Below are 115,343 nucleotides of genomic sequence, written 5' to 3' on the forward strand. Positions count from 1 at the left end.
TATTACAACAAGGATACCAAAGATCTTTTAATGAATGCAAGTCTACCTGCAGGACAGCAAGCAAACACGATCCAGAGAAATGGTGGCCGTCTGAACAACCATGGTTTTGAATTTGCGGTGAATTCAAAGAATCTGACCGGAAATTTAACTTGGAACACAGATTTTAATATTTCTTTCAACAGAAATAAACTACAGCAATTGGATTTACAACAGGTGTATTATGATGTCAAGACAAACGATTATGTCAATGACTTCGTGGTAAAAAATGAGCCGGGGAGATCGCTTGCAGGATTCTACGGTTATCTATCAGATGGTGTAAATCCTGAAACGGGTGAACTCATGTATCGTGACCTGAATGACGATGGTAAGATTTCATCAAGCGACCGTACCTATATCGGTAATCCGCTTCCAAAGTTTGTGTACGGTATGACAAACAGCTTCTCTTATAAGAATTTCGATCTAAGTATATTCATTCAGGGGACTTATGGCAATGATATCTTCAATGCCAGCCGTATGGAAACAGAAGGAATGTATGACGGTCGCAATCAAACAACAGTGGTATTGGATCGTTGGCGGGTACCTGGACAAATTACGCATGTTCCAAAAGCAGGTTTCGATATGAAAAACTCAAGCTATTTTGTCGAAGATGGCAGTTATCTGCGCATGAAAAATGTTTCTTTGGGTTATTCTATCACGCCTGAAAAACTGAAACGGATTGGTATCAACAAAATTCAGCCTTATCTATCCGTAAGTAATCTATTTACCTTGACCAAATATTCGGGCATGGATCCGGAAGTAAACCAGTATTCTGGCGGATCCGATGCTAGAATCCAAGGTATTGATTGGGGAACCTATCCACAGAATCGTTCATTTGTTTTAGGTCTTAATATTGAGTTTTAATTGTCTGTATCATGAAAAAATATATAAGTAACGCGCTTTCTTTGCTAACCGGCTCTTTGTTTTTATTTTCTTGCTCTTTGAACCGTGATCCACTTTCAGATTATTCGGATGTTAGTCAAGGAAAGACAGAGACAGGAACGCAGATCGTTTTCAAGAATAAAGCCGAAGTTGAAACTTATTTGGCCGGAATTTACCAGCAGATGAAAGATCGGCAGGAACATTGGTATCTCGACCTCCTCTTGATTGGCGATTCCCACGCCGATAATTCCTATGCGGGAACAACCGGCGCGGAAGTTGTACCTTTTGAAAATAATTCTATTGAAGGGTCTAATTCTGTGGTTGACCGGGATTGGGGAAGATATCTGGAAGATGTTGGACGTGCAAATCGATTGATCATTTATGTGGATAGTGTCGCCGATAAATCGGTGAGCGATACAGAAATTAGGACTTATAAAGCACAAGCGAAACTATTCAGAGCATTGGCGATGTTTGATATGGTCCGTATATTTGGATCTATCCCTGTCATTACCACAATTGCACCCGATATTACCGGTGATAATGTCAATGAAGTTTATCCGCAGTATTTCCCTAAACAAGCTACCGAAGAAGAAGCTTACAAACAGATCGAAAAAGATTTGATGGATGGATTGGCAGATGCACCAGCCAACAACAACGGAAATAAGACTTTATTTACCAAATCCGTAGCGCGAGCTATGCTGGCAAAGATCTATGCCGAAAAACCAATTCGCGATTATGCTAAGGTTATTCAATTTGTTGACGCATTGACTGCGGATGGTTTTGATCTGAATACCAATTACTCAGACTTATATGCAATGAATGCAAGCAACACCGATCTTGCACAACGGAATACGAAAGAATCGATTTTGGAGGCACAGTTTACTTCTGGAGGAGGTAACTGGGCGACTTGGATGTTTGGAAGGGATTTGTCCAATTATGATAATAACTTCACATGGGCAAAATGGATAACCCCATCACGGGATTTGATACAGACCTATACGAATGAGGGAGATCAAATTCGTTTGGGGCAATCTATCGTCTATTATTCCACTACTTGGAGCAACTATTATCCTTCCAATCATTATCCATTCATGTTTAAACTGCGGTCTGCATTTAATAGTATTGTCAAGCTTCGTTACGCAGATCTTTTATTGCTTAAGGCAGAAGCTTTAATTCAACAGGGATCAGATTTATCCGGTGCAGCAGACATTATTGACAAAATTCGCACACGTGCTAAATTGCCTAAAATATCCGCTGCCATACGTTCAAATAAGGACGCTTTATTAGACGCTTATTTGAAAGAACGTCGTCTTGAATTGGCCTTCGAAGGACAACGATGGTTTGATCTCGTGCGCTTAGACAAGGTCGAATCTGTCATGAATGCTGTTTATGCAAAAGATGCTGGAAGAAAGGCACAGGTGTATCCCTTCACGAAGAACTCTTACCGTTTACCGATTCCGCAACCAAAAATTGATCAGAATCCTAACCTCGTTCAGAATCCGGGGTATTAATTGATTTAACAAGTGGAATCCCCCATCTGATGGATGGAGACAAATATATTAACAGATGAAACGTAATAATAAAAAAACTATGATATATACATTCTTGTTGTCCTGTCTAGTGACGGCAACATCTTGTAACCGTGACAGCTATACACCTTCACAAGGTGATGAAATTAAAAAAAGTGGTGATGTTACCATTTATACGACGACAGGCAGTCGGTCTTTGGATTTTGGAAAACGCTTTGTTGATTTCAGTTCCAAATTTAACATGTCGCCCAATACAATTACGTTAGATCCAGCGAAGAAATTTCAGACTATGGATGGCTTCGGCGCAGCAATTACAGGTTCTACATGCTATAATCTAATGAAAATGAGTAAGGAAGATCGAACAAAATTTCTTACAGAGACTTTTTCCGATAAAGATGGGATGGGCATGAATTACATTCGTATTGCTATTGGATGCTCCGACTTTTCTTTGAGTGAATACACCTGCTGGGACAAGCAAGGGAAAGAAAATTTCGGCATGCAGATGGAAGAAACCCAATATATCATTCCGGTACTTAAAGAGATACTTGCTATCAATCCATCTATAAAGATCATGGGCTCACCATGGACTCCACCGAAATGGATGAAAGTTAACAACCTGACTGATTTAAAGCCTTTTGATTCCTGGACTAGCGGACAGCTAAATCCAAAATACTACCAGGATTATGGTTGGTATTTCGTGCAATGGATCCAGGCAATGAAGAAAGAAGGTATCAATATTTATTCCATTACTGTTCAAAATGAGCCTTTGAATAGGAAGAATTCCGCGTCGCTTTATATGTCATGGCAAGAACAACAAGCTTTTGTAAAACAATCTTTAGGGCCACAATTAAAAGCAGCAAACCTGTCGACAAAAATATATGCATTTGATCATAATTATAACTATGATGATATTGCTGATCAGACTGATTACCCTGTGAAGATTTATAACGATGCCGAAGCAGCATCATTCTTTGCGGGAGCGGCTTACCACAACTATGGTGGTGATAAAGCTGAGCTAATAGATATCCATAATCAACGTCCGGATAAAGAACTGGTCTTTACAGAAACATCCATTGGGGAATGGAATGATGGCCGGAATCTTGAAAAACGTTTGATGGAAGATATGCGTGAAGTCGCCATTGGCACAGTTAACAATTGGAGTAAGGGTGTAATTGTCTGGAATCTGATGTTAGATACCGAAAAAGGACCGAATCGTGAGGGCGGCTGTCAGACATGTTATGGAGCTGTAGATATCAGTAAGGCGAATTATAAAAATATAACACGCAATTCGCACTATTATATTGTTGGTCATCTTTCTGCGGTGGTCAAATCAGGAGCGATACGGATTGGCGCCTCTGGGTATACTGCTGAAGGCTTGGTTTATACGGCGTTTCAAAATACAGATGGAACCTATGCTGTTGTTTTATTAAATGACTCAGGCGATAGCCGCAAAATCACATTGGCTGACGGTAAAAATCATTTTAGCTATGATGTGCCAGCAAAGGCGGTTGTTTCTTACCGCTGGACTTATTAATTGGAGGACGATAAACCCTAAGCGCTATCTTGCCGATAGCGCATAAATTATGAATAAATGAAAAGATACTTCATCAATCTACTCTTGGGAACTGCTGCTCTTGCCGCAGTAAGTTCCTGTAAAAAGGATGAAAAATATACCTATCAGGTAGGGGATCCTAAAATCGAATTGAAATCACCTATCTCATCCGCAAATTTTGGTGATAGCCTAGAATTCCAAGTGCACGTTTCCGATAACGAAGTTGCACTCTCTACGGTTAAAGCCCAGTTGTATTTTACAGATGACAAGGTAACAGAGACCGTGATCCGTACCAAAGAAAACGGAGACTACGCTGGAAAGATTTATGTTCCATTCCTGAAAGGTATTCCTGACGGAAAAGCAACATTAAAATTTGTCTTGCAGAATATAAGTCAGAAAACGAGCGAACAGTCTTTTGATCTAAGCCTCAGCAGACCTGACTTTCCCTATTTAACCTTGGTCACCGAATCCAAGTCCTATCGAATGGAAAAGGTAGGACGTAATCAATATGCAGCAAAAGAAAACTTTCCTGCAGAAGTAAAAGGCTATATCCAAGCGCCAAAAGTTGGTTCACAAGGAAATGCAATGAATTTTGGTTGGGTCAATAATGTTATTAATTTAGGTTCTACTGCCGAAATTCCATTCTCGAATTCGACTTCTGGTGTATATCCGATTCAATTTAATACATTGACCTTTCAGGCTTCTCCGTTTATTGTTGTTCTACTCAATGGATCGCAGTTTAGCCGACTTGATGATAAGCATTCCAAAGTTGAAATCGAGCTCGCGCAAGGAAAATCGACAACCTTCGAAGGGATTGCGGATCTGCAAAATTGGTGGATTGATCCAGATTACTTTGCTCAAGCGGCCGATGGAACTCTTTCGTTTAAAGGAGCAACCGGGAAATACCGTGTTACCGCAGACTTTAGCCTAAAATACTTTGTGGTTGAGGCGATGATAGGTAATGATTTGGCAAAACTACAAGATGACGGAACTGGTGCCGTCTGGATTATTGGCGAAGGAATTGGAAAACCTAAGGTATCCAGTAATCAGGTAGGCTGGAATACGGATAAAGCGCTTTGTTTGGTTCCGTTAGGTAATAAGAAATATCAGATAACGGTTAAGGCCGGAGAGTCTATAAATTCTGATAACATCAACTTCAAATTTTTCCATCAAAAAGGATGGGGAGGGGAATTTGGAGGTGCGGACATCACAACTACAAGTGATATTGTATTTGTGGGGGATGGCAATAATGGACGTGACTCGGGTAATCTTGGTATAAAAACCGGTAAAGTATTAGAATCAGGTAAGACTTATATTTTCACGCTGGATTTGACTGCCGGGAATAAGAAGGCTGTGTTGACCGTAGCAGCGAAATAAAATAAAACGAGTTTTGGAATTCCTGGGCAGTTTTTTTGCCCAGGAATTTTTATCTAAGCTTAACTTATTTGATAGATTTCAAGTCTTTCGGACCATTCCTATATAACAGTTGGACGATAGCAAGGAAAGTCCGTATCACACTGTGAAAATCCGATGATATGCTTTTTAGGAAAATAGAGCTAATCTATGAATAGAAGAGATCAACTAACTGTTTCGCTTCTTTTACATCATGTACACGTAGAATTTGTACGCCTCTTTCGAGCAGTAATGTATTCAAAGCGGTAGTACCGTTTAACGCTTCCTGGGCTGTGATCCCGATTTTTTTATAGATCATGGATTTGCGGGATATTCCGCCCAAAATTGGTAATTCGAAGTAGTGAAGTTCATTGACACGATAAAGCAACTCATAGTTCTGTTCGGCTGTCTTGGCAAAGCCAAAGCCTGGATCAAGAATAATGTCTTTCACCCCCATACTTCTTAGCACGGCGATGCGCTCACCCAAAAACGTGGCAACATCCGTTACAATATCTGTGTAGTCTGTTTGTTCCTGCATATTTTCGGGAATACCGCGCATATGCATAAGAATGTAAGGAACCTGGTATTTGGCTACTGTAGCAAACATATTATCGTCGAGTGTACCACCAGATACATCATTAATGATGTGAACGCCTGCTTCGACCGCTGCAGCTGCAACGTCGGCCCTGAAGGTATCAATTGATAAAATGGCATCAGGAAACGCTGCTTTAATTGCTCGAATTGGGGAAAGGGCTCGATCCATTTCTTCCTGTGATGAAATTAATGGTGCGCCTGGGCGTGACGAATAGGCGCCAATGTCGAGAATTTGCGCTCCCTCAAGCAATAACTCCTTCGCTTTCTCTACTGCACGCTCTACGGTCGTATTATCGCCGCCATCGTAAAAAGAATCTGGCGTCACATTGAGTATCCCCATAATAATGGGCATATCGAAGGTCATTAAGGTGCCATCGACTAGTATGGATTGACAGGGTGACGTTTGGAATCTTTTCATCTGAACAACGACAGCTTAAGCGTATGCAACTTTATTTTATAACCAAAACACCATCAGCGATAATGCTAATGTCTTTTTTGGGTTGTGTAATTTGATCTATTTCAGCCTGTGATTTGCCAAGATCCTTTGCCGCATGTTGTAAAGATGCGACGGAAACTTCTTTTTTCTTTGCGCTTCCCTCCACGACAACCGTCTTACCCACAATATCAGATGGCATAAAGAAACCATAGTCTTTAAAACGAACGGTAATAGGCTCTTCCCCGTCACGTTGTAAGGTCATGAAACAACCCTTTTTCTTACACACTTCTACCACCTTACCCGTTATCTTTCCATGAAAAGCATTCTTTTGTGTAAGCTCCTTTTCGAGCTTTGCCACTGAAATCGCATTGGAAGCAGAAATCTCTTTCCCATATTTTACACCGGGCTTGGCTGCGAGAATATCCTTTTGCTGCCCGAATGAAAAGCGAGTGGCGACAATGGATAAAACAAGAAATAAAAAGACCTTTTTCATATTATTTTCTAATAAATTCGAATTTACCACTTGGGTCCAGCTTCATGACAGTAGATGATTTCCCATCTGTTGTTACGTCTCTGTCGTAGGCGACAATATAGTCAACTCCAGCTTTAATGGTGTCAGCAATTTCATCAAAATCTTTTGCCGTAGGTTCACCACTGATGTTGGCTGAAGTGGAAATTATGGGTTTGCGAAAGCGTTGTAAAAGCTGTTCACAAAAAGGGTGTTTGACAATTCGAATGCCAATAGATCCGTCTTCTGCTATAGCATTGGGAGCAAGATTTTTGGCATTCGAATAAACAATTGTCAAAGGCTTTTCTGTGTATTCAATAAGTTGATAAGCGACTTCCGGGATCTCATTGACATAACTCGCAAGTTGATTGTCATTATGTAATAAGACTATCAAACTTTTAGATTTATCCCTTCCTTTCAGTTGAAAGACTTTTTCTACCGCTTCAGGGTTGGTAGCATCACAGCCTATTCCCCAAATTGTATCTGTTGGGTAAAGGATTAGTCCGCCATTTTTTAGCGTTTCCAAGGCCTTATTCAAATCTTCCCGATCTACGAATCCACTCATCTTTAATTTTCTATGCAAATTTTAAACTTAAACCGCAACATTGTGTTCACGTAAAGCATCGTTTAATGAAGTCTTTTTGTCCGTAGACTCTTTACGTTGTCCAATAATCAGGGCACAAGGAACCTGATATTCTCCAGCTGCAAATTTTTTGGTATACGATCCTGGAATGACAACAGAGCGGGCAGGCACATAACCTTTATACTCTATCGGCTCAGGTCCAGTCACATCAATAATTTTTGTTGAGGCTGTCAGTACAACATTGGCGCCTAATACGGCTTCTTTTTCAACGCGAATACCTTCGACAACAATCGCCCTTGATCCGATGAAAACATTATCTTCGATAATAACCGGAGCAGCTTGTACAGGCTCCAATACACCGCCAATGCCAACGCCACCACTTAAATGTACATGTTTGCCGATCTGGGCGCAAGAGCCAACAGTTGCCCATGTATCCACCATCGTGCCTTCGTCTACATAAGCACCAATATTAACATAGGAAGGCATCATAATAACTCCTTTAGCCAAATAAGCACCTAAACGAGCGGATGCGCCTGGTACAACACGTACACCCGTATGCTTATAGTCTGTTTTGAGTTTCATTTTATCATGAAATACAAAAGGCCCAGCAGTCATTTCACGCATGTCATTAATTGGAAAGTACAAAATAACAGCTTTCTTGATCCAATCGTTCACGTGCCATCTCGTGCCAATCAGTTCAGCAACGCGAATTTCACCACTATCTAATTTCATGATGACCGTACGAATTGCTTCCGTATATTCTTTATATTCTAATAATTGCCTATCTTCCCAAGCTTCCTCAATCAGTTTTTTAAGTGGCTCTACCATATTATTTTTTTGCTTATTTGAATTAGTTTATTTTGATGTACAAACTTAGATAAAGTTGGACTTAAAAGCAACTTTATCCATTGTTCCTTGCGTTATACTTAACGGATACCAGCAGCGTACCATTTTACAGTCACTCTTCCCCCTAACTACCGTGTGTGCGCAGCGATTTCACGTTGAGTTCACCTTTAAAGGTGTATCCACCATGAAGCTATTGCTTTAACAACCCACTTGTGGTAAGGAGTTGGTGTTCGGTGGTGAGCGATGGAATAGGAGAATGTTGATAACTGAACGCAGTATATTTAGATTTTCTATAATTTCTTTTGGTTGTAATGGTCCTAAAAATAGCTATTTTTGTACTATGGCTGGAACATCAGAAAAATTGAGAATTGATAAATATTTGTGGTCAATTCGCTTATTTAAGACGAGAACCTTGGCGACAGAGGCGTGTAAGGCTGGAAGGGTCAAATTAAAAGGGCAGAATATAAAACCATCTTACGAGGTGAAAATAGGTGATGTGTATCACATTCAAAAAGGTATTGAGCGGAAAGTCGTCCTCGTGACTGGCCTGTTGGAGCGTCGTGTGGATGCAAAGACTGCCGTGCAATTTTACGAGGATCAAACTCCTGTTGAAGAGACGGTTGGGTATAAATCTATGTTTCACGCTCCTGTCCTCAAAAGAGATCGTGGCAGCGGTAGGCCGACTAAAAAAGACCGTCGAGAGATCGATGATCTGCAATCTTCAGAATGGTGGGAAAAGGACGATGAAATAAAAAATCCAGAACCAGAAAAATAGCTGTTTATTTTGATGGAATCCAAAAAGGATCCGACATGGACTATACTATTAGATTGCCACTAAGTATTTTTCTATCTCATCGAATTGGATATCGCCATGTGAAGCATCGTATATACTGTCTTTTCCTTTAATAATCAATATTTGAGGAGATTGATGTTCTACATTCCAGCGTTGAGCAATCTCATTCGAAAGAGAACGGTAGCGCAATAGGTCTAAGAGATAAATCGTATAGTCGTGGTCTGATATCGCCGACATTCGTTCAAGACTACGTTTAGCCATATTACTAATACCGCATGTTGTACTATGTTTAAAAATAGCTGCAACTTTATCCGATTGATATAGTTCTTGTAGCTGTTCTTCTGTGTTTAATGCAATCCAATTGATCATAATTCTGTGAATTTTTTTTGTTCTACTTGTACAAAAGATGAGATAGAGGAGAATATACAACTTCTCTGTTCGTTCGTTGTGCAATTGAATAGGCTTGGTAAACGTATACCGTCGCCGATCTCCTTATAATTGCTCACTTCATACGTAATTTTTTCTCCCTTATCTGTGTATTCATAACGCGCGATTTCCCCTGTATTTTGATCGATGTAAAGCAATCCGGCAATCTTGGTCCCAAAAATGGGGGTTGAAGAAAGGATATTGGATATCGTTAATTTTTGTCCTGCGCTAAAGCTTTCTTTCTGGTTTTTGAGCTGCACATTCTTCTGTCCAATGAGGGTGGGTAAAAGGAGCAAATTAAAATCCAAAAAGAGTTGGCTTTTGATTGATTTCTTAAGCTCTGCCTCGTCTGTGGATAAATTTCCGCCAATAAAGAGCTTATCACCCCCAGGGTTTTTAAAATTAAATAGGTAAGTCACTTGGTCTGTTCCTGTATACCCATCAAATCGACACGCTCCCGTTGTCCGATTGAACAAGAATTTTCGTTCCTCGTTAGCTAATTGGTCTGAAATGTTATTCCCTTTTGCAGAGAATGCTAAATACTGTAACGAATCCCACTTTTCTTGACCGCCAATACTTTGCCAAATCTGTTTATGTAGACTATCCTCTTGCGCTATTAAATTCAACTGACAGAACAAGGTCAGGATAACGATACTGAGTACGTTCGATAATATTTTCATAACCCTATTTTTTTAAGAAACAATCATCAAGTGTGGACTATGCAAAAATTAAAAATACTCCACTTCATCATTGCATTATTTTCTGTAAGACTGCCGATTGTTCCGCTTACTTTATCCATGTGAGCCCATCAACGACAATTTATTCTGATGAAAAATAAAAATCGATTAATAAGATAATAACATATTTTATTAATCGATTTACCACAAATGGAAGTATCTTACTTTAAGCTATGTTCGATAAATACTTTCATCATTGACATGTTAGTAGGCAAAATTGATACCAAATTAGAATTTATTGGCAATATGAGCCATTTGTATTGCTGTAATAGCAGCTTCTTCCCCTTTATTCCCATGCTTCCCACCTGCACGATCCAGGGCCTGTTGAAGATTGTCTGTTGTTAATACACCAAAAATTGCTGGCTTATTATATTTGAGTCCCACATTGGCAACGCCATTTGCAACGGCATCGCAGATGAAATCAAAATGTCTTGTTTCGCCCTGGATAACACAACCTAAACAAATAACTGCATCAAAACCCTGATTTCTGAGTGCCAGATCCGCCCCTGAAATTAATTCAAAACTTCCAGGGACCTCAATAATTTGAATGTTTTTTTCTTCAGCGCCATGTTCTTCCAGACCCTTTATTGCACCATTCAATAGTGCACCTGTAATTTCTGCATTCCATTGTGCAACAACGATTGCAAATTTGAATGGACTTGCATCCGCGACTTGGATATGCGAGAAGTCTGATAAATTTTTAATGCTACTTGCCATAATAGGAGCAAAGATAGTGTTTTAGATGGTCACAAAAAAAGAGGCTATCAAATAGCCTCCTTTTTTGTGATATTGTAATCTCCTACAAATGTGCCTGTACGCGGCCTAACAAACCATCAATAGTGCTGGCCTCTTGGCTTTCAGGAAAATCTGTCTTAATCTTTTTATAGGCAGTCTCTGCACCTTTGTAATCATTTTGTGCTTCATAAACAAGACCTAATTTTTTTAAAAACATCGGTGTAGTATATGAATTACTCGATTTTTCGGAAGCTTGTTTATAGTAATCAGCAGCTTTTTTGTAGTCTTTTAACTCTGAATATGCATCACCGGTTAAACCAATTACCAAAGGGTCTAGAATTTGGCTTCCAGTAGGAGAATATTTTTCAAGAGCTTTTACAGCTTCTTCGAATTTACCTTGGCGCAAATACAATCCGCCTAAATAAGCATTCGCTATATTCGCCGATTTTGTATTCGAATATTCATCCGCAATTTGTTTAAATCCAAGAAATGCACCATCCCCCATGATTGCTTTATTTTGCAAAGAATCAATTGTGGCAAGCCGTTCAGCTTTATACATACGGTTCGAAGCTTCTTCTGCTCTCGGATCTAGATACAGCTTTTGATATCCAAAATAAAGTAAGATCAATACAACGATACCACCTAAAATGAACACTACGCTTTTTTGGTTATCTTGGAAAAAAGATCCTTTTGAAGGTTTGAAACCTTGATTTGTATTATTTGTGTTTTTAGACATTACTAATCAGTAAAATATGGATTGCAAAAATACACTTTTCGAGTAAAAATACAAGTATTTTGCAATTTTAAAGTGAATTAAGTTTAGTTTTCTGACTTATTTGATAATTCGATTTCTCGATCCAGTTGCTCGTAGATCGAATTTTTGCTTTTGAATTCGGGTACAATGATTTTCATTTGATACACCACTTCGTTTTTGTTTTGCGTTGCTAATCGTTGCTGCAGTTCTTCGATCTTCATGAGCACGATGTCGTAATTATTTTCTCTCACCTTGGCAATCATAATTTTTTCATGGTGAGTGGGTAGGGTATTTTCTAAGTCATTTAATAATTCTTCATACAGCTTTTCTCCGGGGCGCAATCCCGTAAACTTTATTTCAATATCTTCATTTGGTTTGAATCCTGAGAGACGAATCATTTTCTTAGCTAATTCGACTATTTTTACAGATTTTCCCATATCGAATACAAAGATTTCGCCACCTTGTCCCATTGTTCCAGCCTCAAGAACCAATCGGCAAGCTTCGGGAATGGTCATAAAATATCGTGTAATTTCTGGGTGAGTAACCGTTACAGGGCCACCTTTTTGAATTTGATCTCTGAATCGTGGAATGACCGAACCATTTGAACCCAGTACGTTTCCAAAGCGTGTCGTAATAAATTTAGTATGGATACTTTCTTGCAATGATGCTTCCAAATGATTGTTCAACGACTGGACGTAAATTTCAGCAATTCGTTTCGTTGCCCCCATAATATTGGTGGGATTGACCGCTTTGTCTGTAGAGACGAAAACAAATTTTTCAACTTGAAATTCAACAGCTAAATCAGCAAGATTTTTTGTTCCCATCACATTCGTTTGTACCGCTTCCAATGGATGGTTTTCCATCATCGGCACATGTTTATAGGCTGCTGCGTGATAGACGTAGTGTGGTTTGAACGTTTCAAAAAGTAATTGCATTCTTTTTGTACTTCGGACATCGGCTATGTAAGTATGATATACTTGATTTGGAAATTCATCTTGAAGATCGAGTTGGAGATTATGTAAGGGGGACTCCGCCTGGTCACACAGTATAATCATCTGTGGTTCGTATCTTCCCAATTGGGTTGCGATCTCACTTCCTATAGAGCCTGCAGCACCAGTGACTAATATCCTTTTGCCTTTGGTTTGGCTTAGGATGTGATCATCGTTGATCTTTATAGGTTCCCTTTCCAATAGATCTTCAATTTTTATTTTTTGGATCTGATTGGGATTAAGGTCGCCATTCATAATTTTTTTAACTGGGGGCAGCGTTAAAATATTAACATTTTTTTCCAGCGCGACGTCAGTGATTTCATTTTTGCGGTCCGAAGGAATATTATGGGAAGCAATAATGACCTCCTCGACATTTAACGTTTTGATCAGGTGGCTGAACTTCTGCGAAGAATATATCTTCGTTCCATCAATGACCTTATTTATTTTTTGTTCGTTATCATCTAGAAATCCTACAATGGCATTTTTAGATCTTACATCGTGGTCTAATGTTCTTTTTACAGCAATTCCCAAGTCGCCTGCTCCATAAATCAGTGTTTTTTTTCTGGAGCCACTAGCTTTTTTTGTGTATAGAAAGAAAATCTTAATAATCGTTCTATATACTGTTAAAATTAGAAATGAAAAGAGAGCAAAGAAAATAATAAGGGCAGTTGGGATGTTGCGCTCTATCTCATTTGCTTGGATTATTAATTTTATAACGAGGAGAATGAAGACACTAAATGTTATCGTAGATAATATACGTATGGAATCGATCGCACTTGTGTAACGAACTATTCCGGTATACATTTTAAAAAGGTAGAATGAAAAAGAGCATACACCTATAAATAAAATGTAACGTATACTAAAATCAATGTCAAGCAGAAAAGCGAAGTCAAAATCATAGTAAATGACATTTGCGAGCAGATAGGCGATGGATACGCTAAAGATGTCCAATAAAAAAATGATCCACCGCGGCACTATATTTACTTTACTGAGCATGGTATTATATTTGATTAATTTAGACAAATGTAGATAAATTTGTTTCATTCCAAAGGTGTGCCAAACCAAATTTATCTTCGTTTGATAAGATTGATTATTTATTGTAATTTTAGCTAACGATCAATTTGACAAGATGAATGAGTTAGGGAAGCTTGCTAGTCAGGCTATGATTTCTCCAAAAGAGATGCTTTTTGAAAAGAAAAAGAATGCAAAAAGTTTATTTATAGGTATTCCAAAAGAGATCTCGCTCCAGGAAAAGCGGATATGTTTGACACCATTAGCGGTTGCATTATTGGTAGAGAATGGGCACGACGTTATCATTGAGACGGGGGCAGGCAGTGGAGCCAACTTTTTAGATCATCATTATAGTGAACAGGGGGCTCGGATCGTATCTTCCCGCGAAGAAGTATACCAAGCGGATTTGATTATCAAGGTCGGTAGCCCTACTGCGTCAGAAGTAAAGTTGATGAAAGAACGCCAACTTTTATTGTCTTCTCAGCAACCCTCACTCATGAGCCTAGATGTCTTAAAGGCATTAATGCATAAAAAGATTACAGCAATTTCTTATGAGTATTTAAGAGACGAGGGCGGGTGTTTAGCGGTCGTTAGGGCCATGAGCGAAATTGTGGGGGCTACGGCAACCCTGATTGCTGGGGAATATCTGAGTAATGCGTTTGGCGGAAAGGGGCTGATGTTAGGCGGTGTGACTGGGGTAGCCTCGACAGAAGTTGTTATTATCGGCGCTGGTACCGTTGGTGAACAAGCCGCCCGAACAGCTTTAGCTTTAGGCGCACAGGTAAAGGTTTTTGATAATTCAATATATAAACTTAGGCGTTTACAGAACAATCTTGGCAGCCGTGTTTTTACATCTGTTATACAGCCAATTATTTTAAATAAGGCTGTTATCAGTTCAGATGTCGTGATTGGTGCTTTGCGAGCACGCAATGGAAGGTCTTCTTGTTTGATTTCAGAAGAAACGGTATCTAAAATGAAGCCCAATTCCGTTGTTATAGATGTAAGTATCGATCAGGGCGGGAATTTTGAAACTTCAGAAGTGACCTCACATGATCAACCCGTTTTCCGAAAATTTGATGTTATTCATTACTGTGTCCCCAATATCGCTTCTCGTGTGGCGCGAACAGCAACCTATGCCATGAGTAATATTTTTACTTCAATTTTGCTCGATTTTGCTGAGCTTGGAGGATTGAAAAACGCAATTTGGAAAAACCCCGGAATCCGAAGTTCCATTTATTTGTATCAAGGTAATCTTACAAATGCTGATATGGCATCAAGGTTCAATATGACTGCCAAAGATTTGGATCTTTTAGTCGTTTCGTCTTTATAGATGATGTGTCTAAAGCGGATCTCGGAAGTGCACCTCTGGGACACGATTGTTTGAATTATTTTTAAATTATTAGGCTAATGAAAAGAATTTTTATGATTTTATGTTCGTTGATTTCACTCGTTAAGGCGCAGGAAACAATCAATCTTTATGCAGATTCCATTCCAAATTCCACGGATAAAGAGCAAGTGAAGTTAGAAAAAAATGTTCCTAGGTTATTTGCTTATCCGGCAGATAAAAGTAGTGCTAAGAATATCGCTGTACTGGTGATTCCGGGAGGTGGGTATTCTCATATCGCTATGGATCATGAAGGGCATGCTGTTGCAAAAGAGCTTGTAAAAAATGGTTATTCGGCTTTTGTTTTACAATACCGTTTACCTTCGCCAAATATTATGCGTAACAAATCAATAGGGCCTCTTCAAGATGCTCAGCGAGCGGTCCAATTGATCAGAACGTTGCACCCTGAACTTCGCAAGGTTGGCGTTATTGGCTTTTCTGCAGGCGGGCATTTGGCCTCTACTTTAATTACCCAATTCAAGAAGGACTATATAGCGAATTCTCCGCATGTATCCCTAAGACCTGATTTTGCTGGATTAATTTATCCGGTCATCTCCATGGAGAATGATATCACACATAAAGGATCAAGAATTAATCTGATCGGAGAAAATCCATCAGAAGATCTGGTCAGATCATTTTCTTCTGAATTACAAGTCTCTCGGGAAGTTTGTCCGGTTTTCTTTGTACATGCCAAAGACGATATGGCGGTGCCGATAGAAAACAGTTATCGAATGATTGCTGCTTTGGACAACGCAAAAGTGCCCAATAAGCTTTATGTCTTCGAGCAGGGGGGGCATGGTTTTGGGTTAATTAACAAAACTTCGGATAAATTGTGGTTTGACGCATTTTTGTCCTGGCTAGCTACACTGGATTAGCACATCAAATTAATGGTCAAAAGAAATCCAATGGGATATCGTCAGGTCGACTGCTTGTTGTTTTGGCGGAATGATTTGAGACGTTGTAATGGTATGTAAGTTAATCGCATTATTGCCGACAACGATTTCATAATAAAATCCTCTAAATCGCACATCTTTTACAAAAAAAGTAGACTCTTGTGAAGGACTTATAGAAATCCATTCTTGATGGATTGCTATAGGTTTTTCGGTTGTTATACCTAAATTTTGAGCTTGCTGGATATTTAAGATATTGCTTTTCGCCAACAATTGGGCGGTATAAGGGTGCGAAGGGTTGTCATAGAGTTGATGTGGGTTGTTTTGATCTAGGATTTTACCTTCTTTCATCACGATAAGATTATCCGCTAAAGCAAGTACTTCGGTCGGATCGTGAGAAACGAGTATAACAGTTAACCCGGTTTCTTTGACTATATCTTTTATGTCTTGTTGGAGCGTATCGCGAAATGAGGCGTCAACCTGATTAAAGGGTTCATCCATAAGTAGAACTTCAGGCTCATTGATGAGCGCACGGCAGATTGCAACGCGTTGCTTTTCTCCGCCACTGATGTCTGCTACTCTTTTTCGCCCAAGGTGGTCTATCCGCAGACGTTGCAGTATTTCCGCAGTTTTATCTTGTTTACGTTTGATATTTGTATTCGGCAATTGTGAAGCAACATTGTCCCACACGTTGGCATATGTATTTAAATCGTCAAAACCCTGCGAGACTAATTTCATCGCATCGTGACCGGGAATTAACTTATCCTTGCGTGTTGGTACCTGCCAGCCTTTATAGCGCACCACACCTTCTGTTGGTTCCAATAATCCATATATAAGTCTCAATAAGGTGCTTTTCCCGCTCCCGGACTCACCTATAATAGCTGTTATTTTTCCTTCTTCAATGTCGAAGGAACTGTTTTCAACAGCAAATTGCATGCTGTTCTCATGAAAGGAAAAGCTAAGATTTTCGGCGTGTATAGCAGATAATCCGGGCACATGAATATCAGATGGAATATATTGACAAGAGGATGATTGAGCCATATTGGGAAGTCGAAAAAGGTAAGTTAATGAATAGAGATTTGACGTGTTGTTGCATCTATGATGCTGATATGTATTTCCTTTGCTTCTTCAGGAAGTAAATTTGGAATTTTCTCTGGCCACTCAATAAAGCAGTATGCTCCAGAATAAAAGTATTCCTCGTAGCCAAAATCAAATGCCTCCTGTTCCTCATTGATACGGTAAAAATCGAAGTGATATACGGGGCCACTGGCAGATTCGTATTCATTTACGATGGAGAATGTCGGGCTAGATGTGCTGTCTTGGACATTTAATTGTTTGCAGAGGTATTTCACAAAAGTTGTTTTCCCGGCCCCCATTGGACCATATAGCAGAAAAATTCGGACCTCTGGAAAACTATTTAAAAGTGTCTGAGCTGCTTGCGATAAATCTGCGGTCGAATTTACAATAATTTCCATGCTGCAAAATTACTATTTCGGCAAGTATGTCGCAAAGGGGATAATCATTTCTTCCAAAGAGATTCCGCCATGTTGAAACGTTCCATTAAAGTAATTTACAAATTGGTTGTAGTTGTTGGGGTACACAAAATAGGTGTCCTCCTTGGCAAATACGTATGTTGAGCTCACGTGAAGTTTGGGCAATTGTGCCTCATGTGGGTTTTTGATAGCGAAGACGTCTTTGTCGATATAATTCAAATTTTTCCCTTGCTTATATCTTAAATTTGTATTTGTATTTCGATCCCCCACAATTTTACTTGGCTTTTTTACACGGATCGTGCCATGGTCAGTGGTGATAATTACGCGAACCTTTTTTTGGGAAAGCCATTTGATAGCCTCCAATAAGGGGGAATGCTCAAACCATGACAAGGTGAGGGAACGGTATGCTGCCTCGTCGTTTGCTAATTCCCGAATCATAGAGCTATCTGTACGTGCATGAGATAGCATATCCACAAAATTATACACTAATGCATTGAGCTGATTGTGCATTAAATTTCCGAGATTGTCTACAACGTCTTTTCCTTGTTCCAGCGTCAGAATTTTTGTGTAGGAGTGTTTTATGGGCTTTCGATAAAGGCGCTTAATCTGATCCTCCAAAAATTTATCCTCGTATAGATTTTTACCACCTTCGTCTTCATCATTTTGCCATAATTTCGGAAAACGTTTTTCCATTTCTAAGGGAGTTAGTCCACTAAAAATGGCATTTCTAGCATATTGTGTTGCTGTTGGCAAAATACTGAAATAGTTTATTTCCTCTTCCAGTCTGAAATAGTCGGTAATAACCTCATTAATGATCTTCCATTGGTCAAACCGCAAATTGTCTATTAAGAAGAAAAATGTAGGTACATCATCTTCCAGCGTAGGGAACACTTTCTTCTTAAACAACTGATGTGACAGTATGGGGCCATTTTCGGGACGATTAATCCAATGGATATAGTTGTTCTCTATGAATTTTGAGAACTGCATGTTAGCCTCAGATTTTTGCATGGTCAGAATTTCATGCATATTGTTATCTTCAAGCTTTTCTAGAGATAACTCCCAGTACACAAGCTTTTTATATACTTCCGACCATTGGTCGTAATCTAGGTTTTCGTTGAGGGTCATCCCTAAATTACGGAAGTCCTGCTGGTAGGCCATGGATGTTTTTTCATTGACGAGGCGCTTGTTTTCAGTCAATTTCTTTATCGTCATCAAGATTTGTTTGGGATTGACCGGCTTGATCAGATAATCATCTATTTTAGAGCCTATCGCATCTTCCATGACATGTTCTTCTTCATTTTTAGTCACCAGCACAATAGGGACAGAAGGATTGATAGATTTCAGTATACCAAGTGTTTCAAGTCCGGTTAAACCGGGCATATTCTCGTCTAAAAAAACGAGATGGAAAAAACCATTTTTAAAGGCTTCAACAGCATCATTTCCGTTATTGACGGTGTCAACTTTATATCCTTTGCTTTCTAAAAATAAGATATGTGGTTTTAGAAAGTCAATTTCATCGTCAGCCCAGAGAATATGTGTTTTTTGCATCTGCTATATATGTGTTTAATTACTAGAGGAGGACCGTGTTTCTATGAATGAAATAGTGTAAAAGAACAACTCTTACCTATTTAACGGATTTTTGATCTCATGCTAACTTAAGCAAATATCGTGCTTTAGATTTTATTTTTAACATTTCTTAACGATGAACTAACTATCTTTGTTTTAAGTTTATACTGATGTTAACCCAGCGTTCGGGATTTAAGAGCTAGGTTTCATAATTTATAGTGTTGATGATCGCATTAATTTGTCGCCGCCTTGAACAAAAATAAAATTATAAATGATCCGGTATACGGGTTTGTTTCGATCCCCACAGGATTGGTCTTTGATTTGGTACAGCATCCTTATTTTCAGCGACTCCGCTATATCAAGCAGGTGAGTATGACACATCTCGTCTATCCAGGTGCTTTACATACTCGGTTTCAGCACGCCATTGGATCGATGCATTTGATGGCGATGGCTTTGGAAACATTAAGAAGCAAGGGTGTATTCATTTCGGACACTGAAGAGGAGGCAGTTCTTTCAGCTATTTTACTCCATGATATTGGGCATGGCCCCTTTTCCCACTCTTTAGAACATAGTTTGATTGAAGGCGTTTCGCATGAGCTGTTGTCTTCGTTGTTAATGGATCGAATCAATCAGGATTTGGACGGAAGGTTGAGTCTTGCAATTACCATTTTTAATAACAAATACGAGCGCAAATTTCTTCACCAATTGGTGTCGAGCCAGTTGGATGTTGATCGGATGGACTATCTCAATAGGGATAGCTTTTTTACGGGAGTATCTGAGGGAGTGATCTCATTTGATCGTATCATAAAAATGCTCAATGTGGTAGCGGATGAAATTGTTGTGGATTATAAAGGGCTATATTCAGTAGAGAAATTTCTGATAGCACGGCGACTGATGTATTGGCAAGTATATCTGCACAAAACCGTTATTGGTGCTGAGCAGTTACTGATTAAAATTCTGCAGCGGGCAAAATATTTGACGGCTGCTGGCTATGAACTCTTTTCTACTCCAGCTTTTCATTGGTTTTTAAGCCAGCAAATCAATAAAAGTAATTTTTTGGACAACCCGTTGCATTTAGACTGGTTTACTCGTTTGGATGATACAGATATTATGTCTGCCATAAAAACATGGGAGTGTCATGAGGATCATATTTTAAGTACAATGTGTCAACGGGTAATGAAGCGTGATCTATATCGCTCTGTATTGAGCAACAAACCTTTTTCACCCGAATATATTGATTTGGTGAAGGCCAAAGTACAGTCGGAGATAGGGGTGGCGATGGAGGATATTCACTATTATGTATTTACTCAGGAAATTCAGAATCGTGCGTATAATTCTTCCCAGGATCAAATAAAAATTTTGTTAAAATCGGGCGAGCTTGTCGATATAACGGAGGCTTCTGATCTCGGGAATTTAGAAGCACTGTCGAAAAATGTCGCTAAATATGCATTGTGTTATCCAAAAGAGGTGAGATATGTTGCAATTCCTTCCACCAAGTAGTTATTTTTTAATAAAAAAACATAGATTTGTACCATGCAATTTACTGCTCAACAAATAGCGACATTATTAGAAGGACGGATTGAAGGAAATCCAGCGGTTGCGGTAGGTAACCTTGCCAAAATTGAGGAAGGTAAAAAAGGTGATCTTTCTTTTTTGTCGAATCCAAAATATGAGCATTTCATATATACTACTGATGCCTCGATTGTTATTGTTAATGAAGATTTGCAATTGACACATTCGACTAAACCTACATTGACGATTATACGGGTTAAGAATGCCTATGCTGCTTTCTCTACTGTCCTAAATATGTATAATGAGTTTCGCCTTGACAAAAGTGGACGAGAGGAACCTCATTTTATACACGACGAAGCTGAAATCGGCCAAGGGGGGTACATCGGTGCTTTTGTATATATTGGCAGAGGAGCATCGATCGGTGATCATGTGAAAATTTACCCACAGGTTTATATTGGAGATAAAGTTACGATTGGAGATAATACAACGCTCTATCCAGGAGTGAAGATTTATCATGATTGTAAGATCGGTAAAAATGTGGTGGTACATTCAGGTGTTGTCATCGGATCAGATGGATTTGGATTTGCACCACAAGAAGACGGAACATATAAAAAAGTTCCTCAGATTGGCCATGTTCAAATAGAGGATAATGTTGAGATTGGCGCAAATACGGTAATTGACAGAGCAACCATGGGAGCTACCATTGTGCGCGATGGCGTGAAGTTGGATAATTTGATCCAGATTGCCCATAATGTTGATATTGGAAAGAATACTGTCGTTGCGGCGCAGACTGGTATTTCCGGTAGTTCAAAAATCGGAGAGCATGTGGTATTGGGCGGTCAGGTTGGTGTAGTTGGGCATATTGTTATTGCTAAGGGATCCCAAATTCAGGCCCAATCCGGAGTGAATAGATCGATCAAAGAAGAGGGTAAGAAGTGGGGCGGTACACCGTTGATGCCTTATCAGCCACAATTGAGATCTAATGTGATTTTTGCTCGTCTTCCTGAATTGGAAAAGCGAATCCAGGAATTAGAAAAATTAGTAGAAAAAAAATTAAAATAATTATTTTTCATTGAAAATAAGCTGTTCTTTAATTGTGATGAAACAGTAGTTTATCGTAGCACTATATCATTAAAGGGTATAGCACAATCAATAAATGTTTTGTCAAAAGAAGTTTTGATTTAAAAATATGTTATTAGAAATGAATGTAAAACAGCGAACCATCAAAAACGAGGTTGAGATTTCGGGGGTAGGTCTTCATACAGGGAAAATTGTATCGATGACCATTAAACCAGCTCCGGAAAATCACTGGTTTAAGTTCAGACGTGTAGACTTGGAGGGGCAGCCAGAAATTTTGGTTGATGCAGATAACGTGACAGACACTTCGAGGGGGACGACAATTACTCAGAATGGTGCAAGTGTTAGTACAATTGAACATTTGATGGCGTCGTTAATTGGTTTACAAATTGATAACGTCCTGATTGATATAGATGGTCCGGAGATACCTATCTTAGATGGAAGTTCAGCTATTTTTGTAAAGCTGCTTGAAGAGGCAGGGTTTGAGGAGCAGGATGCTGACAGAGATTATTATGAGATTTCCAATAATATCCATTATGCAGAGCCTGATCGTAAAGTCGAGATATTGGGGATGCCGATGGATGGCTATAGGATGACCTGCATGATCGATTTTAACTCGCCGGTGTTGGGAAGCCAACATGCTGCGATTACGTCAATTGACGATTTTAAATCCGAAATTTCATCTTCACGTACCTTTTGCTTTTTGCATGAGTTAGAAATGTTGGTGGATCATGGGCTTATTAAAGGCGGTGACCTAAGTAATGCCATTGTTATTGTGGATAAGGAGACTTCACCTGAAGAATTACAGAAATTAGCTCATCTTTTTCATAAAGAAACCGTAGCAGTTGCCAAAGAAGGAATATTAAACAATAATCAATTACGCTACCAAAATGAACCTGCCCGACATAAACTGTTGGATATGGTTGGAGATTTGGCACTCGTTGGGCGACCGCTGAAAGGCCATATTATGGCTGCTCGGCCGGGGCATGCCGCCAATGTTGCGTTTGCGAAAAAGATAAAGGAGCAGATTAAGAAAGATAAAACACGTAAAAAAATTAAAGTTTACGATCCTAATATGCCAGCATTATACGATACGGTAGAAATTATGAAGATTTTGCCGCATCGTCAACCTATGCTTATGGTGGATAAGATTCTTGAATTGACCGAAACACATGTGGTGGGCTTGAAGAATGTTACCATGAACGAAGATTTATTTATGGGACATTTTCCCGGAGCGCCATTATTTCCAGGCGTGTTGCAAGTAGAGGCTATGGCGCAGACAGGAGGAATTTTGGTTCTTAAAACAGTTCCTGATCCGGAAAATTGGCTGACTTTATTTCTGAAAATTGAAAATGCCCGTTTTAAAGCGCAGGTAACCCCCGGAGATTCTGTTATTTTTAGATGCGATTTGATGGAGCCGATTCGAAGAGGTATCGCAAAAATGAAAGGTGTGGCCATGGTAGGAGAGAAGATCGTATGTGAAGCCGAGCTTATGGCTCAGATCGTAAGAGTAAATAACAACTAAAGTAGTATAGATGATACAGCCATTAGCTTATATTCATCCTGAAGCAAAAATTGCTAAAAATGTGGTCATCGAACCATTTGTAACCATTTATAAAGACGTCATCATTGGTGAAGGCACTTGGATAGGCTCAAATGTGACGATTATGGATGGAGCACGAATAGGAAAAAATTGTAAAATATATCCCGGTGCCGTAATTTCTGGAGAGCCCCAAGATTTAAAATTTGATGGTGAGATTACAACAGTGGAAATTGGTGATAATACGACCATACGGGAGTGTGTAACAATCAATAGAGGCACCAAAGATAGATATAAAACAGTCATTGGGAAAAATTGTTTAATTCAAGCATATAGTCATGTTGCGCATGATTGTGAAGTAGGTGATAATTGTGTTTTCTCAAATAACAGTACGCTTGCAGGACATATTACCGTGGGTGATTATGTCGTACTGGCTGGGATGGTAGCTGTTCATCAATTTGTCAAAATTGGTTCGCATGCATTTGTTACCGGTGGTTCATTGGTACGTAAGGATATCCCCCCCTTTGTTAAAGCGGCGCGCGAACCTATTTCTTATGCAGGGATTAATTCGGTTGGATTAAGAAGAAGAGGATTTTCGGAAGATCAGATCGCCGAAATTCAGAACCTCTATCGAATTCTTTTTGTCCAAAATAGAAATTTAGCTAAGGCTATAGAAATTATAGAGGCTGAATATCAAGCAACAGAAATTCGGGACGAAATTTTGGATTTTATTCGGAATTCGGGCCGAGGTATTATGAAAGGATTCAATAATAGAGCGATGTAATCGCGTTATCGGTTCTTGTGAATTTGAAAATTACATTAAAGGATATTGGTAGGAGGTATAATAATGAATGGATTTTTAGGCATATAAACTATACCTTTGAGTCCGGAAAGAGTTATGCCATCCTTGGTCATAATGGCTCGGGAAAATCTACTTTTCTGAAAGTGCTTTCGAGTAGTTTGACACCTTCTGAAGGTGAATTGGTCTATAACTATGGAGACGAAGTCTTAGGTGTGGATCAAGTATATCAGCAACTTTCTCTTGCAGCTCCATACGTTGAATTGATAGAGGAATTTACTTTAATGGAGCTGATTGATTTCCATTTTAAATTTAAAAGCTATCTTCCTTCTTTTGATAAAGAAACTGTTATCAGCTTATTGGGACTGGAACATGCGCTTGACAGAGAGATACGTTTTTTTTCATCCGGTATGCGACAGCGGGTGAAGTTGGTACTAGCATGTTGTTCCGCATCTTCGTTGGTCATGTTGGACGAACCTACAAGTAATTTGGATAGTTCCGGTGAAGAGTGGTACTTAACTTTAATCGATCGCACGAAGTTAAAATCTAGAATTCTTGTCGTCTGTTCAAATCAGAAAAAAGAATATGAGTTTTGTGATGAACATATTTCAATTCTGGACTTTAAAACCTAAGTATTACTGGTTTCCATGACCCTTTCCTTCACCTCGATCGCTGTGTACATAAACCCTAAAAAAATGCATTTTTAGTGTATTTACCTTCCGAACGCTAACGCTGATTTTTCTTCCTATTGAAAATAGCTTTTTCCATAAAAAGTAGTGAAGGAAATTTTTATAACACAATTAGTTTTTGTATTTTTGACGACTCAATAATGAGATAACCGTTTAAAGTTCAATTCAAAGAATGGCTAAGGCATCAGAGGTAAAATCAGGAAATATTTTAAGATTTAACGGAGAATTAGTTTCCGTGGAAGAATATATACACCGTACACCAGGCAATTTGCGCGCGTTTTATCAAGCTAGAATGCGCAATGTTAAAACGGGTAAATTAGTTGAGTATCGTTTTAGAGTTGACGAATCTGTGGAAATTGCACGTGTAGAAACAAACGATTATCAGTATTTATATGAAGATGGTGAATTCTTCGTTGTAATGGATAATAGTACCTACGAGCAATTTAATATTCCTAAGTTTTTGTTTGGTGATTCAGCCCGTTTCTTGAAAGAGGGAATGACTGTCATTATTGCTTTTGAAAGTGATGAACCTATCATGGCAGAAGCACCGAAAAGTGTTGAATTGGAAATTACATATACTGAACCGGCAGTAAAGGGAGATACGTCTACAAATGCATTAAAAAAGGCAACTGTAGAGACAGGTGTCGAGATTATGGTGCCGTTGTTCATTAATCAAGGTGAGAAAGTAAGAGTTGATACGCAGACTGGTAACTATATCGAGCGTGTAAAATAACATAAAGATTTTAGGTTTAGGTTGATTATTCGGTCTTGTTAGCGCTCGCTACAAGGCCGTTTTTTTATCTTTATAAAAAAAATTATTTAGATGAAATCGAAGAATGAGCTTAGGCATACATACAGAGCGAAGAGATGTCAATTGTCTATCGCTAGAGAGACAGTCCTCAATAGCATGCTTCTGAATCAATTTATGAAAATTGATCTCTCCAAAGTGAATCTTTTACATGTTTTTATTCCTATTGAAAAATATCACGAGCCAAATACTTATGCTATCATAAATTACGTTCAAGAATTTCATCCTCAGATAAAAATCGCTGTTTCAAGATCTAATTTTGAAGACTATTCGATGAAGCATTATCTATTTGATAAGCAAATGAGATTTGAAAAGAATGCTTGGGGAATATCAGAACCAACTTCTGGTGCTGAAGTTGCTCCGTCGGATATCGATATGGTTCTTGTGCCCTTGCTAATCTTTGATCTTTTTGGCTATAGAGTGGGATATGGAAAAGGCTTTTATGACCGTTTCTTTTCTCAATGTAAAGTTGATGTTCAGCGTATTGGATTGTCTTTTTTTGAACCGATTGACGTTATTACGGATCGAAACGAACACGATGTTCAGTTATCTCAGGCGGTAACACCCTATCATATCTATCATTTTGTCAATGAATAGGATTTAGTCTAAATGATCAAGCCCTATCCTGCGCATATCACTAGTATACGATCTGTTTTCTATAATAGCCTACGGTAGGTAGATTATCCTCCAATTTTGGTTTGATTTGGCCCCATGGTGATTTAATTAAAATTATTTTTTATTTTTAATGCGATTTTCAATGCCTGCGCCTATATGTCTAGATTTTTTCTAATTGTTTTTTTGTTAGCGATTATACCGTTTCACATTGCTCGTGGAATGGGGCTGATGAGTTCAAACTCCTCGATGGAAGAAAAAAATTTTTATGAAACAATCATAAAAGAATCCGCGCAACATCAATCTTCCAATCTGACGTTGAGTAAATATCTAGCACCGTATTTTAGCCAAGCTGTACGAAAAAATGATAAGGCGATTCTTGCAATCTATTATTGTTTGCTGGCCGACCAGTCTTTTAATGATGAGGGAAAGCGAAATAGCTTTAGCGATAAATACTATCTTAAAGCATTGGATCTAGATGGGGGATACAGTTATCAAAATGTGAAAACTTGGGTGAAAGTCATGTATGGCTTTTATCTTTATAGATGTTTAAAAGCATCTGAAGCTTTGCCATTTATTCTTGAAGGCGAAAAAGGCCTTGAAGATATACCGAAAGAACTGGTGTTGGATATCATACAGACCTATAAAAAGCTTGGTTATTTTTTTGGGACCTTGGGTGATTATACGTCTGGAATCAAGTACTTGACCTTAGGGCAGCAACAGGAAATAATTTCGCCTAGATTGAGAGCCGAAATTCTAGACAATTTAGGGATGTTGACGCTTAAAAGTAGAGGGGATACATTGCAGGCCATGAAAAATTTTGAGCTCGCTCAATCCTTGGCTCTTGCAGAGAATGATTCATTGCGCTACGCGAAGATTTTGGGCAATCAAGCCGCTGTCTTCGAAGGTATGAAAGACTATCGTAAGGCCTTATCATTGTTAGATAAGGATCTTGAAATTTCTAGATCAATAGGTGATAATCGAAATACGATTTTTGCCTTAATGATGCAGATTAGACTAAATATTGCCAGACAAGAAATAACTGATGTTCCTCACATGATTAGCGAGGCCGAGTTGCTTTTATCAGGTTCAGATGATAAGAAGACAATATTGGAACTTGAAATTCATAAATTACATTTGGCCATTCATAATCGGGAAATTGGGCATGAATTAGATGCACGTAGGAGGATTGAACGTCTGCAGGACTCGTTACGATTTCTCGATGGAGATCCTGTATTATCCCAATTGAAATTTATGACCGATAAACAGAAATATGCGGATAAATTATCTTTAGCGCAGGCGGTAATTAAGAAAAAGCAAGCCGAAAGAAGATTATGGCTCATATTAAGTTTATTGGTGTTGGTGTTATTTTTCTTTATTTACAACGCCGTTCGCTATCGGGCAAGGAAACGTATTCGCGATTATGAATATCAGCTACTCAACCTGAAGTATACAAAGGCTGAACTAGATAGGGAACTAATGAGTTCAAAAAGTCAGGTTGAAGAATATGTGGCTTATCTTAAGCGAAACAATGAACAGATCAATGTGCTCTCAGCATTACTAGCGGAAAAGGGCAACAATGTTGAAAGAGATCGCGAGGAACTTAAAATCTTATTGCAGTCGCACTTGATTACAGAGGAAAAATGGCAGGAATTTAAGCTGCTGATTATGAAAGAATTTCCTAATCTATTACAAGAAATACAATCTAAATTTTCCGATATCACCGAATCCAATTTACGTGTAATTGTACTGATGAAATTGGGACTTAATAATAAGGAAGTCGCCAATGTTTTAGGGGTTACTCCAGATGCGATCAAAAAATCGATGCAGCGTTTGAAAAAGAAACTTGGAGATCAGGCTGGAGTGCTTATGGAATACATTTCCGACAAGGAATTTGTTTAAATGGGCGCGATCACTAGTGGAGGAGTCTAAATTAATACGCTTCTTGATAAGAGGAATCACATTTTTTTGTAATCTAAATTTTATTTTGTGTGGTAGTGGATTTTTTTTCTAAATTAGATTGTCAAATCTACGATTTTCTTGAATTGAAAATAGGGATAATTGTATGTGAGAAGTGCGACGAACGACCTGGCCGGCAAACTTTACCGCACGACGTTGAGGGACGAGAACAGTGTAAATATAATGACCCGATCCGGTTCTGTAGATGAATATAAAGATTTTGAAGGTCGCATGGTTCTCAAGTGGGTATGGGAGAGCGAAATCAAAGCACTGAATACGTATTATGTTTACGATGATTATACATTTACCGCTACGACACTTCCTGTGAGCGGAATCAACGGAAGTACCAAGATCAAGTCTTTGTAGACCGGTACAAAAGTTTACCGGACAGATGGTGCCCAGCCGCTGCTCACAGTATTATATTACGATGACTACGGCAGGGTGATCCAGAGCGCTGCGAAAAACCATCTTGGGGGCACGGATTATGTGACCAATACCTATAATTTTCGGGGGAAGTTGCTGACCAGTACCCGGGTACATACGCCGGCGACAGGGGCAGCGATTACTATCGTTGTCATTGATAGACCGGGATATTTTTAAAAAGCTTGTGTCTAAATACAATAGCAACAAACATCATAAAGGTCTTAACAGCTGGACACATGTGGTAAGCATTCTTTTTTGTCATCTCTCTTCCAGCGATTCGGTCCGGGATATCAGTAACGGTCTTCGCAGTATCACGGGCAACATGAACCATAAGGTATTTCCCGTGCTCCAAGCAAATCGAGCATATCCTATATGAATGAACATCGCGACCATAAGCTTTTCAAAGTTTCCCCAAGGGCAGCATTGTTGTTATAGACCGGGGTTATGTCGATTTTAAATGGATGAATATTTTGGACAGCACCGAGGGGGGCTTTGTCACGCGCAGCAAGTAAACATGAAATACAAAGCTGTAAAGAGCTATCAGAGTGATCCGATGCTTGAGAGCGGTATTCTTAAGGATCAGGTCATTACATTGACCGGGGATAGCGCAAAACGATATGGGGGGAAGAAACTCAGGCTTGTGCACGTTTTGGACAGCATAACTGGCAATGAATATGAATTTCTGACGAACAATATGCAGTGGAAGCCAGCGATGGTAGCGATGATCTATAAACAGCGCTGGCAGATCGAGATCTTTTTCAAACAGTGGTTGAAGGTCAGCAGTGTTGTGGGAACATCACAAAATTCCGTTCAGATACAGATATGTGTAATCTCACCCTAACTAGCTATGTCCAAAACTAAATAATTCCAATCGGTGACCTCTCCCCGAATTTAGGAGTGTTCTAAAGTAGAAAATTCTGCTGTTTTGAAATGTTTTTTGATAAACATTTCAGGTGTCATATCCCCTAAACAGCTGTGTGGTCTGAAGGTGTTGTACTCTTCCCTCCAGATTTCAATTTTTTCCTTCGCATCTTCCAATGACAGGAACCAATACGCGTTCAGGCACTCGTCCCGAAAACTTCCATTGACCGATTCAATATACGGATTATCTGTTGGTTTTCCTGGCCTGGAGAAAACTAATTCCACCTGATGCTCATATGCCCATCTATCGACCTCCTTGGAAATAAATTATTCACCTGTGTTTGTTTTATTTGGTGTTCATGATTGCTCCGCAATTCCGATCCGTTATCCACTTGGATTTTTCTGGGTATTGCCTGTTGGAATAGTCGGAGCTCTTCCAAAACAGAAACAACGTCACTTCCTTTAAGCCCCCGTCCAACCTCAATAGCCATGCATTTACGGGGCTATAGTTATCCACTATAGTTAAGCAGCGGATTTTCCTGCCATCGAACAGCGCATCAGCGACAAAGTCCATACTCCAGCAGTCATGTAAATTGGAAAAAACCGGTCTCTCGGATCGATGAGCGGCGGCACGGCAGCGTCTGGGCCTTTTCACCCGTAGATTTAAGCCTTCTTCTTTATAAATTCGATAAATCCGTTTTGGATTATCCCGCCAGCCTTCACGTTTCAATAGAACAACAATGCGTTCTATGCCGTAACGCACGCGTGTTTCAGCAATGCTTTTTATGCGAAGGCGTAATGGACTGTCATCTGGTCTTTGGTGTTTATAATACCAAACTGAGGTGCTCAGCAGAGATATCTCGCACGCTCTGCGTAGGGAAATTCGATAATCAGAAATGAGTCCGGTAACCATGGTTCTACGCTGCGAAGGCTTTAAAACTTTTTTTTTAATACATCCTGGAGCATCTGTTTGTCCAGACTAAGATCGGCCACGAGCTTTTTCAGCTGTGCATTTTCTTCTTCCAATTGCCGGAGCTTACGCAGCTCCGATACCCCCAAGCCACCGTATTTCTTCTTCCAGTTGTAGAACGTAGCTTCGCTGATACCAATTTTTCTGCAGACTTCTTCCACACGGGTACCTGTCTCGGACTGTTTGATCGCAAAGGCGATCTGTGCTTCGGTAAACTTTGATTTTTTTATCGTTTTTCCTCCCTTTTAAAATTAGTAATTCATACCCAAATTCTCTACTTTTAAATGCTCCAGTTTTTTGGGGAGAGATCGCATTATCGGAATACTTTTTTTAAAATATATACACAAAAAGGACATCTACAGGTGGAATCTGTCCAATCTTGTGAGCTTTATATGCATGAACATATTTGTGAAGATAGATTTTTGGCAATGGGCCAACGACCCATTTATCAAGGAAAGGACGCCTGATAAAAACGGTCAGTTTGGGGGCCTTTAAGATGAGGGGGATAACTAACAGCGAAATCTAAAATAATATGCTTATTGATAAGAAAAATAGCCTTTTTCCCGAACCTAAATTTTATTTTGGACGCTAGTGTATATATATAAAGAATTATATATACCTTTAACATAATCAATTAAGGAGAAAACCTATTTTTATCATTAAAGAAAGAGAGTAATTTGTTTCATTGAAAAGATTATATATTTCAATTATAGTTAGGTATCCGATTTTTCTTATGTTAATAACTATATATCTTAATATTAAATCGACACAATCCATCTTTTCGTATGTCTAAAATCGTCTCCTTTTATCAAACTTAATTTAATTGTATAAGATTCTAATTTAGATGATTTACTATTTTAAAAGAATATATAGACTTATTGTTTAACATAAAACCATGAAATATTTAAGAAACACAGTTTTTGTTTTATTATTTCTGCCGTCAATGTTACGATCGCAGAGCGCACAAACAGAAAAATTTCAGGTTTATCCGCCAAACGCTTATGCTTTAGGAAGGTATGGGGATATTCCTGTTGATTATTCAACCGGAGTTCCTAACATAAGCGTCCCTTTAATGTCTATATCCGATAAAGATCTTACAGTTGATGTTTCCTTGTCGTATCACGCTACAGGAATTAAAGTTGACCAAGAAGCAACATGGGTTGGATTAGGATGGGTTCTGAATGCCGGCGGAATTATCACTCGTGATATAAGAGGCAAACCTGATAACGGTCAGACGAGACCGATTATAGAAGACTTTTTACCTGATTATTCAAATTATAACAGTTCGCTTGATCAATATCTAAATACAGTAACACCCAAAATACAGCAGATAGCTAGTCCTTCAGAAGATTTTTATGATGGAGAGTCTGATATTTATTATTATAATTTTAATGGGCGAACCGGAAAATTTTTTCTGGATAACAACAACAATATATGTTTATTTAAACATGATGACATAATAATAGATAAGAATACTTTTACAATAACAGATGATACAGGCATAAAATATTTTTTTGATAAACCTGTCTACATACAACAAGGAGCAAAAGTTAATATTACCTCTTGGTACTTAACGAAAATGATCAGCCCGACAGGCGGTGAAATTAACTTTGAGTATGAAAATAAAATAAATTATTATGCTGTGTCGCGAAATCACACGGCGTGCTTTATTAACGCGAGTACGGCCACAGGAAGTCTTAGCATCAATGAAGCGTCAAATCATGCAGGAGATGTATCTTCGAAGTATTATATAATTGAGCCACTTCTTAGCAGAATAACAACAAAGTCGGGGCATTATATAAATCTAATTGCTCCTATGGAAAACCGAAAAGACGTTGAGAGTTTCTCAGGAAGGGCATTAAAAGAGATTTCTTTGTATAACAACCGTAATGAACTTCAAAAAGGAATAGAGCTTAATTATGACTATTTTGAAGCAAACACGTCTCGTCGTTATAAAAACCGAGAGAATAACGAGGTTAGCAGTCTCGATTACTTAAACTATCGACTTCGGCTTGAGTCAGTAAAAGAATTTTCAAAATCAAAGGAATATGGCTATACATATCATTTCGAATATTATGGAGATAATAATCCTGTCACAGATGATGTTTATACTCTTCCTTATCGCCTTTCTCCGTGTCAGGATCACTGGGGATATTATAACGGTAGTTATAACAAGACTATTTTCCCTGGAAATAGTAATGATAGTTATCCTTATATAGAAACAGATCCATGGTTCACACAGATCGTCTCAGATTATGAACCCATTGATTTGTCACCACAATCTCATAGGATATACGGTGCAAATCGAGAACCAGATGGAGAAGCACTTAAAGCCGGCACATTGAATAAAATTATTTATCCTACCGGAGGATATACTCAATTCGATTTTGAGGCTAATAGGGACGGAAATATAAGAGGCGGTCTTCGAATTAAACAAACTGAAACCTTTGATAATCATGGTAATATAACAAAAAAGAAATACAGTTATTCCGGTATTGATGATGATTTAGTATATGTAAACAAAAGTAGGAACTATTATCATACTTATTTATATAACCCTATCCTTTTTAATTATAATACTGGTCCAGGTTCTGAAGGCGACACTTACAAATTTCAGCTTGTAAGAAGTGCTCTAATTTACATGGGTGTGCCACCTGAGTTAGTTTATCATGAAAACTATAATAAATTTATTCCGGCATGTGCTTGTGGAACTTATTTGCGGGTTGTAAAGATTGACGGAAGCTCCCCTTTAAGGCTCGGTTTAGAAGGAGAGACAGCTTATTCTAACGTTATAGAAGAAGTGGAGGGATTTGGTAAGACAGAATATAATTATACAAATTGTAAGAGTCAGTATGATGACTATTCCCCTGTCGATTACCCTGAAACATATAATGCTTTTTTTACAGGCTCAATACAAACGCTTAGCTCTTACTGGGAAAATAAAAGTTTTTCTGGCACAGGCACTAATTGTTTCACTTTGCCTTACCCAAGTTCTATAGATTATGGATGGCAGAGTAAGCTCTTAAACTGTAAACGATTTTATGATAAGGAAGGAAAGCTTATTGCCGAAGATTCTATTTCATATACAACTAAATTATTGCATGCGGTCCCTAATTTCAAAGTTATCAAATTATCTGATCATTACTACACGTATACCCGCTCTTATAATACTGGCGGTATGACGAACATAAGCAAAGAAATCAATCGACAATATACGCCAGATGGAAGGGTGGTGCGGAGCAGTAACGAATATGATTACTTATCATTATACCATAATAAAGTAACTGAGAAGAGAACTGGGATAAGCCAAGGAGACATTACAACAACAAAATATTATTACCCTCAAGATTATGGAAATTATTTCAGTGTTCTCAAAAGTAAGAACATTATTGCTCCTATCGATGAGAGAAGGTATAGAGGGAATAAACTTATTTCAGGGAAACAAGTTAAATATAATGATTATGGGCAACCGATAATGACTTATAACGCCGAGTCTGCTGGCGATATCACTTTCAATGCCAGTGCCCCGTTTACCTTTTCGCCCTATCAAAAATACTCCTACGATGCAGTTAGCAATAATTTGCAAACGCTTACGGTACGCGATGGTATTATCACCTCCTATCTCTGTGGGTACGGTGGTCAGTATCCAGTTGCTAAGATCGAAAATGCAACTTATGCCGAGGTGATTACGGCTCTTACGCAAGCTACTATTGACAATCTAAACAGCAGCAGTCAGACCGAAGCTACAATGGAAACATTGATCAAGAGCGCCGCGGATAAATTGCGAACCAATCTTCCCCAGGCAATGGTGACGAGCTATACGTACAAACCCTTGATCGGCATGACGAGCAAGACAGATGCGCGTGGGATTACGGAGTATTATAAATACGACGGCATGCAGCGTCTTCAGGCTATTCTTGATCACCTGAACAATGTAAACAGGTCCTTTGATTACCATTACCGTTCCAACTAAGCCAGATCAATTATGAAGAAGAACTTTTTAATATTGCTATCCTTATTCGGTTTTGGGGCGGTATATGGACAGCGTCTGCCACAGGATACCTCGTTGAGTTCCTATAGTAACCAGACCAATATCAAGGCCCTCAGGAGCATCACGCTTACCAATGGCTTTTATATTCCTGCCCCCGCGGCGGGCAAAACTGTTACGATCAGTATAACAGGCTTTCAGAATATTGTGAGCACGCCTACAGCGGGGCAGAATTATATCCTGACACGGACTTTTCGGGATACGGTTAAACTGGTGCAACTTGGGAGCCAGCGCACGATCGGTCAGGAAAACCAGAGCATCCAGTATTTTGACGGACTTGGTCGTCCGAGCCAGACCGTCCAGCTGATGGCCAGCCCGACGTATAAAGACATTGTACAACATATCGAGTATGACGGGTTTGGGCGTGAATCGACAAAATATCTTCCCTATGGCGAGAAGTCAGGCAACGGTAGTTTCCGGACGGGAGCAAAAACGACACAGTTGGACTTTTATAAAGACGGGGTAGGCTGGGATGCTGCGGTTGTAAAGACAGGCAACCCCTATGCGGTCACGGTTTTTGAGAACAGTCCGCTGAACCGTGTGCTGGAACAGGGGGCGCCGGGTGCAGCCTGGCAGCCCTTGCCAGCGCCAGGTACGGGGCATACGGTAAAAACCAGCTATGGCACAAATACTTCCACAGGGCTTGATGTTGTTAAACTTTGGACGGTAACGGCAAGTGGTGCCAGTGGTACGACGAACTATTCTGCCGGTAAGCTTTACCGTACGACTGTGAGGGACGAGAATTCGGTCAATACAACATCCCGTAGCGGATCGGTGGATGAATATAAAGATTTTGAAGGTCGGGTGGTGCTCAAGCGGGTATGGGAGAGCGAAAGCAAAGCGCTGAGTACGTATTATGTTTACGATGATTTTGGGGATCTGCGTTATGTGATCCCGCCGGCAGTGACGGGGACAAGTTTTAGCGAGCTTTCCACAGAACCAACATTTACAAATTTCGACAATTATGTCTATGCCTATAAATACGACGGGCGCCGTCGTATGATCGAGAAAAAGATTCCTGGAAGGGGATGGGATCACCTTGTTTATAACAAAAATGACCAGCTGCTGCAAGAACAGGACGCCGAGCTTCGCCAAACCAACAAATGGCGCGTGACCAAATACGATGCTTTTGGGCGTGTAGTGGTGACTGGTATCCATCAGGGCAGTAATCCGAGGCAGGTGGAGCAGGATTATATCAACAACGAAACAGCACTTTGGGAGACGCGCTTAGCAGGGCAGGCTAGCTATAGCAATGTTTCTTATCCTCGGGAGAACTTTACGGCCCGTACAGTGAACTATTATGATGACTACAGTTTTGAGAATGCTGGGCAGCTGCCATCGAAGAATATCGCGGCGAGTACCAAGACCAAATCGCTACTGACAGGCGTGCTTGTTTATAAAGAAGACGGCACAGCTCCTCTGCTGACAGTAAATTATTACGATGATTATGGGAGGTTGATCCAGACTGCCTCAAAGAACCATCTTGATGGAACTGATTATGTGACCAATACCTATAATTTTCCTGGGGAACTGCTGACCAGTACCCGGGTACATACGCCGGCAACAGGGATTGGAACAACTATCATTACAACGAATGAGTATGACCATGTGGGCAGGCTGGTTTCAACAAAGGAAAAAATCGGATCTCAGGCGGAGGTTATCCTGGCATCGAATAGCTACAATGAGATCGGCCAGCTGAAAAGTAAATCGGTGGGTAAGTCGGGCACGGAGACTTCCTTTGTGAACACCACTACGTATAGCTACAATGAGCGTGGCTGGCTCAGTAAAAGTACTTCTCCCAAATTCAGCCAGCAACTGAAATACCAGGACGGTACAAACCCACAGTGGAACGGCAATATCAGCCAGCAGTTGTGGGGAGACGATGTGACACTGCCAAATACCTTTAGCTATCAATATGATAAATTGAACAGGTTGACCAGTGGCACAAATGGTCAGACTGGGACGGCGAGCATAGCCGAGGTAATTACTTATGATGATCTTGGTATGGGCAATATCAAGACCTTGAAACGAGATGCCTTGACCGCGACGACCTATACCTATACAGGCAATAAACTGATGAGCCTGAGTGGTGGCTTAACAGGAAGCTATACCTATGATGCTAACGGTAATGCGAAAACAGACCGTATGGGTATGTCGATCACGTACAATTACCTGAATCTACCACAAACGGCCAAAAAAGCCGGGGTGGATGTGGCATTTTTGTATGATGCTATGGGTACCAAGCTGCAGAAGCTGTCGAAGATCGGCACTGCACCGAATATAATCACTACGGTCAGAGATTACGTGGGTGAAATCGAATACAATAATGGTGCTATTGATATTATCCATAATTCGGAAGGTTACGCTCAGAAAAATGGTGCGAATTATGTATATCATTATAACCTGACAGATCATCTGGGGAATGTCCGTGCTACGCTTAAACGTGGCAGCAGCCCTACGGCAGTTGATGTAGCGCAGCGTGATAATTATTACCCATTTGGAAAGCGTAAGGTTGTGGCAGGCGGAAATAATCAGTATCTTTATAATGGCAAGGAGATCCAGGGTGAGCTTGGAGATCAGTACGATTACGGGGCAAGGTTCTACGATGCGGAGATCGGTAGATGGAATGTTATAGACCCAATGGCCGAACAAATGCGTAGGCACTCGCCATATAATTATGCATTCAACAATCCAATACGATTTATTGATCCTGATGGGATGTATCCTGGTGATTTTTTAAATGAGAAAGGTCAATATGTCGGTAATGATGGTATAGATGATGGTAAGATTTATGTTGTAAAAACGACTCAGACTGATTTTGATAGTAAGGTTCCATCTGCGGGGATTTCAAAATCTGACTCAAAAGCGACTGTTGATTTTATTAAGAAAAACTCTGGTAATACTGAGGCGTTTAAAAGCAACTCTATGGCTTACGATAATAGTGTGGAAATTATTGGAGACGGCAGTGTTCGTCAAGGAATGGTGGATATAGTAAGTAAGGATAGTGGTAAGGGAGGAACATCTGCGGCTAATAATAGAGAGTATGGAGGTGTCATTAGGGATGGAAAAATTATAGAATCTCCAATGGGACCTGTTGGTAATCCTAAAACAGACCTAAGCGCTTCGGTCACTCATCCGAGTGTACGGGCTGGCGATATAACGTTTCATAGTCACCCGAGCGGTCAGATGGTCGAAGGACCTGGTTCTTCAACGATAGGAGGAAGCACTACAACCTATCAATGGGGAAGAGCGCCTTCGGGTCATGATGTAAAAGGAGCAGGAGGAAATGAATATGTGTTTTCTCGCGGAAACAGTACGGTTTATATATATAACAGGTCGGGAGTTGTTGTCACGATTCCTCAAGCTAGCTTTGTAACCCCTAAAAAATAGAATAAGATGAAACAAGCCGTTATCATAATCGCCTTTGTGTTTTGTAATATGTTTTGTCGTGCTCAGGTCACGAACGAATTGACAACTTTGCTTTCTTTAAGTATTGAAAAGCATATCTCCTCCAAAGAACAGCTTGTCAAAGAAGGGGTGTTGATCAGAGGCTACTTGGATAAAATTGTCTTTTTGAAGGATAACTTTCCTAGCGACTATTCTTTTGTATCTATAGATGGCTATAAGATCTCTTTTTTTGATGAATCAAAATATCGGAAATCTGAGCTAAGGAAAGGTATAAGAACTTTTAGAGTATCTTCTGTTGTTTTAAACGATAATGTGTTAAAAATTGCAATAGTGGACGGGACATTCTCAAAAAGAAAAAGGGATATTATTGTAACGGGCAACGAGAGCTCGATTTATCAATATATCTATCGTTGTGACAAAAAACGGTGGGAGGCATTATAGTTACGCTACTGTAAATAACACAGCCCAATCTTTCATCGGATTGGGCTGTGCTGTTTATTGCGCATAGGCTTTTCTAGCCTTTTAATCCCTGATGAGTGCATCAAGTACAAGGAACACCTGTTTCTTGTCGTCTTCCGGCATAACTGATATCTCCATGATCCTACCGAGGGTTGCCGAGTCAAGTTCGGTATCGGTCTTTCCCGAAAGGTAATCCAGCGATACATCGAGCACATCGGCCAGTTTGGAAGCCACTTCCACGGAAGGCGTCACCTCGTCACGTTCGTAGCGGCCGATGATATCTCCCGAAGTTCCCACTTTCTTGCCCAGATCGCCCTGCGAGAGCTTCTTTGTCTTCCTTTGATCCCACCGCACGGCTGGCCCTTCTGCAGCGTGGCGGCGGAAACCCTTCACATCCCGACCCGTCGGCACATTGTTGCCATTCTCGTGCTAAACCACTTTCACGGCAGCAAAGAGCCGTCTTTAATCCCTTGTTCCACCGCCCCGATGCCCAAAGCTAAGTAACATAATGGGTCATTATAGGCCTAAAGGCAGCTATAATGCCATTATATTAAATAGCCGCACGGCGATCGCTCGTTTGCACACCTCCCTCCGGTCAGGCAGTGTGCAGGCCTGCGGCAGCATGGCAATTGTCTATTGGGGAGTCTTCCACTCCCCAAACCCCTGGGGAACCTTCCGTCGACAGAACGGGCCGCACGAAATCCATCGCACAGGCCAAAGCCCATTCCATCGCCGGAAGGCCGTCCTGTAGGCACCCAATGTCGTCAGGGGTTCGGGGTGATCTTCTGTTAGGCCACCAGGAGCAGGAGAAGGTAGGCCTGTCAAGGGAACGTGGAATAAAGCGGAGTGAAATGAGCATTTATGCCGCGAAAGCCCTTTACCGGCCTGAACTTCGGAGGCTACATTTGCTGTAACAGATGAACAGACCAACCGTAAAATACCAGTTGCACAAACCAAACAAACTGCTATCTTTGGGTAGGTAAAGTTCTTTGAGAAAACTGGTCTGCAGCTGCCACAGGATCGGAAAAGCTACGAAAAAGTCGTGGTAGTCAGCTGGATTACGGGGCGAGATTCTACGATGCTGAAATCGGCAGATGGAATGTGGTGGATCCGTTGGCAAGTGACTATCAATCTTTTTCTCCGTATAATTATGTTCTTAACAATCCACTTTCAAATACGGATCCTGACGGGCGTTCTGTTAATACCCGATTTGTAAATTCTTTAGGGCAAACTATCATAAACACTGATGATGGTCGTAACGACGTCATTGAGGTTGCAGATAATAGGGTTGAAGAATTTAAGAAAAATATAGAAAGTTTCAGTCATGATCCTGGAAAGCTGAATTCCCTTGGTTGGAATAATTACTGGAGAGGAGAAGTTGGTTTTACTCAAACTATTAGCGGGGCTACTTTGGATAAGGCTGGCTTTAATTCGTTAAGTTCTGAGAATGTAAAATCTGCCGCGATTGAGTATTTATATGGAAATAGGAGTTCTCAGTCTGTTGTTTGGCAAGAGGTAAAGGCACAATGGAGTAATCCCGTTAACGTAGCTATGGGACTTACTGCTTTTGCTCATGGATTAACTGGAGTCCTCCAACCTAAACCACATTTTGGGTATCCTGAAATTGGAAACAATACAAATCATGCTATTAGATATTTAGTCGAAGCTGGTTTAAACGTTGATAAAGTGAAATCTGTTATATCAAAAGACCTTGGTTCGATATCTTCTTATAAAGTTGGAGCGAGAATACAAGGAGTAGTGACCGTTGACGGGGTAACAATAAAGTATAGTGGAACAAAGCTTCCAAATGGGAGAATAAACATTGGAACCATTCAACCACCAAGAAAACAATGAAAAGAAAATTGAAACCTGAGGAAATTAAACTAATTGCCTACATAATCAAAGATACTCCAGAAGGGATGAGAATAATAAATGATTTGCCCAACTTGTATGTAGAGGAGATGGATGATGGAGGAATGGGGAGTTTAAAGGTGGTCGTGGAAGGTGAAGACAATCGAAGAACCGGAGGTATCCTAAATGACATGGAGTTTCATGATGTTGATGGCATGATTTTAATTGTCTCAGTAATATTGGATACCAAAGATAATTTTTATCAGCTTGATATATTTAAAGGTGATTTCTCTCCTTTGAAAAAGATACCCGAGGTACCTTCTGAATGAAAGTATAAGCTAGTTCCATAGCATCGCCCAATCTTCATCGAATTGGGCTTTTTATTATCTACAAAGCGGCAATGCTCTTCAGCTTTGCTGCTTTTATGAATGCGTTAATAGTAGCGAAAATATGCGCCCTGTTTTCCTCATCAAGACCCTGTACCTCTTTCAGTAGCTTAAGCATCTCGTTATCTATCTGCTCGTACTCGCCGTCCTTGACGAGATAGTCCAGTGTCACATCCAGTGCCTCCGCCATCTTTGCGGCTACGTCAATGGAGGGGATGTTCTCACCTCTTTCATATTTACCTATAATATCGCCCGAAGTGCCGACCTTCTTGCCAAGCTCTCCTTGTGTCATCTTCTTTTGCTTGCGTGCAAACGCCAATCTGTCACCAAAATCCATAAATACCTCTGTTATATGAGTTATTATTGAATAATATTCAAATATAGCTAACATAATCTTTATCGGATCGAGCCGTGTTATATTATTTAAGTATCGCTTGCATCTTGCTCTTGGCGAGGAACGCATCGAGCAGGGTGAATACGTGATCCTTTTCACTTTCGCTGAGCTTTTCGATATCCTGAAACCTTTCCACTGTCCTACGGTCAAAGGTCATGTCGCTGGTCTCGCCAGCGAGATAATCCAGTGTAAGGGGATGATCCGCTTCTGTCCCGAGGATAAGCGCGATAGAGTAGCCATGCAGCTATTAGATATAAAAGACTGGAAATTAAAATAAGAAATGGAGTACAGAGTATAGCGTATGAAGTATAGCGTAGTTAAGGCACTCTAGTTTCGGCCTTCGGATGACAGAGGGATCTGACGGGGAGCAAGTTAAGACCATGTTATTGCCAAGTTCGCCCTGTAAGCAGCTTGAGTGTAGAGTGAGTCCACCTTGAGTCCACCTTTTAAGCTGCTTTCACTGTGCCTGCATGTTTTTTACTAATCGGGAGCAGGGCGAGCACGGGGCGAACTTGTCCATACGCTATTCACAACAAAGTCCCCTCAAAATTACAAGATTTACAATTGTCATTTTACTCAAATTTGGAAATCCTTAAAAATCAACAAGATGCTTGACAACAGGGCTTTACTGTGGTATCTTTAGGTATGGGAATAAATGATAATGGATTTATCAGGGGCCTGGTCGGTCCGCTGGTGAATAGAAAAGTTGGCAATAAAAACTACCTGCAGAGCAGACCACATCGTGTCAAACAGACTGATGATACCAAAAGAGCTAGTAAAGATTTTGGAAATGTAAGTCGTGCTGGCGCACTGATCCGGATGTGTTTCGGCGAAATACATCAAGGGCTTCATGATGGGCAGATGGGCAATCGGCTAAATAGGCAGATCTACCGGGCAATAAAAACAAATCTTGATTGCGAAAAGGGAAGCCGCACACCGAGCAACAGCATATTGGATAGATTGGTGAATTTTCAGTTCAATGAAAACTGTCACATGCAGGATTATTTTTTTATCGATCCGGTAGTTTCCCTGAACAAGAAGAAAGATCTTAAAATATCATTCCCGGAGTTTGATATCAAAAGAGCGCTGGTCCTTCCTGACAAATGCAATGCGGTGGTATTCAAATTTCATGCCTTCTCATTTGATTTTGATGAGTTTGAGCCCACAGAGATAAAAGAGGTAGAGTGGGAATACGATATTAGGTATAGAGAGAATGTGATACCGGCAAAAAACTTGATCATTAAATGTGGCGATTTTGCCGTTAGTTCAATATTTGTTGGGTTTACCATGCTCTATCTGGAAAAAGGGAGCTATCGGTCAAATGTACTCAATGAAGTAAATTTTAATCCAGCTTCTATTATGGCTGCTTTTCAGCTTTGAGATGGATAAGACGAGCTGCGGATCGGGGAGTTTTTTCTGCAAAAAGAGAAAGGATCCAAACAATCCAATTTACTATGACCAAAAATATGACCGTCTCAGTTCCCTGGACGGTCATATTAAATGTAGAGCTCAATGGGGTCTTATTTAATCCAGTGGATTTTCTTTCAGATTTTTTTCCCAAGCCCAAGCAGAAGCCATCATTTCATCAATTCCCAGTTCGGCTTTCCAATGCAGTTGTTCCGCAGATTTGGTCACATCACCATAAACCTTGATGACATCGCCATCCCGGCGTGGGCCAATTTCATAATTCAATTTTTGACCGGATGCTTTTTCAAACGCTTTGATGGCTTCGAGTACTGAATACCCCTTGCCGGTACCCACATTGAATACATCATATTTCCCGTTCGGATTTCCTTTGTCCAATAAGTTGATTGCTGCAACGTGTGCTTTTGCCAAATCAACCACATGGATATAATCCCTTACGCACGAGCCATCTATGGTGTCGTAATCGTCACCGAAAACTGTTAGTTTTTCTCTTTTACCGATCGCGGTCTGTGTAATGAATGGTAATAAATTCTGGGGCACACCGTTTGGCAATTCGCCTATCAGTGCGGACTCATGTGCTCCAACGGGATTGAAGTAGCGCAATGCAATAATATTATAGTTATCGTATGCAGTAGCTGTTTCTTCGAGAATTTCCTCCGCAATTTGTTTGGTATTACCATAAGGGGAAGTAGCTCTTTTGACAGGTGCACTTTCATTGACAGGAAGTGTATCTGGTTCGCCATATACAGTACAGCTTGAAGAGAAAACAAAATTAATCGGCTTATTTTGATAAGCTTCTAACAAATTGATTAATGAGAAAAAATTGTTGTGGTAATATTTTAAAGGTTTTTTGACAGATTCGCCTACAGCCTTTGACGCGGCAAAGTGGATAATCCCTGATATATCCGTATTTTCTTTAACAAATTCGTTCACACGGTTTGTATCACACAGGTCAAATTGGTGAAATTCGGGTTTAACCCCGATAATCTTCTCAATCTGATCCAAAATCTTGATGTTTGAATTGGATAGATCGTCTATGATGACAGGTATGTATCCTGCTTGATGTAGTTCGACTACGGTATGCGAACCGATGTAACCCGTTCCTCCTGTGACTAATATTTTTTTGTTCATTATTGTTGATTATAGTAAGTAAAGTCTTTCTGTCTTGCAGGTAAGGCAAAATATGAGATATTGTTCCCTATGCTTCGGCACGCGGATAATTTTGATTTTTATTTTCCACTCATGGCTTCCTTTTAATGAAATGGGTTTAATATCTTTGACTAAGATAAACATTATTTTAAAAACATGCGTTTGCTTTATTCAATTGGAATCGTTCTTTATGGACTCTTACTGCGTATTTTAGCTCCTTTTCATGGTAAGGCCAGGCTCATGGTAACAGGGCGGAAAGACTGGTATCAAAGGATGAAACAAACGGTTGATTCTACCCAAAAACATATCTGGTTTCATTTTGCTTCGTTGGGAGAATTTGAGCAAGGAAGACCTGTTTTGGAGTCTGTAAGAAATACGTATTCTGATCATAAAATAATTGTAACATTTTACTCTCCCTCGGGCTTTGAGATCCGAAAAAATACGGCTTTGGCCGATTATGTGTTTTATCTTCCCTATGATACTGCACAGAATGCGCGACTTTTTCTTGACCTCATCAACCCAAGCTTCGCCGTATTCACGAAATATGAATATTGGTATTATTTCTTTGAGGGTCTGTATAGACGGGGCATTCCTTTGTTTTTGATCTCAGCAATATTTAGACCCGATCAGATCTTTTTTCAGACATATGGTAACTTTTTTCTTAAGATTTTAGGCTATGTGACTTACTTTTTTGTGCAAAATGAAGAAAGTGTACGTCTTTTAAAAGAATTTGGGATACGCAACGCCGGGCTTGCAGGAGATACCCGATTTGATCGGGTAGTAGACCTCCCTAAAAGTAAGAAAATGATTCCTGAGGTCATCCAATTTGTTGGTGAACATCCAACGTTGGTGGCTGGAAGTACCTGGCCACAAGATGAACAAATGCTAAGAGAATTGTTTGCGGATTATCCGGCCTATAAACTCATCTTGGCTCCGCACGAGATTCATGAGTCACATTTGGCGAGTATTTTCGCTCTTTGGCCAAATGCGCTCCGCTTTTCGAATATGGCTAGTTATGATGCTGTTACAATAGCGGATGCTCGTGTATTGGTTATCGACAACATTGGTATGCTTGCTTCGTTGTATGGTTATGGCCAAATAGCCTATATTGGTGGTGGATTTGGGGTGGGGATACATAATACGCTGGAGGCCGCAACTTATGGCATACCGGTTCTATTTGGTCCAAATTTCAAAAAGTTTCAGGAGGCGAAGGATCTTGTACAGAATGGTGCGGGTTTTTCTATTGAAAGTGTTAAAGAACTCCATAAAGCTTTTGCTGCTCTTCAAGATTGCGCTTTCCGCCAGGAAGCGGGAAAGTTGGCCCGTGAATACGTGCTGCAGAACGCTGGAGCAACACCGATTATTATGAAATACCTTAAAAGTAATCTTGTTAAAGTATAAGCGGCGGCTGTACAGCTACCGCTTATGTTTTACAGTTTAATAGTAAGTATATCTTCTTACACCGGTTATATGGCGGGATAAGCGCATTACCTGATGTGAGTATCCATATTCATTATCGTACCAGATATACAGAACAATGTTTTTGCCGTCTGCCGAAACTATTGTTGCCGGAGCATCGACTATGGCAGCGGCACTGGTGCCAATGATATCCGATGAAACAAGTTCATTGTTTTTGGAAAACATAATCTGTTCAACAAGGTTACCCTGCAGCGATGCCTTGTTTAAAAGGGCATTGATTTCGTTGACCGTAGTTTTGGATTTGATTTGAAGATTTAATATCGCCAAAGACCCATTTGGGACGGGAACACGAATAGCGTTTGAAGTCAGTTTGCCCGTTAGCGAAGGCAACACTTTTGCAACGGCATCCCCTGCTCCAGTTTCGGTGATGACCATATTGAGTGCGGCGGCCCGGCCCCGCCTGGATTTCTTGTGCATATTGTCGACAAGATTCTGGTCGTTGGTATAGGAGTGTATGGTTTCAATATGCCCTCTATCTATTCCTATTGTATTTTCAAGTACAGCTAAAATGGGAGATATCGCATTAGTGGTACAAGAGGCCGCGGAAAAGATCTTATGTTTTTGCAAATCGCTATCATTTTCGTTGACCGCATATACGATATTTGGGACCCCTTTACCGGGAGCTGTTAATAATACTTGTTCGGCGCCTTTGGATTTCAGGTGGCGACTAAGTTCCTGCGCATCGCGAAAAGCCCCTGTATTGTCGATGATTAAAGCATTTTCTATACCATAGACTGTGTAATCAATATCCTCGGGTTGTTTTGCGGAGATCAGATGGACGGTAATTCCATTGATGACGAGTGCCGGATTTGCTATATCGGCCTGCACATCGCCTTCGAATGCACCGTGTATGGAATCCGTTTTTAATAGTGCCGCTCTTTTCAGAATCGATTTGCTATCATTGACGTCGCGAATTACAATGGCGCGGAGACGAAGCTGCTGTCCCGCACCGGTGTTAAGCATAAGTTCGCGGGCTAGTAAGCGACCGATACGACCAAAGCCATAAAGCACCACATCACGTGGCTTCAATTTCTCCTGTTGATGCATGTCCTGTAACTCCGCAGTGATGAAATTGTGTAGGTCATTAGCGGAAAAGGTTTTTTTCTTGGCCTGTAAAGTGAGTTTCCCAAGGTCAATACGAGCGGGAGAAAGTGGCGATTTTTCCAATAGCTGTGCGATTTGCAGTGTGTCAAGAATGTCGACCGGCTCGTCGGTAAGCAGGGCACTTTCCTGAATCAGGTTTAGGATAGCACTCGGTTTTGCATCAAAGAGTCGATTTCGAAAGAATACGAGCTCTACGGCGTGGTTATACCACAGGTTGCTGACAATTTGAATTAAGTTTACGGCAGCATTATGTTGCTCTCTGTAACTTTTGATCTCTAAGTCAAAAGATGGCTTGTGTGACATAATAATTTTATAATAGATTATGTTACAAACATAGGACAAAGTAGATAGAAAACTGTCTTAAATTTCCATTTTCACAATTTTTAGCGCTAAATCGCTTTTTTTATTAATGATTTTATAAAATATAATATCTTTATTTGCTAATCTTCTATTATAAATAAACCAGACATGATACGATCGGCCATTAATTTGCCCGCATCTGTTAAACGTAAGTTGTTTGGCTCCAAAATAAGATTCTTTGCTGCTATAAATGGTTCAGCTTCTTTTAAGACGCGGTCTTTAACGGATCGTCCAAACTTACTTTCCAGTGCAATTAGATCTAGTCCCCACATGGTTCGCAACGATGTCATGATATTTTCATTGATCTGGTCAAGCGTGGAAAGCTCCTCAATTTCCAGGGGGAGTTGGTCTAAATTAATGGATGTCATATATTTAGCATTATTAGAAACATTCCAGGACCTTGAAGTTCCATTGAATGAATGAGCTGAAGGGCCGATGCCAAGATAATGTTTGCCTTTCCAATAATTTGTATTGTGACGAGCATAAACGCCGTTTTTTGCAAAATTGGAAATTTCGTACTGCTCATATCCCGCGGATTTCAAGGTATGAATAAGAAGACTCATCTGATCAGCTGCCTGATCAGAATCTATGGCTGGAGTTATCCCTTTTTTTATAAAGTGGTCTAATGCTGTTTTCTTTTCCACAGTCATGGAGTAGGAAGAAATATGAGGAATTTCAAAGTCAATCAGTTGTTGCATATTATGACGCCATTTTTCCGTTGTCAATAACGGATAGCCATAAATAAGGTCACAGGTAATATTTTCAAAGCCTGCATCTTGCACGCGCATTATCGATGTGACTGCTTCCTGTTGATTATGCGCTCTGTTCATCCATTTGAGATCTTCCTCAAAGAATGACTGTATACCTATGCTGAATCGATTGATTGCTGTATTCCGCAGACTGTTTACTTTGGCGGCATTTAGATCGTCTGGATTGGCTTCTAGTGTAATTTCAGCGTGATCTGCAATATCAAAGTGCTTCGCGATCGTCTCGATGATCCGCGCGATCTCATCCGCTTCCAATAAGGACGGTGTGCCGCCGCCAAAATAGATAGACTCGATCTTTTTGTCTTCCAAATACACTGCTCTAAGCGCAATTTCCCGTTTTATAGCATTGATCATCTCGCTTTTGTACTGAAGTGAAGTGCTAAAATGGAAATCGCAATAATGGCAAGCCTGTTTACAGAATGGGATATGGACATAAATCATAGGTACAAATATACCAAGACCTAATCAACTTGGCTCTTTATTCGTATGATTTCTTCTCCTATAGGCTCTTTTCGGCTCAATACGTGTTGTATTTCACTGGATAGCCCTTAAAAGTAGCCATCCATGTATTGGCTTTAGCGTAGGATGAATATTTTATGATGTCCATTACGGGCAGCCAAGCAAGATGGATTTGCGATAATGGGTATCCAATTTGCGACGAAAGTGTCCAAATAAAAAAACAGCTTCCAAACCGTATTGAATATACTTGGATTGGAAGCTGTTTTTTGTCCTTTATGCTGCGATAGCCTGTGTTTCGTTATTTGCCAAAGGTGTTATTTGACGATTCTACATCTGCCAAGCGCAGTGAAGGATCAATTGTTACTGCTTTTGGTGTCTTTGATAGCGAAATGGTATAATCGGGTTTAGTCCAGAACCAGTCTTCGAGCACGGTTCTTTTAACACCTTTGTAAATGTCAAAATGTTCTTCCGGTTTTTCTCCACGCATTTCACGCAAAGGGATATAAAACAGTTCCTTGCTTCCATCGGTGTATTCTACGAGAACATCCAGTGGCATGGCAAAATTAGACTTGTTAGCCAAAAGAATTTCTTTATCTGTTACTTTTTCAATGGCGTAATCGATTTGACGGGTGGTATTGATAAACAGGTTGAAATACCATTTCAGGTTGATCCCCGAAACTTCTTCAGCAACGCGTTTGAAATCATTAGGGGTCGGATGTTTAAACTTCCAGAGATCATAAAATTTCAGAAAGGTTTTCTCTAAGTTTTCCTGTCCAATAATATAACCCAGCTGCTCTGCAAGTACAGCACCTTTGTTGTATGCTTCGTTGCTGTATCCATAATTGGTGTTATAATAATCGGCCAATAAGCTCATGGGTTCTTCTTTACCAGAAAGCGCTAATTTGTAATAACCACGGTAAGCTGCAATTTGCGGGTTAGATGCTATGGCTCCTCTTTTTTCAAAGATATGCTGCATGGCAAGCTCTTCGACATAGGAGGTAAATCCTTCATCAAACCATTCATCTACAGTTTCGTTGATTCCAAATAATTGCTGGTACCAAGAGTGTGCTGATTCGTGGAATATTACACCAACAAGGCTTTTTAGATTGCGTCCACCGGTGATCAGCGTAGCGGTACCATACTCCATTCCCCCATCGCCACCTTGAATGATGGTATATGTTGGCCAAGGGTATTTTCCAAACTTTGCACTACAGAAATCGAAGAACTCGGTGGATAGACCTATCGCTGTTTTCCAATTGGATATCACTTCTTTGTCGGTTGGCAAAAATACGGTATACACTTTTATTCCGTTTTTACTTGAAGCTGAATCTACGACAAACTTGGGATCCGCGGCCCATACAAAGTCATGGATATTTTGGGCCTTATAATGCCAGGTGGCTTTATTGCCGTCTAGTTTTATCTTTGCCTTCGGTTGATAACCTTTTACCTCTGCTGGGTTCTGAAGAACACCTGATGCACCGACTACATAATTTTTGTTGAGCCGTATGGTCACATCGAAATTACCAAAGGGAGCAATGAATTCACGGCCTGTATATTCATCTAAATGCCAGCCGAATTCATCAAATTGAGCCATTTTTGGATACCATTGCGCCATAGAGAGTGCTACTCCTTCGGCAGAATTTCGGCCTGTTCTTCGGATTTGTTCTGGCACTTGGGCGGTCCACTCCATGTCAAAACGGGCTGTTTCGCCATCTTGTATAACCGACGGTAGAGTGACCTCCAAGATGGTCCCATCAATTTTAAATGAGGTATGAGCCCCATTCATTGTTAAGCTTTTGATTTTTTGATAACCTATTTGATTGGTTTGGAGCTCTCCGATACGGCTTTGATATATTGGTTTTTCTTTCGTACCTACATTAACCACCATGCGCTTGTCGGGATCACTGATGTTTTTTAAGCGATAATCCATCATCGATCCTGGTTGAAAAGCATTGAAGTATAGATGGAAATAGACCTTTTTTAGGGACTGACCTGAATTATTGCTATACTTCAAGATCATTTTTCCATCGTATTGATATGCTTTTTCATCCACTTTGACGTCCATTTTGTAGTCAACTTTCTGTTGCCAGAATCCTTTCCTTTGGGCCTTCACTACTGCCCCCCAAATATTGAATACACATGCAAGTGTAAAAAAGGATATAATTTTAATTTTCATGTCTCAAACTTACAAAATTGTCTCAATAAATGGCGCTTATAGGTGCTTGATGACGCTAATGTCATCAAATCTTGACGAAAATCCACCATTGGATGTGGAATTGGCTTGGTTTTGGTTATGGGATTTATTTATTGAGTTAAAATCAATTTTACTTTTTATTTATGGATAATCTATATTATAAGCCCTCTGGAAAGGCTCCTGCATTGGCTATTGTTGGTTCCCTGATACTGGGTACTTTGGGTGCCATTGTATTGGCTATTGTTTACATTGCTTTACAATGGTTTATACCCATTATTTACTTTAATGTATTTATTACCTTAGGTTTTGGTGCTGGAATATTCTATGTGCTGAATTTTTGTTTCAAACAATGGAAATTAAGGAATAGGGGGATAGCCATTTTGATCACATTATTGGTCGCCATTTTAGCCTTTTATGCACAGTGGGCTCTGTTTGTATCATTAATGTACAATGCGGAAGGAACAATGGGCGGAGATACCTGGGTAAAATCGTCTTTCAATCTTGAAGGTTTTAAAGCTTTTTTCTTACACCCGACATTTATTTGGGAAGCGATGCAAGGTTTAAATGAAGTAGGTACGTTTACCCTTAAAAAGAGCCCGGTTTCGGGCGGTATGTTGTGGGCCGTGTGGGCTATTGAAATGGGTATTATTTTGATTACTCCAATCATTATGGCTTTCCGCGGCATCACTATCTATCCATTTTCTGAAAAAGACGAAGTATGGATGAATAAACGCGCTTTGCCGGGAAGGTTAAAGTATGTGGCTGATAAAGATACCGTAGTCAGCTCGTTGGGCAACCATGATTTTGCCTATGTATACGACTATCTATCGGAAGAAGAAGAACATCTCTCTTTTGCTACCGCTGAATTATATGAATCTGAAACGGACGACCATCAATATTTGACCATCTATAATCATCAATTTACGGAAAAGAAAGGCAAGCTGGAAGAAAAGAAGGATGAGGTGATTGAGTTCTTGCGAATAAACAGAAATAGTTTGTAGACTAGTTGGAAAGGTAATCTAATCGGGTGCCTTTCGGCTCTGCTTCGCCTTTTGTTCGCCCCTTGTTCGCCTTGCGTACTCCTTTTCTCCACCTTGCGCCCACTGTGCGCCCACTTATTAGGTGGACGCACAGTGGGCGCAAGGTGGGCGAACAGTGGGGGAACTCCGAACCAGTTACGAATAAGGGGCGAATGAGTCGGCAACAAGAATACCGCCCTTTGATTTCCATTCATTAATAGAAGGGCTATAAATTTTGACTTCCTTAATACCATTTTTCGCCAATATCGATGCCGCTATGGTTGCCCGGTCTCCCGATTGACAGTGGAGATATAGCTGTTTACTTTGGTCAACTTTGCTGAGGTTGTCCTCAATTGTTCCAACAAAGAGATGTGTTGCATTCGGTAAATGGCCCTCTGCGAACTCACTGGCATTGCGCACGTCTAGAATTTGCGTGTCAGATTTGTCCAAAGCGCTCCTCATTTCTTCAAACCCGATGAGCTGTTGATGCGCTAATGCGATGTCTAAACTGGGGATTGCATCCGGTGTAATATATCCGGTAACGTGATCCAATCCGATGCGCATAAGTTTACGTGCAACGTCGTCCAATTGGTTTTCTTCTACAATGAGTATAAAAGGATCGGAGTAATTAAGTATCCAGCCTGCCCAAGTATTAAAAGTCTTGTTGTTTTGAATATTGACGCTACCTGGCAGATATCCCTTTGCAAAGTCGGACTTGTGTCGTGTATCAATGATTGTTGTTCCTTGGATGTATAAATCAAGAAAGGCATCATTCGTTAACCTGTTGTATCGAGGTACTTCTGTTTGTAACGGCCGCACTATTTTGTTGAGTTTTTTCATCATGGCAAAGTAGCGTGGTGGCTCGGGTTGTCCTGATAAAAGCTCATCTACAAAAGCTCCTTCATTGTTTTGGTATTGAAGTGCCCAATTCCGTATTTTTTCATAACCAACGGTCGAACTGGGGACGGCGCCGAGTGCCTTTCCACAGGCGGATCCGGCGCCATGAGCAGGCCATACCTGAATATGATCGGGTAAAGTCAAGAAATATTGCAACGAACGGTACATTTGGTGTGCTCCAATCTCTTTGGTTCCGATCATTCCAGCCGCATTTTCCAATAGATCAGGGCGGCCAATGTCCCCAACAAATACAAAGTCACCAGTAAAAATCATAACAGGTTCCATCGTTGCCGGTGTATCGACCAATACAAAACTAATACTCTCAGGTGTATGTCCGGGAGTATGGATAACCTTGAAAATAAGGTTTCCAACTTGAAATTGATCGCCATCTTTTAATCCTTTATGTGGAAATGCGTATTGCCAGTCCGCCCCACCTTCATCGGACAAATAAGGTTGGGCACCTGTTAATGCGGCCAATTCCAGTGTGCCTGATAGGTAATCGGCATGGATATGTGTTTCCGCAATATGCGTTATGATCAGATTATTCTTTTGTGCAATCTCAAGATAGGTATCTACATCTCTTTTGGGATCAATAACAATAGCTACTCCTTTTGCCTGACAGCCAATGATATAACTCGAATGAGCAAGAGATGATTCAAAAATGTGTTGAAAAAACATAACGTGTGATTTTAATGATTTACAAATTGCATGAATTCGAAAGCAAAGATTAGGGTGCCGATGCTAATTAAAAAATATCCAAAAATACCTTTCAATTTAGCTGCATCTAATTTATCTTTCCATTTGGAACCAATTTGGAGGCCTATTAATGTGATTAATGTAAAGGTTACTAATATAAACCAATTCATATGTTGTAAGAAATGATAATTCGCGATCAAGCCGAATGACGCGTTTAATCCAATAATGAACAGAGAAGTGGCAATAGCCTGCTTCAGTGGAATCCCTAAAAGTAATACTAGGGCTGGTACAATAATGAATCCACCTCCTGCACCGACCAAGCCCGTCATAATGCCAACCAGTGAGCCGACAAGGATAACGTTGAAAATTTGTGCAGGTCTACCCTTGAATGTTGCGTTCTGTACCTGTTTTTGTCTTCGTACCATCGCAGTCGCAGAAATTAATATCACGATTGCGAACAATAGCATGATGATATGGTTTCTGGAAATCTCCATACTCCCGATGTTGAATGACTCGGGTATAGAAACGAGAAGATAGCGCTTGGTGAAATAGACTGAAATTAGCGAGGGAAGTAGAAAAATAGTTGTGGTTTTCAAGTCAATTTCCCTCTTTTTTAACGGATAAATTGATCCGACCAAGGCTAATATTCCAATAGAAAACAGCGAATAGTCCAATGCATATTGAGGTTCAATATGGAAGATATAGACAAATATGGGGAGTGTTAGGATGCTTCCGCCGCTACCCATTAGGCCCATAGATAGCCCGACGACGACAGCTAATGTAAATCCAGCTATAAATATTAATTCCATTTTCTCTTGCTAAAAATTTAATTTTTGATGGCGTGGGCTTTCAAAATAGTAGACTACCTGTAGGTTAATGGGGCAATTTGTTGCGCAAGATACCGTAAATCCATGTACCCAATAAGGCAAACAATAGTACAATGCCAATCGTCCAGTAACCGGCTCCGATCAAAGCAAACATGGGGCCTGGGCAAGCACCAGTCAGCGCCCAGCCCAAACCAAAGATTGTGCCGCCCAACAGATACCGGGTAATGCTTTTATCTTTATCTGCAAAGTTAATGTGCGCTCCGTGGCTGTCCTTAATTTGTTTCCTTTTAATGATCTGTACAATAATAATGGCTGTTGTTAGCGCTGTTCCAATGATACCATACATGTGAAAGGAGCGAAATTGAAACATTTCGTATATTCTATACCATGATGCAGCTTCCGACTTATATAAGATAATGCCAAATAATATGCCTATTAATATGAATTTTAATGCTTTCATTTTATGCAAAGATTAAGGGAAATAAAAAATGGATCATGATTATTCCACCTAGGAAGAAGCCGATTACAGCGATCAACGATGGAATCTGGAAGTTGCTGAGCCCTGAAATGGCATGTCCAGAAGAGCAGCCGCCAGCATACCGCGTTCCAAAGCCGATTAATATACCGCCGATACTTAAAATTAGGAATTGAAACAGAGATCCGTTAAAAACAAAAATGGATTCGGGGAGGTAACCTTGTATATGGTCGATAATACCCAGTTCTTTCAGATCTGCCACACTTTTCGCATGGATTTGTGTTGGTGTGCCGTCGTCGAGAAAATAATGTGCGATAAAACCTCCGATAACGGTTCCGAGTACCAGCAGAAGATTCCAGGATTGTGTCTTCCAGTCGAACCTAAAAAAAGATGAAGTTTTGCCCGCACCTAGTACAGTGCACATTGTACGTAAATTGTTGGACATGCCAAAATCCTTACCCTGTTTGAGCAGAAGGTACATGACCAGTGCAATTAAAGGACCTGAAATATACCAGGGCCACGGTTGTTTGATGTATTCCAATAACATAACAATGTTCTTAAGTGATGTTACAAAGGTACATACTGCCTTTGCAAAAGCCTGTAACAAATGTTACTGAAGGAACAAAGAATTTATAGGTCGTAATATTCGATATCGGCTGCCCTCAGCGCCTCGCTCAACAGTGGAAGATCATCTTCCTTTTGGAACAATTTGTTGCGCCATGTTCGAAAAGCCGGGCCTTTGACCGGGTGGATGATAATTAGGTTGCCGCCAGAGCGCTTCAGATTTCGGATATACGAAATACTGCTTAAAGGAAAAACGACTGTTTTCTTGGCATTGCTGATGCGGAGTACTTCTTCTTCCAAAATCCATGTCGACGATAATGTCGAACACTTAATGGCCAAGTATAAGGCAAAAGGGATCATTAAAAGAGCGATAATAATCTTGATGATTTCCTGTACCGGAACTTTAGACATGCCTATTCCAATGAGCAGGATTGAAGTCAACAATATAAACATGTATTTTCCACGGTGCAATGTCGACAAGTGAAATGTCTGCGAATTACTCTTCATATTTTGATAAACTTCCCTTTGGCGTCAATATAGGAAAAATTCTCCAAGTCTTCCCTTCCATGTGTCTATCCATTTTTAGAAACCTTCGCTATTGTGGATAAATTAATATAGTTATAGAAACCTTGGGATGAGGTAATGCTTGGAATAGGCAAAAATTATGCATTTTTGTGTCTATGATATTTGGTGAAGAATTGCAGGCATGGTATCAGGAGCATAAGCGAGATTTACCATGGAGAGAAACACATGATGCGTATAAAATATGGCTTTCGGAGATTATTCTGCAACAGACGCGGGTGGAGCAGGGCATGCCGTACTACTATCGTTTTGTGGAGCGATTCAATACCGTAGTAGATTTTGCAAATGCGGATGAAGACGACATTCTTCACCTCTGGCAAGGTTTGGGATATTACTCCAGGGGGCGGAATATGCATAAAGCGGCTCGAATTGTCCGGGATCAATTCAATGGGATTTTTCCAGTGGATTATAAGACCTTACTAAGCCTTCCTGGTGTAGGGGAATATACTGCTGCAGCAATATCTTCTTTTGCTAATAATGAGGCCCAAGCAGTTTTAGACGGAAACGTATTTCGTGTACTTGCACGCTATTATGGAATAGAAACTCCCATTAATTCAACGGAAGGGAAAAAGGTTTTCGCTGCGATAGCGAAAGAAAATCTGGATCAAAATCATCCCGCCCAATATAATCAGGCTATTATGGATTTTGGTGCGATCCATTGTAAGCCTAAGCAACCGCTTTGTGAGCAATGCATCTTTCGTCTTTCATGCTATGCCTTTACACGCGGCGAGGTCAATCAATTGCCTGTAAAGCTTAAAGGCAAAGGAAGCAGAGATAGATATTTCAATTATTTTATTTTAAAAGATAGCAATCGTCTTCTGATGTCTAAACGCGGTGAAGGTGATGTTTGGCAGAATCTGTACGAGTTTCCACTCCTGGAATCAGATCATACGATGGATATTGTTGATATTCTGAACGATGAGTGGTTTGTGTCTTATTTTGGGAAAGATGCTGACCTGAGCATCTTGCAGCAGCAGACTAAGCATATTTTAAGCCATCAGAATATTTATGCCACATTTTTTGAAGTGCGGTTAAAAGGAGATTTAATTCAAAAAAAATCAAATTGGGATTATGTAATTCTAAAAGATTTAGATAAATTAGCTAAACACAAGTTGATCTTTACTTTTTTGGAAAGGTCAAATTTTTAACCATTTATGCTTTTAAATTATGTCAGGAGTTAACAAAGTCATTTTAGTGGGACATCTTGGAAAAGATCCCGAAATTCGTTATTTAGAAGGCAATGTCTCTGTTGCCAGTTTTCCATTGGCAACATCAGAAACCTATAATAAAGATGGAAAAAGGGTGGAGCAAACCGAATGGCACAATATTGTTATGTGGCGAGGTCTGGCTGACGTGGCTGTGAAATATCTAACAAAGGGGAAGTTAGTTTATATTGAAGGCCGATTAAGGACGCGTACTTATGAGGATAAGGAAGGTATTAGACGATACGCTACGGAGGTCGTTGCAGAAACTTTTACACTTTTAGGTCGTAAATCAGATTTTGAGCCGAACACTGGTGCAGGTGCGGGCAATACATCCAATACGCAAGCACAAAAAGCGGAAGATAAAGAAGTTGAAGTTGATTTTACCGAAAATGATCAAGAGGATAATCCCTTACCATTTTAATCTGTAATAAGTTATGGTTATGTAAAAACTTGACTTTGGTAATCAATCGATGATAGTTAGAAGAGCAGGCAAATGAGTCTGCTTTTTTGTTTATTGGACATTTTTGACTACTCGTACCGCGTAATTGGCTGCAGTTCGTTTTTTAGTTGTCTAAATTGATGTTTTTGTTCATGATCGGCGAATGCCCAAAATTTCTTTTTCGACGAAATTTTGGCTATGTTTGCTCTAATTATGTTGCAAGATAGAATTACGCAGTATACTGAGGAAATTAAGGCGTTTTCGCCGACTTCTTCAGCCGATGTAGAAAATTTCAGATTGAGGTTTTTGGTTTCAAAAGGGATTGTGAAGAATCTTTTTGATGAATTCAAAACCGTTACACCTGAAGAGAAACGTACTTTGGGTAAAGTGTTGAACGAATTTAAGCAGTTGGCAGAAAATACGTTTAAGGAAGCACAAGAAAAATTCGGACTTGGAGAGAAGCAAAAATCCGAACAGCTTGAGGGCGACTTGACATTACCGGGGCAGGGATTTCAGCTAGGATCTAGACATCCAATCTCCCTGGTTCGTAAAGAAATTGTTGAAATTTTCAAGAAATTAGGTTTTATTGTTTCGGAAGGTCCAGAAATCGAAGATGACTGGCACAACTTCTCGGCGTTGAATTTCCCTCCCGAGCATCCTGCGCGTGATATGCAAGATACTTTCTTTATCAAGAAACAGGAAGGTAATGATATTACTTTAAGAACGCATACTTCTTCCGTTCAGGTACGTTTAATGGAAGCTGGCAAACCTCCATTCCGTGCCATTATGCCCGGTCGTGTTTATAGAAATGAGGCTATTTCGGCCCGTGCACACTGTTTCTTTCATCAGGTGGAAGGTTTGTATGTAGACGAAAATGTTTCTTTTGCTGATCTGAAACAAACCTTATATCATTTTGTCCAAGAAATGTACGGGGAAGGTACTAAAGTACGTTTCCGTCCTTCATATTTCCCTTTTACGGAGCCTTCAGCAGAAATGGATATTTCTTGTACCATTTGTAAAGGTGCTGGATGTAATTTGTGTAAATACTCTGGTTGGGTAGAGATTTTAGGTTGTGGTATGGTGGATCCTAATGTTCTTGACAATTGTGGTATTGATAGTAAAAAATACGCTGGCTTTGCATTTGGTATGGGTATCGAACGTATCACTAATCTGAAATATGTAATTAAGGACTTGCGTCTTTTCTCTGAGAATGATACCCGTTTCTTGTCTCAATTTGAGACGGAATTAATATAAATTAATGTTCAAAAACAATTATTGCATCATATTATTCTCCATTATGACGAAGTCTGGGAATAATGTGATGCTTTTTAGTCTTTGATCTTGTCGCTGAAATTCGATATGCCTATTATAAAATTACATGGAACCAGATCATATCATTGAATCAATAAAAAGAACGGCACGAGAGCTTTTTCGTCAAAATGGTTATCATAAAACCAGTGTGAATACTTTGGCGAAAAAGGCCAAGATAGCAAAAGCTACTGTGTACAAATATTTTGATAGCAAAGAAATGATTTTGCATGCCATCTTGATGGATTATCTTCGCGCGAGCTTGCAGGATATTTTAAAAACGACCAAATATGAAGATGATATGGCTTCTTTTTTGGGTTTTACGATTTTGCGGGTAAGCCGACTAACCTACACCGTTTGCAATGAGTTGATCGGATGGGAGTTTATTCGGGAGTCTGCGAATGCTCAGGAATACCTAAAAACCCTTTCTGAAGATTTGGAGTTTCTGCTCTTAAGTACATTCATTCAAAATGAAAAAATTAATGAAGCGATTAGTGAAGAAAAGTTGACCTTTCTGATTAAATCCAGTAAAAGTATTGTATTTTCATTTGCGTTTACTGCGGTTTCGGATGCTGATGTGCGTAAAAATTTTATTTCCTTTCAGAAGGAAATCCTGCCTTACCTTGTTCAGGCAACTGTTCAATAAGTTCCCTTTAACGCTGTCATTCTTGTTCCAATGGCCGGGACTCTCCTCTTTCAATGTTTTTTCTTTCTTGTGATTTGCTTTTTTTCATATTTACGTTTGTAGATATTCGATTGCGCTATTATAGCCTATACGAAGCCGATAGCACGTGAAGAGTTCCTTTATAGTCGTGATAATCAATGCTTATAAATAATTTGTGCAGGTGAAAAATCGTTATAAAAATTGTATTTTTGCATCCTATGAGTAGAAGAATTCCACAAGATAAAAAGTTCTTGAAAGATATTGCCATCATTGATATTGCCGAAGAGGGTAGAGGTGTTGGAAAAACCGAAGATTTGGTTTTGTTTGTTGAAAAAGCTGTTCCGGGAGATGTTGTTGACGTGGAGCTTATGCGCAAGAAAAAGAATTTTGCAGAGGCTCGTGTAACTGCTTTAAAAGAGGCCTCGTCTTATCGTGTAAATCCTTTTTGTGAGCACTTTGGAGTTTGTGGCGGATGTAAGTGGCAACATATGACATATGATGCTCAATTGAAATTTAAGCAACAGTCTGTCGATAATGCTTTATCGCGTATTGGGAAGGTTGATACCTCTGCTATGGAAAGTATATTAGGCTCGGTGCAAACAGAATATTATAGGAATAAATTAGAGTACACTTTTTCAAACAAAAAGTGGTTGACTTCTGTGGATGAAGATGCGTCTGTATTGGAAATGAATGCTTTGGGATTTCACGTGCCGGGACGTTTTGATAAAATTTTAGATATTGATCATTGCTATCTGCAAGAAGACCCTTCAAATGAAATTCGCAATGCAATTCGTGATTTTGCACTTGGCCAAGGCATTACGTTCTACGATTTGCGTGAGCATACAGGTGTTTTGCGTAATTTGATTATCCGTATTTCTTCTACTGGCGAGATGATGGTGATCGTTGTTTTTGCTTATCCAGAAGAGGGGCAGGTAGAATTGCTGATGAATGATGTCAAAGAAAAGTTCCCACAAATCACTTCGCTATTATATATTGTCAATCAGAAACGCAATGATACGATCTTTGACCAAGATATCCATATCTACGCGGGGCGTGATTTTATTTATGAGGAGATGGAAGGATTACGGTATAAAGTTGGACCTAAATCTTTCTATCAAACGAATTCTGCACAAGCTTACGAGTTATATAAAATCACCCGTGATTTTGCCGGTCTGAATGGCGATGAATTGGTATATGATTTGTATACGGGTGCTGGTACGATAGCAAATTTTGTTGCTAAGCAAGCTCGAGAAGTTGTGGGTGTAGAGTACGTTCCTACAGCTATTGAAGATGCACAAGTCAATTCGTCCATCAATAATATTACGAATACAAAGTTCTATGCTGGAGATATGAAGGATGTTTTGACCCCTTCCTTCATTTCCGAACATGGTAAACCTGATGTAGTGATTACAGACCCGCCACGTGCAGGAATGCATGCCGATGTTGTGGCACGTTTGTTGGAAATGGAATCTCCGCGTATCGTATATGTGAGTTGTAATGCTGCGACGCAAGCGAGAGATCTTTTGTTGTTAGCGGAGAAATATGAGGTAAAGCGTATTAAACCGGTGGATATGTTTCCGCATACGCAACATGTTGAGAATGTCGTCTTATTGGAGTTGAAAAAGTAATTGTACCATTATGGAAGTAGAAGATTTATTTGCAGGGTCTGCAAGAGAAGAAAATACAACATCTACAGGACAAAGTCCATTAAAGAGCCTGCAGGTCGATCTCGATTTTTATAGTGAATCAATCCGCGAGGTAGCGTTAGAAATTGTGGAAGAAGGGTATTCTGAATATCCCATTTTTATAGCTCATCAGCATGAAGTCTCTGTTGGCGAGGTTATATTGGATCGCAAAGAGCTGGATACAAAATGGACAATTAATGCGTCTACATTGGAAGAGTTCGTTTCGATGGATATCATACAGGAGGATCGCAAATCGTCCTTCATTCAGAACTATAAACCTGCTAAAGATTTTATGTGTCTGTTTGTTGTCGTTGCGGAGGGGGCCAATTTTGTTTTTTATCCTTACAAGTAGCGGACATAAGAATATTTAAACTTTTTTAACAGTACAAGTGTCCAACTATTATTAATTTTAGCCAATAGGTAACGTGTAAATTACAATATTGTACGATTGAAAATAAGTGTGCATGCGATCTTGAGCATGCGCTATTGGATTCAATGAAACTGCTGCTACACGCTAAAACTAATCGGGATAATTGAAGAGAGCTAATAGGATGAAAATATTACAGATACAGATAGTAGGTTTTTTTTTACTTTTATTTACCTATTTCGGCGCTACTGCTCAGCAACAGCAGAAGGTTTCGGGTATGGTTTTACAAAAGGGTAACGGTAATCGCATTGGAGATGCGGTGGTAATTAATCTCCGTACGCACAGATCAACGCTGACCAATTCTTTTGGTGTTTTTACCATCGATGCATCAGTAGGAGATTCGTTATCTTTCACTAAAGTGGGTTATTCCCCTGTAAAAACCGTGTTAACCAATTTGAATGAGTTTTATGTGGAATTGCAAGAGGGCATACGATTGGAGACTGTCATTGTTGAAAGGAAAACGAAAGAAGCTGAATTAAACGATGCTATGAATAACTATTCCAAAAAGGGTGTTTATAATGGCGGTAAAAATAAGTTTGGAACTTATTTGGGTAGCCCTGCCACTGCACTTTATAATCTTTTTGGGCGAGAGGCTAAAAACGCAAAGCGCTTTGGACGATTCATGGATAGAGAGAAAGAGGAGTTGCAAGTTGACCGTATTTTTTCCCGTGAAGCTGTTAAGAATCTAACGAAACTGGATAGTGCTGAGCTGGATGCTTTTATGATACGTTATCGCCCATCTTTTGATCTCGCTGAACATTGGGGACAATACGATCTGATGCATTACGTGCAACAGTCTATGGAAGATTTTGATGCAAAGGGGAGACCTAAAGGTTCATTATTGCCAGATATTGAAGTGAAGACACAGGAGAAGTAGAACAGTTTATGCTCGAGCTCATGTTCTATTTTAAATAAATATGAGTAGATAATGTAGCGTTTTGACTGCATGGAGGAAGTTTAATAGCGCTTTTTTCCTCGTTTGGTAACAAAAAAGTTGATAAAAATATCTTTTGGCACTTAGTTTGATTTTAGTAGAGCTGTATTAGTTTAAATATAAAGTCTTAGATCGCATACATATGAAAATGAATAGAAAATTGGCTGTATTTGGTTTGACAGTCGCAACCTCAGCTATGTTATTTGGAAGTTGTTCTACCATCCAAAATACGAATAATGCCACTAAAGGCGGAGTCATTGGTGGTGTTGCCGGGGGTGCATTAGGTGCATTAATCGGTGGGAAAGCCGGTAATACGGCAATTGGTACTTTGGCCGGTGCTGCAATCGGTGGCGCTGCTGGTGTATTGATTGGTAAAAAAATGGATAAGCAAGCAGCTGAGATTTCTAAAACTGTTGAAGGAGCCGAAGTTACGCAATCTGCAGAGGGTATCGTTGTTAAGTTTGATTCAGGTATTTTATTTGACTTTAATAAATCAGACCTTAAAGCGTCAGCCAAAGATAATATTGCTAATTTGGTCACTACATTGAATAAAGAACAGGGTACTGAAATTTTGGTAATCGGACATACCGATAATGTAGGTTCACTGGCTGCAAATGAAAAGGTGTCTTTGGACCGTGCGAATTCAGTGCGTGCTTTTGCAGTATCTAAAGGTTTGGCCTCATCACGTATCCGTACTGAAGGCAGAAATTTCTCTGAACCAATTGCAAGTAATGATACAGAAGCTGGACGTGCACAAAACCGTCGGGTCGAGATCGTCATCGTAGCGGGCGATCAAATGAAAAAAGAAGCGAAGCAACAAGCAGGACAATAACTCGATTTAAGACGTTCGTCTTTCCGATTTGTTCTATTTGATGTTCAATCATAAAAAAGCGTTGATAAACTCAACGCTTTTTTTTTGGAATAAAGTGGGTAAAAATTTCTAATGTGATTCATTTAGACCTGAAATGTGACAAATCATAAATCATATTTCTGTCTGACAAACTGTCATTATATGGATTTAAATTTCTAACTTTGTAATCTTTGAAACAACCATTGGTTGGAAATTAATTCATCAAATTATGGATTTCTGAACGGGTTGACTTCATTAAATAATAAAAATTATATTCTATTGAATAGCGAGCTATGCTAGATTTAACACATACCACTAAGGAACACGACGAATCTCGTCAGGGTGAGGCATTATTATTGGAACAGGATCCGACTTTAAGCACTGGACGTAAACTTTATATTGAAAGTTACGGTTGCCAGATGAATTTCTCGGATAGTGAGATTGTTGCTTCTATTTTGTTGGATAAAGGATTTGAGACTACCAAGAATTATCAGGAGGCTGATGTTGTTTTTATTAATACCTGTTCGATCCGCGAGAATGCCGAACAACGTGTTCGTAACCGGTTAAAGGAGTTTGAAGCTGCTAAAGCAAAGAATCCTGGAATGATCGTTGGTGTATTGGGTTGTATGGCCGAGCGTCTAAAGTCGAAGTTTCTGGAAGAAGAAAAATTGGTTGATGTTGTGGTGGGACCAGATGCTTATCGTGATCTGCCTAATTTGATTGATCAGGTTGACGATGGTGCTAAAGCCGTAAACGTTTTATTATCAAGAGAGGAAACGTATGCTGATATCAATCCGGTTCGTTTGAATTCAAATGGCGTCACCGCTTTCATTTCAATTATGCGCGGTTGTGATAATATGTGTTCTTTCTGTGTGGTTCCTTTCACACGGGGTCGCGAACGTAGTCGTGATCCGCAGTCTATTGTGAAAGAAGCTCAAGATCTTTTTAATGCGGGCTATAAGGAAGTTACGTTGTTAGGACAAAATGTCGATTCCTATAAATATACTGCTCCAGTAGCAGAAGGCGATGTTCCCAGCGAAACTGTCACTTTTGCTACTTTGCTTACGATGGTTGCGGAAATCAGTCCACTTCTGCGTGTTCGTTTTTCAACTTCTCATCCAAAAGATATTACAGATGAGGTATTGTATGCGATAGCATCACATGAAAATATCTGTAATTATATTCACTTGCCCGTGCAGTCTGGGAATTCCAGAGTATTGGAATTGATGAACCGTACATATGATCGTGCGTGGTATATGGAGCGTGTGGATGCAATTCGTCGTATTATACCGGATTGTGCTATTTCTACCGATGTCATTACTGGTTTCTGCACCGAAACGGAAGAAGAGCATCAGGATACACTTTCTATGATGGACTATGTGAAGTATGATTTCGCTTATATGTTTGCTTATTCGGAAAGACCGGGCACATTGGCGGCGAAAAGATATGCAGATGATATTCCTGAAGATATTAAAAAACGGCGCTTGACGGAAGTTATCAATAAACAACGCGATCATAGTTTATATCGTTATCAACAATTTGTTGGAAAAGTCTGTAAGGTACTCATTGAAGGGTTTTCAAAACGATCTGAGTTCGATTTTTGTGGACGTAACGACCAAAATGCATTGGTTGTCTTTCCAATAGATCCTCGATTTAAGCAAGGTGATTATGTGAATGTCCTTGTTGAATCATGTACATCTGCGACGCTGTTAGGGAAAATTGTTGATTAAGCTAACTTAGATTATTTTATTTCCAACTGGAAATTTATGGATAACCAAGATATAAAGAATAGATTTGGAATTATCGGTAATTCGCCATTGTTGAATCGGGCAATTGATATTGCGCGGCAAGTGGCTCCGACTGATATTTCCGTATTAATACAAGGTGAGAGTGGTAGTGGTAAAGAAGTTTTTTCGCATATTATCCATCAATTGAGTTCACGTAAGCATGGCCCCTTTATTGCGGTCAACTGTGGGGCTATACCAGAAGGAACCATTGACTCTGAGTTGTTCGGTCACGAAAAAGGTTCTTTTACGGGAGCACATGAAGCTAGAAAAGGCTATTTTGAAGTTGTTGACGGTGGAACGATTTTTTTAGATGAGGTGGGTGAGTTACCTTTGGGTACGCAAGCACGATTGTTACGCGTATTAGAATCAGGTGAGTATATAAGGGTCGGATCATCCAAAGTGCAGAAAACAAATGTGCGTGTAGTTGCCGCTACAAACGTGAATGTTTTTGAAGCTGTACAAAAAGGTAGATTTCGCGAAGATCTTTATTATCGTTTAAATACTGTACCCTTGCGTGTGCCCTCTTTACGTGAGCGTCCTGAAGATGTCAACTTGTTATTCCGTAAGTTTATTGTGGACTTTTCTGAAAAGTACCGTACTCCGGGCGTTCAATTGACGGACGATGCTCAGAATATGCTACGCAACTATAGTTGGCCTGGAAATGTGCGTCAACTGAAAAACGTTGCCGAACAAATCGCTGTTTTGGAGAAAGAACGTGTTGTAGATGCGTATACACTTCAAAATTATTTGCCCAATGAATCCCGGACGAGTCTTCCTGCAGTGGTTCCGTCAAATAATGGAGGGAAGGAGGATTTTTCAGAAAGAGATTTGCTGTATAAAGTTTTATTTGATATGAAGAAAGATATGGTTGATCTGAAAAAACTGGTGGTTGAATTGATTCAGAAGGGCGTTGACTCTAGCACATTTGATCAAAATTCTCCATACATTAATCAATTATATCAAGAGATCGAGCCACACTTGAAATCGGAGCCGGAAAATTATACAACACCGACTTTGACGATACATTCGCCGGCAAATGCTGCAAATGTGTTAAAAAATCCTGTTTCAAAGGATGACTATCTGCAGGATGCAGAAGAGGTGGAGGAATCTTTATCACTTGTTGATAAGGAATCTGATTTAATCAAGAAGGCGTTGAAAAAACACCGTGGTAAGCGTAAAGCTGCCGCACAAGAGTTGGGAATTTCTGAAAGAACTTTGTATAGAAAGATTAAAGACTTAAATTTAGATTAGGGGTTACAGATGTTGTCAAAAAAAATAGTATATACTTTTCTCACGACAATCTTTTTGTTTGTCATGAATAGTTGTGGGGTAAAATATGGATTTACTGGTGGGTCTATTCCTGAGGGAATGAAAACCGTTAATATTCAATATTTCGAAAATATCGCTCCATTAGTTTACCCGACATTAAGTCAGAATTTTACGGAGGCACTTAAAGAGCGTATTCGTAATCAGTCTCGATTGAGTCAGGTGAACCAGGATGGTGACGCTAACTTTGAGGGGTTTATCACGGAGTATACGATAAGTCCTGCTGCTGTTGAAGCGGGGACTGATCGTGCTGCTATGAATAGATTGACGATCACAGTCAAAGTGACTTATCATAATAAAATTAATCCTAAGGACGACTTTGAACAGCCATTTACACGTTTTAAAGAGTTCGCTGGAAACCTTCAGAGTGCACAGGAAGAGACTTTGGGTAAGGAAATTATTCAAATGTTAACGGAAGATATATACAATAAAGCTTTTGCTAATTGGTAACTCTATTTATAAGATGAATCTTAATGTATCATTACCCAATAAGGAGCTTTTTTTTCGAGCACTCAACTACCCTGATACGGTAGAGGAAGATTTGATTTTGGCCTTGATTGAAAAATACCCTTATGCACAGAGCTTACGATTCGTTTATGAACGTAAAGTTTTTGAGAAACATCAAACTGTTCAGAATTTATCTTCCACGCTGTTATATGCTTGTTCCCCGAGTTGGCTTTATGAATTTGTGCATGTTAAATCTGCCGTAGATTCTGAAGCAATAACGCAATCGGATGAATTATTAGTGGATGAGGAATCTATTGGCGATGATCGTATTGTCGAAATTGCGGCCGATGGAGGAATAGAGGAGGATGAGTTGAATCGTTTGATTGAGGTTGGAGTTGCAACAGATTATTTTCGGTCGAATAATCAACAGGATGTAGCTATGGGTGATTTGCAGGAGTCTCCAGTTGTGGCCACGGCTCCTCAGGAATCTGTTGCCAACGAAAGTAATGATAGTCAAGAGCATGTTTCTGTTTATGATGATGATACGATGCCATACAGTTTTTTGTGGTGGCTACATAAAACAAGATTGGAGTATGCTCATACTTATCAGCCCTACGTTAAATCACCTTTGAGCCCAATGAAGCCATCAAGTGATGATGTCGCTAAAATTCACGAAAAATTAGATAGTCAGCTATTAGATCAACAGATCCGTGAGAATATTTTTCATTTGCAACCGCCTGAGGCGAAATTAAGTGATGAGGTTAAAACAACAGTCGCTTTTCAGATACCGCGCAAGTCTGACAAGGTCATTGAGAAGTTTATTCGCGAAGAACCTATCATTCAACCGCTACAAGCGGAGAAGTTGGATTTAGAGAATAAAGCCAGGAAAAGTTCGGAAGATCAGTACTCACTCGTTACCGAAACGCTTGCAAAAATCTATGTGGAACAGGGCTTATATCCAAAGGCAATAGAGGTTTACAAAAAATTAGTTTTGAAATATCCAGAAAAAAATGCTTACTTTGCGGCACGCATAACAGAATTAGAAAAGAAATTAAATTAATAACATAAAGAGATGCAAGGATTATTAATCGGTCTAATCATATTGGCTAGTATTATTTTAGCGTTTTTGGTTTTAATCCAAAATCCAAAAGGAGGAGGTTTGTCATCTGGTTTTTCGGGTGGAACGAATCTTATGGGTGTAAAACGTACAGGTGACATTTTGGAAAAAGGTACTTGGATCATGGTTATTGCCATCATGGTGTTTAGCTTGGGTGTAAATATTATTGGAACATCGCCAAGCACATCCAAAGGAGGATTGGGGGGGCAAATTGAAGCGCCTGCTCAGCAAGGTCCATTGAACTTAGGTACTGGACAAAATCCTGCTGGTGCTCCTGCTGGACAAGAGCAAACAGCTCCGGCTCAATCTCAGGAAAAAGTACCAGCGACAGCGCCTACCACGAAACCAGCGGAAGAGGCTAAAAAATAGTTGTCAATAAAAAATTATACGCCCTGTTTGTGAAAGCAAACGGGGCTTTTTGTTTTCTGTATTTTTTAGACGTTGTTGTCAATGAGTGGTTCGTGAAGGTTTTGCTAAGCGGATTAAGCGTATTAAATCGAATGGATATTCGGTAAGCAGAAGTAAGACTGGCAGACATAAAATGACAGTGTGACAGCAAAATGAATTTTTGTCGATTCGGATGTTAACTTTTGTGTGAAAAATTGTCTTAAAAGCCCTTCCAATGACAATTGGCATAAAAGATGATGTGCTTATAGCGATTATAACATAAAAATAAATTCAAAACAGATAAAAGTAAATTAATTATGGCATTAAGTATCAAACCTATCGGAGACAGAGTAGTAGTAGAAGCTGCTCCAGCAGAAGAAAAAACAGCTTCAGGGTTGTATATCCCCGATACAGCAAAAGAAAAACCATCTCAAGGTACAGTAGTTGCTGTAGGTACAGGTAAAGTTGACGAACCGTTAACTGTGAAAGTTGGTGACAAAGTATTATACGGAAAATACGCAGGTACTGAAATTACTTACGAAGGAAAAGAGTACTTAATTATGCGTGAGTCTGATATTTACGCGGTCATCTAATTCATACAAAAGATTATTTAAAAAAGAGCTTACTGGCTCGGTTAAAAATTCAAGTTTATTTTAGTGGAGCTGTAAATTTGGATGTTAAAAGATAAAACCGGTTTGCGGTTTAGTATAATATCTTCATTACACTTCTTGAAATACTTAATACTTATAAAAAATGGCAAAACAAGTAAAATATAACGTTGAGGCTCGTGAAGCCCTTAAAAAAGGTGTAGATACTTTAGCAAATGCAGTTAAAGTAACATTAGGTCCTAAAGGACGTAACGTAATTATTGAAAAGAAATTTGGTGCTCCAGTAATTACTAAAGATGGTGTCTCGGTAGCGAAGGAAATCGAATTGAAAGACGCTTTAGAAAATATGGGTGCGCAAATGGTAAAAGAAGTAGCTTCCAAAACAGCTGATCAAGCGGGTGATGGTACCACTACTGCTACAGTATTAGCGCAAGCAATCGTTGCTCCAGGTATCAAGTCTGTGGCTGCTGGTGCTAACCCAATGGATCTAAAACGTGGTATTGACAAAGCGGTTGCTACTGTAGTTGCCAACTTGAAATCACAATCTCAAGAAGTTGGTCAAGATAACAATAAAATCAAACAAGTTGCTACAATTTCAGCTAACAATGACGAAGTAATTGGTTCGTTAATTGCACAAGCGATGGAAAAAGTTGGTAATGATGGTGTTATCACTGTAGAAGAGGCTAAAGGTACTGAAACAGAAGTTAAAACTGTCGAAGGTATGCAATTTGACCGCGGTTATTTGTCACCATATTTTGTGACAAATTCCGATAAGATGGAAGCAGAATTGGATAATCCATATATTTTGATCTATGACAAGAAAATCAGCAACATGAAAGAATTGCTGCCTATCTTGGAGAAACAAGTTCAAACTGGCAAACCTTTATTGATCATTGCTGAAGATCTAGATGGTGAGGCTTTGGCGACCTTGGTGGTTAATAAAATCCGTGGTTCTTTGAAAGTTGCAGCTGTCAAAGCTCCAGGTTTCGGCGACCGTCGTAAAGCCATGTTGGAAGATATTGCGATCTTAACTGGTGGTACGGTGATTTCAGAAGAAAGAGGTTTCAAATTAGAAAATGCTGAGTTATCTTACTTAGGTCAAGCTGAGAAAGTTCAGGTTGATAAAGATAATACAACCATCATCAATGGTTCTGGAAATGTGGAAGATATCAAAGCACGTGTTGCACAGATCCGTTCACAAATTGAAACAACAACTTCAGACTACGATCGTGAAAAACTACAAGAGCGTTTGGCTAAATTGTCTGGTGGTGTAGCTGTATTGTATGTAGGTGCAACTACTGAAGTTGAGATGAAAGAGAAAAAAGACCGTGTTGATGATGCTTTGCATGCAACTCGTGCTGCTGTTGAAGAAGGTATTATCGCTGGTGGTGGTGTTGCATTTATCCGTGCTACTGAAGCTTTGTTAGATCTAAAAGGTGAAAATGAAGATGAGCAAATTGGTATTGATATCATCAAACGTGCGATTGAGGAGCCGTTACGTCAGATCTGTAACAATGCAGGTATCGAAGGTGCAGTAATTGTTCAAAAAGTAAAAGAAGGAACTGCAGATTTCGGTTACAATGCGCGTACAGACCGTTATGAAAACTTAATTGCTGCTGGTGTAATTGATCCAACTAAAGTATCTCGTGTAGCGCTAGAAAATGCTGCTTCAGTTGCTTCAATGCTATTGACTACTGAGTGTGTTTTAGCTGACGAAGCTGAAGAAAACCCTGTAGGTGCTGGTGCTCCTCCAATGGGTGGTGGTATGGGTGGCATGATGTAAGATCATCCACTTTAAAAAAAAATACGGGCTCTTTTGGATTTCCAAAAGAGCCCGTATTTTTTTTGACCTTAGTAACCCTTTGCCGTATCGTCTCCACGCGGATCGGCTCCGGTCTGTAATTTACCGTCCGGTAATACCACGATATTCTCCACACGACCGATTGCCCCCCTCTGATTTATCGTATAGCCATCTTTTGCCAATTGATTACGCAGGTTGGCATCAATGGCATTATGCTCGACATCGACATGATCAGGAAGCCATTGATGATGAAATCTTGGCAAGCTAACAGCTGCCTGTGCGTTCTTTCTGAAGTCGATGACGTTTAGAATAGTCTGAAAAACAGACGTAATAATCGTCGATCCTCCTGGGGTGCCGACAACCATAAAAAGCTTGCCATTTTTTTCTACAATAGTAGGTGTCATCGAACTGAGCATTCTTTTACCTGGCTGAATCTCATTTGCCTTTTCACCTGTCAAACCGTACATGTTAGGTACGCCGGCTTTCACCGAAAAATCGTCCATTTCATTGTTTAATAGGAAGCCTGCGCCGGCTACAAATACGCCCGATCCATACGAATCATTAAGTGTCGTTGTAATAGACACCGCATTACCTTGTGCATCAACAATATTAAAATGCGTTGTTTGCTCACTTTCATAGCCAGGTATGATGTCAGCATTGATCTCTTTACTCAATGCCGCTTTATGGAAATTAAATGCATGCAGTTTACTTGCATTGGAACTGGAGTCTATGAGATGTTGGATAGGTACCTTAACAAAATCAGGATCCCCGAGATACTTCGCTCTATTGGCATAGACATAGCGTTCGGCCTCCACCATAACACGAATAGTTGAATCGGTCTGAAACCCCCAACGTTGTAGCGGAAACTGCTCAACGGATTTGAGTAGGGCTAAAAGAGAAGTTCCTCCACTAGATGGTGGCGGCATCGAAATGACTTTATATCCTCGATAGTTTGTATGAATTGGACTGCGCCAAATTGCTTGGTATTCCAAGAGGTCTTGGTGCGTAATAATTCCTTTTCCTTGACTCATTTCAGCGACCAGTAAGTCTGCTGTTTTCCCTTTATAGAAGCCATCTCGACCCTCATCTGCAATTCTTTCCAGTGTTTTTGCAAGTTCCTCTTGAAGAAATAGATCTCCCGATTTCCATGAGGTCGTTTTGATAATCGCCGCGCCAGACGGGTTTAGCCTGACAAAACGATCTTTATGGCTTTCAAACTCATTGGCTTGTCTTTGACTGATTTTAAAACCTTTTCTGGCTAGCTGGATTGCGGGGAGTAGGAGATCTTTCCACTGTAATTTACCATACTTTTTGTGTGCTTCCCACATACCCGCGACAGAACCAGGAATACCTGATGCTAATTGACTATACAGGCTCAGCTCTGGAACAACATTACCTTGCGCATCAAGATACATATCTCGTGTTGCTTTTAAAGGAGCTTTCTCGCGAAAGTCCAGCGCATCTAATTCGCCATTATGATCACGATAGAGCATAAAGCCGCCGCCGCCAATATTTCCGGCATTTGGATAAACCACTGCAAGGGCAAATTGTACGGCAACTGCAGCATCTATTGCATTTCCACCTTGTTTTAAGATCTTTACACCAATTTCTGAAGCCAAAGGGTGAGCAGTTACTACTGCCGCCTTATTAAATGTACTGGGTTGCTCAACGCTGGAATTTAGCCGCTGTTTTGTTGTACAAGAAGCAATGAACACGCTAGCTATGAGCGAATAGGTTATGAATTTATGCATCGTATCCGATTTACAATTTTAAATAGCATCTCAGGGAGTTGTAGAAATCATCTTATTAAGTCATTATTTGAGCTTCGTGTTATTTTTATGCCGGTCGGCATCCCGAATTGATTTCTTTTGAAGATTTTGCTCCAGGGCTTCCGTCAAGTCGATGCCAGTTTGATTGGCAAGGCACATCAAAACGAATAATACATCAGCCATCTCATCTGCTAAATTAACTTCTTTATCAGATTTTTTGAACGATTGTTCCCCATATTGCCTTGCCATAATGCGTGCAACTTCACCAACTTCTTCCATCAGTATGGCTGTATTTGTCAATTCGTTGAAATAACGTACTCCGGTACTATTGATCCATTTGTCAATAACTAACTGTGCTTCTTTGATGGTCATATTGTTGAATAAAAAATTAAAAGTTTTCCTTATCTTTTGTATCCATGATGATGGTAACTGGGCCATCGTTCAAAAGGTCTATTTTCATATCGGCACCGAAGATACCAAGCTGAATTTCTTTTTGAAGTAAGTGACTCAGTAGTGAAGCCATTTCTTCATACATTGGTTTAGCTTTATCTGGTTTTGCCGCTCTGATGAAGGAAGGTCTGTTGCCTTTTTTTGTTTGGGCAAAGAGCGTGAATTGTGATATGAGTAGGATATTTCCGTCTACATCTTGTATTGATTTATTCATCAAACCCTGCTCATCCTCGAAAATGCGCAAGTTGATAAATTTTTGCCCTAGCCATTTGAGGTCGTCTATCGTATCAGCCTCTTCAACTCCTAATAAGATCATTAGTCCTTTTTGGATATGGCCTGTAATCTGATTATTTACTGTACAAGAAGCCTTGGTAACTCGTTGTATAACTGCGCGCATAATGAAAAGTATAAAACCAAAGGTAAAAATTCCAATTGTCAAACGCGATCAGAAATTCAATTTTATCTACCATATAAAAAGAAATCTCTCTTTTTTCCTTCGGAGAAAAGAGAGATTTCTTTTAGAAGTGTTTGTTCAGAAAACATCTTCAGTGCGGTTTGTCCGATGTTATCGGCTTTGGGATGATCAAGTTCTTATAAAAATATGCTAGAATTTGAAGTTAAGGCCCAATAGGAAATTCGTTGGTGCTTGTGGGAAATAAAAATTATAGTATTTCCGGCTATCACCTTCCATCCAGCCAAAAGTGTAGCCATTAGCCTCATACTTCTCGTTCAATATGTTGTTGACCTGTAATGTTGCACTGATGTTTTTAAAGCCCAATGCTGTAAAGCTATAGTTTGCCAAAAGATTGTTGACAAAATAAGAGGAAATGCTTCTTTCTTTTGTAGATGAATTATCCAAGTATTGTCTAGCTACAAATTTGGATAAAAGTGAAAATGTAAGCGGTGTTATAGGGCTATAAGAGAAATTACTTGACAAGATAGTTGCTGGAGACAATGCGATGTCCGTTTTTGTATAAAAAATTCGTGTATCACCAATTACCTCTTCAAAGTTTTTGATTTTATTTTGGCTAAAACTCGCAGTTGCTTTCCAGTTGAGCTGTTTACTGATGGTCCATGAACCATCGAACTCGATGCCAATCCGATAGCTATCGTTGACATTTTGGCGAATCGGAGAGCCTGTATCACTGATTTCGCCAGTTGGAATCAGCTGATTTTTGTAAAACATCCCATATCCGTTCAACCCGATGTTAAGTTTTTCGTTTGCAAATCGGTAACCAAATTCTATATCCTGCATTTTCTCAGGTGTTGGATCAGGTAAACTGCTGTTTTTTTCTATAAAATCTTTGCGAACAGGCTCTTTCTGCGCAAAGGCATAGGAAGCATACACATTTGAATAATCATTTAAGAGATAAGTTGCGCCCGCTTTTGGGTTTAAGAAATTGAATTTTGGGTGATAGTTATAGTTTTTGACCTTATCGTCATCGCCATATATGTGATAGTCTACATTTCTATATTGGACATCAGCCATAAGAATCCATTGGTCCAATTTGTAATCGATCTTTAGGAAATTACTGAAATCATTTTTTTGTGATTTTCCGAAGTAGTAGTTGTCATCCAAAAATCCTGTTGAGGCATATTGTGCCCATATGACTTGACCATAATGCTTCCCTCTGTATTGATTGTAGGCTCCACCCCAGGTAATCTCCAGCTGATCGTTGGGTTTATAATTGAGGGAGTAGGTCAGGCCATAAAAATAGTTGTCCAACCATCTTCTGCGGACTAGATCTGTTTTTTGTATGGTATCTTTTCCGATAATCACATTGGGCAGGCCATATTTACTCAATTTATCGCCAGGTCTCATTTCTTCATAGTAGCCATAACCTCTGGTATAATGGAGGGCGGTATTAAATGTTAACTTGTCGCTCAAGATATTGGTGTAATGAAGCTGATGATGTTTTTGCGTATAATTATCAGTTTGGTTTTTATAGGTGTACAGGTTATAGTTACGACCAGCATTCATAAACCGATCTTTTTCAGCTCCCGATATTTCGAGCGCGTTATCGGCATAGTCATCCATACGTGACCGATCTCCAGTAATTAACGGTTCGGGAACGCCATTCCAGGCCTGATATGTTTTTTCTTTTCCCCAGAATACAATTCCTTTTAGGATGTGTTTCTTACCATAATAACCACCATCCACATAGAAAGATTGTAGGTCTGAACTCCCCCTTTCAATATAGCCATCGCTACTGATTCGCGATAATCTGGCATTGAATGCAAATTTGTCATTTATTAGTCCAGTGCCCACCTTCACTGTATTTTTCCACGTGTTGTAAGAACCAAAAGAATTATTAAGTTCTGCATAGGGATTTTCGGCCAGTGTGTTGGACTGAATATTTAATGAGGCTCCAAATGATCCCGCGCCGTTCGTTGAGGTGCCAATGCCACGTTGAACTTGGATGCTCTCTGTGGAAGATGCAAAGTCAGGAAGATTGACAAAAAATGAGCCCATGCTCTCCGCGTCATTTAGTGGAATGCCATTTAATGTTACGTTGATTCGTTGATTATCTGATCCGCGGATGGTCATCCCGGTATAACCGATGCCGGCTCCAGCATCTGAATTTACCTGTACGGATGGTGTTTGGTTAAGAAGAAAAGGGATATCCTGTCCGAGGTTGTTTTTGGTAATTTCCTCTTTTGAGATGTTTTTGAAGGTTGTAGGAGCATTTCTTTTAGCACGTGTGGATTGGACAAGTACCTCTTCCATTTGTATGGTAGTGGGTTCTAATTCGACCAGTAGTTCCATATTATCTTTTACGTTTACATTGCGGATCCATGTTTTATATCCGACAGAGGAAATCTGTATATGATGTTGCCCGGTATTGAGATGATAGAGCTTAATTATTCCATGGTTGTCTGACTGACCGTTGAAGGAAGCTTGTCCATCAATGGATACGGAAACGTTTTGTAAAGGGTTTTGGCTGGTCTTATCTACAGTTTTAATTGTCAGATTTTGCTGCGCAATGGCAATTTGGGTCGAAATAGTAGCTAAAGAGCTACAAATCAAAAATTTGATCATGGTAATGTATTTTGTTTGAGTTAAACAAATCATAGCAAGGGGTTACTATGATCGCACTATTTAACTAACCTCTCCCTACGCCAGCATTATCTGGATCAGGTGTACAGAATTTAATCTGTTGGGTATAATCTCAGCCTGTATTTGTGTTCCTGACAAAACAAGGCACCCCTATTTGATGCTGCGAATATATAGATTAAAAATTGAAATGTTATATAAAGAAGTATTTTATGACAAATTAAACAAGGAAGATGTTTGTTGTTATTTCTTTTTGGTTAATATTTTATGTAAATTGTTGTTTTTGGTATATATTGTTCTTTTTAGGTACCTTGGCATGAAATTTTCTACTAGTGGTATGTATTCATACAGGTCAAAATTTTAGTTACTAAATCGATAGTGAGGAGATAAAATGTTAAAATATTTAAGCGCTAATTATATTCTACCGATTAGCTCGATGCCGATAAAAGATGGTATTGTTGCGGTAGATGAGGAGGGGGTAATTCAAGGGATCTTTGACCCAACGTCATTTACACCGATGGATAACGGTCAGGTCGAGAAATACGAAGGGGTTATAATTCCGGGTTTTATCAATGCACATTGCCACATTGAATTGTCGCATATGAAAGGTATTGTTGCCAAAGGTACAGGTCTTCCGAGCTTTTTGAGTAAGGTGATGACAACGCGTTCGGCTTCGATGAAGAAAATAGATGAAGCGATGGCAAAAGCCGACAGAGAGATGTACGAAAATGGTATTGTCGCAGTAGGTGATCATGCTAATACGGATAATTCTTCAAAATTGAAGGAGGATTCTGAAATCCTGTATCACACGTTTGTAGAGGTGATGGGAATTGAGCCAGACGAAGCTGATTTTAAGTTGAAGGAAGCGAAATCATTGATCCAAGAGTTTAGGAATGGTCATGTATCTATCACGCCACATGCTCCCTATTCTTGCTCTAAGGTACTTTTTAAAAAATTCAAGAAAATAGTTCCGGAAACAAACATTATCAGTATTCATAATCAGGAAAGTGAGGAAGAGAATAAGTTGTTCCGTTATAAAATGGGCGAATTTTTAGACTTTTATAAAAGTATTGGAAAAAATGCAGATACGATAAAAGCGCAGGCAAGAAATTCAATTCAATCTTATTTGCCTTATTTGCCTTACCCAAATAAATTGTTGTTGGTTCATAATACCTATACGTCTTTAAAAGATCTTGATTTTGTTGAGCGTATGGGGCGTGACGTCACGTGGTGTTTATGTCCGAAAGCTAACCTTTATATTGAGGGGGTTCTACCTAAAATTCAGAATTTTTTAAATGCAGGACAACGTATTGTGATCGGAACCGATAGTTTAGCTTCCAACGATACACTGTCCATTCTGGAGGAACTAAAGGTGTTACATGCACACTTCGAGGATCTTGATTTCTTACAGACTATACAATGGGCCACGATTAATGGTGCTATTGCGTTAAATATTCAGGACGAATTTGGATCATTGGAGGTCGGTAAAAAGCCAGGTGTTGTATTGCTTCAGGGGATGGAACATATGCGCTTGACTGATGATGTGAAGGTAAAACGCTTAGCCTAGTATTTTATTCCCCAAAACTTCTGTACTTTTGTTTTTAATGAACAACCCATGACTATACGAATGAAATTATAGTCATGGATTGCTCCATCTGACAGATGGAAGAAAAAATAAGTTACAGATGAAACATTTGAATATTTCAATAAGAGGTAAAGTACAGGGGGTCTTTTTTAGATTGACAACCAAGGCAGTTGCTGATCAAGTTGGTGTCAGGGGCTTTGTGGTCAATTTAAAAGATGGTTCCGTTTATATTGAAGCTGAGGGCGATGATTTTGCACTGGATTCACTGTTGGAGTTCTGCCAAGAAGGCCCCGAAGGTGCAATTGTTGAAAGTGTAGAAATAGAGGAAGGCGAACTGAAAAGCTTTTCTAATTTTGAAGTAGTTAAAAGAGTTCAATCCTAAGCCCAGTGTCTACGATCAAAAAATTTCTCAGCGATACCTTCATTTACGGTATAACGACTATCGTTTCAAGAATGATAGGATTTTTGATGACGCCGCTTTATCTGAGGAAATTTAAAGATGCGGCAGTCTACGGCATCTATTCTAATTTTTATGCCTGGATGTCTATGTTGAATGCTGTGCTGGCATTTGGTATGGAGACGACATATTTTCGCTATTTGCAAAAGGTCGAAACACAAGATAGATCTAAAGTATACAATAATAGTTTCTTTATTACGTTAGTCACTTCGTTTATTTTATTGTTATCTGTCTTTGTATTTACGCGGCCCATTGCAGCATGGTTTGCAGATGGTGGCGATGTTGATCTGTATGAGCGATATATTAAATATTTCGCTTTTATTCTTGTTGCTGATGCGCTTGCCGTTATCCCATTTACAAAACTTCGCGCTGAAGGAAGGCCCTATAAATATAGCGCACTAAAATTCGTTAATATTGGAGTTACGGTGATTTCAAACCTGTTCTTCATTTATTTCTTGCCTGATTGGGTTCACCAGTATAGCTTTTGGGCTGATTTTGCCGGAACATGGTTTAAAGAAGGCTGGATTGGCTATGTCTTTATTTCCAACCTTTTCGCGAGTATTGTTACATTAATCCTACTACTGCCCGAGTTGCTCACTTTCCGATTCAATCTAGATCGAAAATTACTGCATGAAATGTTAACGTATAGCTTCCCAATTTTAGTCGCTAATATTTCATTTATTATTAATGAGAATCTAGACAAAATGTTCTTTCTGAAATTGTTGCCCGGAGAGACTGGGAAAGACGAATTAGGTATCTATGGTGCGGTTGCCAAATTGGCCGTATTTCTAAGCTTATTTGTTACGGCTTTTAGGCTAGGGGCAGAACCATTTTTCTTTTCGTATTCGAAAAATCAGAATGCATCGAAAACCTATGCGCTAATCATGGAGTATTTTGTTATTTTGATGGTCATTGCAATGGTTGGACTAACCGTTAATCTCGATTGGCTTAAGTACTTCATTAAAGGAAATGAATCGGAAGTTGCTGTCTACTGGACCGGACTCAAAATTGTTCCAATTCTACTGTTTAACTATGTACTACTAGGGATATATATGAACCTGTCAATTTGGTACAAGTTGACAGACCAGACACGATATGCACTCTATATTTCAGGAATAGGAGCTTTATTAACGATTATGCTGAATGTTTGGCTGATTCCAGTGTATTCCTATGTTGGGGCTGTTTTGTCTACGACAGTGGTGTACTTGGTGATGATTGGCTTTTCACTGTACTGGGGTCAGATGTATTATCCTATACCTTATAAATTGATAAAAATTGCCATTTATCTTGGGGTAGGGCTTCTGATTTCATGGATGAGCTTTCAAGTTTTTCATAGTAACATCTGGATAGGCAATGGGATGCTATTGTTATTATTGGGCTTCACTTTTATTCTTGAAAAGAATGGGCTGATGAAATTAATTCGAAGAAAATAGCTGGTTTGTTCAATACATAAAAAAGGCGACAACTTAAATTTGGTTGTCCCCTTTTTTATGTATTGAAAAATCTTAAAATACTTCAGTTTCGAAGGTATGTTCAATATCATGGAGTACATCCAAAATCTCGTCTTGCGTTTGTAAGCTGACAAGTTTCATTCTGGATTCTTTGAAATTTGGAATTCCTTTGAAATAATTTGCGTAATGTCTCCGCATTTCAAAAATCCCTAATTTATCACCTTTCCATTCAATGGATTTGTTTAAGTGTGTTTTACATACCTCGACACGTTCGGCAATAGTAGGCCCCTCCAGGCGCTCACCTGTGTGGAAGAAATGTTTGATTTCTCTAAAGATCCATGGGTAACCAATTGCAGCACGACCAATCATAATGCCATCAACCTCATATTCTTGTCTCCAGGCCGCGGCTTTCTCCACCGAATCCACATCACCGTTACCAAAAATTGGAATCTGAATGCGCGGATTGCGTTTGATGTCACGGATCATGGACCAATCAGCCTGACCTTTGTACAATTGCGCACGGGTACGGCCATGTATTGCTAATGCTTTTATGCCAACATCTTGCAATCGCTCTGCTACCTCGTATACATTTTTGGTATTGTCATCCCAGCCAAGACGTGTTTTTACTGTAACGGGTAGATGAGTTGCTTCAACAACAGCTTTGGTCATCGCAACCATTTTATCAATGTCTTGCAATAAGGAAGAGCCGGCTCCCTTACAGACCACTTTCTTAACAGGGCAGCCGTAATTGATGTCGATTAGATTTGGATTTGCTTTTGTGCAGATTTCAGCTGATTGGCGCATACTTTCAATATCTCCACCGAATATCTGGATACCGATAGGCCGTTCATATTCAAAAATATCAAGTTTTTGAACAGATTTAGCCGCATCACGAATCAGCCCTTCTGAGGAAATGAATTCAGTATACATTAAATCAACACCATTTTGTTTGCAAACATACCGAAATGGGGGATCGCTGACATCCTCCATCGGAGCAAGTAACAAAGGGAATTCACCCAAATCAATATTTTCACCAATCTTGACCGACATCTTCAATTTTTTTTTACAAAGGTACAAAATTTGGTATTAGTATAAAGTTAGCGAACTGTCATGAGTTTAGAGTCGACTTTTGATTTCTTCGGAACCCGTAGTGCGTTGTGCCGTTGTGTTTTGAGAACCACCGAAACGGTAGCTGAAAGATAGGATGGCAGTTCTACTGTCGGGATTAGATCTACCAATGAGCCTGATCGTTGGCGAGATCGTTTCATATCGTCGATTATTGGTTCTGAAAATGTCATTAACCACTAATTTCAGCGTGGCTTTTTTATTGAGGAAGTTTTTTTGGATGCCGGAATATATCTGTCCGTAGCTTTTGATATGACTGATTCCTACCGTTAAGCCAGACACATAGTTGCCACCCAATTCGATAGACCAATCCTTAGGCAATTTGAACGAATTTTGGCTGTTTAGACTTAATGTATTTCCCTTGCGGACAATTAGCTCATTTTCTTGTGGCAATTCATATTCATTCCGATAATAGTTCGCAAAATGGGTTGCCGACCACCAGCTGGTCAATTGGGTCGGGGCAATAAAAGAGATCCCATAATTTTTAAAAGAGCCTATATTTTCGGGCCTTTCAAAAGTGATATATGGGTTAAGCGAATCTCTTCCCAATATTTCGTTGACAACATTTGACCGCTGTGCATAATTCAGCGTTAAGACATATTTGCTTGCGTAAGTATAACCTAATTCAAAAGAGTGTTCATAGGCCGGGTTTAAGTTCGAATTTCCCTCAGCATAGGAAAAAGGATCTGTGTATACCCTGAATGGATTTAAATCCCAAAACGAAGGCCGTTGTACGCGATAGCTGTAGCTGGTCTGTACCTTATGATTGTCATTGGCTGTATAAGTGAAAAATGCTGCTGGGAATAGTTTGAAATAAGATCTTTCAAATTGTTCGTTCAATGTGATTTGATGACTACGTGTACGGGTGTATTCTCCCCGAATGCCTAATTGCGTTGAAAACTTATACCAGCTTTTTGAAAGATTTACATAGCCCGCATGGATAGTCTCTTTGTAGATAAAGTGATTACTTGTGCCCAGATCCGGAACATATTGATCATTTTGTAATGTATCATAATGTAGATCGTTTTCAGTGCGCACATCACTGCTCTTCCAGCCAGCTTCGAGTTTGTACTCCTTTGGAAGCGGAAGTGTATAATCCAGTTTGGCAACATAAACCTGATTGTCTGAGGGGATATCACCGATTCTTGAGGAATTTGCAAGCGATGTTGAAGTTCCCACATTGTGATATGCCGTATTCAGCTGCTGATCCATTTTTGAATAATGGTCAACGAAATCAAGATCTAGTTTTAGTTCATGACCTTTATCATTAAGCTTTAAATTATAATTGAAGTTGTACAGCATATCTCGCCAGCGCTCCTTGCCTTCGGTGACGGTAGTGGATGCCGATATTAAATTATCGGTATTAAAATTCCTGAGACTATTCGTGGTGGGTTCGTACTTCGGATATTTTCCAAATCCTCCGTTAATTAAGAAGCCTATCGTCTGTTTGGAATTTATGCTGTAGTCCATGCCGACTCTAAAATTATTAGATCGGAGTTTGGGCTGAATGGTGTTTTCCTGCTGCGAATAAGAATCAGGATCGGATCCGCGGTCGGTATAAAAATAACGTGTAAGCGAGTTATAGTATTCCAGATTCTGGAAATACTGATTATAAATTCCAAATACATTAATTTTTTCTGTACGGTAATTGAGGTTTAAAGTTCCGCCAAGATGTGCTCCTCTACCGGCACCGGCATTAGCCGATACGGAACCATTAAACCCCTGTTTGAGTCCTTTCTTTAATACAATGTTGATGATACCTGCGGATCCAGCGGCGTCCTGTTTTGCATTTGGATTGGACATAACCTCGATTTTATTGATATCCATTGAGGAGGTGCTTCGCAGGAGATTGGCCAATTGATCGGCAGACAGGTATGTAATTTTCCCATTGATCATGACCGTAGCTCCAGATTTACCTTTAATACTTAGCGAGCCACTTTCGTCGACCGCGATGCCCGGAATCTTGCTGAGTAATTCCAGTCCGTTGTTGCCGTCCGCGAGCGTTGAGTTTTCAATATTGAAAACCAGCTTGTCCTGTTGCTGTTCGATAAATTGTTTTTTTCTTTCGACGACGACCTCTGCGAGATAAGCATTGTTTTGTAATAAGAGGATCTTGCCAAGATCATATTCGTCAAAATGTTCGTCCAGCCTGAAGTGAGGACTGAAAGTATCCTGGTGTGTAAGACTTTTGACTTTAATAAAATAGGTGCCGGCTTTTAAGTTAGTGAACCTGAAATTTCCGGTACTATCTGAGGCTGCCGTACTAGCTAGGGTGCCATCTTTGACGTGATAAAGCGAAATACTTACATAAGGAATGGCCTGTTTATCTTCGCCCACAGTCTGTCCTTTGATATGATTTGTTTTTTGGGCCTGGCTCGTAAATAAAGTACAGACCCAAAGGAGACTTAATAGATAACGGAGGATATAAGGCATGGTGATGTGATTAAGTTGTTGCTAATTGTGTACGTCTTGATTTTTTTGTTGACTTTTTTTTCTTTCCCCACCAGATGTAAAATCCTGTTATAGGCAAAGTCGCACAGATAAGCGATGCGATGAAGTAAATGATTTTGGTGGTCATTCCACCGATAAAACCGGTATGCAAGGCGTAATTAGAACGCATGAGCCATTCTGTGGTATTGGCCTCATCAATTGGCCCTTGCTTGCGTCCGGTTAATTCCAAGGTATAACGGTCAAAAGTAAGGTCTCTCCAGCTTCCGTTGGCCATGTCTGTGCAGGCATATACCGTTTTATCTTCCTTTTCAGGATAGTGTACGATGACAGCTTCTTTATTGAATTTTGCATACTCGTGACGTACTTTATACCAGATTTGATCCGCGACTACCAGCGCATCATTTAGCGGTTGATCCTGAAGCTCAGATTTATTATTCTTTTCCGTCTTCGGTTTGTTGGGGTAACCTCCCGTCATCCAAACGACAGAACTTCGGATCCAGGGAAAACTCATAATTAGTCCTGTAAAGCACATGACCAATGCGATTGTTAGTGTATAAAAGCCCAATACGTTATGGAGGTCATAATTGACACGTTTGAATTTTGCTTTCCACTTGACGGTGAAACTTTGTTCTCTGGATCTACGGTTCCATTTCTTCGGCCACCATAATATCAAGCCTGTGATCAGCAGTATAAAAAAAATGAAGGTGCTCCAGCCAACGACCTGTCGACCTATTTTTACAGGCATCCAAAGATGACGGTGACCTTCATCCATGAAATGGAAAAAATCCTCGTGATCAACAATGGCCATGACTTCGGCTGTATAGGGGTTTACATAGACCAGGCTATCGGAATGGTCTAAGCTTACTTTGACCGACTTGTCCAGTCCGTAATACCAGGAGCTCCCAATTTCATGATCGGGAAGTACAGCCTTAACAGATTTATAGATCGCAGAGGGTGGAAGCTGGTCTTCTGATTTTTGCGGTGCGACCTGAATATAGTTTGTGGTCAATTCTTTGATATCGTGTTCAAAGACAAGTACGCAGCCTGTAATTCCTAAGATAATAACGGGAATACCCGCTGCCAAGCCTAGCCAGAGGTGTAACCAGGCATTAATTTTACTGAGCATAATAGTATTAAATATTGGAGAGATTTAAAATGTATTCAATAGGGCAATAAGCGTTGCCCTATTGAAAAGGCGATTAATCTAAATTATAGATCATTGGTGTATCAGCATCACCGCCAAGTACTTTCGCCCCTTTTGTTAATTTGTCCGTCGTGGGATTATATTCCCAGATGTAGATGGCATCCGCTTTGGGATCATTCACCGCAATATATGCCTTACCATTTACAACAACGGCCGAACGGGAATTACTTACCAATGGAAAATCTAGCTTTTTGATTACTTTTTGAGAATTTACATCGACAATTAGGTATTCCCACATTGCAGCATACCACCAATCATTCCATTCTTTAACATTGTTTTTTGTGTCATGGGCACTGATGAGCAAAGCTTTCCCATTACCTAGATATGCAACGCCCAGTTGGTTGTCATCAGCTTGGTATTGACTGATGTTAAAGAAGTAGTTGGGATCTAATTTGTCGTCGCCATCTTTGATACGATAGAATCCAGTAGGCATATTTTTACCACCACCCAGTGCTGGCATTGTGTATGTCTGGAGATAAGTATAACCGTTTTCTTTGAATTTATGGAAATAGCCGTTTCTTACAGGGCCTACTGGTGCTGAACGGTTGTCCTCACCTGTTTTTTTGAAATTCTTAAAAGAAGGGTAATCAACAGCGCCTGTGTACGTGACGTCATAACTCACTTTAGTGACATTATTGTACAAGCAGTAGCCTAATATAATCTTATTTCCCTGGGGAAGAAATGCGTAAATACGCATACTGTGATCTTTTGGGATATCATTTTCAGAAGTTATTGATCCATTTGCCTCTACGGTCATTGTTTTGGTATTGATAATAGCATATTCATTGCTATTACGTGGGCCTACAGCTAGACGGTCATCATCTAACCAGCTATGCCAACCGATATACAAAGTGGTTAATTTAGTAAATGGGATAACTTGAATAGTCTTTAGTACACCGTTTTCAAATGCATATTTACCAAATTTAGAAGCGTTTGGATCGATTGAATAAAAATATTTCCCTTTTTGAATCACATTTTCTTCCCATGGAAACATGCTTGTAACATCTGTACCTGCCCCTACTGGAGATATTGTGCCGGACATTAAGTCTTTTACCGGAAGCATAAAAGATCCATTGTCTGTACTAAACTTAATTGCAAAGTTCCCACCTACCTCTTCAGTGGGATCTGTTGGTTCGGCAGGATCTGGATTTGATTTGCTACAGCTCATAAGCGTCATGCCAGCCAGAGCGACCAGAGCTACACTTTTTGTGATTGATTTTAACATAATATGAAATTTTAAATTATTTTTTAATGTGTGGATTGGATCAGATAACGCAGTTTTAGATACACCGAACGCCCGGGGCGCTGTTGCTTGAAAATATCATACGCAATTTGATCGGTCAGGTTTTTCCCTTCGATAGTGATGTTGTACTGGTTATTATTGAAAGAATAGGTTGCAGCGATGTTGTGCAACCATTGCGCGGGGATATAATCTTTTGTCGATTTTTCAGCTAATTTGGACCAGCTTAGTGAATAGTTATTGATAAACTGCAAATAATAGTTTAACTGTATTCGATTATCTTTTTTATCAAATAAATTGTTTCGGCCGTAACTGATATCCAGATTCCCGAATAGCCAAGGTTCATTCGGTGTACGGTTTTTGTAGGTAATTTTTTCTCTGTTGTTATTATCAAAACGCTCGCGATCGACAGCATTATAATAACTCATATTGAATACCGCCATAAAATCTGATTTGTAACCATATTTAATCTCAAAATCGACGCCATTCACCTTCACTCCACCTTCATTCTCGGCTAACTGTTTTTGTCCTTGCGGTGTATCATACATTTTACTGATGATATAGTCTTTTACATTTCTATAGTAGGTGGAAGCATCAAAGTTTATACGATGATTTCCAAAGGCTGTAACGTAGTAGAGGTTTAGATTGTAATTGTCGCTGTTGGCCGGCCTTAATTTCTCATTCGGCATTATATTGAGTCCATCTCCGAAGAGTTGTGTAAAGGATGGTAATTGATAAGCATGCTCATACGATAATTTTATTCCGTAACTACTTCCAAATCTGATATTTGTTACTGTCCCATAACCTAAGTAATTTTTCGACGTTTTTTCTGAAGTATTGGTTTTGCCTGATAGTCCATATTCTTTTATGAAAAACGAGTTGTTGATTTTTTCCTTCCATAAAAATTGCTGATAATTTAATCCAGCATTAGTGCGGATGATTTGATTGGTAATATTATAAAAATCATTGTAGGGGTCTATTTCATTATAATTTTCGCGTTTATTGGTGTTTAAATTATAATTGAAATTGATGAGATGTTGCGCTGCCAGTTTATAGTTCAGGTTAAGCTGAGAAAAACTATTGTTGATCTTTTGGTGAATAATTGATTTATAGCTATTAAGTTCCCCAGCCGTGGGACTATATTCCGTAGGAAGGCCATTCCAGAAATAATAAGTCCGTGAACTCGTATCGGTGATCACATTCTCACCCCTTGAATAGTTGGCGTATACAGTGGCTGATAGATTCTCAAAGAAGAGTTTGTCTTTTCTATACCTTAAACTGGGTGTTAATGTATGATTTTTACTAAATACTTGTCCTAAGACCCGTTCCTGTGTTGCCGCAGTCTGCTGTTGATCGTAGACATCGTTATAGGTTAATCCTAAAACAGCGATATCGGCCCATTTTTTGTTGCTCACACCAACCTCGACCTGGGTCATGAATGAGCGATAATCGTCATGAAAGCGTCTTGCGGATTGTAATGTGTCAAATCTCGAGGCATCTACGGGAGCAAGTATGTAGACTCCTGCCTTAGGATTGGTTTTCATTAAATAGTTATTGTTTGAAAAGTTGTAATAACTATTAAGGTTGACCATTAGTCCATTTTTTGGATGTTTATATCCAGCACTCAGCGCTGCTCGGTGCGTGTTGAATGAGCCGATGCTGTAACTCACATCCAAAGATTTTTTGTAATCACGGTTGGTCACGATATTGATTGCTCCTCCAAGAGCGTCTGAGCCTAGATGGGCAGGCACAACACCTTTGTAAACCTCGATTCGTTCCGCAATATTGACCGGCATATTGTTTAGGCTCATACCGCTTCCGAAAGATTCAATTGGCACGCCGTCAATAAAAAATTTGATGTTATTTCCTGATAATCCGTTCAGCGAAAAGGAATATTTTGATCCTAGTCCTCCTTGTTCTCTAATTTTTACCCCTGTGCTTCTGTTTAGAATTTGGTTGACATCGGAATTGGTATTTGCATATTGCTTTGTTTCAATGACGTTGACATTAAAACCGGAATCTTTTATTTTTTTACCTGCTGTTTTTCCGTTAATTTTTACTTCTTCTAACCCATTATTTTTTGCGGTCAGCTGTATTTCTCTGAGGATTTCATGTTCTTGATTAATTCTAAACTTTCTTTGTAAAGTTTTATAACCAACAGCAGAGATATTGATCTGGTATATTCCAAATGGAATGCCCTTTATTGTAAAGTTTCCATCTTGATCAGCTTTTGCGCCCTGCTTGATTTCTCTAAATGTAATGGAAGCTCCTTCAATTGGTTCATTGGAAGCTGTCACAATCTTACCTTTGAGTTCAGCTACCTGTTGGGCAAAAGAAGATTGAGATATGATTAAGAATACGATTAACCATATTATTTTAAATTTTGACATTATTTTATTTAGATTAATTACACATAGAAAAGTAGCGTAACTCTAAATTTACCGAAGGTCAAAAAAGTAAATAAATGATATTATTTTTTAATAAGCTGAATATCAGTCGAAAATTTAGTTTAATCGGTCTATTCGTACAATAAAATCGGTCGCTTGATCTAGGGTAAGACCCACCTGAATATTTTTTGATGTGATATCATAGACCCAAACTTGATGCTGATCCTTTGCATCGTCTATGGTGATATAGGCTTTCCCATTTTCAACGAGAACAGATTCTTTGCGTGTCCCCTTGTCGAAAGGTAAGTTTAATTTTGTTGTGGTTTGGCTGATAAGATCGACCACATAGTACTCAAATTGATAGGTGGAATGATGATCGCTAAAGTCGGTGTAGCGGTCTCTACGTTCACTACGGACGATAGCCTGATTGTTGCCCAAATACCACATGCCATAAGCATGATTGTGCGTTTTGGCTGTTAGATTGAGAAAATAAGTAGGGTTGATGTGGGTGGAATTGCTGTCAATTCTGAAAATTGCGGTAGGTTTCGACGGACTGTTGCCCAGCGCTATGCCCGGACAGGACATAAAATAGAAGTTCCCATTTTCGTCATGAAAGCTGTAAGACTGTACCGTATTAACTCCACCGGGGTAAGTGGATCGTATATCCTTTTGTATATTTTTCAATCGTAAAGTCGCCTTATCCAATGTTGCGACGTATAGGGTGTCTATTGTGGTGAAGTCAGTTTCGTTGATTACTTTATTAAACGTATAACCGACCAGCAATTGCTGTTGATGTACCGTGCCAAAGCCCACAGATAGGATATTGAAATCCGCTGCGGCCGAAGGTAGTTTTATCTCTTGCTGTTGATTGATTTTGAAATCATGGACGGCAATTTTATAGATCCATAGCCGACGATTTGTTTTGTTGTCCGAAGTAAATAGGAGCAATGTGTCTCGATCAAGCCAGTTTATATTTTCAATATGCTGATCTTGCATCGCCAACTGTGCAATTCCCTTTAATCCGTTTGATTCAAGTGTATATTTTCTGAATTTTCCCGCTCTTAAAAAATAAAAATGCTTGTCCTTAACGATGATGCTTCGATCAAAAAGTTTTGTAGAAACGTCGATTCCATTTTTCGAAATTGTCAGATTCCCGCTATCCACCGTATTTGTCGTCAGGATGGTATTGCTGAGATCCTTATTCATCGTATAAAGACTGTACTTTCCGGCTGCATTTTGTTCTCCGTCATCTGTTCCACAGCTTATTACCAAATGGAGTAATAACAAGGATAAGAATAGCGTGAAGCGGTTGGAGAGCATGAGTGTATGGACTAATTGAGGTTCTTCTTATTTAGATGATATTAAATTGTATTTTCAGTTCGTGTTGGATGGTCGGGGCTAAAAAGGTAAGTTCCGATTTGGAGATTATTACTTGCTTGCCATTTTTTTGTGGTTTTAATACAAAATATATTTCCCCATGTTTGAACTCCTTCTTTTTATCTGTTCCAGAAAAGCTAAAGGCAAAGTTTTTTTTGGGGATGAACATCATATTACCCGAAGTTTTGAATTCTCCGGTATCTGTATTGATTTCAGCACTTGCATGTTTACCCAGAATGATATTATAGTTATTCTGATTGATGTACTTCAATCCGGTGCTAGTGCGGTTTTCGAAAATGGCAGCTGCTTTGCCGGAGTCTTTACCGAACCAATAAAAACCAAAGCATAGTAAAAAAACAATGGTGGCGGCTACTCCGATATATTTAAAACTGTATTTTTTCTGGGGAATTGTTGCCGGAACGTCTGACTGATCAATATGGGCGCTCAGCTGGTCCCAGATATCTGTTTCTAATTTTGTTTTTTTAGCGATGGAAATAGACAGGGGCTCTGAATCGAGGGTATCATCCAATAACCATTCTTCCACAAGAATTTTTTCTGTTGGAGAGCATTGGCCTAAATGATATTTCTCTATGAGTTTATGGTCTATCTTCATATAATATACTTCCTGACAAAAGTACAGGATTTCTTTTGTATAGCTAAATTTAGGATATATATTCCGTTAGTTCTGTTTTTAATGTTTTTAATGCTCTTGAAATGTGATATTCTACCGCTCTTTCTGAAATATAGAGCTTATGTGCAATTTCCTTATTAGTGAGTCCCTGTTCCCTGCTCATGCGGAAAACATTTTTACATTGTTTGGGCAGACTATCTATCAGCATTGATATTTTCTTCGCCAGTTCGTCGGCGATCAACGAATTATCCACATAATGCTCTTCGCGCGTATTTGAAATATTGTCCAGGTGTTGCTGCCGGGATACTTTATTGCGAATGTATTCAAATGTTTTGAGTTTTACCGATCTGATCAGATACCGTTCAACCTCGATGAGACGAAGTTCATCACGCCGTTCCCAAAGCGATTTGAAAACATCCTGTACGATTTCCTTGGAATGCTCTTCATCCTTGATACTGCTCAGGCAAAAAGCAAACATACCTTCCCAGTGTTGAAGATATATTTGCTCAAAACCTGCTTTATCTATAATAAAAAACTCTTTTTCCAAAATACCAGTTCGCTGCTTGTTCTGACGCAAAGATAGGCTTATTTAGATTCGTTTTAAATAATTTCTAAATTTCTTTTATGAAATCCTTGATCGCTTTCCCCGGATCTGTGGTTTTCATAAAATTTTCACCGATTAAAAAGCTTTGGAAACCAGCCTTTTTTAATGCTTTAATCGTCTTAGGATCGGAGATGCCACTTTCAGACACTTTGATGTATTCGGATGGAATCTTATCCAAAAGATCATACGAATGTTGTAGATCGACGGTGAAATCTTTTAGGTTTCTATTATTGACACCGATGGCATCAATGTCGTCGAAAAGATTGTCTAATAGCTCCTGTTCATTGTGTACTTCGAGCAAGACATTTAAGCCAATTTGTTTAGCATATGCTGCGAATTCCTGTACTTCTTCCTTTTTCAGGCATGCAGCGATTAAAAGGATAACGTCTGCACCATAGGCTTTAGCTTCAGTAATCTGATATTTATCCACGATAAATTCTTTTCTTAAGATAGGGATACTGATTGCTTCACGCGCTTTAGATAGATCCGCTAAATTTCCTTTGAAAAACTCTCCGTCAGTAAGGACAGAAACTGCTGAAGCACCGGCTTCTTCATAGGCCTTGACAACATCTTCTACGGTGGAGGTACTGTTGATTTCTCCTTTTGATGGTGATGCTCTTTTATACTCGGCTATTATTCCTGTTTTTTCAGGATCAAGAATAGACTCTCTCAACGATAGGCAAGCAACGCTGAAATAGGGATAGTTTAATAACTCCTCGAAGGGAACTGAAGCTTTTGCTTTTTCCACTTCTATCTTTTTTCTTTCAATGATTTTATCCAGTATAGTCATTTTTATAAATTTTAGATTCCCAACCAGTTTTCAATTAACTTTTTTCCATTCGTCGTCAATACCGATTCGGGGTGAAACTGCATCCCTCGGACATCGTATTCGGTATGTGTCAAGGCCATGATAATGCCATTCTCGTCTACTGCCGTAACTTTAAGTACGCTCGGCAATGTATCCTTATTTACTGCCCACGAATGGTAGCGACCTATTTTCGAATCTTTTGGAAAATCTTGAAACAATTTTTCCGATTGATCAACAACGGTGATATTTGTTGCTACACCGTGCAAAGGTTTTTCCATATTGAACAACGTCCCACCAAAAACCTCTGCAATAGCCTGCTGACCTAAGCAGATACCCAATATACTTTTGTGAGGGGCATATGTACGGATGACGTCAAGCAATAACCCCGCCTCTTCTGGAATACCAGGGCCCGGCGAAAGAAGTATTTTATCGAAAGCATCAATATCTTCCAGTTTAAATTTATCATTTCTCCATACAACGTACTCTTGGTCTAACTCCTGTAATAAATGGACTAAGTTGTAGGTGAAGGAATCGTAGTTGTCTATAACGACTATTTTATTGTTGCTCATAACCTTTTGCTATAAAATCTTGATTAACATAGTTTTCAATCTCGTGGAATATAGATTGAATAAATTCAGTAGGCAAATTAAATTTTTTTGCCAAGACTGCATAATGACCGTTTAAATTCCTAATCGGGGATTGTTCTTCGGCTAGTTCATTTTCTAAAGCATTACCTTTCTCAATATAGGTGTTCCGCAATGCTAAGAGTTCTACAATGCGGCTATCTATGGTATCTATTGAAACATCAATATGTTTCTTGTTGACACAGTATTCCAGTGGTCTGATCATAACGTTTCTGCTAGTTGTAATGCTTTTCGCAAAGCAGCAATTTTGTTATTTACTTCTTGAAGTTCCATTTCAGGGTCTGAATCGAGAACAATGCCACCGCCGGCTTGGTAATGAAGGGTGTTTTGTTTGCTTAGGAAGGAACGAATCATAATGGCGTGATTAAAGTCTCCGTTAAAACCCATAAATCCAATTGCACCGGAATAGAAAGAACGTTGCAATCCTTCATAGCGATCGATTAAAGTCAATGCCATATGTTTTGGCGCCCCCGACAGTGTGCCGGCGGGATACGTATCGCCTACAATGTCAAACGGATTGATGTTATCTTTTAATGTTCCCGTTACTTTGGAGACCAGATGGATAATATGCGAGTAATATTGTGGTTCCATATACGATTCTACTTTTACCTGGGTACAGTGTCTGCTCAGATCATTACGGGCGAGGTCTACCAACATCACATGTTCGGATGTCTCTTTCGGGTCTTGTTTTAGTCGAGAGGCAATTTTTTGGTCTTCCTCCATGTTTCCGGTTCTTTTGAAGGTTCCGGCAATAGGGAAGATGGTTGCCTGTTTGCCGTGGATGCGCAACTGAGCCTCAGGCGATGATCCGAATAGTTTAAAATCACCATAATCAAAATAGAATAGGTAAGGCGAAGGGTTAATGGAGCGCAATGCACGGTAGACATTGAACTCATCTCCCGAGAATGGAGTTCGGAAACCCCGGGATGGAACAATCTGAAAGACGTCACCGCGTTGGATATGTTCTTTCATTTTTTTGACCAACTGACGGTGTTCTTCATCGGTACGATTGGAGCTTTCTTCACCGGCAAGCTTGAAGGAATATTCAGGAAAGTTTTTGTTCTGAATAAGAAACTGCATTCTTTCCAGTTCTGATTCTTCATCATCCAGCAGGTGTTCAAAAATGTAGAGTTGGTTTCGGAAGTGGTCAATAGCAATGACATATTTGTAGATATGATATTGCATAAATGGTATTTTCCGCGCCGGATCTGCTGAAGTAGTCAGTTTGATATCTTCGAAGTGTTCGATACAATCGAAGGTGAAATATCCAAATAAGCCATTGGAAATGAGGTTAAGTTCGGCGATTGTATGGTCTTCGAAGGAATTTCTAAAATCGGATACTTCCCGACGTAATTCGATTTCCTTCGCATTTTTTACGATACGCTCTCTATTAGGATACGTAAGCGTTAGCTCTTTTTCGTCGAGCTGGATCCCAGCAATTGGCTGGCAACAGATGTAGCTAATGTTATTGTCGCGACTATGATAGTCGGAGCTTTCCAATAGCAATGAGTTTGGAAAGATATCTCTTAGACGAAGATAGATGCTCACTGGCGTAGTTGTATCCGCAAGCAACTTTCTGCTTTGTGTTTTGAATGTATACTTCATTTTATGTGTCTTATCTTCTTGTTGTAAATTCATGCATAAAAAAACCCCGATACTGGTTAGCATCGGGGTTGGAATTTCCATAAATGGTTTTGGTTGATTATGAAATATTATAACAATACCAATTGATTCCCGATGCTTATTGCTCCAGGCCACCACCAATTTGTATTTGTATATCTTCGTGTCATTATTACACAAATTTATAAAAAAAAATAAATAAGCAAACTTTTTGTGACAAAAAAACAAAAATTCCGCTTATTTCTTAATCATTTAATAAATCAGGGCGTCTTTCTTGTGTCCTTTTCAACTGTTGTTCATCTTTCCATGCGGCAATTTTTGCTTCGTGACCGCTGAGTAGAATATCAGGTACTTTATGGCCTTTCCACTCTGCAGGGCGTGTATAGATCGGTGCGTCGAGCAATCCATCCTGAAATGAATCGGAAAGAGCGGAAGTTTCGTCTGATAATACTCCAGGAATTAATCTGATAATAGCGTCTGTAACAATTGCGGCTGGAAGTTCTCCTCCAGATAGCACGTAATCGCCGACCGAAATTTCTTTTGTTACGTAGATATCACGAATACGTTGGTCAATTCCCTTATAATGTCCACAGAGGATCATCATATTTCCTTTTGTAGATAGTCCGTTCGCAATATCCTGATTGAATGTTTCACCGTCTGGAGTCATATAGATGATCTCATCGTATACACGTTCGGATTGCAGTTGCTCAATACACTTTGCAAAAGGCTCGATTTGAAGAACCATACCGGATCCGCCGCCGTAGGGATAATCATCTACACTTTTGTGTTTATTGGTTGAATAGTCTCTTAAGTTGTGAACATGTATTTCAGCCAGACCTTTATTCTTCGCTCGTTGCAAAATTGAGTGTGCAAATGGACTTTCAAGTAGGTCTGGTAAGACCGTAATAATATCAAAACGCATGGCGCAAAGATACACAAAAATGCACCATTGTCTATTTATAAGATTGATTCGCTTATCTTTGTGCCAAAATTAAGTGAACATACAGTGATTGACGTAAATAATATTTCCGTTTCCTTTGGGGGAACGACTCTTTTTTCAGATGTATCTTTCTCGATTAATGAGAATGACAAGATCGCATTGATGGGCAAAAATGGTGCTGGTAAATCTACCTTGTTGAAAATTATAGCGGGGGCAGGAAAGCCAACTACAGGTAATGTTTCGGGGCCAAAGGATGCGATTATAGCCTATTTACCACAGCATTTGCTGACACAGGATAATGTGACTGTCTTTGAAGAGACATCTAAGGCTTTCGAAGAAGTCTACGGAATGCGTGATGAGCTGGAAGGCTTGAATGAGCAGTTGAATATTCGTACGGATTATGAATCTGATGATTATATGCAATTGATCGAACGGGTATCTGAATTAAGTGAGAAGTTCTATTCGATTGAGGAAGTCAATTATGATGCTGAGGTTGAAAAGGTCTTGAAGGGTCTTGGTTTTGAGCGCACGGATTTTACTAGACAGACCTCTGAATTTTCTGGTGGCTGGCGTATGCGCATCGAGTTGGCTAAGATATTACTAAAAAAGCCAGATTTGATTTTATTGGATGAGCCTACCAATCACATGGATATTGAGAGTATTCAATGGCTTGAGGACTTCTTGGTCAATTCGGCGAAAGCAGTTATTGTTATTTCTCACGACCGGGCTTTTGTCGACAATATTACGAATCGGACCATCGAGGTGACGATGGGACGGATTTATGACTATCGCGCCAAGTACAGTCATTATCTGGAATTACGTCAGGAGCGCCGTCAGCATCAGTTAAAAGCGTATGAAGAGCAGCAACGTTTTATTGCAGACAACCAGGAGTTTATAGACCGTTTTAGGGGTACATATTCAAAGACTTTGCAAGTACAGTCGCGTGTAAAAATGCTGGAAAAATTGGAAGTTATTGAGATCGATGAAGTGGATACTTCAGCGCTGCGCCTTAAATTTCCGCCATCTCCACGTTCGGGCCAATATCCGGTTATTGTGGAAGATCTGACGAAAGCTTATGGCGATCATGTCGTCTTTCAGAAAGCAAATATGGTTATCGAACGTGGAGAAAAGGTGGCTTTTGTAGGGAAAAACGGTGAGGGTAAATCGACGATGATCAAAGCAATTATGGGTGAAATCGATTTCGAAGGGACGTTAAAGGTTGGGCACAACGCGAAAATTGGTTACTTTGCACAAAATCAGGCGGCATTGCTGGATGGTGAACTGACCGTTTTTGATACCATTGATCAAATCGCAGTAGGTGAAGTACGTGTTAAGATGAAAGATCTTTTGGGCGCTTTTATGTTTAGTGGCGATGATACGACCAAAAAGGTGAAAGTGTTATCTGGAGGAGAAAGAACGCGTTTAGCCATGATAAAACTTCTTTTGGAACCAGTGAATGTATTGATTCTCGATGAGCCTACCAACCATTTGGACATGAAGACCAAGGATATTATCAAAGATGCATTGAAGGATTTTGATGGCACATTGATCCTTGTTTCACACGACCGTGACTTTTTGGACGGCTTAGCGCAAAAAGTCTTCGAGTTTGGAAACAAACGTGTCCGTGAGCATTTTGAGGATATCAAAGGATTCTTGGAATATAAGAAAATGAGCAGTTTAAAGGATATTGAGCGATAGCATCTAGATAAACGGCATATAAAACCGATAGGGGTTCAGTTATAAAAAGCGGCTTTATATAAAAAAGCCGCTTTTTTGCATTTCAAAGGAAGATTCAATTGAATCTTCAAGCTTTTTTCGTTTAATCCCAAAGTGTATGAAAGGTGCCTTCTTGATCAATACGTTCATAGGTGTGTGCGCCAAAATAGTCTCGTTGTGCTTGTATCAGATTTGTAGGTAATTTCTCCGATCGGTAGGCATCAAAATAAGCGAGTGCATTTACGTATCCGGATACGGGTATCCCGTTTGCGATAGCATCTTTCACTACCTCGCGAACGCTGGCCTGCGTGCTCAGTAGCTTCTGTGCAATGGTGCTATCAAGTAGGATATTGCGCAAGCCCGGATTAGTCGCATAAGCTTTTCTAAAATCTTCGAGCAAAGACGCGCGAATGATACAGCCGCCTCGCCAAATTTTGGTTACCACCTGTAAATTTAGCTCATAACTGTAACTTTCCGATGCAACAATAAGCTGTGCCAAACCTTGCGCATAGGTCGTGATGATCACAAAGTACAATGCATCTTTTAAGCGAGCAATAAGCGTTTCGGCGGGCAGATCGATAGGTTGTCCATCCCATTTAAGTAGTTTTGCCGCCTCCACACGTTCGGGTTTGTATTTGGACATATCGCGCATATTGACCGCTGCATCAATCACCGGCACTGGCACCTGTAGATCCATCGCATTTTGCGAAGTCCATTTACCCGTTCCCTTTGATCTTGCCCAATCTGAAATCAGGTCCACCAAATACTGGTCGCCCTCTTTTTTCTTCAGAATCTGAGCGGTAATCTCAAGCAAGAATGAGTTTAAATCGCCCTTGTTCCATTCTTCGAATGTCTGTTGTATGGTTTGGGTATCAAAACCATATAATTTTTTCATCAGGTCATAGGTCTCTGCAATTAACTGCATGATACCATATTCGATACCGTTATGTACCATCTTTACATAATTTCCGGCCGACCCGTTGCCTAAAAATTCCACACAGGGCTCGCCGGTTACCTTGGCCGAAACCGCCTCGAATATTGGCCTTAGTCTTTCGTAGGCCTTTCTGTCGCCACCGGGCATCAAGCTTGGACCACGACGAGCGCCACTTTCTCCTCCAGATATGCCCATTCCGAAGAAATGTATACCCTTAACGGAAAGTTCATTAAATCTTCTGTCCGTATCCGCGAAGTATGTGTTTCCGCCGTCGATGATTATATCTCCTTTATCTAAAAGCGGAACAAGACTGGCAATCGCCATATCAACCGGCTTTCCGGCCGGCACCAACAGCATAATTGCTCTGGGCTTTTGCAAAACTCCTATAAACTCTTCTACTTGGGGTGTCACTTTGATGCGATGTCCTTCATTGGCTTCAGCTTCCAATGACTCAGCTTTCTGTGGATCGAGGTCTAAGCCTGCTACCGCGAAACCGTTGTCGGCGATGTTCAGCAATAAATTACGTCCCATTACGCCGAGTCCAACTATTCCAAAATCGCAGTTATTCTTTTTATCTATGCTCATCGTTTAATATCGTTTTTCTAAGTTGAAATTTACCATTTTTGTTGATACTATGAAAGACAAATTATCAGCAGATCGTTATAAGGCGTTTTTCTCCCTTCAATTACTCCGCTGGTAATGAACCTTTTGTTGTAAACCCACAGATAATCCGTATATTGAACTCTCCTAACATCAATTTTATTTATGATTATTGGATTAGACATTGGTACATCATCTGCGAAAGCTGTTGCATTTGACTACGCGGGGAACATCTTGTCACAGCATAGTATATCTTATCCCATATTAAATCCGTCGGAAGGCTGGTATGAGCAAGATCCAGAGATTGTTTATGACGCATGTATTGATTCTATTAGGTATGTCATGATTAGCCTAAAGCAATCTAGTGCCGGTATACCGAAACCCGTATGTATTTCGGTGAGCAGTGCTATGCACGGACTGATCGCTGTTGACTCGGCGGGCAAGCCACTTAGCAATTGCATGATATGGGCAGATCGCAGAAGCGAGGATATTGCGGTTGCCTTGGAGGCAAGTGAGGTGGGCAGGCAGCTTTATCAGCAGACGGGTACACCAATACATCCCATGTCTTTGCTTTGCAAATTAATGTGGATAAAATCTAACGATCAAAAATTATTTGCTCAGTCGCACAAGTTTATCGGTATCAAAGAATTTCTTTTTTACCGGCTCTTTGGGGTTTATGTGGTCGATCATTCCATTGCATCTGCAACAGGGCTTTTCGATATACATCGCCTAACATGGTCTGATCAGGCGTTAAGGTTGGCGGGCATATCGGAAGGGCAACTGGCATCGCCAGTTCCAGTCGATTATATTTTAAATAGGCCTAGCCGAGAAATTGCAGCCTTGATGCACATCCCTGAAAATACCCCTTTTGTGATAGGTGGTAGCGATGGTTGTTTGGCTAATCTCGGTGTAGGAGCTATACGTCCTGGGGTGGCTTCGGTAACTATCGGTACGAGTGGAGCTATTCGCGTAGCGAGTTCGCAGGCAAATCAAGAAAAAAAGCAAAGGCTATTTACCTACCTACTGAGACCAAATGAATATATAATTGGTGGCGCGGTCAACAATGGCGGTGTATTACGCAACTGGTTTCGAGACAACTTTTTGCATGAATTTGCCCAAATGGAAACGGATGGAGATTCTTCTGCCTCGTTAAATGCTTTGGTCGACTCCGTCGTTCCCGGGGCAGAGGGCTTGATATTCTTGCCCTATCTCACTGGTGAACGGGCACCACATTGGAATTCCAATGCAAAGGGCGTTTATTTTGGAATACAGTTGCATCACGGCAGGGCACACTTCGCACGTGCCATGATGGAAGGGATGTTGTTTGCAATTTACAGTGTAGGAATCGCATTAGAGGAGAACACCGGGCCCATTCATACGATCTTCGCAAGTGGCGGCCTGGCGCGTTCATCATTGTTGGTGCAGATGCTTGCAGACATTTTCAATAAACCTGTATTTACCAAAAATACGGTAGAAAGCTCTGCATGGGGAGCTGCATTGATCGGCTTGGAAGCATTGGGTATACAGGGAGGTGAGCCTACCGTAAAAAACAAGCAAGCGCAAGGAAAGCTAGATCCCGAACACTATTATAGACCGAGTGAGGAGAATCACGCCGTATATATGAAAAACTTCCAGAAATTTGAACACCTGTACCATATATTGGAAGGCGAGTTTTAACTAGATATAAATTATTATGCCGCTAATCATCGTTATTTTGGGAGTAGCTTTACTACTTCTTTTAGTCACTGTCGTCAGGTTAAACACGATCTTCTCGTTACTGATAACCTCCGTTGCGGTCGGTTTCGCCATGAATATGAATGCCGTCGATATCCTTAAATCTGTTGAAACCGGAGTGAGCAGTACTATGGGCCAATTGGCACTTTTGTTGGCGTTCGGGTCTTTACTGGGTAAATTGATGGCGGAAGGGGGGGCTGCAGAAAAGATTACAACGAAACTAACGGCTGTATTTGGCCGAAAGAACTTACCTTGGGCAATGGTTCTCACGGGCTTTTTAGTAGGAATTCCCTTATTTTACAATGTCGGTTTTATCGTCTTAGTACCGTTCGTTTTCATGGTATGTGCTTCCAATAAAATGCCCTTGCTTTACGTAGCCATTCCACTGCTGGCAGCGCTCTCCGTGACGCACGGTTATTTGCCACCACATCCGGGCGCTACAGCCATAGCGGTTACTTACAATGCGGATATAGGCTTGACAATGGCCTATGGCATTGTTGTAGCAATTCCTGCCATAATTATCGGTGGACCACTTTTTGGCAGAATGCTTAAGCGTATTCCGACCAACCCACCGGCCGAGTTTTTTCCTGAACACGATCAGGCAGATAGGAAAGAGCTTCCCGGATTTGCAATTAGTATATTTACGGGGCTGTTTCCAATAATTTTAATTGCTTTTGGTTCATTTGCACATCTAATATTCCCAGAAGGCTCCTCTTGGCTGACGGCACTACGTTTCTTGGGTGACCCGGTGGTGGCTTTAATGATTGCCTCGCTAGTGGCGATGTACACGATGGGTATCCGCCAAGGTAAAAGTTTGCGGGAGCAGTCAGAAAGTGTGGAAGAAGCAATTCGTGGGATAATGATGATCCTTTTTATCATTGCAGCATCAGGCGCCTTCAAGCAAATTTTGGTAGATAGTGGTGTAGCCAACTACATCGCTGACCTAACCGCAGACCTGAGCTTGTCGCCTCTTGTGCTTGCATGGTTAATAGCCGGCATCATTCGCCTAGTGATCGGTTCGGCAAGTGTTGCTGGACTCACGGCAGCGGGGATTATGCTCCCCATTGTGCAGGCAGGCGATGTTACTCCCGAATTAATGGTGCTAGCGACGGGAGCGGGTAGTCTCATGTTCTCGCACGTCAACGATCCGGGATTTTGGATGTTTAAATCTTATTTTGGAGTGAGCATGAAGGATACGTTTCGCTCATGGACGGTGATGGAAACGCTCGTTTCTGTTGTTGGATTGATCGGTGTCTTGATTTTACATTGGCTTGGCCATTGACAGCGATGAAATAGTTTCATACGGATACTTTCACCCTTTTTCTAGGCATCGCCCTTTAAATAAACAACATAAATTTTTTTTTCTTAATATCGTGAAAATGAACCGAATTTTGCTGTTCTAAAATTATGCTGAAGTTACATCGATTTTATATCTTTTTTTTGTTCTGGTTGGGAACTTTCCTAACTGGACTAACATCTTTTGGACAATCTACCGCTTATACAGTAGATAATTTGCCCAATCCGAAAATAAAGGGGCAAGATTATTTTGTGTCCAATCCGGATGGGATTCTATCTTCGGGTGCTGTGTCTGAGTTAGATGGTTTGTCGTCACAGATTGAGGCCGCTACAAAAAGTGAATTTGCCATCGTTGTTGTTAACAATTATATTGGTGACAGTGATTTTGAATTTGCTTTAAAATTATTCAATACATGGGGTATCGGTAAGAAAGAAAGTAACAATGGGCTTTTATTGTTTATTGCAAAAGAGAGGCATGAATACCGCTTTATTACTGGATATGGTATGGAGAGTATCCTGCCAGATGCTTATCTTAAACGTATAGGAGAGAAGTATCTCGTACCCAACTTCCGAAATGAAGGTTATGACCGCGGTGTTTTAGAAGCTTCGGGTTTTATAAAAACAATACTGACTTCCGCAGACAGCAAGGCTGAACTGGAGCGCCTAATGCCGGAAGCGATACCTGTTTGGAGCTTTAAAAGTCCTATCCTGCGCAACTCTCTTTTGGTCTTGGGCTTGTTTGCAATATGTTATATCTGGCTGGGTGAAGTGACTAGAGCAATAAAGGGGCAGCTGACGAAAAAGAGTAAGTATTTTCCACCTTTGGTAAGCGGATGTGGCTGTATGGGAATACTAATGTTTATCAGTGTGTTTATCTGTGCCTTTGCCTTAAACAATTTTGAGGTGGTTTATCAGTGGAAAAATTTACCCTATTTTATATTTGTATTTGGCAGCATCACTTTGGCGATGAAATATAATGCTAGCCGCACACAGATTGTTAACTCCTATCGCGATGAGGAGAATATTCAACGGGCCTTACGTAAATTTCGTGTGTGGGGACTTGTCCCACTATTGCTTAGTCCATTGGCCTTATTTGATCTTATTGGAATAAATAAACGGATCCGAAGGAATGAACTTAGACTGACTCCTCCGGATGATTCGGGAAGTTGGTTACGGATGAATAAGGATGAAGTATCTACCCGAGAAAGCGCTTACTTGGATAAGGGACAGCTCATGGAGGAGAAAATTGGTAGTCGATCTTATGAGATCTGGGTAAATCAGACAAGCAATGAAATCAAGCTGGTTCCCTGGGATGAAAATGCTGGCTTTGTCGATTGTCCTGCATGCCATTATAGAACCTTTGAAACAGGGCGTACTAAAACGATCCGAGCCGCAACCTATAGTTCACAAGGGCTAGAAGAACGTTTTGACCTCTGTAAGAATTGTGGACATCGTGTATCTCATGGGGAGCATTCAATTCCTGTCAAGGTACGGTCTACATCGAGCAGTTCTGGCGGTGGATCTAGTAGTAGCGGTGGTGGCGGTAGCTTTGGCGGTGGATCTTCTGGCGGCGGCGGTGCCGGCGGACGATGGTAATCCATAATTTGAGGACAAAAAAAAAGGTTTTCAAACGGGGAGAATGAAAACCTTAAATAACCAATTATAAACCTAAATTATGATGACACAAATATAGTGTATTTATTACACTATGCAAATTTTTTTTAAAAAAAATAAAAAAGAGAGCTATAGCTCGTACAATATGATTTCTGTTTATAAATTAAAACCAAAGTTTCAGCAGTTATTGATGCCGATTCTGACCTTCTTGCATCGAAAAAAGGTGACTGCAAATCAAATTACGATCGGGTCGATCGCACTGTCTATACTTATAGCGCTGCTGTTTTGGTATGCCGATCGTTTCCCGGTTTTCTTTTTGGCATTGCCAGTCGGATTATTGTTACGAATGGCGTTGAATGCACTGGACGGTATGATGGCCCGTCTTTTCAATCAGACGAGTAAAACAGGTGAAGTTCTGAACGAGGTGGGCGATATTGTCTCCGATGTCCTGATCTTCTTTCCCTTGCTGAAATTTCATCCCGAGAGTTTATATCTGGTTGTATGCTTTATTATTCTGAGCGTGATCAATGAATTCTGTGGTCTAATTGGAAAAGTGGTTGCCAATGACCGTCGTTATGACGGGCCCATGGGGAAAAGTGACCGTGCACTGCTGCTGGGGGTATACGGGATTTTGTGTTTGTTGCATATTTCGATCACTGCATTTTCGAGCTATTTTTTTGCGGTGCTATGTTTGTTATTGGTCTTGAGTTCCATAACGCGATTGAGAAAGGCATTGGTGGCACATGAGTGAAGTATCTAATCCGAAGGACAAGTTTGCTGATGTCCCTGTAAGAGTCAGAAGCTGGGGCTACATTGTACTTGTATTGGCGATTGCTTTCGTCCCCCAGACAACATCTTTGCTGTTTGTTTCTTGGCTTACCTTTCAGGGCCTGCGCGAATTTATGAAGATGTTTGTGCCCAATTTTAGTTTTGCGTTGCCCTTTGCTGTTGTCGTTGGTCTATTGCAATTGCTACTTTTAATCTACTGCTCGTATGGAGCTTACTTGTTATGGGCTGCACTGTTGTGCATAGGGATTGGGCTTTTTTTTCGGTTGGAACAGAAAACAACGGTGAGCGCCGCGATCGGAATGACTTTTGGAGCGGCTGCCTGCTTGCTTGCATTCAGCCAGCTGACCTTTATCCGGACGGTCGAAATCCGTCAGGATGAACTAATTGGGTTACGGCTCGTGGCCTATATCATTGTTTTAACAGAACTGAACGATGTATTCCAATACCTCATGGGTAAATTCTTTGGTAAACGAAAGATCGTGCCGCGTATCAGTCCAAACAAAACTGTTGCCGGATGTATCGGTGGTATCGGGCTAACTGTAATTTTGAGTAATATCTTGGGCTATCTCTTGTTGCCATTAGGGGATTTTATCTGCTTTTCGTTGCTTGGCTTGCTCTTTGGTACGTTAGGATTTTGTGGTGATGTGCTTTTCTCCTTTTTGAAACGCAAGACCGGAGTCAAGGATACGGGGACAATAATCCCCGGACATGGCGGATTACTGGATCGGATAGATAGCCTGGTGTTTAATGCACCTGTGTTCTATGGTTTTATTTGTTTGATAGAAATGACGAATTTGTAATGGTGACTAAAAAATTGGAATTGGGTCTTGACTTTGTAAAAGGATACACGCACATCTAATATATCGCGAAATGAATTATCAACGGGCAGTTTTATTTTCAGGTGGAGGTACTCGTTTTGGCTTGTACCTAGGAATGTATGCGGCGTTGGGCGAACTGGGATTAAAACCGGATTTACTGATAGCTACCTGCGGTGGATCATTGGCCGCTGCGATTATTCAGGCTTTTGCAAGGGATGTAGAGCGAAAATCTTATCTCCAGTCCGAAGAGTTTTACCGTTTCTTCTGTGGACATCAGCTTACGGAGCAGCGCCATCTGGGCAAACTTGGTTTATATGTACTGAAAAAGCAATGGGATAAACGATCCGCTCCTTATCTGGAAGATGTTTTTGATCGTTATCTGGTCAAGATGGAACATGATCTTTCGCCCTTATTACCGACTTTGAACCGTCCATTTTCGGAGGAAATACCGGCAATTATTATTGGTTCGAAAATGCTTTTTGACCGCTCAGCAGTTGGAGAGAGACGGGGCGAACGTAAGCTCTACCAGAAAGTCCTGATGGGGAATACCACTGCACTATCAAACGTAAGTCTGGATAATATCCAAATTCAAGGTGAAAATTATGGACAAAGTGCTGTTGCCCCTGCGGTAGCAATAAATTCAACGGTAACCTTGTTGGAAGCTGTTCGTATTTCCATGTCCGATATGTTTTATATTGAGCCAATACAGCGGAATGGAGAATATTATGCTGGTGGAGCCATTGATCTGGTACCTGTAGAACTGGCGCAGTCTTTGGCAGCAGAAGTAATCTGTGAGCGCAAGCAGAGGTATAAATTGCAGGAGGAGGGATTGGTCAGAGCGGTATTGGGCTTCAGCGGAAACCAACGCCTGCGGGATATTGATCAGCAATTTCAGGGCCTCCGATGGATCGATACAAGGGATGCTGCGGAAAAGTTAGCAGGAAACTATTGCAGAAAAGACATAGATTGGCGTAGATTTGAAATAACATTGTCCCTTCCGGCAAGTCTGGATGAATTTGCGGTTGCGATGGAAGCACAGTGGAATTATGGATATCGCAGGGCGATGGAACTGCGGATGGCGTAGTACACGATGTATCTGGGTAATGGTTCTTGGAAGTATTTATCGTGTAATACGGGATCTATTGGAGAGTTTAGGTGGCATACATCGAAAGTTTATTTGTTTGACAGGATAGCCCGATCAAGCGGGTAATATAATCGCTATTTTTTTTTTTATAAAATGAAGGTATTTATCGCAGGCGGAACAAGCGGAATAGGTTTGGCACTAGCACAATGCTACCTCCAACAAGGGGCTGAAGTTGCTGTATGTGGTCGAGACCTTTCAAAGTTGACCAATCAAGCGACATACGATGCGCTCATCAAGTTTGAAGTGGATGTATGTAATCGGGACGTATTGGCTGATGCCGTTGATTCTTTCTGTGATCATGGGACATTGGATCTTTTTATCAATTGTACCGGAAGTTATGCCGATGATGTGGCACTGCGCATCAGTTATGAAGAGGCAAGTGCGATGCTCCGCGTCAATATGCTGGGTACCCTGAACTGTTTTGAAGTCGCCCGCGAAGCCATGCGTGGACAATCAAATGGGCAGATCGCAACAATAGCATCCGTCTCGGGGACGCTGGATTTTCCAAACTCAAGTTTGTACAGCAAAACAAAGCGGGCTGCAATTCAAGTGGCTGATGCCTACAGAAGGGCATTGCTTCCGTATGGGATTGCGGTGACAGTCATCGCACCGGGGTATGTGGATACAACCAAACTGCGCGAACTTAATCAGCAGGATCTCTCCAAAAAGCCCTTTTTGATTAGCGTGGACGATGCCGCGCAACGCATCTTAAAGGCGATACAGCAAAAGAAAGAAATCGTGATTTTTCCGATGCGCATGAAATGGCTGATGGGATTTTTAGGTCTGCTTCCCCATGTATTATTAAGTAAAATCATGTTTAGGAAAGCCAAATGGATGAAAAACGATTAAAGAAGGTAAGTGGGCAGCTCCTTGTTGCCATTTATTGCCTGTTGCTTTTTCAACTTACCTATCCTTATACAGCAGGCTACGCCTCCAGTTTAGTTGCGGTGCCTTCCTTTGTATTCGATTTTGAACAGTATATTTCGTTCGTTCCATGGATGATCCTACCCTATATGAGTAGTGGCCTGTTTTTTTGCTTCGTGCCGTTTTACTGTCGACAAAAAGGGGAGCTCCTGTGCTATGCAAAGCGATTTACGTTTGTTACCCTGATTGCGGCATTGTGCTTTCTCCTTTTTCCGTTGCGGTTTTCTTTTGACAGACCGTCGGTTGAATATCCTTTGTTTACTATTTTCTTTTCCTTCTTAAAGGAATATGATTCGCCTTTTAATCAGGCACCCTCCCTGCATGTCGCTTATGCCTGTATTTTTTGGTCGGTGCTGCGTTGGAAGTTCAACGGTTGGAAGAAAATAATCTTGGGCATCTGGCTTCTGTTGATGGGTTTAGGAACATTGGCCGTATATCAGCACCATGTGATCGATCTATTGACAGCTTGCATACTCGTTCAGTTCAGTTTTATACTCTTTCCGAATGCCATTGAACAATCGGTACAAGGGGTGGCTATAGGTCAAAGCAGGGGGCGGAACGAAGAGAAAGCTGAGAAATCGGGCATTGATACCCAAAATCTTGATAGTTGTCGTCCGGTAGTCAGAAACCAACAACTAGCGAATAGTTATTACCTTATTGGGTGGATATTCATGCTACTGGCGCTGCTTTGCGAGGGATATTTATTGCCGCTGATTGTTTTTGCTTGGGTAGCCTTCGTCTGCTTTGCGGTTGGTTACAATTACCTGCGCGGTAATACGAGGTTTTTAAAGGATCATCGGGGTCGAATATCGCTGATAAAGAAAGTATTTTACGCTCCTTACCAATTTGCGTACCGATTGATGTGGCGTTTTTTTAGAAAGAAAAATAATCCGCCGCTGATGGAGTTATTGCCCCGCTGTTATGTGGGGCCAAGGTTGAACGCTTCGGAACTTATAGGCTTGGGATTGGATCGCAATCTGGTTGTTTTTGACCTTGCAGCTGAGCTGGAGGAGGTAAAACTCTTAGGTGCCATGGAAAAGTATTATTCTTTCCCTTTGCTGGATATTGCGGAGATCGATTTGCATCATGCCCATGTGATCATAGACGCTATGGTATCCGCTTACCGCAAAATGAACGAACATGAAAATATGGTCATTCATTGTACAATGGGTTATAGTAGGAGCATGATTTTTGCTGTTCTGATGACGCAGGAATTATTATCTTTAGATTTAAATAAAGCTATTGGTCGGGTGAAGTCGATCAATAGGCATATGGTGTTACATGATCATGCGATCCAGCTGATGAAAATTATCGTCGCGGGCAGATCGTGATCAAAAAGGGTGGCTTGGTCTTTGTTTTTAAAAGGCATATCGAAAGAGAAACTAAAATTACATACACCATTGTATTAATGGAATAAATTATAAAAAGATGAAATCAGGTTATTTTAAGAGTTTCGATCAAGGGGAACTGCTATATCGTGTTTGGAATTATCAACAGGGACAAAAGGCTTTAATTGTATTGCACCGTGGGCATGAACATTCAGAACGCTTGCAGGAGATGGCTACCGATCCGCAGTTTGCCGATTATTCCATCTTTGCATTCGACCTGCGTGGACATGGCCATACCAAAGTGCCCGTATCACCGGTTTTCATGGATAATGTGCGTGATCTGGACTGTTTTGTGTCCTATATTCATACCGAATATGCGGTTGATACGAAGGATGTCTTTGTCATCGCCAATAGTATTGCTGGGGTCATTGTAAGTGCTTGGGTACATGATTTTGCCCCTCCGATTGCAGGTATGGCTTTATTGGCGCCCGCATTTGAAATCAAACTGTATGTGCCCTTGGCCAATCAGATGATTGCACTGGGAACTAAACTGAAAAAGGATCTTGTTATCCAAAGCTATGTTAAAGCGAAGGTATTGACGCATGATATCGAACAACAACAGGCTTATGATGCTGATCCCCTAATCTCAAAATCCATTAACGGCGCTTTATTGGTCGATCTATTGAAAGCTGGTGTGCGTATCGTAGACGATGCAGCCGCAATCGATATTCCCGTGATTGTGCTATCTGCTGAAAAGGACTATGTGGTTAAAAACTCGGTGCAAAAGCAATTCTTCGTTTCCATCGCTTCCAAGCTAAAGACATTTATTACCCTGCGTAATTTTTATCATGGTATCCTGTTTGAATCCAACAGACAGAAAGTCTATACCTATTTAAAAGATTTTATTACGAAAGCCTATGCAAGGCAAATGCCCGAACAGGGACTGGAGGCTGACGAGTTTTCGGTAAAAGAATATGAGAAATTGTACCATAAGGTGATGCCAGCGGCTGAGAAGCTAAACTATGCATTCCAAAAATGGACTTTAGGCAAGATCGGATCATTGAGTCATGGGATGAACTTAGGTCTTCAATTTGGCTTTGATTCAGGAATTTCATTGGATTACGTTTATCACAACGAGCCAAAGGGTAGGTTGGGACTAGGTAAAATCATCGATAAAGGGTACTTGGAGGCGATTGGATGGAAAGGAATCCGTATACGCAAACAGCATCTATTACGTCTATTAGAAGAGAATATTGAGCAGGTCAAGTCTACCGGCCGACCTGTAAAAATTCTGGATATTGCTGGCGGTACCGGAAATTATTTGTTTGACATCAAAGAAAAATACCCAGAAGTGGAGATTGTGATCAATGAGTTTATGTTGTCAAATATTGCAGTCGGTGAGAAAATCATTAAGAGGAAAGGGCTCCGCGGAATACGTTTCAGCAATTACGACTGTTTTGATCCGGCTACATACAGCAAACTGGATTTTGCCCCTAATATTGTGGTGATCTCCGGTATTTTCGAATTGTTTGGCGACAATGAAATGGCGAGCAGTGCTGTACATGGCGCGACTTCCATTTGTGAGGAAAATAGCCATCTGGTCTATACCGGACAGCCATGGCATCCACAGTTGAAAATGATCGCTTATGTGCTGAATAGTCATCAGAAGAAAGACTGGGTCATGCGCCGACGGTCGCAGAAAGAATTGGATCGGATTATGGCTTACAATGGAGTGCACAAGGAGCGGATGCTTATTGACGATTACGGGATATTTACCGTTTCTTCGGGGACTGTGAAAGCCGGATAATCGTATTTCCGAACGATCTGTATATAGAATCGTAACCAAGTAAGCTGTTAAATTATTTTCATGTTCTTGGTTAATAGGATTGTACGTATGAAATGAACAGAATAGGGGGTGAACTTGTGCTAAATAGATAGTGTTTAAGCTATTGATTTGGCGCAAGTTGACCCCTTGTCTACGCAAAATACCCCATTTTCTGCTTCCATTGCTCAGAAATGCAGATCCAATCCGTTTGACAAAAAGACTTTATTCCACTTTTCAGCTCGAAAGATCTACGAAAAGTAGTTGTAATAGCTATATACTCCAAATATGTTAAACGAGCTGGAGAAGACAATAGAATATCTTGAAGAGAGCTTTAGCGGAGAAGAGAACAAAAAATTAGCTCAAAAGATTGAAAAGCTTATAGCCTAGTAGTAATTACTAATAGGCTTGTATAAGTACATCTGTAGGGATATTGAGTTTTTCGCGAAGTTTTCTAATGATCTCAAGAGAGAGTTTCCGCTTTCGATTTAATATTTCACTTGCACGGCTTTTTTGACCAAGAACATCAGCAAGATCATTCTGTGTAAAATTTGGCTGCTCCATTCTGAATTTGATGGCCTCAACAGGATCAGCGAGATTAATAGGAAAATGTTCGGTCTCATATTTATCGATGAGAAGCCCCAAAACTTCCAATTCATCTCCTTCTTTTGAACCTATTTTAGCATCAAATATTACTTCAAGGCGGTCTAAAGCCTGTGCATAATCTTCTTCAGTTTTAATAAGTTTTGCTTCCATCCAGTATTTTCGCTGAGTTTATTATCTACAGATAATGGCCTTTAAGAGACTGTATTTCGAGTATTGTTTCTCCATTTTCTTCGTATACTTCATAGATAAGTCTGTGCTCCTGATCTATTCTTCGTGACCACGAGCCGGATAATTCATATTTCAACGCTTCTGGTCTGCCTATACCCTCAAATGGTGTTTCTAATATAGAAAGAATAAGAGTTTGAATCTTCTTCTAGATTATTTTGTTACCTGATTTTTTCCAGAATTTTAAATCTTCTACCGCTTGCGGAGTATAAATTATTTCCATAGATCATCAATGCCGATTTTAGTCCCTTTGCCGTTCTTAACATCCGCTCGGCCATTTTGTATCTTTTTTACAAAATCTGGATTATAGGTACTGCCTTCTACAGTGGTAGTCTCAAATTTCATTTTCAATGCTTTGGCAATTGCCTTGATTGCTTCAAGTTGCTCTTTGTTTTGCGGATGTAAAAGTATTGCTTCCATGATTAAGTCCTTTAAGTTCGTTCTTCTGCTAAATATTTATCCAAAGATCCTTTGCATAAATCTGCTATTCAACTAGCGTGATCTACCTGTTAAAAAATTACAGCTAGTTAAACTCTTACAAAGATACTAGTTTTAAACATGCTAACAATTTACAGGTCAATTACCTTATGATATTCTGCTGTTCAAATTCTCTCATTGACTCTATTCAAGTCAATGGAGAGTGATCGGGTATGTGGTTTTAGTTCTTATGCTCCCGAATTGCCTGAATAATACCTTCCAAATTTTCATTGAAGTCCAGTAACTGGCCGAATACTTTATCATCTTTAGCCAGTCCACCGTGTTTATTGTTCTTGCGGAAGATTTCTTGTATAACATATTTTATTTAAAAATTTTATAATTGTATAGATTATCTTTATTTTTGTTTTGAAATATAAAATAATCGTGAGCATCTTGCTTCATGGTACAAGCCTGCTTAGTGATATTTCGAAGGAGAGAAAATTATAAACCAATATAAATTTTTAAAATTATGGATGACATACATGGAAGTGTAGGGACTATTTATCACGGGTCTGTTAATAAAAGCCAAAATCAGAGAATCACCACAAATCATATCTATCTCCATCCCGGAGAGCGAAGTGGTGAATTTGAACGTTGGATGCGTGAGATAGGCGGATTGCTCCAACTTGATCGCGAGTATTCAACGTTAAAACCATTATTGGATTTAATAGTTGCTGTATTGGAGCCAAATCGGATTTTCTTGATACCACACCCTGCTATTGAAAAATACCAAGTTAAGCCCTATGTAGAGATTATTTTGATACTTGATGGCTGGGAATATGATTTAGATCGGAACGAACCGATCGTAAAAGGTATTCTTGAGCTTGTGTGTATGAAACAGCGTACTGTTGTGTTTAATATTCATTCGGGAGATGAATGGGAAGCAGAAATGAAAGATGGATACTTTTACAATGTTGCGCACTGTCGATCTAAATTTCTGGTGTTTTCGGGAAGCCCATATCGTTTGGAGGAACCGGAAGCTGATTCTCTAAAAAATTTTCAAGATAATTTTTCGTCTAAATTCAATAATCAGGTTGAGATAACAGAACATTTTTTAAAGAAATGTAAGGCCCTGCTTTGTGAAGGAGATGTTGTTTCAGATTTGGTTTTTACTCTTTTTTTGTCATGCTTAAAACAAATCTACCGTATGGTCATCTGGGCTCTATCATTCGATATTCCGAGTTTGAATAGATCAAGCAAAGAACTCGAAGAAATGGCTGCAAGAGTGCTGCCGCAACTAAGGGGGCAGCTAAGTAAAAATACAGATGTTTATCTAAGTTTTGGAAGTGATTATTTGGAAGCTCATGATGGAGAAATAGTCGGAATGGAACACTACGTTTCTTACCTCACAGAACTTGAACGTTTATTTGAAATCGCTAAGATCGCGTTCGAGCAGAAGATGGTCGTATTATTTGATCCTGAGGAAAAGATATAATAGAAATTAAAACAGTTATGGAAACAAAGTATCATACTAAATATCCTGAGGCGAGTGATTAATTTTAAAGTTTCATTTGTAATAGTCTGCGGTGGTTTCATTATGATGATAGTATTATTTGATACTATCAAAGATCATCATTAATCAGTCCTAAATTAGCTAAAACTTAAAAAAAAGTTGATAATAATCGTATCAAAACACTGCTATCCCAGGTGAACGGACTAGAAAAGTGAGCTGGGATAGCAGTAGAAAATCTTAATTCTTATACTCCCGAATTGCCTGAATAATACCTTCCAGATTTTCATTGAAGTCCAGTAGCTGACCGAAGACTTTATCATCTTTGGCTAGTCCTCCATGTTTATTGTTTTTGCGGAAGATCTCTTTGATGGCTTCCCAACGTTCCTGCTCGACAGGGTTCAGTAGTCCGGCAAGCTCTTTTAGTTTTAAAAGGTTACTTTCAGTGTCCGCAGTTAGTGTCTGCGATTCGCTCTCATAGTGTGCGAGAAGAACCTGATCAATTTCTTGCTCATTCATCATGGGGACCACCTGTGCAACCAGTTTGCTCATATTCCGATACGATCCCTGCATTTTAAATGGCGGTTCGGTACGGTAATTATCCTGCATCGCTGCACTCTGAATATAATTCTGATTCACTTTGATCACAACATTTCTGATTTTTAGCACATGCCGTAGCACAGCGATAAAGTCATCAATATCCTGTTTCAGATAGTTTCCCTCTAAATTGGGCAATTGATCCATAACAGACTGTGCATAGTTGACCAGGGCATAGAAGTCATTAAACGACTTGCTTGCAATCTTCTCGAGGTAACTGTTTTCAATCGCCGCATTTTCAATCAAACTGAGGTTGAATAATGCTTCGGTATCACCGATCACATCGCCGAGATTGTACACATCTGCCCGATTGGCAAGCATGTCGGGAATCTGAAACTTAGAGCCGCTCTCGGTATACGGGTTTCCTGCCATCACAATACAGAAGCGCTTGCCACGGAGGTCATAGGTCTTGCTCTCACCCTCAAAAATACCATCAATCTTACGTTGACCATCGGCCAGAGAGATAAATTTCTGTAAAAACTCCGGATTTAAGTGCTGGATATCGTCCAAATACAGCATGACATTGTCAGCCATCTCAAATGCAAGATTGATCTTTTTGAGCTCTTCCCGTTCTCCGGATGTTTTCGCTTCAATCGGGTCAATGGATGTAATCGAATGACCAATGGTTGGGCCATTGATTTTGACAAAATGTAAACCCATAGTTTTGGCAAGATATTCCATTAAGGTAGTCTTACCGTAACCCGGAGGCGAGATCAACAGAAGCATGCCCATACGGGCCGTACGCTTGTTGTCACCTGCAGCTCCCAGCTGTTTCGCGAGGTTATTTCCGATCAATGGAAAGTAAACTTCGTTGATCAGCTTATTACGTACAAAGGAAGTCAGTACTTTGGGCTCAAACTCACCGATCTTTAGTTCTTTGGCATAGGACTTCGCAAGCTGCTCTTTCAATGTGGAGAAAGCCACAAAACGAGGTACATTATACGCACTGAATTGCGCGAGACGTGCTAAAAAATCATGATATTGAATATGTTCTTCTCCATTGTTCAGGATCGCATGATTGCCTTTTAATCCGCTGACATGTGCTTGGTCCTTTGCGATGATCAGGTGATATTCATGGGTCGGATATAGCAACATGATCGCTGCTTCTTCAATATATTTGCGTAGTGTAAGATATTCCGGATGCTCATCAACGAAGGAGTTGAGCCAGTTTAGGGTCAGGTAAAAGCGATCTAGCAAGCTAAATTGTTCGTTCTGAATATCCGCTTCAAAAAGCTTGTAACTTTTCTTGGATTCCAGCAATCGAATAAAAGCCTTTTTCAGTTCATCGGACTGTTCACTGACGACAAAAGTATTGTAGCTCGTGAAGGTCTGGAAAAGGTAAGTTGACAGGTCACGGCCATCTATGGCAGAGCGATCCAAGTGTGTCTTCCATGCATTGAATAACTTGGTCAGTTCATCAATGACAGACTGGTAACGATTTGAATTTGGAAACGTTTTTAAAATCGTGTGGGTAGAGTGTATCAGCGCCAATTGCTTTGCACGCTGATCATCCGAAAGGGATTGCCAAAAGAGTTGAGCCATCGTGCGCAATATCGGATCATAGCGAAGCAGATCCAATTTGGTATCCAACTGTTTGACCGTATCATAGATCAACAGTGCATCCACATTGTGAACTCCTTTGACATAACCTTCCGAATAACTTTGCTCCACGGTCTGTGTAATAAACAACGGCGCATCAAAATTTTGTTGTCCTTTCGACGCAATGAAAGCTTTGTATGCAAGGTATTCTGCACGATAGACTTCCTTATTTTCAGAGACAAGTTCCTGATCCCAGATGTCCTGAAAACTGTTGATTTCCTCGGCCTGCACCTTTTGATAGAAACTTGTCCCAGTCAGGTGGAAATACAGTTCGTCATTTCTGCGTAGTAAGGTAAGGCTAAGGGATTGGTTGTTGACCGCAAACTTATGCTTGCCCAGCGCGATGATATTTTCGCCGTCCACAAAGAGGTCATTCTTATCCCGTAAAACCCGTAAAGCGTCTTCCTGTGATTTCTTTAATAGGTTTTCAAGATTTTCCGCTTTTGAGACATCCTGCAGTGTTTTTAGCTCCTGTACCAACTGTCTGATCTTGTCGATCATCAGATCCGAGGCAAAAAAGCTGAGGATCTCTTCCCGCGTTGCAAATGTCTTGGATTTGTTCTCAATATTCTTTAATACACGAAGACCGATCTGTTCGATCGAGGACGTACGCTTGTTGATCTGTTCAACGATTTGTTCTCTGCGGGAATTAAAAGCCTTGATAACCTCATCACGTTTGTCCGCGATCTTGAGGGCAAAATCTTCAAATTCGGAAAACTTACTTTCAAGTTCCTCCAGCTGAACGATCACTTTCGTGTAATACTCGTCTACCTTTTCGGTTGTCGTTGACAGTTCGAGGTAGTTGGTCACGGATTGCTCCAACAGCGTTAGCTGTGCCGAGAATTCGGCTATTGCCTCTGTACTCTTTAATGAATTTAGTTTTCGCGTAAGCTGTGCACGAACCTCATTTAAGGAGGAGAAGATAACCGAAATCTTTTCAATGATTTTGGTTGTCTGCGTGGAGTCGTCAATTCTTAGACTATTGAGGATATCAATCAATAGTTCCAGTTCACTTGAAATGGCCGAATTGGCTTCCTCAATCGCTTTGGCATCGTAGACCTTCACTATGGCCTCCACATTCTTCTTTTGCTGTTCTACTTTCTGTTCATAGGGAAGCAGCGATTCATCACGTAGCAGAAAAGCAATGGTTTTTTCGGCTAGCTCAGATGTGATGTCCTGCAGTTTTTCCAATAGGTTATCTATCCTGACCGTATCAATATATTTTACATTTTTAAGGTCAATGATTTCACCCTGAAGACGACGGGAGTCGGCCAATTGATGAACGAGCTGATCGAGTTTGTCTACAACGGTACTATTGATGGAGAAGGTGAGTTCTTCCATCTTCTTTTCCGCTGCGATATTTAATTCTGCGGCATGTTTGCGTTGCGCCTGTACTTTGAAGAACTCATCAATAGCGGTATTGGCGACTTCCTTGATCTGTGTTAATGGCTTGCCAAGATTTGATAAAGCGTCATCTTTGATCCAGAAATAGGAATCCAATAAAACTGTGGACTTTTTGAGGATATCTTCGTATAAACCTTCGTAACTGTCCTCTTTATTGATCAGTTGTATGACCTCCTGTGCCTCGGCCATCGCCTGCACGATCTGTTTATTGCCTACTTTATAAAGGGGGTCATCTTTCTTCTGCTCATTTTCTTTGAGCATGGCCATATAAGGTGTTTCCCAAATCTGCACCTGATGATGCCTGGTGGCTTCCGCCTCGGTACGGAAATAAATTAAACTACCATCTTTAAACAGTGTGAAGCCATTACAGATGATCGGAGTTTCTACATGTTGCTGAATAATGTTATAGGACAGTAGGATATAGGTATTGGTTTCTTCCTGACAGAATATATACAGAAAATCTTCACCATTGGGAGAGGCTATCCTTCGTAGAAAAGATACCTGTTCAAATTGGGCGTCAAAAACTTTATGTGTACCATTTTGTAAGTAATATC

At 40.1% G+C, this 115,343-nt stretch carries 102 protein-coding genes, 1 pseudogene and 1 riboswitch (2 of these 104 cut by a window edge); of the genes and pseudogenes, 56 read left to right on the top strand and 47 right to left on the bottom strand.

Annotated features, from left to right (window positions below; translation table 11 throughout):
- From J2X77_RS12625 to J2X77_RS12640, 4 genes are all read left to right on the top strand, one after another.
- A protein-coding gene (locus J2X77_RS12625; RefSeq protein ID WP_209577463.1) for a TonB-dependent receptor crosses the window boundary here: on the top strand, positions 1-900 show its final stretch. 2,079 nt of this gene lie to the left of the window's left edge; only the last 900 of its 2,979 coding nucleotides appear in the window; its start codon lies off the left edge, out of view; its stop codon occupies positions 898-900.
- An 11-nt stretch (positions 901-911) separates the two neighbouring features.
- On the top strand, positions 912-2,429 hold the full coding sequence (locus tag J2X77_RS12630; protein WP_209577465.1) for a RagB/SusD family nutrient uptake outer membrane protein: 1,518 nt from the start codon (positions 912-914) through the stop codon (positions 2,427-2,429).
- 79 nt (positions 2,430-2,508) lie between these two features.
- Positions 2,509-3,981: a glycoside hydrolase family 30 beta sandwich domain-containing protein gene (locus J2X77_RS12635; protein WP_310081011.1), complete on the top strand. Its 1,473-nt coding sequence runs from the start codon at positions 2,509-2,511 to the stop codon at positions 3,979-3,981.
- A gap of 57 nt (positions 3,982-4,038) precedes the next feature.
- Entirely contained in the window at positions 4,039-5,376 is a 1,338-nt protein-coding gene (locus J2X77_RS12640; RefSeq protein ID WP_209577469.1) for a DUF5125 domain-containing protein, read from the top strand.
- Between the two features lie 184 nt (positions 5,377-5,560).
- Here J2X77_RS12640 and folP read toward each other — a convergent pair whose 3' ends face one another.
- From folP to J2X77_RS12660, 4 genes are read right to left on the bottom strand one after another with little or no spacing between them, the layout of a single operon-like run.
- Entirely contained in the window at positions 5,561-6,403 is an 843-nt protein-coding gene (folP, locus tag J2X77_RS12645; RefSeq protein ID WP_209577470.1) for a dihydropteroate synthase, read from the bottom strand.
- Positions 6,404-6,434: 31 nt separating this feature from the next.
- Entirely contained in the window at positions 6,435-6,914 is a 480-nt protein-coding gene (locus J2X77_RS12650; RefSeq protein WP_209577472.1) for a DUF4920 domain-containing protein, read from the bottom strand.
- A gap of 1 nt (position 6,915) precedes the next feature.
- Positions 6,916-7,494 carry an L-threonylcarbamoyladenylate synthase gene (locus J2X77_RS12655; RefSeq protein WP_209577474.1) on the bottom strand — a complete coding sequence of 193 codons (579 nt, stop codon included), beginning with the start codon at positions 7,492-7,494 and terminating at the stop codon, positions 6,916-6,918.
- Positions 7,495-7,521: 27 nt separating this feature from the next.
- A complete protein-coding gene (locus tag J2X77_RS12660) occupies positions 7,522-8,340 on the bottom strand; it encodes a 2,3,4,5-tetrahydropyridine-2,6-dicarboxylate N-succinyltransferase (protein ID WP_209577476.1) in 819 nt (272 codons plus the stop codon).
- Positions 8,341-8,698: 358 nt separating this feature from the next.
- Here J2X77_RS12660 and J2X77_RS12665 point away from each other — a divergent pair, with 358 nt between their 5' ends.
- Positions 8,699-9,133 carry an RNA-binding S4 domain-containing protein gene (locus J2X77_RS12665; RefSeq protein WP_209577478.1) on the top strand — a complete coding sequence of 145 codons (435 nt, stop codon included), beginning with the start codon at positions 8,699-8,701 and terminating at the stop codon, positions 9,131-9,133.
- Between the two features lie 48 nt (positions 9,134-9,181).
- On the opposite strand, the gene ytxJ is transcribed toward J2X77_RS12665, so the two are convergent.
- From ytxJ to J2X77_RS12690, 5 genes are all read right to left on the bottom strand, one after another.
- Positions 9,182-9,520 (bottom strand): bacillithiol system redox-active protein YtxJ, encoded by a 339-nt coding sequence (gene ytxJ, locus J2X77_RS12670; protein ID WP_209577480.1) that lies wholly within the window; start codon positions 9,518-9,520, stop codon positions 9,182-9,184.
- Positions 9,517-10,257, bottom strand: coding sequence for a hypothetical protein (locus J2X77_RS12675; protein ID WP_209577482.1), 741 nt, complete (start codon positions 10,255-10,257; stop codon positions 9,517-9,519). The genes ytxJ and J2X77_RS12675 overlap by 4 nt, the downstream gene beginning before the upstream one ends.
- 285 nt (positions 10,258-10,542) lie before the next feature.
- On the bottom strand, positions 10,543-11,031 hold the full coding sequence (gene ribH / locus J2X77_RS12680; RefSeq protein WP_209577484.1) for a 6,7-dimethyl-8-ribityllumazine synthase: 489 nt from the start codon (positions 11,029-11,031) through the stop codon (positions 10,543-10,545).
- An 82-nt stretch (positions 11,032-11,113) separates the two neighbouring features.
- Positions 11,114-11,785, bottom strand: coding sequence for a tetratricopeptide repeat protein (locus tag J2X77_RS12685; RefSeq protein ID WP_209577486.1), 672 nt, complete (start codon positions 11,783-11,785; stop codon positions 11,114-11,116).
- A gap of 83 nt (positions 11,786-11,868) precedes the next feature.
- Positions 11,869-13,788, bottom strand: coding sequence for a nucleoside-diphosphate sugar epimerase/dehydratase (locus tag J2X77_RS12690; RefSeq protein WP_310081018.1), 1,920 nt, complete (start codon positions 13,786-13,788; stop codon positions 11,869-11,871).
- 133 nt (positions 13,789-13,921) lie between these two features.
- Between J2X77_RS12690 and J2X77_RS12695 the strand changes: the two genes are divergently transcribed.
- Together J2X77_RS12695 and J2X77_RS12700 are read left to right on the top strand one after the other, a co-directional pair.
- Positions 13,922-15,133, top strand: coding sequence for an alanine dehydrogenase (locus J2X77_RS12695; protein WP_293887548.1), 1,212 nt, complete (start codon positions 13,922-13,924; stop codon positions 15,131-15,133).
- Between the two features lie 77 nt (positions 15,134-15,210).
- On the top strand, positions 15,211-16,062 hold the full coding sequence (locus tag J2X77_RS12700) for an alpha/beta hydrolase (RefSeq protein WP_293938400.1): 852 nt from the start codon (positions 15,211-15,213) through the stop codon (positions 16,060-16,062).
- 9 nt (positions 16,063-16,071) lie between these two features.
- On the opposite strand, the gene J2X77_RS12705 is transcribed toward J2X77_RS12700, so the two are convergent.
- Genes J2X77_RS12705 through J2X77_RS12715 form a run of 3 tightly spaced genes read right to left on the bottom strand, consistent with a single transcriptional unit; the run spans position 16,072 to position 19,118 of the window.
- Positions 16,072-17,118, bottom strand: a complete 1,047-nt coding sequence (locus J2X77_RS12705; RefSeq protein ID WP_209577493.1) for an ABC transporter ATP-binding protein — start codon at positions 17,116-17,118, stop codon at positions 16,072-16,074.
- A gap of 23 nt (positions 17,119-17,141) precedes the next feature.
- Complete coding sequence (tsaE, locus tag J2X77_RS12710) at positions 17,142-17,552, bottom strand: tRNA (adenosine(37)-N6)-threonylcarbamoyltransferase complex ATPase subunit type 1 TsaE (protein WP_209577495.1); 411 nt, start codon at positions 17,550-17,552, stop codon at positions 17,142-17,144.
- Positions 17,553-17,564: 12 nt separating this feature from the next.
- On the bottom strand, positions 17,565-19,118 hold the full coding sequence (locus J2X77_RS12715; RefSeq protein ID WP_209577497.1) for a PglZ domain-containing protein: 1,554 nt from the start codon (positions 19,116-19,118) through the stop codon (positions 17,565-17,567).
- 267 nt (positions 19,119-19,385) lie between these two features.
- On the opposite strand from J2X77_RS12715, the gene J2X77_RS12720 reads away from it, so the two are divergent.
- The 12 genes from J2X77_RS12720 (at position 19,386) to J2X77_RS12770 (ending at position 29,396) form a co-directional block, all read left to right on the top strand.
- The gene (locus J2X77_RS12720; protein WP_293882608.1) at positions 19,386-20,636 is read left to right on the top strand and encodes an HD domain-containing protein; all 1,251 of its coding nucleotides are present in this window, start codon (positions 19,386-19,388) and stop codon (positions 20,634-20,636) included.
- Between the two features lie 33 nt (positions 20,637-20,669).
- A complete protein-coding gene (lpxD, locus tag J2X77_RS12725; protein ID WP_293887553.1) occupies positions 20,670-21,710 on the top strand; it encodes a UDP-3-O-(3-hydroxymyristoyl)glucosamine N-acyltransferase in 1,041 nt (346 codons plus the stop codon).
- A 139-nt stretch (positions 21,711-21,849) separates the two neighbouring features.
- A complete protein-coding gene (locus J2X77_RS12730; protein ID WP_209577816.1) occupies positions 21,850-23,250 on the top strand; it encodes a bifunctional UDP-3-O-[3-hydroxymyristoyl] N-acetylglucosamine deacetylase/3-hydroxyacyl-ACP dehydratase in 1,401 nt (466 codons plus the stop codon).
- Between the two features lie 10 nt (positions 23,251-23,260).
- Positions 23,261-24,049, top strand: a complete 789-nt coding sequence (lpxA, locus tag J2X77_RS12735; RefSeq protein WP_209577503.1) for an acyl-ACP--UDP-N-acetylglucosamine O-acyltransferase — start codon at positions 23,261-23,263, stop codon at positions 24,047-24,049.
- A gap of 17 nt (positions 24,050-24,066) precedes the next feature.
- The gene (locus J2X77_RS12740; protein WP_310081021.1) at positions 24,067-24,696 is read left to right on the top strand and encodes an ATP-binding cassette domain-containing protein; all 630 of its coding nucleotides are present in this window, start codon (positions 24,067-24,069) and stop codon (positions 24,694-24,696) included.
- 229 nt (positions 24,697-24,925) lie between these two features.
- A complete protein-coding gene (gene efp, locus J2X77_RS12745; RefSeq protein ID WP_209577505.1) occupies positions 24,926-25,486 on the top strand; it encodes an elongation factor P in 561 nt (186 codons plus the stop codon).
- Between the two features lie 90 nt (positions 25,487-25,576).
- Positions 25,577-26,158 carry a 5-formyltetrahydrofolate cyclo-ligase gene (locus tag J2X77_RS12750; protein ID WP_310081023.1) on the top strand — a complete coding sequence of 194 codons (582 nt, stop codon included), beginning with the start codon at positions 25,577-25,579 and terminating at the stop codon, positions 26,156-26,158.
- 174 nt (positions 26,159-26,332) lie between these two features.
- On the top strand, positions 26,333-28,075 hold the full coding sequence (locus J2X77_RS12755) for a tetratricopeptide repeat protein (protein WP_209577509.1): 1,743 nt from the start codon (positions 26,333-26,335) through the stop codon (positions 28,073-28,075).
- Positions 28,076-28,240: 165 nt separating this feature from the next.
- Entirely contained in the window at positions 28,241-28,498 is a 258-nt protein-coding gene (locus tag J2X77_RS12760) for a hypothetical protein (protein ID WP_310081025.1), read from the top strand.
- Between the two features lie 75 nt (positions 28,499-28,573).
- Positions 28,574-28,732 carry a hypothetical protein gene (locus J2X77_RS12765; protein WP_209577513.1) on the top strand — a complete coding sequence of 53 codons (159 nt, stop codon included), beginning with the start codon at positions 28,574-28,576 and terminating at the stop codon, positions 28,730-28,732.
- A 7-nt stretch (positions 28,733-28,739) separates the two neighbouring features.
- Positions 28,740-28,931, top strand: a complete 192-nt coding sequence (locus J2X77_RS23755; protein WP_209577515.1) for a DUF4372 domain-containing protein — start codon at positions 28,740-28,742, stop codon at positions 28,929-28,931.
- Between the two features lie 81 nt (positions 28,932-29,012).
- Complete coding sequence (locus tag J2X77_RS12770; RefSeq protein ID WP_209577516.1) at positions 29,013-29,396, top strand: transposase; 384 nt, start codon at positions 29,013-29,015, stop codon at positions 29,394-29,396.
- 50 nt (positions 29,397-29,446) lie between these two features.
- On the opposite strand, the pseudogene J2X77_RS12775 reads toward J2X77_RS12770, so the two are convergent.
- Positions 29,447-30,616 (bottom strand): annotated as a pseudogene (locus tag J2X77_RS12775) (IS3 family transposase).
- Positions 30,617-31,329: 713 nt separating this feature from the next.
- Here J2X77_RS12775 and J2X77_RS12780 point away from each other — a divergent pair.
- Genes J2X77_RS12780 through J2X77_RS12790 form a run of 3 tightly spaced genes read left to right on the top strand, consistent with a single transcriptional unit; the run spans position 31,330 to position 38,283 of the window.
- On the top strand, positions 31,330-34,359 hold the full coding sequence (locus J2X77_RS12780) for a hypothetical protein (protein ID WP_209577518.1): 3,030 nt from the start codon (positions 31,330-31,332) through the stop codon (positions 34,357-34,359).
- A gap of 12 nt (positions 34,360-34,371) precedes the next feature.
- Positions 34,372-37,824, top strand: a complete 3,453-nt coding sequence (locus tag J2X77_RS12785) for a DUF6443 domain-containing protein (RefSeq protein ID WP_209577520.1) — start codon at positions 34,372-34,374, stop codon at positions 37,822-37,824.
- Positions 37,825-37,830: 6 nt separating this feature from the next.
- Positions 37,831-38,283: a hypothetical protein gene (locus J2X77_RS12790; RefSeq protein ID WP_209577522.1), complete on the top strand. Its 453-nt coding sequence runs from the start codon at positions 37,831-37,833 to the stop codon at positions 38,281-38,283.
- Between the two features lie 81 nt (positions 38,284-38,364).
- Here the strand turns inward: J2X77_RS12790 and J2X77_RS12795 are convergent, their stop codons facing one another.
- Both J2X77_RS12795 and J2X77_RS12800 read right to left on the bottom strand, forming a co-directional pair.
- Positions 38,365-38,712, bottom strand: a complete 348-nt coding sequence (locus J2X77_RS12795) for a helix-turn-helix transcriptional regulator (RefSeq protein WP_310081029.1) — start codon at positions 38,710-38,712, stop codon at positions 38,365-38,367.
- 222 nt (positions 38,713-38,934) lie between these two features.
- Positions 38,935-39,258: a hypothetical protein gene (locus J2X77_RS12800; RefSeq protein ID WP_209577526.1), complete on the bottom strand. Its 324-nt coding sequence runs from the start codon at positions 39,256-39,258 to the stop codon at positions 38,935-38,937.
- 96 nt (positions 39,259-39,354) lie between these two features.
- Here J2X77_RS12800 and J2X77_RS12805 point away from each other — a divergent pair, with 96 nt between their 5' ends.
- Together J2X77_RS12805 and J2X77_RS12810 are read left to right on the top strand one after the other, a co-directional pair.
- Positions 39,355-40,155, top strand: coding sequence for an RHS repeat-associated core domain-containing protein (locus J2X77_RS12805; protein ID WP_209577818.1), 801 nt, complete (start codon positions 39,355-39,357; stop codon positions 40,153-40,155).
- A complete protein-coding gene (locus tag J2X77_RS12810; RefSeq protein WP_209577528.1) occupies positions 40,152-40,481 on the top strand; it encodes a DUF6984 family protein in 330 nt (109 codons plus the stop codon). Before J2X77_RS12805 ends, J2X77_RS12810 begins: the two co-directional genes overlap by 4 nt.
- Before the next feature lie 58 nt (positions 40,482-40,539).
- Here J2X77_RS12810 and J2X77_RS12815 read toward each other — a convergent pair whose 3' ends face one another.
- Positions 40,540-40,929 (bottom strand): helix-turn-helix domain-containing protein, encoded by a 390-nt coding sequence (locus J2X77_RS12815; protein ID WP_209577530.1) that lies wholly within the window; start codon positions 40,927-40,929, stop codon positions 40,540-40,542.
- A 648-nt stretch (positions 40,930-41,577) separates the two neighbouring features.
- On the opposite strand from J2X77_RS12815, the gene J2X77_RS12820 reads away from it, so the two are divergent.
- Positions 41,578-42,312 (top strand): hypothetical protein, encoded by a 735-nt coding sequence (locus J2X77_RS12820; protein ID WP_209577532.1) that lies wholly within the window; start codon positions 41,578-41,580, stop codon positions 42,310-42,312.
- Positions 42,313-42,456: 144 nt separating this feature from the next.
- Here the strand turns inward: J2X77_RS12820 and galE are convergent, their stop codons facing one another.
- On the bottom strand, positions 42,457-43,488 hold the full coding sequence (galE, locus tag J2X77_RS12825; RefSeq protein WP_209577534.1) for a UDP-glucose 4-epimerase GalE: 1,032 nt from the start codon (positions 43,486-43,488) through the stop codon (positions 42,457-42,459).
- Between the two features lie 174 nt (positions 43,489-43,662).
- Between galE and J2X77_RS12830 the strand changes: the two genes are divergently transcribed.
- Complete coding sequence (locus J2X77_RS12830; protein ID WP_209577536.1) at positions 43,663-44,907, top strand: glycosyltransferase N-terminal domain-containing protein; 1,245 nt, start codon at positions 43,663-43,665, stop codon at positions 44,905-44,907.
- A 36-nt stretch (positions 44,908-44,943) separates the two neighbouring features.
- On the opposite strand, the gene J2X77_RS12835 is transcribed toward J2X77_RS12830, so the two are convergent.
- From J2X77_RS12835 to J2X77_RS12845, 3 genes are all read right to left on the bottom strand, one after another.
- Positions 44,944-46,392 carry a glyceraldehyde-3-phosphate dehydrogenase gene (locus J2X77_RS12835; RefSeq protein WP_310081033.1) on the bottom strand — a complete coding sequence of 483 codons (1,449 nt, stop codon included), beginning with the start codon at positions 46,390-46,392 and terminating at the stop codon, positions 44,944-44,946.
- 137 nt (positions 46,393-46,529) lie between these two features.
- Positions 46,530-47,657 carry a radical SAM family heme chaperone HemW gene (hemW, locus tag J2X77_RS12840; protein WP_310081035.1) on the bottom strand — a complete coding sequence of 376 codons (1,128 nt, stop codon included), beginning with the start codon at positions 47,655-47,657 and terminating at the stop codon, positions 46,530-46,532.
- Between the two features lie 316 nt (positions 47,658-47,973).
- Positions 47,974-49,851 carry a M1 family metallopeptidase gene (locus J2X77_RS12845; RefSeq protein ID WP_310081037.1) on the bottom strand — a complete coding sequence of 626 codons (1,878 nt, stop codon included), beginning with the start codon at positions 49,849-49,851 and terminating at the stop codon, positions 47,974-47,976.
- A 161-nt stretch (positions 49,852-50,012) separates the two neighbouring features.
- Between J2X77_RS12845 and J2X77_RS12850 the strand changes: the two genes are divergently transcribed.
- Positions 50,013-50,870 (top strand): hypothetical protein, encoded by an 858-nt coding sequence (locus tag J2X77_RS12850; protein ID WP_310081039.1) that lies wholly within the window; start codon positions 50,013-50,015, stop codon positions 50,868-50,870.
- 174 nt (positions 50,871-51,044) lie between these two features.
- On the opposite strand, the gene J2X77_RS12855 is transcribed toward J2X77_RS12850, so the two are convergent.
- The 5 genes from J2X77_RS12855 to J2X77_RS12875 all read right to left on the bottom strand — a co-directional run bounded on the left by J2X77_RS12855 (position 51,045) and on the right by J2X77_RS12875 (position 54,854).
- Positions 51,045-52,463 (bottom strand): rhodanese-like domain-containing protein, encoded by a 1,419-nt coding sequence (locus J2X77_RS12855; RefSeq protein WP_209577545.1) that lies wholly within the window; start codon positions 52,461-52,463, stop codon positions 51,045-51,047.
- A gap of 11 nt (positions 52,464-52,474) precedes the next feature.
- Entirely contained in the window at positions 52,475-53,290 is an 816-nt protein-coding gene (locus tag J2X77_RS12860) for a sulfite exporter TauE/SafE family protein (protein ID WP_209577546.1), read from the bottom strand.
- 64 nt (positions 53,291-53,354) lie between these two features.
- Positions 53,355-53,768: a DUF6691 family protein gene (locus J2X77_RS12865; RefSeq protein WP_209577547.1), complete on the bottom strand. Its 414-nt coding sequence runs from the start codon at positions 53,766-53,768 to the stop codon at positions 53,355-53,357.
- Between the two features lies 1 nt (position 53,769).
- Positions 53,770-54,330, bottom strand: coding sequence for a YeeE/YedE family protein (locus J2X77_RS12870; RefSeq protein WP_209577549.1), 561 nt, complete (start codon positions 54,328-54,330; stop codon positions 53,770-53,772).
- Positions 54,331-54,413: 83 nt separating this feature from the next.
- Positions 54,414-54,854 carry a hypothetical protein gene (locus tag J2X77_RS12875; RefSeq protein ID WP_209577551.1) on the bottom strand — a complete coding sequence of 147 codons (441 nt, stop codon included), beginning with the start codon at positions 54,852-54,854 and terminating at the stop codon, positions 54,414-54,416.
- Positions 54,855-55,027: 173 nt separating this feature from the next.
- Between J2X77_RS12875 and mutY the strand changes: the two genes are divergently transcribed.
- From mutY to groL, 15 genes are all read left to right on the top strand, one after another.
- The gene (gene mutY, locus J2X77_RS12880) at positions 55,028-56,077 is read left to right on the top strand and encodes an A/G-specific adenine glycosylase (protein WP_209577819.1); all 1,050 of its coding nucleotides are present in this window, start codon (positions 55,028-55,030) and stop codon (positions 56,075-56,077) included.
- A 19-nt stretch (positions 56,078-56,096) separates the two neighbouring features.
- Complete coding sequence (locus J2X77_RS12885) at positions 56,097-56,555, top strand: single-stranded DNA-binding protein (protein ID WP_209577558.1); 459 nt, start codon at positions 56,097-56,099, stop codon at positions 56,553-56,555.
- Positions 56,556-56,786: 231 nt separating this feature from the next.
- Positions 56,787-57,827 (top strand): phenylalanine--tRNA ligase subunit alpha, encoded by a 1,041-nt coding sequence (pheS, locus tag J2X77_RS12890; RefSeq protein WP_209577559.1) that lies wholly within the window; start codon positions 56,787-56,789, stop codon positions 57,825-57,827.
- Positions 57,828-57,951: 124 nt separating this feature from the next.
- On the top strand, positions 57,952-58,527 hold the full coding sequence (locus J2X77_RS12895; protein WP_209577560.1) for a TetR/AcrR family transcriptional regulator: 576 nt from the start codon (positions 57,952-57,954) through the stop codon (positions 58,525-58,527).
- 236 nt (positions 58,528-58,763) lie between these two features.
- Entirely contained in the window at positions 58,764-60,173 is a 1,410-nt protein-coding gene (rlmD, locus tag J2X77_RS12900) for a 23S rRNA (uracil(1939)-C(5))-methyltransferase RlmD (protein ID WP_209577561.1), read from the top strand.
- A 10-nt stretch (positions 60,174-60,183) separates the two neighbouring features.
- Complete coding sequence (locus J2X77_RS12905) at positions 60,184-60,582, top strand: hypothetical protein (RefSeq protein ID WP_209577563.1); 399 nt, start codon at positions 60,184-60,186, stop codon at positions 60,580-60,582.
- A 199-nt stretch (positions 60,583-60,781) separates the two neighbouring features.
- On the top strand, positions 60,782-61,534 hold the full coding sequence (locus J2X77_RS12910; RefSeq protein WP_209577564.1) for a hypothetical protein: 753 nt from the start codon (positions 60,782-60,784) through the stop codon (positions 61,532-61,534).
- 193 nt (positions 61,535-61,727) lie between these two features.
- Complete coding sequence (locus J2X77_RS12915) at positions 61,728-62,423, top strand: OmpA family protein (protein ID WP_409050314.1); 696 nt, start codon at positions 61,728-61,730, stop codon at positions 62,421-62,423.
- Positions 62,424-62,734: 311 nt separating this feature from the next.
- Entirely contained in the window at positions 62,735-64,171 is a 1,437-nt protein-coding gene (miaB, locus tag J2X77_RS12920; protein ID WP_209577570.1) for a tRNA (N6-isopentenyl adenosine(37)-C2)-methylthiotransferase MiaB, read from the top strand.
- A 36-nt stretch (positions 64,172-64,207) separates the two neighbouring features.
- A complete protein-coding gene (locus tag J2X77_RS12925) occupies positions 64,208-65,479 on the top strand; it encodes a sigma-54-dependent Fis family transcriptional regulator (RefSeq protein ID WP_209577572.1) in 1,272 nt (423 codons plus the stop codon).
- 9 nt (positions 65,480-65,488) lie between these two features.
- Positions 65,489-66,004 carry an LptE family protein gene (locus J2X77_RS12930; RefSeq protein ID WP_209577574.1) on the top strand — a complete coding sequence of 172 codons (516 nt, stop codon included), beginning with the start codon at positions 65,489-65,491 and terminating at the stop codon, positions 66,002-66,004.
- Between the two features lie 13 nt (positions 66,005-66,017).
- Positions 66,018-67,061, top strand: coding sequence for a hypothetical protein (locus J2X77_RS12935; RefSeq protein WP_209577576.1), 1,044 nt, complete (start codon positions 66,018-66,020; stop codon positions 67,059-67,061).
- Positions 67,062-67,073: 12 nt separating this feature from the next.
- Positions 67,074-67,487, top strand: coding sequence for a preprotein translocase subunit SecG (gene secG, locus J2X77_RS12940; RefSeq protein WP_209577578.1), 414 nt, complete (start codon positions 67,074-67,076; stop codon positions 67,485-67,487).
- A gap of 335 nt (positions 67,488-67,822) precedes the next feature.
- Positions 67,823-68,098, top strand: coding sequence for a co-chaperone GroES (gene groES / locus J2X77_RS12945; RefSeq protein WP_028070710.1), 276 nt, complete (start codon positions 67,823-67,825; stop codon positions 68,096-68,098).
- A gap of 160 nt (positions 68,099-68,258) precedes the next feature.
- Positions 68,259-69,896, top strand: coding sequence for a chaperonin GroEL (gene groL / locus J2X77_RS12950; RefSeq protein WP_209577580.1), 1,638 nt, complete (start codon positions 68,259-68,261; stop codon positions 69,894-69,896).
- A gap of 68 nt (positions 69,897-69,964) precedes the next feature.
- On the opposite strand, the gene ggt is transcribed toward groL, so the two are convergent.
- The 4 genes from ggt to J2X77_RS12970 form a co-directional block, all read right to left on the bottom strand.
- Positions 69,965-71,665, bottom strand: a complete 1,701-nt coding sequence (gene ggt, locus J2X77_RS12955; protein ID WP_209577582.1) for a gamma-glutamyltransferase — start codon at positions 71,663-71,665, stop codon at positions 69,965-69,967.
- A gap of 63 nt (positions 71,666-71,728) precedes the next feature.
- On the bottom strand, positions 71,729-72,055 hold the full coding sequence (locus tag J2X77_RS12960; protein ID WP_209577584.1) for a nucleotide pyrophosphohydrolase: 327 nt from the start codon (positions 72,053-72,055) through the stop codon (positions 71,729-71,731).
- 16 nt (positions 72,056-72,071) lie between these two features.
- Positions 72,072-72,530: a D-aminoacyl-tRNA deacylase gene (gene dtd, locus J2X77_RS12965; protein ID WP_293938427.1), complete on the bottom strand. Its 459-nt coding sequence runs from the start codon at positions 72,528-72,530 to the stop codon at positions 72,072-72,074.
- Positions 72,531-72,737: 207 nt separating this feature from the next.
- A complete protein-coding gene (locus J2X77_RS12970; protein WP_209577587.1) occupies positions 72,738-75,173 on the bottom strand; it encodes a TonB-dependent receptor domain-containing protein in 2,436 nt (811 codons plus the stop codon).
- Between the two features lie 54 nt (positions 75,174-75,227).
- A riboswitch (TPP riboswitch) is annotated at positions 75,228-75,353 on the bottom strand.
- A 226-nt stretch (positions 75,354-75,579) separates the two neighbouring features.
- Between J2X77_RS12970 and J2X77_RS12975 the strand changes: the two genes are divergently transcribed.
- The 3 genes from J2X77_RS12975 (at position 75,580) to J2X77_RS12985 (ending at position 78,663) form a co-directional block, all read left to right on the top strand.
- A complete protein-coding gene (locus J2X77_RS12975) occupies positions 75,580-76,755 on the top strand; it encodes an amidohydrolase family protein (protein WP_209577589.1) in 1,176 nt (391 codons plus the stop codon).
- Between the two features lie 118 nt (positions 76,756-76,873).
- Positions 76,874-77,155, top strand: a complete 282-nt coding sequence (locus J2X77_RS12980; protein ID WP_209577591.1) for an acylphosphatase — start codon at positions 76,874-76,876, stop codon at positions 77,153-77,155.
- A gap of 71 nt (positions 77,156-77,226) precedes the next feature.
- Complete coding sequence (locus tag J2X77_RS12985) at positions 77,227-78,663, top strand: lipopolysaccharide biosynthesis protein (RefSeq protein WP_293938432.1); 1,437 nt, start codon at positions 77,227-77,229, stop codon at positions 78,661-78,663.
- 72 nt (positions 78,664-78,735) lie between these two features.
- On the opposite strand, the gene dusB is transcribed toward J2X77_RS12985, so the two are convergent.
- The 13 genes from dusB to trmD all read right to left on the bottom strand — a co-directional run bounded on the left by dusB (position 78,736) and on the right by trmD (position 93,694).
- Positions 78,736-79,731 (bottom strand): tRNA dihydrouridine synthase DusB, encoded by a 996-nt coding sequence (dusB, locus tag J2X77_RS12990; RefSeq protein WP_209577593.1) that lies wholly within the window; start codon positions 79,729-79,731, stop codon positions 78,736-78,738.
- Between the two features lie 66 nt (positions 79,732-79,797).
- The gene (locus J2X77_RS12995) at positions 79,798-82,239 is read right to left on the bottom strand and encodes a TonB-dependent receptor domain-containing protein (RefSeq protein WP_209577595.1); all 2,442 of its coding nucleotides are present in this window, start codon (positions 82,237-82,239) and stop codon (positions 79,798-79,800) included.
- A 10-nt stretch (positions 82,240-82,249) separates the two neighbouring features.
- Complete coding sequence (locus tag J2X77_RS13000; protein WP_209577596.1) at positions 82,250-83,383, bottom strand: PepSY domain-containing protein; 1,134 nt, start codon at positions 83,381-83,383, stop codon at positions 82,250-82,252.
- 73 nt (positions 83,384-83,456) lie between these two features.
- Complete coding sequence (locus tag J2X77_RS13005; protein WP_209577598.1) at positions 83,457-84,686, bottom strand: hypothetical protein; 1,230 nt, start codon at positions 84,684-84,686, stop codon at positions 83,457-83,459.
- Between the two features lie 23 nt (positions 84,687-84,709).
- Positions 84,710-87,091: a TonB-dependent receptor gene (locus J2X77_RS13010; RefSeq protein ID WP_209577600.1), complete on the bottom strand. Its 2,382-nt coding sequence runs from the start codon at positions 87,089-87,091 to the stop codon at positions 84,710-84,712.
- A 114-nt stretch (positions 87,092-87,205) separates the two neighbouring features.
- Positions 87,206-88,408 carry a DUF4374 domain-containing protein gene (locus J2X77_RS13015; RefSeq protein WP_209577602.1) on the bottom strand — a complete coding sequence of 401 codons (1,203 nt, stop codon included), beginning with the start codon at positions 88,406-88,408 and terminating at the stop codon, positions 87,206-87,208.
- A 31-nt stretch (positions 88,409-88,439) separates the two neighbouring features.
- Entirely contained in the window at positions 88,440-89,078 is a 639-nt protein-coding gene (locus J2X77_RS13020) for a hypothetical protein (RefSeq protein ID WP_209577603.1), read from the bottom strand.
- Positions 89,079-89,127: 49 nt separating this feature from the next.
- The gene (locus J2X77_RS13025) at positions 89,128-89,673 is read right to left on the bottom strand and encodes an RNA polymerase sigma-70 factor (protein WP_310081056.1); all 546 of its coding nucleotides are present in this window, start codon (positions 89,671-89,673) and stop codon (positions 89,128-89,130) included.
- A 34-nt stretch (positions 89,674-89,707) separates the two neighbouring features.
- Positions 89,708-90,490 (bottom strand): indole-3-glycerol phosphate synthase TrpC, encoded by a 783-nt coding sequence (gene trpC / locus J2X77_RS13030; RefSeq protein ID WP_209577605.1) that lies wholly within the window; start codon positions 90,488-90,490, stop codon positions 89,708-89,710.
- An 11-nt stretch (positions 90,491-90,501) separates the two neighbouring features.
- Positions 90,502-91,077 carry an aminodeoxychorismate/anthranilate synthase component II gene (locus tag J2X77_RS13035; protein ID WP_209577607.1) on the bottom strand — a complete coding sequence of 192 codons (576 nt, stop codon included), beginning with the start codon at positions 91,075-91,077 and terminating at the stop codon, positions 90,502-90,504.
- Positions 91,064-91,357: an isochorismate pyruvate-lyase gene (locus tag J2X77_RS13040; RefSeq protein ID WP_209577608.1), complete on the bottom strand. Its 294-nt coding sequence runs from the start codon at positions 91,355-91,357 to the stop codon at positions 91,064-91,066. Before J2X77_RS13040 ends, J2X77_RS13035 begins: the two co-directional genes overlap by 14 nt.
- Positions 91,354-92,757 (bottom strand): anthranilate synthase component I family protein, encoded by a 1,404-nt coding sequence (locus tag J2X77_RS13045; protein ID WP_209577609.1) that lies wholly within the window; start codon positions 92,755-92,757, stop codon positions 91,354-91,356. Before J2X77_RS13045 ends, J2X77_RS13040 begins: the two co-directional genes overlap by 4 nt.
- Positions 92,758-93,016: 259 nt before the next feature.
- A complete protein-coding gene (trmD, locus tag J2X77_RS13050; RefSeq protein WP_209577610.1) occupies positions 93,017-93,694 on the bottom strand; it encodes a tRNA (guanosine(37)-N1)-methyltransferase TrmD in 678 nt (225 codons plus the stop codon).
- An 84-nt stretch (positions 93,695-93,778) separates the two neighbouring features.
- Between trmD and J2X77_RS13055 the strand changes: the two genes are divergently transcribed.
- Positions 93,779-95,410 carry an ABC-F family ATP-binding cassette domain-containing protein gene (locus J2X77_RS13055; RefSeq protein ID WP_209577822.1) on the top strand — a complete coding sequence of 544 codons (1,632 nt, stop codon included), beginning with the start codon at positions 93,779-93,781 and terminating at the stop codon, positions 95,408-95,410.
- A gap of 121 nt (positions 95,411-95,531) precedes the next feature.
- Here the strand turns inward: J2X77_RS13055 and gndA are convergent, their stop codons facing one another.
- On the bottom strand, positions 95,532-96,947 hold the full coding sequence (gndA, locus tag J2X77_RS13060) for an NADP-dependent phosphogluconate dehydrogenase (protein WP_209577611.1): 1,416 nt from the start codon (positions 96,945-96,947) through the stop codon (positions 95,532-95,534).
- 180 nt (positions 96,948-97,127) lie between these two features.
- On the opposite strand from gndA, the gene J2X77_RS13065 reads away from it, so the two are divergent.
- The 9 genes from J2X77_RS13065 (at position 97,128) to J2X77_RS13105 (ending at position 108,416) form a co-directional block, all read left to right on the top strand.
- Positions 97,128-98,639: a gluconokinase gene (locus tag J2X77_RS13065; protein WP_209577612.1), complete on the top strand. Its 1,512-nt coding sequence runs from the start codon at positions 97,128-97,130 to the stop codon at positions 98,637-98,639.
- 16 nt (positions 98,640-98,655) lie between these two features.
- Complete coding sequence (locus J2X77_RS13070) at positions 98,656-99,978, top strand: gluconate:H+ symporter (RefSeq protein WP_209577613.1); 1,323 nt, start codon at positions 98,656-98,658, stop codon at positions 99,976-99,978.
- A gap of 125 nt (positions 99,979-100,103) precedes the next feature.
- Positions 100,104-101,588 carry a TPM domain-containing protein gene (locus J2X77_RS13075; protein ID WP_209577614.1) on the top strand — a complete coding sequence of 495 codons (1,485 nt, stop codon included), beginning with the start codon at positions 100,104-100,106 and terminating at the stop codon, positions 101,586-101,588.
- Between the two features lie 163 nt (positions 101,589-101,751).
- Positions 101,752-102,357 carry a CDP-alcohol phosphatidyltransferase family protein gene (locus tag J2X77_RS13080; RefSeq protein ID WP_310081061.1) on the top strand — a complete coding sequence of 202 codons (606 nt, stop codon included), beginning with the start codon at positions 101,752-101,754 and terminating at the stop codon, positions 102,355-102,357.
- Positions 102,350-103,195 (top strand): phosphatidate cytidylyltransferase, encoded by an 846-nt coding sequence (locus tag J2X77_RS13085; RefSeq protein WP_310081062.1) that lies wholly within the window; start codon positions 102,350-102,352, stop codon positions 103,193-103,195. The genes J2X77_RS13080 and J2X77_RS13085 overlap by 8 nt, the downstream gene beginning before the upstream one ends.
- Before the next feature lie 70 nt (positions 103,196-103,265).
- Positions 103,266-104,297, top strand: a complete 1,032-nt coding sequence (locus tag J2X77_RS13090; protein ID WP_209577619.1) for a patatin-like phospholipase family protein — start codon at positions 103,266-103,268, stop codon at positions 104,295-104,297.
- A gap of 153 nt (positions 104,298-104,450) precedes the next feature.
- Complete coding sequence (locus tag J2X77_RS13095) at positions 104,451-105,206, top strand: SDR family oxidoreductase (RefSeq protein WP_209577620.1); 756 nt, start codon at positions 104,451-104,453, stop codon at positions 105,204-105,206.
- Positions 105,188-106,612 carry a phosphatase PAP2 family protein gene (locus tag J2X77_RS13100; protein ID WP_209577622.1) on the top strand — a complete coding sequence of 475 codons (1,425 nt, stop codon included), beginning with the start codon at positions 105,188-105,190 and terminating at the stop codon, positions 106,610-106,612. Before J2X77_RS13095 ends, J2X77_RS13100 begins: the two co-directional genes overlap by 19 nt.
- Before the next feature lie 97 nt (positions 106,613-106,709).
- Positions 106,710-108,416 carry a bifunctional alpha/beta hydrolase/class I SAM-dependent methyltransferase gene (locus J2X77_RS13105; protein WP_209577625.1) on the top strand — a complete coding sequence of 569 codons (1,707 nt, stop codon included), beginning with the start codon at positions 106,710-106,712 and terminating at the stop codon, positions 108,414-108,416.
- A 414-nt stretch (positions 108,417-108,830) separates the two neighbouring features.
- Here the strand turns inward: J2X77_RS13105 and J2X77_RS13110 are convergent, their stop codons facing one another.
- The 3 genes from J2X77_RS13110 to J2X77_RS13120 all read right to left on the bottom strand — a co-directional run bounded on the left by J2X77_RS13110 (position 108,831) and on the right by J2X77_RS13120 (position 109,682).
- Positions 108,831-109,187 carry a helix-turn-helix domain-containing protein gene (locus J2X77_RS13110; RefSeq protein ID WP_209577627.1) on the bottom strand — a complete coding sequence of 119 codons (357 nt, stop codon included), beginning with the start codon at positions 109,185-109,187 and terminating at the stop codon, positions 108,831-108,833.
- A 25-nt stretch (positions 109,188-109,212) separates the two neighbouring features.
- Positions 109,213-109,404 carry a Txe/YoeB family addiction module toxin gene (locus J2X77_RS13115; RefSeq protein ID WP_286858972.1) on the bottom strand — a complete coding sequence of 64 codons (192 nt, stop codon included), beginning with the start codon at positions 109,402-109,404 and terminating at the stop codon, positions 109,213-109,215.
- A 71-nt stretch (positions 109,405-109,475) separates the two neighbouring features.
- A complete protein-coding gene (locus J2X77_RS13120; protein WP_108636245.1) occupies positions 109,476-109,682 on the bottom strand; it encodes a DUF2683 family protein in 207 nt (68 codons plus the stop codon).
- 526 nt (positions 109,683-110,208) lie between these two features.
- Here J2X77_RS13120 and J2X77_RS13125 point away from each other — a divergent pair.
- A complete protein-coding gene (locus tag J2X77_RS13125) occupies positions 110,209-111,174 on the top strand; it encodes a hypothetical protein (protein ID WP_209577629.1) in 966 nt (321 codons plus the stop codon).
- 255 nt (positions 111,175-111,429) lie between these two features.
- Here the strand turns inward: J2X77_RS13125 and J2X77_RS13130 are convergent, their stop codons facing one another.
- Positions 111,430-115,343, bottom strand: partial view of a DNA repair ATPase gene (locus tag J2X77_RS13130; protein ID WP_209577631.1) — the 3' portion only. It continues 931 nt past the right edge of the window; 3,914 of the gene's 4,845 nt are visible here — the last part of the coding sequence; the start codon falls outside the window, past its right edge — the gene reads right to left on this strand; the stop codon is at positions 111,430-111,432.

This window comes from Sphingobacterium sp. 2149, from assembly GCF_031455655.1.
Lineage (GTDB): Bacteria > Bacteroidota > Bacteroidia > Sphingobacteriales > Sphingobacteriaceae > Sphingobacterium.

Excerpts from the sequence above, each read along its gene's own strand:
- J2X77_RS12700 (WP_293938400.1), top strand. The coding sequence starts at position 15,211 with ATGAAAAGAATTTTTATGATTTTATGTTCGTTGATTTCACTCGTTAAG.
- J2X77_RS12785 (WP_209577520.1), top strand. The coding sequence starts at position 34,372 with ATGAAGAAGAACTTTTTAATATTGCTATCCTTATTCGGTTTTGGGGCG.
- folP (WP_209577470.1), bottom strand. The coding sequence starts at position 6,403 with ATGAAAAGATTCCAAACGTCACCCTGTCAATCCATACTAGTCGATGGC.
- J2X77_RS12970 (WP_209577587.1), bottom strand. The coding sequence starts at position 75,173 with ATGATCAAATTTTTGATTTGTAGCTCTTTAGCTACTATTTCGACCCAA.
- J2X77_RS12845 (WP_310081037.1), bottom strand. The coding sequence starts at position 49,851 with ATGAAAATTAAAATTATATCCTTTTTTACACTTGCATGTGTATTCAAT.
- J2X77_RS12730 (WP_209577816.1), top strand. The coding sequence starts at position 21,850 with ATGAATGTAAAACAGCGAACCATCAAAAACGAGGTTGAGATTTCGGGG.
- J2X77_RS12865 (WP_209577547.1), bottom strand. The coding sequence starts at position 53,768 with ATGAAAGCATTAAAATTCATATTAATAGGCATATTATTTGGCATTATC.
- pheS (WP_209577559.1), top strand. The coding sequence starts at position 56,787 with ATGTTGCAAGATAGAATTACGCAGTATACTGAGGAAATTAAGGCGTTT.
- J2X77_RS12935 (WP_209577576.1), top strand. The coding sequence starts at position 66,018 with ATGAATCTTAATGTATCATTACCCAATAAGGAGCTTTTTTTTCGAGCA.
- J2X77_RS12750 (WP_310081023.1), top strand. The coding sequence starts at position 25,577 with ATGAAATCGAAGAATGAGCTTAGGCATACATACAGAGCGAAGAGATGT.
- J2X77_RS12755 (WP_209577509.1), top strand. The coding sequence starts at position 26,333 with ATGTCTAGATTTTTTCTAATTGTTTTTTTGTTAGCGATTATACCGTTT.
- J2X77_RS13105 (WP_209577625.1), top strand. The coding sequence starts at position 106,710 with ATGAAATCAGGTTATTTTAAGAGTTTCGATCAAGGGGAACTGCTATAT.
- trmD (WP_209577610.1), bottom strand. The coding sequence starts at position 93,694 with ATGCGTTTTGATATTATTACGGTCTTACCAGACCTACTTGAAAGTCCA.
- J2X77_RS13015 (WP_209577602.1), bottom strand. The coding sequence starts at position 88,408 with ATGCTCTCCAACCGCTTCACGCTATTCTTATCCTTGTTATTACTCCAT.
- J2X77_RS12810 (WP_209577528.1), top strand. The coding sequence starts at position 40,152 with ATGAAAAGAAAATTGAAACCTGAGGAAATTAAACTAATTGCCTACATA.
- groL (WP_209577580.1), top strand. The coding sequence starts at position 68,259 with ATGGCAAAACAAGTAAAATATAACGTTGAGGCTCGTGAAGCCCTTAAA.
- J2X77_RS12820 (WP_209577532.1), top strand. The coding sequence starts at position 41,578 with ATGGGAATAAATGATAATGGATTTATCAGGGGCCTGGTCGGTCCGCTG.
- dusB (WP_209577593.1), bottom strand. The coding sequence starts at position 79,731 with ATGTCGGTCAAGATTGGTGAAAATATTGATTTGGGTGAATTCCCTTTG.
- J2X77_RS12870 (WP_209577549.1), bottom strand. The coding sequence starts at position 54,330 with ATGTTATTGGAATACATCAAACAACCGTGGCCCTGGTATATTTCAGGT.
- J2X77_RS12790 (WP_209577522.1), top strand. The coding sequence starts at position 37,831 with ATGAAACAAGCCGTTATCATAATCGCCTTTGTGTTTTGTAATATGTTT.
- ytxJ (WP_209577480.1), bottom strand. The coding sequence starts at position 9,520 with ATGATCAATTGGATTGCATTAAACACAGAAGAACAGCTACAAGAACTA.
- efp (WP_209577505.1), top strand. The coding sequence starts at position 24,926 with ATGGCTAAGGCATCAGAGGTAAAATCAGGAAATATTTTAAGATTTAAC.
- J2X77_RS13000 (WP_209577596.1), bottom strand. The coding sequence starts at position 83,383 with ATGCTCAGTAAAATTAATGCCTGGTTACACCTCTGGCTAGGCTTGGCA.
- J2X77_RS12660 (WP_209577476.1), bottom strand. The coding sequence starts at position 8,340 with ATGGTAGAGCCACTTAAAAAACTGATTGAGGAAGCTTGGGAAGATAGG.
- J2X77_RS12835 (WP_310081033.1), bottom strand. The coding sequence starts at position 46,392 with ATGTCACACAAGCCATCTTTTGACTTAGAGATCAAAAGTTACAGAGAG.
- J2X77_RS12675 (WP_209577482.1), bottom strand. The coding sequence starts at position 10,257 with ATGAAAATATTATCGAACGTACTCAGTATCGTTATCCTGACCTTGTTC.
- J2X77_RS13080 (WP_310081061.1), top strand. The coding sequence starts at position 101,752 with ATGATTTCTGTTTATAAATTAAAACCAAAGTTTCAGCAGTTATTGATG.
- J2X77_RS13090 (WP_209577619.1), top strand. The coding sequence starts at position 103,266 with ATGAATTATCAACGGGCAGTTTTATTTTCAGGTGGAGGTACTCGTTTT.
- J2X77_RS13085 (WP_310081062.1), top strand. The coding sequence starts at position 102,350 with ATGAGTGAAGTATCTAATCCGAAGGACAAGTTTGCTGATGTCCCTGTA.
- J2X77_RS12975 (WP_209577589.1), top strand. The coding sequence starts at position 75,580 with ATGTTAAAATATTTAAGCGCTAATTATATTCTACCGATTAGCTCGATG.
- J2X77_RS12895 (WP_209577560.1), top strand. The coding sequence starts at position 57,952 with ATGGAACCAGATCATATCATTGAATCAATAAAAAGAACGGCACGAGAG.
- J2X77_RS12705 (WP_209577493.1), bottom strand. The coding sequence starts at position 17,118 with ATGGCTCAATCATCCTCTTGTCAATATATTCCATCTGATATTCATGTG.
- J2X77_RS12980 (WP_209577591.1), top strand. The coding sequence starts at position 76,874 with ATGAAACATTTGAATATTTCAATAAGAGGTAAAGTACAGGGGGTCTTT.
- J2X77_RS13020 (WP_209577603.1), bottom strand. The coding sequence starts at position 89,078 with ATGAAGATAGACCATAAACTCATAGAGAAATATCATTTAGGCCAATGC.
- mutY (WP_209577819.1), top strand. The coding sequence starts at position 55,028 with ATGATATTTGGTGAAGAATTGCAGGCATGGTATCAGGAGCATAAGCGA.
- J2X77_RS12985 (WP_293938432.1), top strand. The coding sequence starts at position 77,227 with ATGATAGGATTTTTGATGACGCCGCTTTATCTGAGGAAATTTAAAGAT.
- J2X77_RS12995 (WP_209577595.1), bottom strand. The coding sequence starts at position 82,239 with ATGCCTTATATCCTCCGTTATCTATTAAGTCTCCTTTGGGTCTGTACT.
- J2X77_RS13075 (WP_209577614.1), top strand. The coding sequence starts at position 100,104 with ATGCTGAAGTTACATCGATTTTATATCTTTTTTTTGTTCTGGTTGGGA.
- ggt (WP_209577582.1), bottom strand. The coding sequence starts at position 71,665 with ATGCATAAATTCATAACCTATTCGCTCATAGCTAGCGTGTTCATTGCT.
- J2X77_RS13045 (WP_209577609.1), bottom strand. The coding sequence starts at position 92,757 with ATGAAGTATACATTCAAAACACAAAGCAGAAAGTTGCTTGCGGATACA.
- J2X77_RS13040 (WP_209577608.1), bottom strand. The coding sequence starts at position 91,357 with ATGATCAGACCACTGGAATACTGTGTCAACAAGAAACATATTGATGTT.
- J2X77_RS12925 (WP_209577572.1), top strand. The coding sequence starts at position 64,208 with ATGGATAACCAAGATATAAAGAATAGATTTGGAATTATCGGTAATTCG.
- lpxD (WP_293887553.1), top strand. The coding sequence starts at position 20,670 with ATGCAATTTACTGCTCAACAAATAGCGACATTATTAGAAGGACGGATT.
- J2X77_RS12770 (WP_209577516.1), top strand. The coding sequence starts at position 29,013 with ATGGATGAATATTTTGGACAGCACCGAGGGGGGCTTTGTCACGCGCAG.
- J2X77_RS12650 (WP_209577472.1), bottom strand. The coding sequence starts at position 6,914 with ATGAAAAAGGTCTTTTTATTTCTTGTTTTATCCATTGTCGCCACTCGC.
- J2X77_RS12715 (WP_209577497.1), bottom strand. The coding sequence starts at position 19,118 with ATGCAAAAAACACATATTCTCTGGGCTGACGATGAAATTGACTTTCTA.
- J2X77_RS12635 (WP_310081011.1), top strand. The coding sequence starts at position 2,509 with ATGATATATACATTCTTGTTGTCCTGTCTAGTGACGGCAACATCTTGT.
- J2X77_RS13010 (WP_209577600.1), bottom strand. The coding sequence starts at position 87,091 with ATGTCAAAATTTAAAATAATATGGTTAATCGTATTCTTAATCATATCT.
- J2X77_RS13110 (WP_209577627.1), bottom strand. The coding sequence starts at position 109,187 with ATGGAAGCAAAACTTATTAAAACTGAAGAAGATTATGCACAGGCTTTA.
- hemW (WP_310081035.1), bottom strand. The coding sequence starts at position 47,657 with ATGATTTATGTCCATATCCCATTCTGTAAACAGGCTTGCCATTATTGC.
- rlmD (WP_209577561.1), top strand. The coding sequence starts at position 58,764 with ATGAGTAGAAGAATTCCACAAGATAAAAAGTTCTTGAAAGATATTGCC.
- ribH (WP_209577484.1), bottom strand. The coding sequence starts at position 11,031 with ATGGCAAGTAGCATTAAAAATTTATCAGACTTCTCGCATATCCAAGTC.
- J2X77_RS13120 (WP_108636245.1), bottom strand. The coding sequence starts at position 109,682 with ATGGAAGCAATACTTTTACATCCGCAAAACAAAGAGCAACTTGAAGCA.
- J2X77_RS12780 (WP_209577518.1), top strand. The coding sequence starts at position 31,330 with ATGTTACGATCGCAGAGCGCACAAACAGAAAAATTTCAGGTTTATCCG.
- lpxA (WP_209577503.1), top strand. The coding sequence starts at position 23,261 with ATGATACAGCCATTAGCTTATATTCATCCTGAAGCAAAAATTGCTAAA.
- groES (WP_028070710.1), top strand. The coding sequence starts at position 67,823 with ATGGCATTAAGTATCAAACCTATCGGAGACAGAGTAGTAGTAGAAGCT.
- J2X77_RS12655 (WP_209577474.1), bottom strand. The coding sequence starts at position 7,494 with ATGAGTGGATTCGTAGATCGGGAAGATTTGAATAAGGCCTTGGAAACG.
- galE (WP_209577534.1), bottom strand. The coding sequence starts at position 43,488 with ATGAACAAAAAAATATTAGTCACAGGAGGAACGGGTTACATCGGTTCG.
- J2X77_RS13095 (WP_209577620.1), top strand. The coding sequence starts at position 104,451 with ATGAAGGTATTTATCGCAGGCGGAACAAGCGGAATAGGTTTGGCACTA.
- trpC (WP_209577605.1), bottom strand. The coding sequence starts at position 90,490 with ATGACTATACTGGATAAAATCATTGAAAGAAAAAAGATAGAAGTGGAA.
- J2X77_RS12860 (WP_209577546.1), bottom strand. The coding sequence starts at position 53,290 with ATGGAATTAATATTTATAGCTGGATTTACATTAGCTGTCGTCGTCGGG.
- J2X77_RS12850 (WP_310081039.1), top strand. The coding sequence starts at position 50,013 with ATGGATAATCTATATTATAAGCCCTCTGGAAAGGCTCCTGCATTGGCT.
- secG (WP_209577578.1), top strand. The coding sequence starts at position 67,074 with ATGCAAGGATTATTAATCGGTCTAATCATATTGGCTAGTATTATTTTA.
- J2X77_RS12690 (WP_310081018.1), bottom strand. The coding sequence starts at position 13,788 with ATGCTCAGTAAAGTAAATATAGTGCCGCGGTGGATCATTTTTTTATTG.
- J2X77_RS12665 (WP_209577478.1), top strand. The coding sequence starts at position 8,699 with ATGGCTGGAACATCAGAAAAATTGAGAATTGATAAATATTTGTGGTCA.
- J2X77_RS12930 (WP_209577574.1), top strand. The coding sequence starts at position 65,489 with ATGTTGTCAAAAAAAATAGTATATACTTTTCTCACGACAATCTTTTTG.
- J2X77_RS13065 (WP_209577612.1), top strand. The coding sequence starts at position 97,128 with ATGATTATTGGATTAGACATTGGTACATCATCTGCGAAAGCTGTTGCA.
- J2X77_RS13035 (WP_209577607.1), bottom strand. The coding sequence starts at position 91,077 with ATGAGCAACAATAAAATAGTCGTTATAGACAACTACGATTCCTTCACC.
- J2X77_RS12685 (WP_209577486.1), bottom strand. The coding sequence starts at position 11,785 with ATGTCTAAAAACACAAATAATACAAATCAAGGTTTCAAACCTTCAAAA.
- gndA (WP_209577611.1), bottom strand. The coding sequence starts at position 96,947 with ATGAGCATAGATAAAAAGAATAACTGCGATTTTGGAATAGTTGGACTC.
- J2X77_RS12885 (WP_209577558.1), top strand. The coding sequence starts at position 56,097 with ATGTCAGGAGTTAACAAAGTCATTTTAGTGGGACATCTTGGAAAAGAT.
- J2X77_RS13100 (WP_209577622.1), top strand. The coding sequence starts at position 105,188 with ATGGATGAAAAACGATTAAAGAAGGTAAGTGGGCAGCTCCTTGTTGCC.
- J2X77_RS12815 (WP_209577530.1), bottom strand. The coding sequence starts at position 40,929 with ATGTTAGCTATATTTGAATATTATTCAATAATAACTCATATAACAGAG.
- J2X77_RS12875 (WP_209577551.1), bottom strand. The coding sequence starts at position 54,854 with ATGAAGAGTAATTCGCAGACATTTCACTTGTCGACATTGCACCGTGGA.
- tsaE (WP_209577495.1), bottom strand. The coding sequence starts at position 17,552 with ATGGAAATTATTGTAAATTCGACCGCAGATTTATCGCAAGCAGCTCAG.
- dtd (WP_293938427.1), bottom strand. The coding sequence starts at position 72,530 with ATGCGCGCAGTTATACAACGAGTTACCAAGGCTTCTTGTACAGTAAAT.
- J2X77_RS12830 (WP_209577536.1), top strand. The coding sequence starts at position 43,663 with ATGCGTTTGCTTTATTCAATTGGAATCGTTCTTTATGGACTCTTACTG.
- J2X77_RS13005 (WP_209577598.1), bottom strand. The coding sequence starts at position 84,686 with ATGTTAAAATCAATCACAAAAAGTGTAGCTCTGGTCGCTCTGGCTGGC.
- J2X77_RS12640 (WP_209577469.1), top strand. The coding sequence starts at position 4,039 with ATGAAAAGATACTTCATCAATCTACTCTTGGGAACTGCTGCTCTTGCC.
- J2X77_RS12695 (WP_293887548.1), top strand. The coding sequence starts at position 13,922 with ATGAATGAGTTAGGGAAGCTTGCTAGTCAGGCTATGATTTCTCCAAAA.
- J2X77_RS12905 (WP_209577563.1), top strand. The coding sequence starts at position 60,184 with ATGGAAGTAGAAGATTTATTTGCAGGGTCTGCAAGAGAAGAAAATACA.
- J2X77_RS12855 (WP_209577545.1), bottom strand. The coding sequence starts at position 52,463 with ATGTTTTTTCAACACATTTTTGAATCATCTCTTGCTCATTCGAGTTAT.
- J2X77_RS13070 (WP_209577613.1), top strand. The coding sequence starts at position 98,656 with ATGCCGCTAATCATCGTTATTTTGGGAGTAGCTTTACTACTTCTTTTA.
- J2X77_RS12910 (WP_209577564.1), top strand. The coding sequence starts at position 60,782 with ATGAAAATATTACAGATACAGATAGTAGGTTTTTTTTTACTTTTATTT.
- J2X77_RS13125 (WP_209577629.1), top strand. The coding sequence starts at position 110,209 with ATGGATGACATACATGGAAGTGTAGGGACTATTTATCACGGGTCTGTT.
- J2X77_RS12630 (WP_209577465.1), top strand. The coding sequence starts at position 912 with ATGAAAAAATATATAAGTAACGCGCTTTCTTTGCTAACCGGCTCTTTG.
- J2X77_RS12960 (WP_209577584.1), bottom strand. The coding sequence starts at position 72,055 with ATGACCATCAAAGAAGCACAGTTAGTTATTGACAAATGGATCAATAGT.
- miaB (WP_209577570.1), top strand. The coding sequence starts at position 62,735 with ATGCTAGATTTAACACATACCACTAAGGAACACGACGAATCTCGTCAG.